This window comes from Kribbella sp. NPDC004875 (genome assembly GCF_042873375.1).
Classification (GTDB): Bacteria; Actinomycetota; Actinomycetes; order Propionibacteriales; family Kribbellaceae; genus Kribbella.
Window position 1 is genome coordinate 282296 of sequence record NZ_JBIALI010000007.1, and the last position, 85708, is coordinate 368003.

The window sequence follows — 85708 nt, forward strand, 5'->3', positions numbered from 1 at the left end:
TTGCCGTCGCCACCGCCCGCAGAGAAGAGAACCTGGCCGCCGCCGTCGACGCCCGCAAACTCGTCGGCCAAGCCATGGGCATTCTGATGGAGCGCTACAACCTCGACGGCGACCGCGCCTTCGACGTCCTCAAACGCTACTCACAAGACACCAACACCAAACTGCGCGACGTCGCACAGAGACTCATCGACACCCGACGCCTACCGCGCGGCTGAATACCCGCGCGTCCGAATGAATCGGCCCGCAGCAACTGGGCACCGGTCCCCCACGAAGCTCCGGCGACCCCGGACCCGGACGCTTCGAGGTCCGGCCGTTCAAACCCGCAGCGGCTCGGACCGCCCCCCAACCACAAGGCCCCGGCGGCGGGACGCGAAGGGCCGCACCTGCCGCAAGGATCGTGCAGCCGGGATCCGCAGCAGCCGACGGCCGGGCTCGGGGCAGCACGTGCAGGTCGCCGACCCTCCGCGAGGACGCTCGGCGTGCGCCGCACCGGCTCACCGGCGGTCATCGCGGCTGAACGATCATCGGCAGGGCGCCGGCCGTCAGCTCCGCCTTCGCGACCGGCTTGAGCTGATGCGGTGGGCAACCATCTGGGACGGGATGGCGCGGCAGCGAGCCGTTATATTTCGCGCGGCAGCGTGGGCTTTGTGGCATCGTCGGCCGGCGCCTGCGGTGATTCTCCGGCCCGGGGGCCGTCCCGCTTTACCGGGACCGATCCGCCGGCGTCTGCTCGTTGAGCGATGATCCGGACGCCGACGACGACGCCGAGGCTGACCAGAGCCAGGGCCGAGATCAGGATCGCGAACAGGACCGGCATGCTCATCTGATCCAACATGGACTCAACTCCTTCGGGTTGTTCGTGACCCTATGCGCGAACGACCCGATCGGGTCTTACACCGTCCTAACGAGACGGCGACGTAAGCCGGCGGAAAGACCTGGCGGTCTCCGCCATCGGCTACTGCCTCTTCGCTCCTCCAGTTGCCCACAGCAACCGTCTGCGCTCGCAGCCGGGCCACCGCGGACCCCGTGTACAACCCTGTCGCGGCGGTCTTCACCGTCGAGACGATCGCTCTGTCCGAGCCTCATGCCGGTGTCGAACAGGCGCAGTACGTCCACCATCCCGCACTCCGGACCCGCATGCGTCTGAGGCAAGGTGACGCTACGAGGTCGCGCCGTCCAAGGACCGCTGGTGGCGACGGTTGGCCTCGATCAACCCGTCGAGCGTCGCTCGCGTCGCGATCAGCTCGTCGATATGGGTCGAGAGCTTGTCGCGCTCTTCGCTGAGCCGCCGAAACGCCGCCTGATCATTGCTCACGGAGGGCGACTCGACGCACGGAAGCAGGTCCGAAACGGTGCGACTCGACAGGCCCGCGGCGTACATGCGCTGGATGAACGCGACGCGGGCCACGTCATCCTCGGAGTAGAGCCGCTGACCGCTAGGGCTGCGCCGACTGGCCAGCAGGTACTGCGTTTCGTAGTACCGCAGCGACCGCACACTCACGCCGGTGCGGGATGCGAGCTCGCCGATGCGCATCACTGTGCCTTCGGTCACGTTGCGCTCCTTTCCCTTGCCTCTGACGTCGATGTCAGATTTTAGCGTCGACGACATGACCACGAAAACTCTCTTCGATCCCGTCGCCCTCTCCGGCCTGCAGCTGCCCAACCGCGTGGTGATGGCTCCCATGACCCGCGTCCGCGCCGACGCCGGCGGGCTGGCGAACTCCCTGATGGCCACGTACTACGGCCAGCGGGCGAGCGCCGGCCTGATCATCTCGGAGGGGGTGCATCCGAGCGCCGTGGGCCAGTCCAACCCCGGCACGCCCGGTCTCCACACCGACGAGCAGACCGCGTCGTGGCATCAGGTCACGGAGCAGGTGCATGACGCAGGAGGCCGCATCTTCGCCCAGATCATGCATGCGGGCCGCATCTCCCACGAGCAGACGACGGGGCACCAGCCCGTGGCGCCGTCGGCCATCCGCTACGACGCTGCTGTCTTCACCCCCTCCGGCCCTCAACCGGCATCGATGCCGCGCGAGCTGCCGACGTCCGAGGTCCCTCAGCACGCCGAGTCGTACGCAGCCGCCGCCCGCCGCGCCCTTGACGCCGGGTTCGACGGCGTCGAACTGCACGGCGCGAACGGCTATCTGATCAACCAGTTCCTGTCGAGCAACGTCAACCAGCGAACAGATGCCTACGGCGGCTCTGTCACCGGCCGGATCAGGTTCGCCGTCGAAGCGGCCGCGGCGACCGTCGACGCCGTGGGAGCCACGAGGGTCGGCATCCGCCTCTCACCCGGGGCCGGTATCCAGGGCATCGAGGAGCACGACGTCGCGGAGCTGTACACCGCCCTCTTGGTCGAACTGGCCTCCCTCGACCTCGCGTACCTCCACCTGGAGACGGGCGCCGCCGACGAGGTGCTTGACGGCTTCCGCCGCACCTGGCCCGGCACATTGATCATGAACCCGTCGAACCCGAATTCGCCGCAGCGCACCGAACGCGCGGCCGCCGACGAGTGGCTCGGACGAGGCGCCGACCTCGTCAGCTTCGGGCGGGCGTTCATCGCGAATCCGGACCTGGTGTCGCGCCTCCGCCACGGCGCCCCCTTGGCGGCAGACGACCCGAAGACCCACTACGTCGGAGGCGAGAACGGCTACACCAGCTACCCGCCCCACCCGCGCGCCGCCTGAGACTCGGCGTCCTTCTCGAACTGCGAACGAGAAAGCTCGTCGGACACGGTCGCGCGCGGCCGCGGGACGGTGGGGGCCAACCCCGCACGACCACGACCACTGACGGCCCCTCGCCGGCGGGGTGGAGGTAAGAGACCCGGTCGGCGCGGGACTGACCTGAGACCGCCATCGACCTGCTTAAGGACATCACCACCATGACCAGCAGCTTCAACCCCCTGATCGGTCGCAGCATCGAGGAGATGCGCGCGGATCTCGCGACCCAGCGCGCCGCCGCAGCCCCGGTGGTCGAGACAGCACTGCCGGGCATGGGCCTGGTGCCCCGGTTCGAACACGTACGGACGGCGCTGCTCGACCACGAGCGCCTCAGTACGAAGGACAACTTCCTCCTCGCCGGGGACAGCGAACCCACCCCGCTGCTGATCACCCAGAGCGACGGAGCGCGTCACACCATGCTGCGTGACCTCCTGCGTCCCGCCTTCAACCGGGCGGCCATGAAGGACGCCGGACCGTGGATCCGCGAGCTGGTCGACGAACTCCTCGACCACCTGCCGCCCGGCGGCCCGGCCGACGTGGTGGGCGACATCGGTGTCCCCCTGACCGCTGCGGTCATCACCCGCTTGATCGGCGTCCCCGGCGCCGACGCCGGCCGTCTCGTGGAACTCACCCAGGCGCTCGCGGAGATGGTGCCGGCCAACCTGTTCGTCACACCCGAGTGGGCCGAGCTCGAGGCGTACTTCCGGGCGCGGTCCGAGGAGCGGCGCCTGCTGAGCGACAAGCCGCAGGACGTGCTGACCATGCTGGTCGACGCGTCCGTGGACGGTGTGCCGATGTCGGACCGCGAGGTGGCCTTCCACGCGTTCCAGCTGTTCGCGGCAGGCGTGGAGAGCACCTCGTTCACGCTGGGGTGGACGGTCCACCACCTCCTGGTCGAGCGCGAGCGGTGGGACGCGCTGCGCGCCGACCGCTCGCTGCTCGCTCTCGCCCGCGAGGAGGGCCTGCGGCACTGCACCGCGATCCGGTGGGTCGCCCGCACCGCGGAGGCGGAGGTGCGACTGGGGAGCGCCTGCGTGCGCCCCGCCGAGCGGCTGCTGGTCAGCCTCGAGTCCGCGAATCTGGACGAGGATGTGTTCGGCCCGGACGCCGACCGGTTCGACCTGCACCGGGAGTCGGCTCGCAAGCACGTCGCGTTCGGTTACGGCGTCCACCTGTGCCTGGGGGCCGAGCTCTCACGGCTCGAGATCGACGCCGCCCTCGACCGTCTCCTGGACCGGATGCCCGGCCTGCACCTGGTGGAACCGGCGGCCTGGGACGACCTGCGCAACCCCCTGTTCAGCGGGCCGCGCAGCGCCAGGGTGAGCTGGTGAGCCGGCGCTCAGGGACGCCGTCGCGCGGCTCCTCACGCGCTCATGGCGCTCGCCAGCGGCGGTGGGCGCGGCATCGTCTCCTCGTCGCCGACGAGGCCCAACCCTCCCGAACGAAGATCGGAGTCAGGACTTGACCATCCACCACACGGACCAGACCCACCACCGCACGGTCGAGGTCGACGGCTGTACGACGTTCTACCGCGAGGCCGGGCCGCCGCACGCACCGACCGTCGTGTTGCTGCACGGCTACCCGACGAGCTCCTTCATGTTCCGCGACCTCATCCCCGTGCTGGCGCGCCACTGCCACGTCATCGCGCCCGACCACGTCGGCTTCGGCCTGACCGACGCCCCCGGGGTGGACGAGTTCGACTACACCTTCGACGCGCTGGCGGACCACACCTCTGCACTGCTGACCCACCTCGGGATCGACTCGTACGCGATCTACGTGCAGGACTACGGTGCTCCGATCGGCTGGCGCCTGGCGCTGCAGGACCCGTCGCCAGTGTGGGCGATCGTCAGCCAGAACGGCAACGCCTACGAAGAGGGGTTCGTGCCGACGTTCTGGCAGAGCGTCTGGGACTACACCGACTCCCCCGGCCCCGACACCGAGCAGGCGCTGCGCCCTGCCCTCGGAGTGGAGGCCATCAGGTGGCAGTACACCCATGGCGTGAGGGACCCGAGCGTCGTCAGCCCGGACACGTGGATCCACGACGCTGCGCTCGTCGGCCGGCCCGGCAACGACCTGGTACAGCTGGCACTCTTCCGCGACTACATCACCAACGTGCGGCTCTACCCCGCCTTCCAGGATCACCTGCGCTCGTCCGGCGTCCCGGTCCTCGCGGTCTGGGGCCGCAACGACGAAATCTTCGCCCCGGCAGGCGCGGAGGCGTTCGCCAAGGACGCCCACGAGCCGGAGATCCACCTGCTCGACGGCGGACACTTCCTCCTCGAGACGGACCTCGGGCAGGTGGCCGACCTGATGATCGACTTCCTCGGGCGCAAGAGCCCCAGGTGACACCTCGCCGGTGACCCCGAGACGCCCGAGAGACCCTCTGTTTCGGAGGCGCGCGCATTACCGTTCGGGGCGTGTGACCACGGACGTTTTGGCCGACAGCGTCCGATGCACCGGACAGCGACCGGCGATGCGGAGGAGGCTCGCGCGCTGCTCGGCCTCGAGACCAACTGGGAGCTCGAGATCCAGCGCGAACACGTCGACCTTGCCTGAGGCGTCGTCCCGACAGTCCTCGGCGTGCACCCGGTCGTGCGTGGCGCGAGCGCGGATCTCACCTACGTCCCACCCTTTCCGCTGCGCATACAGCCGCATCGTCATGACCGTGCAGGCCGCCAGGGCGACAGCGAGGTGGTCATAGGGGGTGGGTCCCTCCTGCGTGCCTCCCGCGCTGAGGGGCTCGTCGAGGACCATCGCGAAACCACGTGACTCCACGACCGTACGCACGCCATCGGAGCTGACGGCGGTCGCGCCTCCCGTCTCGTACGCCGTCTGGAGGGCTGGGTCCGCCATCGGCAGGTAGCGACGGGCCCACGCTCCGATCACGGACGCCACGTAGACAGCGTCGTCCGCACGGCTGAGGAGGTGGTCGGCCTCGTCGAGAGTGACGAAGCTTTTGGGGTGTCGAGCCGCGTGGTACAGGGCCTCGGCGTTCTCGATGCCGACGACCTCGTCCCGCGGTGCGTGCATCAGCAGCACGGCGCCCTGGAAGGTCGCCAGGCTCGCCTGTGGAGGATGGGCGGCGAGGTCGTCCAGGAAGGCCCGCGAGATCTCGAAGCTGCGCCCGGCGATCCGGACGACTCCGGCGCCGTCGCGGCGCACGGCCGCGAGGTCGCCGTCCAGGACGTGCTGCACGTGAACCGGGTCGGCCGGCGCGCCGATGGTCGCGACGGCTCGCACCGAGGCGATCGCGGGCGCTGCGCTGAGGACGGCCGCACCGCCGAGAGAGTGACCTACGAGGAGGGCGGGAGGGGCTACAGCCGCGGCGAGGTGCTCGGCGGCCGTGCGGATGTCGGCCACGTCCGCGGCGAAGCCTGCGGACGCGAGCTCACCTTCGCTGGCACCGATCCCGGCGAAGTCGAAGGACAGGACCGCGAAGCCCTCGGACACGAGAGCCGCCGTGAGTTGGCGCTCGACACGCAGGTCCTTCGAGCACGTGAAGCAGTGGGCGAAGACCGCGCTGGCTCGCACGGGCCCGCGGGGAACCTCCAGCCGCGCGGCGAGCCGGGTTCCTCGGGACGAGGTGAGGGCGAACGTCGTCGGGTGCGGGTCCATCGGTCCGGCGATCCTCCTTGCGCACGATGAGTGTCACCCCGTCCGTGCCGGCACCTGCGCAGTCCTTACGGGCCGATCATCCAACTGGCGCACCACTCGCTCCGGGTAAGCCCTGTTCTCGTACTACGGCGAACCGCCGACCGGCATAGGCAACGCCTCGCCGAACCGCGGGCGTATCGCTTAGCGGGGCCTGAGTCCGGCGACGACGACGTCCAGCATTCGGTGCAGCTGGGGGCGCTGCTCGGGTGCGCCAGCCACGGAGAGCAAACCGGCGAGGATGCCGCCTACCTCGACCGGGTCGATGTCGCTGCGCAGTTCTCCTGCTGTGGCGCCGGCCTCGAGCACCATCGCCAGGATCTGCTGGACCTCGTCGCAGACCGGTCCGGTGCCGAAGCGGCCGGAAGCGCTCATGGCGACCAGGGCCTCGCAGATGCCGCGTCGTTCCCCGGCCCAGTCGGCGAATCGGAGCATCCACGCGTGGAGGGCCTGCGCGGGCGGCTTGGTAGCCAGCAGGATGCGCGCATCTTCGCGCAGCGGCCGGATCTGGTCCCGGTAGACCTCTTCGACCAGATCCTCTCGGGTGGGGAAGTGCCGGTACAGGGTGGCGTTTCCCACTCCCGCGCGTTTGGCGATCGCGTCCAGCGAGATCGCGCGTCCCGACGCGAAGGATTCGGCGGCTGTGGCAATCAGCTGCTCGCGGTTGCGCTGCGCGTCCGCGCGCAGGGTGCTGCGTGGAGGTGTCATGACCTTCGCGATCGTGAGGTGTCGGATGAGGCTCGGGGCGATTCGGGGATGTCCCCGGTTCAGTGTACGGTGAGACAAACGGGGAACTCCCCGATTACGTGTGGTCTCACCCTCCCGCTTCGGATCCGGCCAGGAGGGCGCGGAAGAAACCCGGGCGAGCCGACCACCGATCCGCACCTCTCGAACGCCACGAACCGCACCTCAGAGGAGAACATGATGGCAATCACTCTCGACACTTATCGGCTGCTGGGCCGTTCCGGACTCCGGGTCTCACCGCTGGCGCTGGGTACGGCGACCTTCGGCACCGAGTGGGGTTGGGGCGCCGAGCGCGACGAGGCGCGCAAGCTCTTCGACCGCTACACCGAGCTCGGCGGCAACTTCTTCGACACCGCCAGCACCTATACCAAGGGCAGCTCCGAGCGAATGCTCGGCGAATTCGCCCACACCGACCGGGACAAAATGGTGCTGGCGACGAAGTACTCGACGCTGCGCCGGCCCGGTGACCCGAATTCCGGCGGGACCCACCGCAAGAGCCTGCTGGCGTCGGTGGAAGCCAGTCTGCGGCGGCTGAACACCGACTACATCGATCTGCTCTACGTGAACGTATGGGACTTCAGGACGCCGGTGGAGGAGATCCTGCGGGGCCTGGACGACCTGGTGAGGCAGGGCAAGGTGCTGTACCTGGCGATCTCCAGCGCCCCGGCCTGGCAGGTGTCGCGCATGCAGGCGATCGCCGACCTGCGCGGCTGGTCTCCACTGGTCGCGCTGCAGACCGAATACAGCCTGATCCAGCGCACCACGGAGCGTGACCTGATTCCGATGGCACGCGAGATGGGACTCGGCGTGGTCCCCTACTCCCCGTTGGGCGGCGGGGTGCTCACCGGCAAGTACAGCCGGGAGGACCAGAACCCGGTGGGCTCGGTTGTCGGCGAAACCGCCGGCAACCGCAAGAGCCTCAACGCCGCCCTGGGATGGGTCACCGACCGCAACCTTGCCATTGCCGATGCAGTGAAGGCGGTGGCCTCGGAGCTGGACCGCACACCCGCTCAGGTCGCGCTGGCCTGGACCCTGAACGCGCCGGGCGTGACGGCACCCATCATCGGCGCCCGCACCATCGCGCAACTGGCGGACAACCTCGGTGCCCTGCAGGTCGACCTCACTCCTTCGCAGCTGGCCCGCCTCGACAAGGCCAGCGCCATCGACCTCGGCAACCCGCACGACGTGCTCGCCGGCGATCACATCCGCACGATCACCACAGGCGACATGAAGATCGAAACCCTCGGCCGATCCGCTTCATGAACGGCGGCATCCAGAGATACCGACATGTTTCTTGATGATGGAACGGAGCAACTTCGGTTCATGGGTGAGTACAGCGACAAGAATGTGGTGATCACGGGCGGCAGCAGCGGCATGGGGCTCGCGCTGGCGGAGCTGCTGGTGCAAGGCGGAGCCCACGTGGTGATCACCGGCCGTTGCCAGGCCAAGCTCGACGCCGCACGCGAGCGGCTCGGCGAGAATGCCGTCACCGTCCGAGCGGACGTGGCCTCACTGTCCGACCTGGACATGCTCGCCGACCGTGTAAAGAGCGAGCTCGGCTCGATCGAGGCTTTGTTCGTCAACGCCGGCATCTCACCCCTCACGCCCCTCGAGTCGACGACCGAGGACGTGTACGACGAGCTGTTCGCGATCAACGTCAAGGGCGCCTTCTTCACTGTGCAGAAGCTCGTTCCGCTGCTGAGCGCGAACGCCGGCATCGTCCTCACCACCTCGATCGCGAACGTCATCGGCATGGTGGACACCAGCGTCTATGCGGCCGGCAAGGCGGCCCTGCGCTCGATGGCCCGCTCCTTCTCCCGGGAGCTGCTTGCGCGGGGAATCCGTGTCAACGCGATCAGCCCGGGTCCCATCGACTCGGGGATCCTGGCAACGATGAACTTGTCCGAAGAGGCCGCTGACCAGTTCAGGGCGGAGCGGACCGCGAGCAACCCCATGAAGCGCTACGGCACCGTCGAAGAGTTCGCCAAGGCGGCCGCATTCCTCGCCTTCGATGCCACGTACACCACCGGCATCGAGCTGGCCGTGGATGGCGGCGAAACCCAGCTCTGAGCTCGTCTGCCGTCCCGCGACGGGCGTAAAGCCCGCTACCACGGCGGTTTCAGAGGGTGCTGCACTACGTGGTCGTGTCGATCAGGCCGCGAGCAGTTCATGCTGGCGCTCGGCTGGGTTTCCCAGCCGAGCGTTTGCGTGCGCCAACTAGTATTTTCCCCATGGGGCCGACCGAGCAGCAGCTCGAGCTGGAGGACGGTGCTGGTCGGACGGTGTCCGCCCTGGACTCTCTGGACGAAACCTCCAAGCAGTGGCTCGCCGACCTTGACGCGGCGTCAGACCGGCACGACGCCGCCGTCGCCGAGCTCCATGCCCTGCTGCGGCGCGTGGCTCGTGCCGAAGCGTCGCGTCGCGCCGGCACGCACGGGATCCGCGGAGTGGAGCTCTACGACCTCGCTGAGCAGGCTGCCAACGACGCGTGCGTCAGCGTCCTGCGGCGGTTGCCGGACTTCGAGGGACGCAGCCGCTTCACCACGTGGGCAAGCAAGTTCGCGATCCTGGGGGTCGCCCAGAAGATCGGGCGTCACCGTTGGAGCAGGGTCGGGGTGGTGCTGGACCCCGACGACTGGGACCGGCTTCCCGAGAGCCTTGCGACCGACCCTTCCGAGGTCACGGCGGCGCGCGAGCTGATCGACGCCATCCACGACGTGGTGCGCACGGAACTCACCGAGCGCCAGCGCCACATCTTCGAGGCGCTCTTCATCAGTCGTGTGGGCTTCGACGTCCTTGCCATCGAGCTCGGGACCAACCGCAACGCGCTGTACAAGGCGGAGTTCGACATCCGCGCCAAGCTGCGTCGCCACCTTGTGGCGCGCGGCCACCTCAGTGAAGAGGGGACACGGCGATGAACGCACCCCGAGAGCCGCAGGTCACCGCGCGGGACCGAATCGTCGCCATGTTGCGCACGGATCCCGCTGACGTGGGATGTGGCCACTTCTTCGAGCTTCTCGACCAGTACGTCGAGCTAGTGGTCGCGGGCGAGGACGCCGAGGAGTACCTGCCGGGCGTCAGGGCCCATCTGGAGGCCTGCGGGCCATGTGCCGAGGACTACCGCGGACTGCTGGCCGCCGTATCGGGTCAGGACAACTAGGTCCTGCTCTGAAAGCCCCGCCTTCCTCTCGGTCGAGCGACGGGATCTTTGTATCCGGCCCTAGGCATACCGAGCAACCACGGGACCTGTCAGATCGTGGTCCGCAGCGCGTTTTCCAGGTGGGTCCCTGCCGCTGTCCGCGCGTGCCGGCCGTAGTTCGACTCGCCTAGCACCATGGCGCGGCTGGCGGCGCCGTCCGCGAGGGTCACGAGTTGCTCGGCGAGGAGGGCGGGCTCGCGGCAGCCCAGCTCCGCTACCAGGTCGGTCACCAGCCGCACCATCAGCAGTTTCTGGTCGCGAGCGTAGGAGTGGACCGCGTTCTGGGGGTCGGGGAACTCCGCGGCGGCGTCGATGAACGGGCATCCGCGCACGGGATCCGTGCCGGTCGGGAGCGGGTCGAACAGTGCGGGTTGCTCAGGGGCGTGATCCGAAGAGGCCGTTGAAGCAGATCGCCGATGACTTCGGGATTGCGGAGTCGTGTCTGCGGAACTGGCTGCGTGGACCGATCGGGCGTAAAGCACCACAAGATCTTCCTTGCTCAGTGTTGCGGCACCGTTGCCCGTTGGCGCGGCGCCGGCAGGTACAGCGACGGGTACGGCAGTCTCCGCACGGCGGGTGCTGGCGACCGCCCGGCATGAATCCGGTCGGCAAGGAGCGGTTCAGCGGTTGGTGCCGCGGTTGCCGTGTCCCCTGGTCTCGAGCCGTTTCCACTCGTCGAGCACCCGGTTGGTGAGGTTGTGCAGATGGCGTTCGGCTGCCGCCTGCGCCGCGTCGCCGTCTTGCTCCCGCAACGCGTCGAGGATGCGGGCGTGCTCAAGAACTGCCGGCCGCTTGCTGCTGGTCCAAGCCGTGGAGTATGCAGCGAGCACCACCTGGGTCTGCACCCGTTCAAGGGTGTCGACGAGGCACTCGTTGCCCGACAGGTTCTGGATGTACTGGTGGAACTCGAGGTCGGCACGCCGAGCGGTGGCTTGGTCTTCCTGTCGCATGGCGTGGTCGAACCGGGCGTGGATCGCCTCGAGGTCCTCCAGTGCTCGCTCCTCGATGTGCGGCGCCGCGAGGCGTGCCGCGAGCCCCTCCAAGGGCGCGCGGACCGCCAGCGCGTCGAGTAGGTCAAGACGATCCGGCGCGGCGACCCCCGCACCACTAGCCGTTCGGCTCAGCAACCGTTCGGACAGGAGCCGCTCGATCGCCGAGCGCACCGGGCTACGGCTCATTCCGAACTCGCCGGCCAATGCGACGACGCTGACCGAGGTGCCGACGGCGAGTGAGCCGTCGAGGATCATCTCGCGAATGCGGTAGTAGGCCGCGTCGGTGAGGTTCTTGGTGGCGTCGATCTCTGCGCCGTCTGCTGATGACACCGGTCTCACATGCTCCTCGCTCGGGATGCCTCTGAGGCTAGCGGAGCTCTTCACGGGGGTCTCCGAGTCCGCGGACCAGCTCTGGCGAGAGGTCCTTGATCGTGGGTGCTCCGAGCAGTTGCATGGTGCGCACGGTCTCGGTGGCCAAGAGCTCGCTCGTGCGACGTACCCCGGCCTCACCGGCAGCCATCAGGCCGTACAGGTAGGCGCGACCGACGAGCACTGCGGTTGCGCCCAGACACAGTGCGACGACGACATCTGAGCCCGACATGAAGCTACCGTCGACCATGATCTCGGTCTGGTCGCCGAGCGCTTCCACGAAGCGGGGCAAGACGTCGAGCGGCGTCGGGGAGCGGTCGAGCTGGCGGCCTCCATGGTTGCTGATCACGACCGCATCGACGCCGACGTCCACGCAGTCCGTGGCGTCTTGCAGCGACGTGATTCCTTTGACGATCAGCTTGCCCGCCCACTGATCACGCAGCCAGGCGAGGTCATCGAGGCTGAGGGCCGGATCGAACAGAGTCGCAGCAAGCTCTGCGACCGTACCCTGCCACTGCGCCAGAGAGGCGAACGACAAGGGCGGGGTAGTGAGCAGGTCGAACCACCAGTGGGGATGGCGCGCTCCGTCCACGACCGTGCGCAGCCCGATCGCGGGCGGGATCGTCATACCGTTGCGGACATCGCGTAGTCGCGCGCCAGGAACGGCGGTGTCCACCGTCAGGATCAGGGCGTCATACCCGGCGGCCTCCGCCCGCTGGATCAGGTCGAGTGAACGCGCGCGGTCTCGCCAGATATACAGCTGGAACCAGCGCCTGCATCCCGGTATCTCAGCCGCAATGTCCTCCAGTGAGGTCGTTCCCATCGTCGACAGTGCGTAGGTGATGCCGGCGGAACCTGCAGCGCGTGCGACAGCGAGCTCGCCGGAGCTGTGCATCATGCGAGTGAACCCGGTCGGGGCGAAGACCACGGGAATCGGGGATCTCATTCCCAAGATCTCGGTGCTCGGGTCGGGCTGCGACACGTCGCGCAGCGTTCGCGGAGCGAACCGGGCCCCCTCCAACACCGAGCGCGCAGCTCTCAGTGAGAGCTCCGACTCAGCGCCGCCGTCGACGTAGTCGAAGACCGCCCGAGGGACGCGCCGCTGTGCGATCGCTCGCAGATCGTGCACCGAAGCAGCGGCGGCGGCTCGTCGCCGGTCTCCGTGAAGCTCGATCGGCTTGGGACGAAGCAGTGGCCCGAGCTCGCTCCATCGTGGCAGCCGACGATGGGCAGGAGAGATAGTGGTCACAGCCACCAGCATGCATGCAGCCATTACAGGGGTCAACTGACGCTGCATCCCCCCTTAATGCCATTCGGCGTGACTCTTGACAGACGCTGCATGCAACAGCACGATCGTGATGTCAGGCAGGATGCGCCTGATCTTCTGAAGGGAGAGCGCACATGGCTGCCTCGTATCGCGTACTGATCCCGCTGCCGGACACCGACTTCGACACCACGGAAGCTGCGATCTCATGGAGCCGGTTCATCGACGCAGGGTTCACCGTCACTTTCGCGACCGAAACCGGAAAAGTCGCCCGCTGTGACCAGCGGCTGCTCAAGAGCGGCTGGTTCAACCCGCTGCCGGCCGGCCCCGAAGCGCGCGCCGCCTACACCGCGATGGCGGCCTCGGCGGAGTTCCAGGCGCCGATCACCTACCGCGCCATCGACGTGGCGGACTTCGACGCCATCCACCTCGGAGGCGGCCACGCCCAGGGGATGCGGCAATACCTCGACAGCGCGGTGCTCCGGAGCAAGGTCGTCGACTTCGATCGCGCGGGGAAGCTCATCGGGGCGGTCTGCCACGGCACCCTGATCCCGGCGCGAGCCATCGACCCGTCGACCCAGCAAAGCATCATTGCCGGTCGCCGGTTCACGACCTTGACCCTCCCGCTGGAGAAGTGGGCCTTCAAGATCACCTGGTACCGCGTCGGTCGCCGGTACCGCACCTACTGGAAGTACACCGAGACCGAGGTTCGCGAAGGTGTCGGCCCCCGCGGCGAGGTCGTCCGGGGAGAGTCGTTCGAGACACCGCTGGTCGTCGAGGACGGCAACTTCATCAGCGCGCGCTACCCCCTCGATGTCCCTGAGTACGCCTCCGCGTTCGTAGGTCGCCTCCAGAACTCCGGGCGAGCCCCGGAGGACGTCTCTGGCAACGTCTCCGAGCAGGCAGCACCCCGCAGCCGCTAGCGCTCAGCGCTTCTCATCCAACCGGCGCCCCGGCCGACCTGGCTACCCGAACTTCACCCACGAGCGAACGCGCGCTGCCGCGCGCCTGAAAACAGGCCCCAATAGGAGAGTCATGCCCATCCCCGTTCCCGTCAGCGAGCGAAAGAACCGCCAAACCACCAACGCCCTGTTCTCGGACAACAAGCTCAAGCTCGGCCTCTTCGGCCCCAACTGTGACCACGGCTGCGCGATGACGCTGTCCGACGACGTCCCACTGCTGACCTATGTCCTGCGGAGCATCTCCGCTAGTCGCGACAGCGTGTCTTCGTTGCGCTTGTAGTGGACCCATTTGCCGATCCGTGTGGACCGCACGAGGCCCGCCCGTTCGAGGGTTGCCATATACGAAGAGATCGTCGATTGCGCCAACCCCGACTTGGCTTGCAGGTGGCTGACACAGACCCCGACGTCGTCCCGGTCGGCGATCGGTTCCCACTGCGCGAACTCGCCGTGGGGGTCTCGCAGCCAATCCATGATCTGCAGCCGCGCAGGGTTGGCCAGGGCCTTCAAGGCTTCGACCGCATCCAGCGGGGCATCGTTTCCTGTCTCGCTCTCTGGGCCCATCGCCTGTGCCTTCGCCACGGTGTCTCCTCTCTCTGAGCACCACCGTATCTCGATGTGACGAATTGAGCTCTTCCTCCGTGCCAACAAGTTGACAGATCGCGATATGACGATATGTTTAGCGAACCAAGTTCGCCGCGTCGCGGCCGCCCGGCTGCGGGCCGCCGCGAACGCCGGCATACACAAGAGGAGTGCGCAATGCCTGACACCAGTAAGCCGTTGATCGTCGTCGCGGGTGCCACCAGCAAGCAGGGAAGGAGCGTCGCCACGTCCTTGCTCGAGAGCGGCAGGTTCCGGGTGCGAGCCCTGACCCGGAACGCCGATTCGGCCCAGGCCCGGAGCCTGGCGGGACTGGGAGCGGAGATCGCCGAGGTTCCCCTCGCGCCGGGCCACCAGCGCGAGCTCGTGGACGCGTTCGGATCGGCCGAGGGAGCTTTCCTGATGACGCCGCCCCTCCTGCCGCCCGACTCCGAGGAGTACCTCATCGGGAGCCAACTTGCTGATGCCGCAGGCGAAGCCGGAGTAGGTCACGTCGTCTTCAGCACCCTGGAGAACGTCGAGGAGAGGACGTCGGGCACAAAATGGGCGCCGCACTTCACCGACAAGGCGCTCGTCGCCGAGCACATTCGGACTCTGCCGATCGCGCACACCTTCGTCTCGCTCTCGTTCTACTACACGAATGCGCTGGAGTACTACGTCCCGCACGTCGACGGTGACACGGTGGTCATGCCCTTCTACTTCCCCGAGGACTTCCGCGTCCCGTTCGTGGACCCGCTCACTGCGGCCGGCCCCGCCGTTCTGGAGGTGTTCTCCAACCCCGACACCTACCGCGGCGCGTGGCTACCGGTCGTCGGTGATGTGATCTCCCCGGCCGAGATGGTCGAGACGTTCTCCCGTGTTACCGGACTCAAGGCCGAGTACCGCAACGCCTACACGCGCGAAGGCCTTCTTGAGTACTTCCCTTTCCTGGGCGTGAACCCTTTGGCAGCCGACGAGACTATCGGCATGGTCGAGTACGCGGTGGAGTACGGATACTTCCGCGGCGACCGCGACCTCCAGTGGAGCCGACGCATCGATCCCAACACGCTGACCTGGGAACAGTTCGTCCGCAACACCGGCTGGCGCGGGGAGCGGGTCGCCTTCGGCAGCTAGACCCAATCATCGACGAGATTGGAAGCTTCGAGCCGTACTGCCCCACCGGAACCTTCACCGAGCAGGACGAGAGCCTCGCCGCGCCACGAGCACTGCTGGCGCCGCGGGCGTACTGGTGGGCCATCAGACAGATCCGGCGTGAGCACGGCTCGGTCGCCGGCGTGGCCCGCCAGCTGGGCACGACCTGGAACACGGTGTGGCTCGCGATCAAGCCACTCACTGAGCAGGTGGCTGGCGATGAGTTCCGGTTCGCTGGCGTCAACCGGCTCGGTGTCGGCGAGCACGTGTGGCATCACGTGCTCCTCGACAGTGAGCTGCCGATTGATGACGGCGGTCGTGGACCGAAACTTCTGACCGGGATGGTCGACCTCACCCCCGGTGCTGATCGGACGCCGCGGGCACGACGGCTCGGCCTCGTGCCCGGTCGGTCGGGGAAGACCTGCAGCGACTGGCTCGAACAGCGCGGGGAGGTGTTCGGGAACACGGCGGCGTGCCACGGTCGCGGACGGGTCAAGCTGCGGCGGGCGAACGAGATTCTCAAGGCAGTAGCGATTTCCTTCGGGGCCGAGCTCGACCGGCCCGGGAGACGGTGATTCGGTTCATCGCCGAACACAAGGTTCACTAGGTGACCGACCCCGCCATCGGCGGGGTCGGTCTTGTCTGGGGAGTCGAGCCCATGTGCGCCATGCTGTCCGAGCACGGCGTCAAGTTCAGCCCCTAGACCTACTACGAGTGGGTCGCCAAGAGCCCACCAGACGTCAGCTGCGTGACGAGGAGATCATCGCGGCGATCCTCCAGTTGCGGGAGCGCAACAAGCTCAACAAGCGGCTGGGGTCCAAGAAGACGCCCCTCGGTCGGATCAGCTGGTGACGCGCTCGACAACACGCTTGCCGAGACCAGCATCGGGACGTTCAAGAACGAGTTGATCGACTCAGGAAACCGGGTTCCCGGACACGCCGGGAGGTGTCACATCTCTCCTGAGCACATGCAGGCTGACTTTCAGGGCCCCACGGCGCGCGCACTCGCTCACTGCAGAGGCGACGAGCTGCTCACCGACTCCACACCTTTGGCGCGAGGGTCGACGGCCAGGCCCCCGTCTCGAGGACGTTGCGTCAAGCGTGCAGCGACACGGAGCCTCGAAGCTCGACGTAGCCGACCAACGCCTGACCCAGCACCGCCACGAGGACGTCACCCGTACGGCGCTCTTCGCCGAAGAACTCGTAGGTGGCCGGATCGGAGGGCCGCGGGGCCGGGGTCACCGCGTTTGTCCACGGTGCAAGGTCAATGCGAGCAAGCTCAAGGGCGTCAACGTCACTCGCCCCGCGTGCCCTGATCACCAACCGGTCGTCCCTCTCCAGCCGTTCCGGACTCTCAGTCACCTGCGAGGATCTCCGTAACGGCCAACGCCCGGCCCCACTCGACGCCTCAGCGTCTGCAGCTCTCGCGGACAGCAGAGCCGCTGGACCCAATTTGTCTGGCCGCATAATGCCGGACGAGAAGGCGTGCGGTCGACTCGCCGGCACTGGCGCCGAGCCGCTTGCAGCCGTTCCGCCGTGACGGTGTGTGGCTCTCCGGTTGACACGGGCCGCGTCGGGCGGACTGATGCGACCCTGGCGACGCGTTGCTAACTCTGCTTGGAACTCTGCTTGGGCGCTGCGCCGTTCAACGCAACCATGCGGCGAGCCGCGCCGAGTGCGGCGAGCGCCGCCGAAGCGAACAGAGCCCCCACCCACAGCGGCGCCACATAGGCGGAGCTGGCGGTCAGGGCGAGGCCGCATACCCAGGCTCCCAGCGCGTTCCCGACGTTGAGGGCGGCGATGTTCACGCCGGACCCGAGCGTGGGGGCATCGCCGGCGAAGCGCATGACGCGCAGCTGCAGTGCCGGGGCCGAGGCGAAACCGACGATGCCGAGCAGAAGCATCAGCACCACCACGGCGGCCTTGACCTCGGCTAGTAGGGCGAACGCCACGAAAAGGATGCTCATGGTGGCGAGAGCGACCGCGAGGGATCGGTCGACTCCTCGGTCGGCGGCCCGCCCGCCGAGAAGGTTGCCGATGAAACTCCCGACGCCGAAGAGGAGCAATAGCCACGGCAGGCTCGCAGAGGCGAAGCCGCTGACGTGGGTGAGCGTGAAGGCGATGTAGGTGAAGGCGCCGACGAGGCCGCCGAAGGCCCCGACGCTGACCAGGGCCGAGGCGAGGACCTGCCCACGCAGTACGACCCGCAGCTCGGCGCTCAGCCCGCCTGGCGACTGCTCGTCTCCGCGCCGGTTCACCAGCACGGCGATGCCGATCATCGCGGCAATGCCGACCACGCTGATCGCCCAGAAGGTCGACCGCCAGCCGGCGAGCTGGCCGAGGAACGTGCCGGCCGGAACGCCCAGAACGTTGGCGACCGTGAGGCCAGCGAACATCAGGGCAATCGCCTGCGCCGCACGACTCTTCTCAACCAGCTGCGAGGCCACCACCGCACCGATACTGAAGTAGGCCCCGTGGCACAACGCGGCTATCACCCGCGCCAGCAGCATGACCGCGAATGTGGGCGCGAGCGCGGAGAGCAGGTTGCCGAGAATGAACAAGCACATCAGGGCCAGGAGCAACGGCTTGCGGCTGAACCGGCGCACGGCCACGGTGAGCCCGAGTGCGCCGACCGCCACGCTGAGCGCGTAAACCGAGACCAGGAGGCCAGCAGTGTCCTCGCGCACGCCGAAGTCGTCGGCGATCTCCGGCAGCAGGCCGACGATCCCGAACTCCGTGAGTCCGATGCCGAACCCTCCCAGCGCCAGTGCGATCAATCCCCAAGTCATGTGGATCCCCTTCGGCTATACATCGCTAATTCGCGATATGTTGAGCATCGCAAAAAGGCGATCCGAAGGCAAGTCAAGTTGTAGTACCGCCGCGAGCACCGGTCCGGCGACGCCCCGTCGTTTCGCCCGCCGAGGACCTTGGTGGCCAGGGATTTCGTCGTACTGAGTGTTGGACGCCCGAGGCAACGTATCGGAGTTCACCGGGGGCGCCGACGACCCCTTGCGAGAAAGGACGTCCCGGCTCTTACAGACCTTTGACGTACCGCTGTTCAGGCCGGGTCCGGATCTAGCAGCGCGCGATGACGATGTCCGCGACGACCTTCCAGCCCAGGCTCCGGTAGAGCCGCAGGCCGTCGATCGACGCGATCAGGATGCCGCGTTTGGCGCCCTGGGCCGCGGCGGTCTCGACCAGCGACGCCATCACGGCGCTGTCGAGGCCGCGCGGCCGGTGCTGTTATCGGTCAGGCGACCTGCTGGAGATAGAAGCGGGCGGAAGCGACCAACCCGTCACGCTCGGTCCAGATCGCCGGGCCGCCGAGCTGCGCGGGTTCGCCGTTGACCTTGGTACCGGTCATCCACCACTCCGACCAAACTTCGGTGCCGTTCACTGCGGTCCGTAACACCTCGGCGTGGAGGTCGGGGATGCCTGCGAAAATCTGCGTCCAGTTGCGGAGCACATTGTCGTTACCGACGAAGTCCATGGCCGGCTGCAGGGGCGTCACCACCTCGTAATCGGTGGTGAAGCAATCTGCGACCCGCTGCGGATCGTGAGAGTTCATCGCGTCGCGCAGCGCGCGGACAGCAACAGGTAGGTCGATCGAATCGGCAGGAGTTTCCGGCATGGCACATTGCTCCTCATGTGGGTTTGATGTTCCCGGCAGGCACCCGCGCGGCTGCGATGGGTCAGCTGTGAATTGCGCCAACGTGATCGCGGACGGCAACGGGTCCACCGGCTAGCGCCCCGTTTCGGCCACTTCTTACCGGCTAGCACCCGTTTCGGCCGCTTCGTGACGAATTCGTCGCTAGCGGCGGTTCGCCAGCACTTCGCGCACAGGGCCGTACGGACGGGCGACCGCCGTACGGGCCTGTGCTGCTTGGTCGGCTGCCGCGAGCAGCCGCGCCCTCGTCAGCTGGAGGACTGGACGTACTTGATGAACCCCACCGCATCCGGGGCGGTCAACCGACCCACTGCTCCGGTCGAGTAGGTGCTCAGCAGCACGCGGCCGTCGGGATCGAGGATGAAGCCGGTGGCCTGCACATAGGACGGGTCCTCGTGGACGAACGCACCGGTGAGTTCCGCGAGCCGCGCGGGCGAGGCGCCGTACCCGATGGGGAACGCGATGCTGTGGGAGTCCACCATCGTGCTCGCGTCGTCCTTCGGGTCCGCGGAGATGGACACGACGGCCGCACCGATGGCGTCCAGGTCGGGCAGGGCCCTGGTGAAGCCCTTGAGTTGCGTCACGCAGAAGGGGCACCACGAGCCACGGTTGAAGAGCACGACACCGTACTGGCCCCGCAGGTCGTCCGGGAGGACGATCTCCCCGCCTCCTACGCGATCCACTACCAGGCTGGGGAATTGATCACCTTCGTTGAGCAACGACATGTGCGAGCTTTCCTTTCGTGAGTTGTCACGTGTTAGAGCCCGCCCGGGCCGGGTTCTTACGCCTCCGCGCCGCGCGATCCGGCCTCGGTGGCGTGGTCGTCGGCGTGCACGACCGTTCCCCCGAGCGCCACCTCTCCCTGCGCGCCGGCGACGCCGAGGGTGATCGCCCCGTCCCCGGTCACGGGCGTGCGGCGGCTGCCATCGCCGGAGTACCGCACGAGCGAGTTGCCCTTGGTGTTGATGTGCAGGTTGAACACGTCAGGGCGCGAGTAGTGCCCGACGGGATCCAGGTGCGACTTGACGCCGACGATGTCGTTGAGGTCGATGTCGGCATAGAGGATGCCCTCGGCGTCCGGAGCCAGGCGGGCAGCCCGCGTCAACTCGTCGCCGTCCGGTCCGTACACACCGGCCCACCCGCCACCCACGGGCAACTTCTCCTTCTCGCCCTCGTCCAGTTCCCACGCGACTTGGGCGGAGGGTCCGATGACCTGGGTCGAGCAGATGACGAACGACTGCGTGAGAGCCGCGTAGACCGACGTCATGTTGCGGTCCGCGTCGATCGTCTGGTTGTACGCCGGCTGGAAGATGTCGTTGCTCGGCCACGAGGCGACGTGGATCTGCTCGTGCAGGGCGGTCATGGTGAAGATGGTGAGGGCCTGGTAGTGCTCCCAGCAGTTCAGCCCACCGATGCGTCCCACGGCGGTGTCGGCGACGAAGAGGTCCGAACCGTCGCCCTCCCCGAACAGGGTCCGCTCGACGTGGGTGGGCTTGAGCTTGCGCCGGTTGGCCACGATCTCACCGGAGCCGTCGATGAACACCTGGCTGATGTACAGCGTGCCGCCCGCCAGCTCGCTGTAGCCCATGACAACAAAGATGCCGTTACGCCGGGCGGCGTCCATGATCTGCCGCATGCGGGCGTCGCCGAGCTCCATCGAGCTCGCGTAGTACGGCCTGGTGAACCGGCCGGCCTGCCAGGGACTGTTGATCCACAACCACCAGGGGTAGCCCGAGACGTAGACCTCGGGGAACCCGATCACCTTCGCCCCGTTTGCCGCCGCCTCGTCGATGATGCGGCACGCCTTCTCGACGGTGGCGTCGCCGTCGAACCAAACGGGCTCGGACTGGACCGCTGCCACGCGCGTCGTGATGTCGTAGTCGATGCTCATGGGGGAACTCTCTCCTGTGTCTTCTTCTCGGACGAGGGCGCAGCTTTTCAGGGATGCGGTGAGTCCGGCGCCGCGGAGACGAGGTGGCGGCACTCGTCGCGGCGGGCGAGGGGGAGCTCGCGCCACTCCCCAGTGCCCACCCGAACATGGACGGCGTCACCGTCACCGGCGACCCGGACGTCCTCGCGGGCACGCAGGGCGAGCGTCAGGACGTGAGCCGCGCCAATGGCGGTGACGTCCCTGGTGATCCCGAGCGGGAGCAAGGAGCGCGTCTCCGCCACGGCCTCCTGCTCGCCGGCGCGCATCACGACACGTACCGACGGCGAGACCGCCGACGCGGCGACCGCGACTGCGACGTTGTCCAGGTCGTCGGAGCCGACCGCCGCCACCGCGAGGCAGCGGTCGAGCCGCAACCTCTCGAGCAGCCGGCGCGACGTCCCGTCGTCGATGATCACGGGGATCTGGAGCTGCCGGGCGAGCGCGACCCCCGCGGCGTCGTGGTCACGCTCGACGGCGACGACGGCGACGGCCTGCTCGGTAAGCCGCTGGCACAGCCGCACCCCGACCTGTCCCAGACCGACGACCACGACATGGCCCGTACGCGGCACCGCGCCCGAGCCACCGAGCCGCACGAGCCGGGGCTCCACGAACCGGTCGACGAGGCCGGCGGTGAAGAGCGCGGTGAGCACGATGGTGGCCAGCATCGCGAAGGCGGACAGGAGGCCGTAGGCACCGCTCGGATGCTCCGGGCCAGGCCCCACGGTGGCCAGCACGCGCACGGCCTCGCCCAGGGCGGCGACCGGAGGGTGTCCGGCCACGAGGGCGAGCCAGGACCAGTCGAGCACGAGCACGACGGCGAGCCCGGCCAGGCCCTGGGCCAGGATGCGGCCGCTGGGCTGGAGGTGACGGTAGTTCACGGTCAGCCTGCGCGACAGAACCTGCGCGCGCGACGGGCGCGGGAGTGCGCGGCGGTCCTCCTCGAAGTCGTTGTGGTCGTCGCGGCGCAGGACGAGGACGTCACCTCGCTCCGCGAACGCGGCCACGACCTGGCCGTCGAGACAGGGGCCGACCAGGCTCGGTACCGCGGCGAGTGCCGGTGAGACCACGCGCGCCCGCGGCTGGAGCGCCCGGAGCTGGGTGGCGATGGTGTGGTCGAAGACGGTGACGACCAGCGGCAGGGCCGGTGCGAGGTGGCTCGTCGCGAGGGCGTACCGCAGGGCGGAGACGTCGTCGCGGACCAGCACCAGAGCGTGTGCGACGTCCGAGTCCACCGCGACGGCGAGCTGCGCGTCGCTGGGCGCGGTGAGGTGCACCACGTGCGCCTGTCCTCCTGCTGCGCCCAGTGTCGCGCACACCCGGCGGGCCAACGGGGTGTCCCCGATGACGAGGAACCTCCCGTCGAGCGGCCCGGACGTTGCGTCGAGCACTAGACCGTGCCGCCGTCATCTGCTGCGTCGCTCAGGGCCTTGCGCGCCCTGCCGAGGGCCGGCGCGGGGCCCGCCTCGCCGCGCGCCAGCCGGCCGCGCAGCACGAGCACCCACCAGACCGCGCCGACCAGCATCACGCCGGCGAAGGTGCGGCCGGTGGCCCGGAAGTCGGGGAGGAACATCAGCGCCGCGGTGACCGCGACGAACATCGTGAGGCCCACCACGTGCACGGGAGTGCGCCAGGCACCGAGGGTGAACGTGCCCGGCGTGTCCTCCGGGAACCGACCGCGGGCGGTGGCGTGCAGCATGCCGGCAGTGGTCAGGACGTAGGCCAGGAAGTAGCCGAGTGCGGCGATGCCCAGGATGTAGGCGAAGGCCCGCTCGCTCGCGAACGCCGACATCAGCAGCACGACGGAGACGATGCCGCAGGTCCAGACCGCGGCCACCGGGGTCCGGCGGTGCGGGGAGACGGTGCTGAGCAGCGACGCACCCGGGACCATGTTGTCGCGGGCCATGGCGAACAGCAGCCGAGTCGCGACCAGCAGGACCGCCAGCACGCAGGCGAAGATGTTCGTCAGGGCGATGGCGACGACCACGTCGGCGAACAGCGGGCTCACCTGTGCGGCCATGATGTCGGAGATCGGGGTGGCCGAGGCGCCGATGGCGTCCCGATCCGGGACGGCCAGCAGGAACACGACGTACATCAGGAACTCGACGGCGGCTGCCGCGCCGAGCGCGTAGAGCATGGTGCGCGGGATGACCTTGCGCGCGTCGCGCGTCTCCTCGGCGATGTCGGCCGCCGCCTCGACGCCGAGCAGGCCGAAGATGCACGCCAGGGCGGAGGTCAGCCAGGCCGTGACGTAGGGAGCGGCGATGCCCTCCCCGCGGTCGAACAGGTAGTCCAGGCCCTGGTGGTCGCTGGACGAGACCAGGACGACGACCCCGATGAAGATCGTGACCCCCACCGTTACGAAGATCTCGAGCGCCACGCCGGTGTTGTTGAGGGCGGTGGTGAGACGCACGCCGTAGGCGTTGACCAGGACGCACACCAGCACGATGGCGACCGCGATCCAGATCTGCGTGCTGGTCGTCGACTCGAGCCCGAGCAGTCCGCTGAGGTAGCCCGCCATGGTGTAGGCCACGCCGGTGAACCCGCTGATGAATCCGATCAGCGCGGAGTAGCCGGTGAACCAACCAAGGCTGGGGCCGACGAGCCGGCTGGTCCATTGGTACGCGTAGCCCGAGAGCGGGATCTTGGAGGCGAGGTCACCGGCGATCACCGCCCACACGAGGAAAACCAGTGTCGCGACCGGGAAGGTCCACACGAACGCCGGTCCGGCGAGCGACAGGCCCAGACCGAAGCCGGAGTAGACGGCGGTGGTCGCGCTGATGACGGCGAACCCGAGGCAGAACGACGCCAGTCGTCCCACGGACCGGTCCAGCTCCTGCGTGTACCCGAAGCTGCCGAGCGCGGAATCTTCGTCGTGCGTGCTCATGGGTCTCCTGGGGTGTGGTGGTGGCGGTGCGCGTGCTGGTCGGCTCAGCCGTCCACGCGCGCGATGCGCAGGGTGGCGGTCGCCCGGTGCGCCGACATGCCCTCGGACGCAGCGATCGTGTCAACGGCGTCGGCGAGCAGGTGCGTCGCCTCCTTCGCCACGCGCTGGTAGGTCAGCGGCTTGAGGTAGCGCGAGACCGACAGTCCGGCGGAGTGCTTGGCGCCACCTGCCGTTGGGAGCACGTGGTTGGTGCCTGCCATGCCCTTGTCCGAGTACGCGACGGTGCTCCAGGGACCCATGAAGAGCGAGCCGTAGTTGCGCAGGTTGTCGTGGTACCAGTCGTCGTCGGTGGTGATGACCTCGAGGTGCTCGGGCGCCAGGTCATCCATCAACGCAACGGCCGTCTCACGGTCCTCGGCCACTGTGATGCTGCCGTAGTCGCGCCACGCCGGGCCGCAGATGTCACGGGTCGACAGCCCCTCGATCTGGCGCTCGATCTCGACGAGCACCGCTTGGGCGAGCGCGGCGTCGGTGGTCACGAGGGCGGCGGGAGAGTCGGGGCCGTGCTCGGCCTGACCGAGTAGGTCTGCAGCCACGATTTCGGGCTCGGCGGACGCGTCGGCGATCACCGCTACCTCCGACGGGCCGGCGAGGAGGTCGATGGCCACCTTGCCGAACAGCTGGCGCTTGGCCTCGGCGACATAGGCGTTGCCGGCACCGACGATCATGTCGACGGGGTGCTCGTCCAGCAGCCCGAACGCCATCGCGGCCAGGGCCTGGACCCCGCCGAGCAGGAAGGCCCGGTCGACGCCGGACACGGCCGCGGCGTAGAGCACCGCCGCGTTGGCTCGGCCGTCGGGCTGGGGAGGCGTGCACGCAACGACCGAGGGCACCCCGGCGATCTTCGCCACGTTGACGGTCATGAAGGCGCTCGCCGTCAGGGGGAATCGTCCCGCCGGGAGGTACGCTCCGACGCGACCGACCGGCACGTAGCGGTGGCCGGTGACGATGCCTGGCGCGAGTTCGGTCTCGAAGTCCTGCAGTTTCTCGCGCTGGGCGCGGGCGAAGACCGCCGTACGGTCGGCACCGAGCTCGATGGCCTCGCGCAGGGCGGGATCAAGGCGATCGCCGCTCGCCCTGATCGTGTCGGCGTCGAGCTCTACCGAGCCGCCCTCGAAGCGATCGAGCTCAAGGGCGTACCGCAGCACGGCGTCCATGCCATCGCGCTCGATGGTGGACAGCATCTCTGACACGGTGGCGATCACGGCGGGGTCACGTTGGGCGGCGGGCTGGTGGCTGCGCTCGCCGGTCTTGACGAGGTCGAAACGGCCCTTGAGCGCAGCCAGGACGGCAGGTGAGTGACGCATATCAGGACCGTATGAGGACATGATTAGGGGGACAACCCCGTCTTCACTGAGACGAAGCACAGGGTTTTCTTGTGATTGGTCGCCGGTCTACTATCCGCTGGTGACCACCCTCAACCAGTTGCGGGCGTTTCTGCTGTCGGCTCGAACTGGCACGTTCACCGCGGCGGCCTCGGAGATGGGCACGACGCAGGCTTCGGTCTCTGAGCTCGTGCGCCGACTCGAGGCTGAGTACCGGCTCGACTTGTTCGTGAGAGGCAGCCGCAAACTGGTGCTCACCGCCGCCGGGCGCGAACTACTTCCGCATGCCTCTCACTCGGTCGAGGCAGCGGACATCGGCGCGGACGCCCTGCGATCCCTGCGATCCCTCGGAGGCGGAGTCGCTACGTTCGGCCTGCTGCGCAACGCCAACTACTACCTTCTGTCCGGCTTGGTGGAGCCGTTCCTCGAACGGCATCCCGAAGTGCGCGTCCGTCTGCTCGGGCTCAACTCCGTCGGCGTGGCCGCCGCGGTCGCAGCCGGCGAACTGGAGGCGGGCCTGGTGGTGTTGCCCATCGACGACTCGGGACTACGCGTCACTCCCCTGATGCGGGACGAAGTTCTCTTGGCGACCAGCGACCCGGAGCGTGCTGCTGCGCCGGCCACCATCGAGGACCTTGCCGCGACCCGTCTCGTCCTGTACGACGCCCACGTCGGATGGCGCGATCCGACGCGCCGCCAACTCAGCGAGAGAGCCCAACTCCGCGGCCTCAAGCTGGAGGCATGGGTGGAGGTCGAGCACGTCGAGTCCGCTCTGTCGCTCGTGAGTCGCGGCGTGGGAGACACGGTGATCTGCCAAGCCGTCGCCGACAGCCCAGCGTGCCCGGACAACATCCACGTCACGCCCTTCGCGGAGCCGCTCTACGACACCATCGCGCTCATTCAACGCGAGAACGGACCACTGTCTCCGGCCACAGCCGAGCTAATGCAGTCGGCGCGCGAGATGCTGATGCGCGGCAGGAGAGAATGACTACGGCAGCAACACAGCGGCGCTCTCCCTGGGGACGCCCTGCCAGCTTGCCGAGCAGGTCTGGCCTCAGACTTTGAGGAACTCGGCCGGGATCATCTGGTCCGCCTCCAGGGGCGCGCCGAGGATCGTCTGGCCGGTTGCCTCGGCCGCCTGGCCCATGACGTCGTACGAGACCTGCCAGCCGTCCGGCCTGGGCTGCCGCACGTCACGGCCCACTCGGCGGAAGAATGCCTCCAGCCCGCCCGGTGTGATCACCGCGAGCGTCTCCGCATCCGAGGTGATGCGGTGCGCCATCGGCACACCGCGCGGCACGACCACCAGCCCGCCCGCCGACAGCTCGTAGCGGTGCTCACCGACCCAGTAGATGCCGTTGCCGCTCAGCATCACGATGATCTCGTCCTCGTTGCTGTGTGTGTAGACCGGCGACGCCGAACCCGCCGACGCATCGGACCGGAACAACGACAGTTGGCCTCCCGTGTGCTGCTCGTTGAGAAGGATCCGCATCAGTCCCCCGCCGAGCCACTCCAGCGACTCGTGCTCACCGGCCTCGGCCACGTAGGCCGCAAGACCTTGGGCGGCTTCGACGTCGGTCGGCAGCTTGTCCTCCGGACCGAGCGGCGGGCCGAGAATGAGCTGACCGTTGTCCGCGGCCGCCTTGGCCATGGTCTGCGGCGTGACGCTCCACCCCTCCGGCTTCGGCGTCCGGAGGTCGTGGCCCGCGCCCCGGAAGAAGTTCTCCAGACCGGACGGCGTACTCAGCGCCAGCAGGTCCGCGTCGGAGGTGATGCGGTACGCGTGCGGGACGCCGCGCGGCAGGAACGCGACGCTGCCCTCACCCACCTCGAACCGCTGGTCGCCGACCCAGTAGATGGCACTGCCACGCAGCAACACGAAGATCTCGTCCTCGCGCGTGTGCAGGTGCGCCGGCGAGGCCGCCCCGGCCGGCGCGGACGACCGGAACATGGAGAATTGCCCGCCGGTCCGCTCACCGTCCAGCAGGACCTGCATGATGCCGCCACCGAGCCACTCCAGCTGCTGATGATCAGCAGCTGCCCCCGCATACGAGATTGCCATCGTTTGGTCCTTCCGATCCGTGCTGCTGCCAAGTTCCCGCGCCGGAACAACCTAGTGCGGCAGGCCCGGGCCCGACCGGTTTCTTTCAGTCCCGTAAGAGATGGACCAGCGGAGCTTCAGCTGGTCGGCCAGGGCTTCTTTCAAGAGCGTAAGAATTCTCCGGCCGGGATCGGCCGCCGCTACGGTGGTGGGCATGGAGGACAACGTCGAGGTGATGATCGTGGAGGACGACGCCACCGTCCGAGCCGTCGTCACCGACTACCTCCGCGGTCGCGGGTACCAGGTGACCGAGTTCGCCGACGGCCGCACGGCTCAGGAAACGCTGCGCACCGCCCGGCCGGACGTGCTGGTCCTGGATCGGATGCTGCCCGGTGTCAGCGGAGACGAGTTGTGCCGTCAGGTGCGGTTCGCGGCGCCGCAGACGTCGATCATCATGCTGACCGCGCTGGGAGCGGCCGACGAACGGATCGACGGACTCGAGCACGGCGCGGACGACTACATCGCCAAGCCCTTCGTGCTGCGCGAGCTGCAGCTGCGGATCGACGCGATGGTCCGGCGCAGCCGCCGTCCGCACTTGTTCTCCGCGCCGTTCACGATCGGCCCGTTCCGGGTGCACCCCGCGCAGCGGACGATCTGGCTGAACGGCACCGAGATGACGCTCACGGCCCGCGAGTACGAGCTGTTCCTATACCTGTTGCAGAACCCGGACCGCATCCTCAGCCGGGACGACATCCTGCGCGAGGTTTGGGGATGGAGCTTCGGCGAGACGTCCACCGTGACCGTGCACGTGCGTCGGCTGCGGGAGAAGATCGAACCGGAGCCCCGATTTCCCCGCTACCTGCTCACCGAGTGGGGCCGCGGCTACCGTTTCACGGTGGAGGGCGTCGCGTGAGGCTTCCCGCGATCGACCTGCTGCTCATCCTCGGCAGCGCCGTCGGCTGCACCACGGTGATCACCGTGATGGCGCTGCTGATCCTCCGGTTCTGCCCGCCCCGGTCCATCACATTCCAGTTCACGGTGGTGGTCGGCGCCGCCATCGCGTCCATCGTCTGCTCCACCGTCGCAGTCGCCGTACTGATGTATCTGTCCCTGCACGATCTTGCGGTGCTGCTGTGGGTCGTCGGGATTTCCGCGGCGCTGAGTCTCGCGGCGACCCTGCTCACCGCTCGCACGGCGAGTCGCGCGTTCGCCGACCTGCGGGTGACGGTCTCCCGCGTCGGCCAGGGCGATGTCGTCGACGCCCAGCCCCACAGCGGCAAGGAGTTCGCCGAACTGTCCACCCTGCTCGCCGACGTGTCCGAGAGACTCGCGGCGGCCCGCACCGAGATCGAGCAACTGGACGCCTCGCGCCGGCAGTTCTTCGCGTGGATCTCGCACGACCTGCGCACCCCGCTCACCGGAGTCAGCGCCCTGGCCGAGGCGCTCGAGGACGGCGCCGTGGAGGATCCCGCCGACTACATCCGCCGCATCCGCCAACAGGCCGCAACCATGAACCGGCTGGTCGACGACCTGTTCGAGCTCTCCCAGATCCAGAGCGGGCAGCTCCGGCTCCGGCCCGAGAACATCGAGCTGCTCGACATCGTTTCCGACGCCGTCGCCGACGTCCACCAGCTCGCGCTCGCGAAGGACATCCGGATCGTCCAGGCGAACGTCGAGGGCCACATGCTCCGGGCCGACCCGCACGAGCTCACCCGGGTCGTGGTCAATCTGCTCACCAACAGCATCCGCCACGCCCCGCACGGATCGGAGATCCTCATCTCCGCCGACCAGCACGACGACCGGCTGGTGCTGTCGCTGCTGGACCAGGGCGGCGGCGTCGACAGCGAGGACCTCACCCGGATGTTCGAGGTCGGCTGGCGCGGCACCGCGGCCCGTACCCCCGCGGTCCAGCCGGCCGGATCGCCCGGTGCCGGGCTCGGGCTGGCGATCGTCCGCGGCATCGTCCGGGCCCACGGCGGCGACGTCCACGCGGAGCACGCCCCCCAGGGCTTCCGGCTGAACATCGCCCTGCCCACGACGGCGACACCAGCCGGCTGACTCGCCGCCCACCCGCTCCGTTGTGCGTTTCCGTCTCCTGGAACCCCTTCCGTCCTGCACAGAGTTGTACAAACCTCTTCACTTGCAAGGCTTTCTCCATGAACGGCGATCGCCTCGCGGTGGCCGTGGTACGGCGTCGCCGGGTTGACCGCGGCGTACCTGCTGATCCGGAGGCTGGACTGTCAACTGGTGACGTCACGCCCAGCGGACTGGGCGTCCAACGTCATCGCGCTTTCCAGCGTGACCAGACGGGCGTTCTGCAGCGTCGCTACCTCCCAGCGGCCATTCTGCCACCCGACGGCGAGTAGTTGCATGAAGCAACGGTTCGAGAGTGCTTCGTCCTCGCCCGGCATCACGAGGCAGACGCGGTGGTGCACCACGCCCCAGCCGGGGTGGACGATCCGCGCGAACGGCACCTCGCTCCGGACCATTCGGGAGCCCTTCAGTACGGTGTCGAACATGGGCTGATTGAAGGCGATCACCGCCTCGCGCCCTCGGTGGATGGTTCCCTCGAAGTCCACCAGCTCGGCGTCGTCCGCGAGTTCGGCCGCGAACGCGGCAGCGTCGCCGTTGTTCCAGCCCGCGTTCATCCGCGCCGGGATGGCGGCCATCGCTTCGACCGTCTGTTCCATCTGTTTGCCCTTCTGTTGCTCCGCTTTCAGGCACCATCCTCGGCGGACCAGGCGGGAGAAGCATTGACCATCTGTGCACGGTTGTTGGGTCTGAGCGTCACCGCGTTGTACCCGTAGGTCGCCTTGAAAAGCCGACTGAAGTGCGCCGGATCGGCGAATCCCCAGCTCGCCGCGATGGCCGCGACCGGACGGTCAGTCCCGGCCAGCTCGGCGCGGCATCGCTCCAGGCGCCGCCGCAGCGAGCGCCGCGGGATCAGCATGGTCACGTGCGTTGTCGCGCTGCTGGAGAATCGGACCGGCCGCGCGGGGTCGATCAGGGCGAGGTCGGCGGGACCGAGTACAGCCGTGCTGCCGCCCTGCTCGACACGTACCCGTCCCCGCGTCACCAGCTCGATCTGCCAGAGCTCGCTGTCGGCGTCGCGGGCGGACCGCGCGTCCCGGAAGCACTCGCCTTCCGGAGTCACCAGCTCGGCCAACCGTAGAGGCCCCAGCTCGCGGGTCACGAGGTCAGCGCGGAAGTCCTCGCCCTCGTGCCGCCGGCCGCGCAGGGGCGGCAGGCCACTCGTCGCGAGAGCATCCAGAAAGGCGTCGGCGCCGCTCATGCCACGCCCAGGCACTGTTGTTTCGTCACGCCCGGCCCCCGTCGACGAGGCCGCCGAGGATCAACTCCAGCTTGGCGGACAGCTCGTCGCCGAGTGCGAACGGTGGTGGCTGGTCGGCGATCTGCGGCAGGGCTCACCGTGTGGGTAAGGCAGGCGGAGAACACCTCAGCGACCCCACGGGCCGGTACGGCCATACGGAACTCCCCTCGATCCGGGCTCGACTGAACGGCCAGGCGCAGTGGCTCGAAATGCAGAACAGCACGGTCAGATTGCTGATCTCCGTCAGCCGGCCGGGAACGACGGCGGGATCAGCTGACCCGGGCTGCGGCCTTCTGCACGCGCTCGGTGAACTCGGGGTCTTCGAGGATCTCCGGCCCGGCCACGAGATTGATCAGCCGGACGAGAACCTCACTGACCTCGACGTCCTGCGACGCGGCCCGGTACATGCTGCTCATGAAAGCGTTGATCTGCTCGACCTCGGGAGTTCGCGGCCCCGCGACCTCGGGGTACCGCAGATCGGCTCCCACTGCCGTCGCCCAGGCGAGATCGACCATCGGCGTGACCTGCGTATAGAAGTCCCGGCTGACTCCCGCGCCTTCGGACCAAGGTCTGCCTGCTCGAACCTCCAGACAGCTGTCGAGCAGTTCCGCCTCCAGCGCGGCCATCGCCATGCCCTGACCGTAGATGGGGTTGAAGCTGCACAACGCGTCGCCGAGCGCGACATAGCCGTCGGGCAGCGTGGTGAGCGTCTCGAAGTGGCGGCGCCGGCTGGCGGGGAAGCGGATCAGCGTCCCGTCGTCGAGCGGCTCGGCGCGCTCGATCACCTCGGCCACGTCCTGGGCGGGCACGCTCGCGGCGAACGCCCGGAACCCGTCGAGGTCCACCGGTGATTCCTCGCCGAGGTACCCGAACAAGGTGGCGATCCAGGTGCCGTCCTCCTGCGCGTTCAGTACGGCGCCGCGGCGGTTCTCGGCCGTAGGGGTGATGATCACGGCCTGATCGCCACCGAGCTCTCCAGGGGAGCGCCGGAAGTGTCGCGTCGTGTAGGCGATCCGGATGGTTGCCTCGTCCTCGTCGGGAACGCCGAGTCCGGCTGCCCGCAGCCAGGCGGTTCCGCGGCCGCCACGGCCGGTCGCGTCGACCACGAGCTCGGCTTCCAGGAGCGTGCTCGCGGTCGGGTTGTCGGCGGGTGCGGTGTACACGCCGCTGACCCGGCCGGTCGCGCTGTCGAGGGCCAGCCCGGTCACCTCGTGCCTGTCTCGGAAGGTGACGTTCGGTACGGCGCGCAGCCGTTCGCGGATCCGCCCTTCGAGGAGCGGCCGCCCGGCGAGAACGGCCTGCAGATCCATCGGCGCCCGCTCGGCGCGGTGACCTTCTAACACGTAGCGGATTCCGCCCAGCACGTCGGTGGACACGGCTCCGTCGGCCAGCAGTTCGGCCGTCAGGCCGGGCATCAGCTTCTCCATCGTCTGCCGTCCCAGCCCGGGCAGGATGTGCAGGTGCCGGCTCTGCGGCACACCGCGCCGGTGGGTCCGGTCGTTCGCCGGGAGCAGATCGCGCTCGACCAGCGTGACCCGGGAGAAGTGCCGGGCCAGGCAGTGCGCGGCCAGCAGGCCGGCCACACTGCCGCCGGCGACAACGGCGTGGCCGTACGGTCGATCGTGCGTCATGATTCGAGTCCTTCGTTCGGTGCGGTACAGGGAGGGGAGGTTCCGCCCTGGCCACGCCCGCGAACCACTGCAGGCGGCCGGCAGAACGACCTGGGTCGACGCTAGGAGCCGGACCGAGGCCGGGTCGTGGACCGCGGCGACGACCTCGATGGAACACCGGCGCCACCCGCGGGCTCACCACCAAGATCGTTCTCCTTGAACGAGACGACCGGCGGAACGGACCGGTAGCCACCTCGAGAGCGGCTCTGCCTGGCGTCATGCTCGAGAGGCCGCGGATCCCACGTCGTCTTGACGCCGAGGTGATCCCGTACGTGGCCATGGGCGTGGTCCTTCGGCCAGGTCGGCCTCGGGCGTCTCGCTCATGACGGCGAGCGCGCGCAGCGCCACCACGGCCAGCCAGGTCCACCCGATGAGGTTGCTGAGGCGCTGCCAGATGCCGAGAGTCCCGTCCGCCCCGAGGGCGACGACGAAGATCAGCGGTACGGAGACACCAACCGCGAGGCAGTACCAGCGCCATTGTGAAGTGGGTCGCCATCGCGCGGCCACGAAGCAGGTGATGACGAGGGCCGCCGAGCTGGCCGTCCCCGCCACGTTGTGGATCATCCCGTGCCAGCTCACCTGCTCGACGGGCACCGGGTCGGACACGAAGACGCCGGCCAGCGCCAGCCCGGCCCCGGTCACACCGACCAGGGCGCCCGCCCATCGACCCACGACCCGGGTGATCGCCGCGGAAGATGCCGCGATGAGCAGCCCGGACACGATGAAGTTCGTGCTCTGCAGCCAGCCGCCGCTACCGATCGCCGCCTCGCTGACCGCATTGCGCACGGGGTCGTAGCCCGGCTTGATCGCATCGTTGACCAGGAAGAGCACGATGAACAACACCGGTCCGACCACACCGCACCACAGCAACCCACGCAATGCAGACATGGCGCGAGCGTAGTTACCGGCCGCGCGGTCGCCGCAGATCTTAAGAAGCCGTAAGAGAATCCTCCAGCTCGTGCCTCGAACCTAGGTTGCGGTCATGACGATCAACTGACCCGCTTTCCTGCCGGCCGCATGCTGCCGGCGATGACCGCGATCCCGGTCGTGGCCATGTTCTCCGGCCCTCGTGTCCCCGCTCGTCAGCGTAAGCACAGCCGGTCCAGGTCCGGGTGTTCTTACGTTGTTGAAAGACTTCCCGGTCCGGAGTCCGGCCGTGCCTATGTTCGGGGAACGTCGGCGGCATGGGTGTTGCCTCCCCCATGCCACCGGCCTCAGATCGGACCAGACAGAAAGACGAAGCCGGCGTGTCGAGAGCCAGCGACGAGATGGAGGACGCATGACACGGATGGTGCAATTCGCCTGGCGCACGCTGGTACGGACCAGACCCGTGCCCGGACGCCGGCTGCTGGACCCGGTGGTCACCCGGATGCGGGTGCTGCCGCAGGACCTGGACGCGATGATGGTGGTCAACAATGGCAGCCACCTGCAGCTGATCGACGTCGCGGCCGCCCAGCAGATCGCGGAGATGGGCGGCACGCGCCTCGCGGCCAAGCGCTCCTGGGTCGGGTTCGTCGCGGCGTCCACGATGCGCTACCGCCGGCCCTTGAAGCTGTGGGACCGGATCGAGATCACCTCGCGCGTGATCGGCTGGGACGACCGCCTGTTCTACACCGAGCACGTGATCACTCGCGGCGGGGAGCTGTCCACCCGCGGCGTGGTGGGCCGCCGGTTCGTCAGCACCCGCACGGGCGACCGCATCGTCCCGGGCGACATCGCGTCGCTGCTGGCCCAGGAGCGGGGCTACGTGCCGCAGGAGCGCCCCGAGCTCCCCGCCGACGTCGCGGCTTGGATCTCGTCCTGGAACGGCGCACCGACTGATCCTGTGCCGACCGACCCCACCCCTACCGCGCGGACCGCGCAGTGAACCGACAGGAGCCCTTGGTGTCCACGAACCCCCTCGACGCCGCAGGCTTGCGGGCCGCGCTCGTCGGCAGCCTTGTCCTCCCCGGGGAGACGGGCTGGGACGAGGCGCGCCAGGCCTTTCAACTGGCGGTCGACCAGCGGCCCGACGCCGTCGTACTCGCCGCGTCCCCGAGCGACGTGGTCGCGACGGTGAACGCCGCACGGGCGGCCGGTCTGCGGGTCGCGGCCCAGTCGACCGGCCACAACGCCGGGCCTCTCGGGGCTCTGGACGGCACGGTGCTCCTGCGGACGTCCGGTCTGACCGGGATCACCGAGAATCCCGGGGCCGGCACCGTCCGCGTGGAGGCGGGCGTGCTCTGGGGCGACCTGACGGCCGCCGTCGCTCGTCACGGGTTGGCCGGTCTGGCGGGCACCTCACCGACCGTCGGTGTCGTCGGATACACCCTGGGTGGCGGGCTGTCGTGGCTGGGGCGCCAGCACGGGCTCGCCGCCAACCACGTGGTCTCGGCCGACGTCGTGACGGCCGACGGCGTAGCGCGGCACATCGACGCCACGAGCGACCCCGAGCTGTTCTGGGCGATCCGGGGCGGCGGCGGCAGCTTCGCAGTCGTGACCGCGCTGGAGATCGCCCTCGTACGGACACCCGACCTGCACGGCGGCGTCCTGTTCTTCCCGCTGGAGCGGGCCTCCGAGGTGCTTCACGCCTGGCGGGAATGGACCGCCACCGTGCCGGACGCGGTCACCTCGATCGGGCGGATCCTGCGGTTCCCGCCGGTGCCGGATATCCCGGAGGAGGTGCAGGGTCAGTCGTTCGTCGTGGTCGAGTTGGTCTCGCTCCTGGGGCAGCAGGAGACCGACGAGCTGCTCGCCCCGCTGCGCGCGCTCGGACCCGTGAGGGACTCTGTGCGCCCATCGAGCCCGGCGGAGCTCGCCGCGATCAACATGGACCCGTTGGCGCCGGTGCCCGCAGTCGGCGACGGGTTCCTCCTGACGGACCTCCCCACCGACGCCCTGGACGCCTTCCTGTCCGTCGCCGGGCCGGGCGAGGACTTTCCCATGCTGGGGACCGAGATCCGGCACCTCGGAGGGGCCTTCGCGCCGGACCCGGCGAAGGGCGGCGCCGTGACCGGCCTCGACGCCGGGTACCTGGTCTTCTCGGCCGCGCTCACTCCCGACGAGCTGAGCGCCAAGGTGGCGCACTTCGCCCTGGACCGGCTGCGAGACGCCCTGCGACCCTGGGGAGCGGCGACGTCGTACCTGAACCTCACCGAACGTCCTGGTGGCGCCCCGTTCGCGGACGAGGCCACGCTCGACCGCCTCCGCCGCGTCAAGGCCCTGTACGACCCCGCGGACCTTGTTCGCGGCAACCACCCGGTCGAGCCGGCCCGGTAGGGCCTCGCTGGTCCCGGCCACCTGAGGGATAGCGGCCACGGCGAGGGCCCGTACGGCGGGCTGACGGACCACGTGACGCCTCGGTCCCGGCCGGGTGGCTCGGTCACGTGGTCTTCGGCGCTGCCGAGCAATGCCCGTGCAGTCGGCACACGATCATGCACGGGACGACGCACATCGCGGCAGTCGGGGTCGATCGCCACAGCTACGCGATCGGAGGACTTCAACACGGCCGAACCCTCGGTCCTGACCCGAGTCTTCAACCGCTCCCGAAGCTTGTCCTCTGCGTCAGATCGCGTCGTTCTCCAAGCAGCTCGCGCAATGCGCAACGGCGTACCCGAAAGGGTCAGCGTGGTGCGGATGTCTTGGGATCTCGGTCGAAGTAGGCGACCGCGAAGAGGACCAGAGCGGTCACGACACTCACGCCCGCGTTGGTGAGGAGGTCGGACGTGGCTATCCCGATCTCGTGGCCCCAGTAGGCAAGCTGCGAGGTCGCGTCCCAGAGCAAATACATCAGCGCGTTGACAATGACCAGCTTGCGGCGATCGGCGGCGCGGGACAGTGTCATCGCGATGATGGTGACGGCGATGATCAGGACGTGGTAACCGGCGACGGAGTACCACTGGAAGCGGCGTGTCGGGGTGATCTCGCCGCCACGATAGGCGCGGTCGATGAGCTCGGGGTCGAAGGTGAGGACCACGACCTGCAGCAGGTTGAACGCGACGTAGAACCAGAGGACGACTCGCAACGAAGATTTCATCCCAGACCCCTCTCAGAGGCCGGCATCGGCGGATACCCCCGGACGGACCTCAATCGTGTGGCACCAAAGGCAAGCGTCAGGGGCCATCCCAGGCTCCTGCTCAGCCAGGTCTCAACAAGTTGCACGGCCCTAGAGATCTCCAGAGGCCAATTGTTCCCGCCTCGTCGCACGAAACCGCCGCCTGTACGTCGCGAGCTGGGGTTCGGGGAAAGTCACGGCGTACCGGCTGGCGGCGAAGGAGAGCTCGACGGCCCGGTCACGGTCAGCGTCGATCGCGCCCTGCCCCGGTCGCCCGCCGATCGGGCGACACCATCGTCTGATCCACCCGTCCGAGCACTCGCTGCGGCTCGGGCTCAGGGGTACGGCGGGCGACTCGCGACGGCGGTTCGCCGTACTCACGCTTGAAGGCGCGGACGAAGTGGCTGGCGTCGGCGAAGTGGTAGCGGGCGGCGAGCTCGGAGATGCTCGAGCCGGTGCCGATGCCCGTCGTGAGTTGCTGATGGGCCTGCGCCAGGCGGCGGCGCCTGATGTAGCTGGACGCGGACTCACCCGTGGTGGCGAAAGCTCGCTGGAGCGTGCGCAGGGACACGTGCAGCTCGTTCGCCAGGATGTTAGGGCTCAGGTCGGCATCGGTGAGCAAGGAGTCGGCGAGGGACCGGGCCGCGTCGGCGAGCGCCGCGGCCAGGCGTGGCTCCGATGGGTCGGGACCCTCACCTGAGACCACCGCCCTGGTCAGCTCCACCAGAGCGTTGCGGGCGGCCGTCACCGCCGCCGGGCTTAGGTCGTTCAAGGACTGCTGGACCGCGGTCACATGGGCCATCAGCAGCCGGAGGTCCGCGGACTCCGTGGTGCCGACGATCGCCCGGTCGGTGAACAGCGAACCGAGGTCGGCCGTGGGCAGGATGAGCACGGTCGAGCGGGTCCGTGGACCGATCCCGAAATCCCATGACGGATCGTTGCGTCGGGCAACGAACTGGTTGCGCGCCATTTCGGTCACGTCGCCGCGCTCGCCCGAACGGGTGAAGCGCCATGTTCCGCGCCGTCCGATGTGGACGACAACCCGGTCGTTGAGGTGCTCGAACCGGCCGCCGGTGCCGCCCACGATCGACTCGCTGTAGAGGTCCTCGACGACCGCGTCGTCGATCTTGCTGTGCCGGATGCGGATCCGGTAGTCGCCCGTGCCGACCGGGGACGACGGTGGGATCGGGATCACGCGGCCGACCTGCGCGTCCCAGCGGCGCTCGAGGCTCTCGATCATGTCGTCTTCCTGTGGTGACACAGTGACATCCACTGTGTAGACGCGCTGCTCGCCGGCGGACCGGGGCGCCGGCGCGGGCGTCGGTGCCCCTCGGGTGTTGTTCATGGCCTCCCCTTCAGCTGCGCCTGCCCGTCAATGAACGCGGTACCAGGTTGTCGATCTCCGGGTCGTCAGCAACGGCCACGAGGCACCGAACCGGTTCGGGCCCCCCGCGACGCCCCGGCACGAGATGCACGAGTGGCCTTGTCACAGGACCAGCTCTGCCAGGCGGTGGACATCGTCGATCTCGTCCGTCGCCGAGTTGAGGATGAGCTCATCGGCACCGATGTCGGCGAAGGCTTTCACTACGGTGCGCACCGCTTCTGGCGTGTCGCTCAGTGTGCCGACCACGAGGTCGGTGAACTCGGTGTCGGCGTAGTAATCCTTGAGGTTCCGGCGTCCGAGCCCGGGGTCGGTGAGGGCGAAGTACGCGATACCAACGAGCCACGGCTCACCCTGTCGGCCGGCGTCCCGCCACGCCGTACGCGCCTGGTCGAAGGAGGCCTCCGCCATCGGTGGCGGTACCGAACCGGCGATGTAGCCCTCTCCCCACCGTGCCATCCGCGCGAGAGCAGGCGCGGACATCCCGCCGAACAACAGCGGTATCGTCCGCGCCTCGCTCGTCACCGCCGGGTTGGTGCCACCGCCCACCGGAGCGCCGCCCCAGACCTCGCGATAGGTCGCCAGGTCCGCGTCCATCCGACGGCCACGGCTGCCCGGCCCGAGACCGTCGACGACGAAGTTGTCCGGCCGGATACCCGCACCGATCCCCAGGGTGAGCCGGCCGCCCGAGATCTCGTCGATGCCTGCGACCTCCTTGGCGAACAGGGTGGCGGGCCACACCGTGCTGACCGTGATCGCACTCATCAAACCGATCCGGCTGGTCGCACCCGCAGCCGCGGCCAGCGCGACCGTGTCCATGACTCCCGGGTAGGCGATACGGCCCGTGGTGCCGAGCGTCGAGAACCCCGCCTCCTCGGCCATCGCCGCCCACCGGGGAAGGCGCGCAGGCCGCACGTCGCGAGCCTGGTTGGGAAGTCCGATGCCAATCTTCATCAAGCACCTCATGTCGTATCAGGACGAAACGGCAGCGGGTGCACACGGTAGGCACGCGCCGACGTTCGGCCAGGTTAGGTACGACGAAGCTCCACCTGGGAGAAGCTTTCGGAACCGTAAGAAGTCTGCCGACAGCGACCCCAGTCGGCACACCAGGAAGACGTCAGCCAATCGCCAAGCACGCCGGTGGATGCCGAGCCGCCTATCTGGTTGCCTGCGGCCACTCTCCCCGCTGCCGCAGATCCGGAGTGAGCTCGCCGGGTTACCGCACCGCGGTCAGCTCGGTGTAACGCACGTCGGGCGGGAGCTCGATGACCAGGGCGGTTGTTACGGGTTCGAAAGAATCCCCCGGCGGCACTCTCCTCTGCCCAACACTGGGCACCAACCAGGCGGGGGCAACTCACGAGGCCTGCCCTGCCCAGGCATCACTCAAGAGGAGACTTCATGGCACGCACCCTTGACGACACCATCGCCGCGATCGATGCGCTGGATGCGGACGGCTTCATCGCGGGCCTCAGCACCGATGTCGTCCTCACCTTCGGCAACGCACCGGCAGCCACCGGCCACGACCAGGTTCGCGCGGCCTGCACGCAACTCTGGTCGACGATCAGTGGTGTCCGGCACCGCGTGCAGGACCTCTGGCACCCGGAGCCCGATGTGACCGTCGCGTACATCCAGGTCGACTACACGCGGCTCGACGGAAAAGTCGTGACGGTTCCCTGCGTGGACATCCTGCGCTGGAAGGGCGACGTGGTCGCCGACTGGCGGGTCGTCATCGACATCGCACCGGTCTTCGCCCCAGCCGACGGGATCGTCTAGGGTCCCTGGTCGCGTCATGGCCGTCTCGTACGCTGCGCCAACTCGCGTCCACCGGTGGGGGCGGCGCGTCGCCGGCTCCGTCCATGTCGTGCTGAACAGCGAGAGCACCGGTGAGCAGCTCGCGACGTTCCATCGGACCGCGCCGGCCGTAAGGGGGTAGCGCAACGCGCAATCACTGGATTTTAACTCCAGCGAATAGAGCCTCACTTCATCGAACTCGAGGAGCACCATGCAGTACGTCTTCGTGCCCGGCGCCTGGCATGGCAGCTGGGCCTGGCATCCCGTGGCGCAACGCGTCACCGCTGCCGGCCACGGCGCAGTCGCCCTGACCATGCCTGGGCTGACGGCTGGTGACGATCCCCGGGGTCTGCGCCTCGCGGACGCCGTCGATCACGTGGTCAGAGAGGTGGAACGTCGGGACCTGTCCGATGTGGTGCTGGTGGGTCACAGCTGGGGCGGCATCCCGATCGCCGGTGCAGCGCCTCGACTGGGCGAACGGCTGCGCGGCGTGGCCATGGTCAACGCCTTCGTACCGCGTCCCGGCGAGTCGATGGCGGACGCGATGGGCCCGGACGTCGGCGCGTTCGTCCGCGCCTCGATCGCGGCATCCGCCGACGGGACGATCGGCGTGGATCTCGCCGCGGTCCGCGAGTCCCTCATGCCGGGTGAGCCGGAGACCCTCCAGCGTCTCGTGCACGACCTGCTGCTACCGCAGCCCGGCGGGTACATGCTCGATGCGCTGGGCGAGGTGAATCTCACGAGCCTCAGTGTGCCTCTGAGCTACATCCTGGCCGAGCGGGACCAGGCCCTTGCCGCACCTGGGACGGAGCTCGCGGCGCGAATCGACGCCGAACCGCTGATGGTGCCGGGCACGCACGAAGCGATCCTCACGCACCCGGACGACGTCGCCAAGGCACTGCGCAACGCCACTGGCGGCTGACGCGCCTCGGCGACCCCTCTCCTCGCGCTCGGCCCCCACGGCACCATGCCGCGGCATCGTCCGACAGCCGCAGCACGCTGCCGTGGTCAACGCCCCGATGGAGGCAACTCCCCTCGGCAAGCGCTGTCGTGCCGCGACCCAAATCCTTGTCTGCGCAGCACTGGCGGGAAGCCGGGCAGGACAGAAGCACGAACCCTGACGGTCATCGGGATGGCGGCCCCGCGTGCGTCAACGTACGGCCGCGCGGATCCCGTCAACGGCGAAGTACGCTCCCAGGCCGCCCAGGAACGTCCCCGCCACCCGGTCGACCACGCCCACGCTGCGTGCGTAGACCCGCTGCGGCCCTGGCAGCGACAGGACCGTTGCCACGATCAGGTACCACGTCGTCTCCACCAGCGTGACGCCGACCGGCACCGCCACCAGCGTCACCACTGACGCATCGTGCGGCAACGCGCTCGCGAATATGCTCCCGTAGACCACGATCACCTTCGGGTTGCTCAGGTGCGTGAGCATTGCCGACAGGAACGCCCGCCGTGGCTCCACGCGCACCTCCCCCGCCTCGACTGGCGCCCCGGTCCGGTGCGCGAGCCACATCCGCACCCCGAGGTAGACCAGGTAGATCCCGCCGGCCACTTTGAGCACCGTGAACAGCCATCCGGCGTAGACCAGCGCCACGCTGAGGCCGGTCACTGCGATCACCGAGAAGACCAGGCCGGCCGCCCCGATCCCCGCCGCCGCCAGACGGCCCGCACTCGGGCCCGCCGACAACGCGGTCCGTGCCACCACGATGACGCTCGGCCCAGGACTGATCGCGCCCACCGCGATCACCCCCATGATCGTCAACAACGCGACAACATCCAACACAGCCTGCTCCTCCGGTCGCTGACAGCTAACAGCCCGGGACCCTAACCCGACAGCTCACGATCGGATCACGCTGTTTCAAACCCGTAAGATCTCCACCCGCCGATTGCTCACGAGCGCATGACCGATGCTCTTGCCGATGCCGGTCAGCGCATCGAGATGTTCCTTACGCCCCTGAAAGATTTCCCAGGCGGCCAAGACTTGGTCCTAAGGTCAATCGACCGACCCTGAAGACCGCCGTGACCGTGTGAACCGACGCGAGCTCGACAACCCCTGCGTACGCCACACCTGACACAAGGAACATCACATGACAACACACGGGGAAGCGCCGAAACCTGGTGGGATGCGGCCGCGGCACGAGCCCCAGTCGCGGCCGGACGGACCCTCCCTGGCCCTGGTCCGCGCCCAGGCGCTCCTGGCCTCCCTCGCGCCCGGCGGCGGAGTGACTCCCATCGCCCACGGGGTGGACATCGTCGACACCACCGTCCCCGTGCCAATGCTGAACGGGCTGGTGCTGACCGCAGCGGGACACGACCGCGCCGGCCTGGACCGTGCGCTGGCCGCCGCGGCGGAGCGTCTGCCGGCCTGGTCGATGCAGGTTGTCGGGCACGAACCCACCGGGACGGAGCGGTCCGCGGCGGCCGGCCATGGCCTGCGCGAGCTTCGGTTTCCGACGATGATCCGCCCGCTGGCGGACTTGCCCGATGCGGACGGCATCATGCCGTCCGCGACCTTCCGGACGGTCCGGACGCCGGAGGACCGCGCCGCGTTCGTGCGCGCGCTGGGCGAGTCGTTCGGAGCCGACGCTTCCCTCGGCGAGCCGTTCGTTACCGACGCGGTGCTCGCCCACCCCGGGATCACCGTCTACATCGCGATGGTCGACGGACAGGTCGCGGGTACCGGGATCACGATGCTCGACGACAAGGGCTGGCTCGGGGTCTACTCGGGCGGGACGGTCCCGGCCTTCCGCCGGCGCGGCTTGGGCCGCGCGCTGCTGCTGCACCGTCTGACCGAGGGCCGTCGTGCGGGCGCACACACCGCCTACCTCCAGTCCAGCGAGATGGGCCGCCCGCTCCACGAGAAGCTGGGCTTCCTGGATGGCGACGACGACGTCATCTACTTCACCCACTGACCGGAGGCCAGATGCTCGCCCACGACGTCAGGATCGTCGAGCTCGTACGGCCACCGACCAATCTGGATCGAACCGGTCGGCACGAGAGTCGACCGGCTCGGTCACCCGAGTCGTGGTGTCTTGATGGTCAGCGGTCCGTCATCGACCTCGGAGGCGAGGTGAGACGAGACCTGCGTTGCTGTCACCGGCTGCCGGCACTCAAGGCACGTCGCCATTGCTCGGTCACCTCTGTGCGTAGCCGTTCGACGTCGACGGCGTCCACATCGAGCAGCCGCTGCATGCCGATTCCGCGCAGCTGTGCGATCACGGCGACCGCGACGGACTCGGGGCGAACGGTGTCGCGGACCATGCCCTCGGCGATGCCTGCGGCAACGTCCGCGGCGATGTCGTCGCGGAAGGCGCTGTCTCGCTCCCGGAACGTCGGGGCCAGTTGGGTGTCGGTCACGGCTCCGGACCAGAGCAGCAGAAACGCGTGGCCGGAGGTCGAGGAATGGGCCAGCGCGCCGAGGTAGCCGTCGATCAGGGCGAGCAGGCGGTCGAGTCCGGGCGGCTTCTCCGCCGGCCCAGGGACGAATCCCTCCTGCAGTGCACGGGCAAGGGCGTCGATCAGACGAACAACGTTATGTCGCGAGAGTACTCATCGTCCGCACCCCGGCACGGACCGCCGATGGCAATTGATTTGTTGGTCGACCAACAAATATGGAGGTAGATATGGCCCTACGGCCCGTTTTCCAAGCCCTCGAGTTCCTCCGCGACGATCCGCTGCACACCATGCGGATCGTCCCCGATCCGCTACCCGAACCAGCGCGGGGCAGCGTGCTGCTCAAGATCGAGCGCTTCGTCCTGAGCTCGAACAACATCACGTACGCCCGCTACGGCGACCAGCTCGGGTACTGGGCTCCGTTCCCGGCCCGGGAGCACGGATGGGGACGAGTGCCTGCCTGGGGCACCGCCCGCGTCATCGGCGGCGACTCCGACCTGGCGGCGCCCGGCGAGCTGTTCTACGGCTACCTCCCGATGGCCACGCACGTGTTGGTCGAGGCGGAGCCGCTGCCCAGCGGGTTGCGCGCCACATCGCCGGAACGGTCGGAGATGTATCCGCTCTACCGCGACATGATCCGGATGAACGACCCGGTCGACGACGTGGTGCTCGCGACTACCGGGGGAGTGGCAAAGACTGCGGCTCACCTCAGTGATGAAGTACTGGCGTCAACTCCTGCGCAGGTCGTGTTCTCCAGCGCCACGAGCCGTACCGCCCTCACCACAGCCGTTATGCTGCGGGAGGCGGGCCTGCGGGTTGTTGGGCTGACCGCGGCTGACCGTGCCAAGGCCGCTGCTCGCGCCGAGGTCTTCGACGAGGTCCTGTCCTACGACGAGATCGGAGATCTCGTGGGCATTCCGGGCACCGTGTATGTCGACGTGGCCGGGCACGCCGAGATCACCGCTGCGGTGGCCCGGACCCTCGGATCAGCGCTCGCTCGCAGCCTCCAAGTCGGCGCTACGCATCCGTCGAGCGAGCCTTCCGCGCAGCTCTCCCCGCCGGGGCCACCCGTCGAGCAGTTCAACGTCGGACTTCGCCGGATCGACGTGGCCGCACGGATCGGTGAGGAGAAGATGGCGGCTTTCGAGCAGGCAGTCGAGGAGCCGATCGCGGTCTGGGCCGCCGAGCATCTCGCAGTGGAGAAGGTCACCGGACTCGAACAGGTCCCTCACGTCTGGCACCGCGTGCTGCGAGGTGAAGTCGATCCGTTGACGACCGCGGTGATCGTTCTGTCCTGAGAACGGTTCGCCCAGGACAAACCCTCGGCCACTGCACTGTGGAAGCCCGTCACCTGAACAACCGCTGGTGGTCGCCGCGGCGGCGCTGGTCGCGTGGTGGGTCGGGGCGGGTGGTGTCCGGTTGGCCGGCGGAGTGGGGTCGGGGATCCTCAGTGCAGCAGCATCGATGTTGGCCGGGATGTGGTACCGGGGTCGGCTCGACGCGAAGCAGCTGCAAGCCTGGATCGGCACTACGAGATCGCCAGATGCAGGTGATCCAGCCTCGAGGTCAGTGCGTGCCGATGCGGCTGGCGAAGTCCCGTACGCCGGGCAGGCTGTTGCTGCGGTCGCCGGACAGCAGATCCCGGGTCAGCTGCTGTGCCCAGGGACGGAACCGGACTTCTTGTGGGGTGTCTCGTTCGGCGGTGACGAGGGCCTGGAAGGCGGCTTGCCTGTTGCCGCGGCCATGGAGTGCGAGGGCGGTGTCTTCCCAGTAGCGGGCACGGCGTTCGGGGGGCGGTAATGCTAGTGGGGTCGACCAGGCGGGCCGAAAGCGGTCAACCATCAACGCTGGTTCGTCAACGCACTACCCGGCCAGGAACTGGAGTACAAATTCACCCTGCAGGGCCAGCCTCACCTATGGGGTCTGACCACCGCCATTCTGGATGCCGTTCGCAACGGTGGCCTGCGGGACTGGATCTGCGAGCACGGCAACAACGGCGGCTTCGAGCAATGGGACTTCGACAACCACCTGTTCGAAATCACCATGCCCCGGTCCGAGCGCGGCTACATCGCCTTCATCCCTGCCGTCAACGGCACCTGGATCATCCGGCGAAAGCGATTCTCCGCCGATGCCGAGATGCGCCACGAGGATCTGATCGAAGGCCTGATGCTCGGGCCGAACCCAGACCTACCCGCCGTGATCGCCGACCGCTGGGGGCTGCGCCCGGCCTGGGGAAAGGTCTACCGCAGGGTCCGGTACAACGTCTTGCTGGAGTCACTGGCCTCCGGACATGTCTTCTCGATCATGCTCGACAGGTGCACCGAGCGCGCCGGGCTGGTTGACCCCTTGCACCAAGTCGAGGTCGAGTACGTCCGCACACGCACGCTCCGCCCGGTCGACCTCGGCCTACTGCGCAACGAATACGAACAACTGGTCGCCTTCACGCGCGAGTTCCTGGCCAGCCACGGTGTGGCCAGCCTGGAAGATCACTGGTCGAAGCTATCCTGGCTACGTCCCGCCGCCGGAATGCAGCCGACATGACCAGCTCCCAGAAGGGGACCCGCAGTGGGTGTGCCACCCCGCAAATTGGCCCTCTACGGGCTGGCCGGCTCCGGAAAGTCCACCGTCGCCGCAAACCTCAAAGCCGCGCTGGAAGAGCGCGGGCACACCGTGCAGGTCATCAAGCTCGCCGAGCCGCTCTACCGGATCCAGGGCCACATCTACGCCACCGCGGGCAAGCCGATCGGCCCATGGGAGCACGACAACGACGTGCTGCGCACCGTCGCGACCTGGCTGCGGCGCATCAACCCCGACTACCTGGCCGACGATTTCCTCACCCGAGTCGCGCAAGCCACAACCTCGGTCGTGATCAACGACGACCTCCGCGACGCGGCGGTCGACTACCCCAGGCTGGCGGCCGCCGGGTTCGTCTTCGTGCACGTCACCTGCACCGACGAGGTGCGTGCTCAGCGGCTGCACGCCCGCGGAGACCACACCATCGTCCCTGACTCCAACGCTACCTGGGGCTACGACACGATCTGCGCGGACTACAGCGTCGACACCACAACGCTCGCGCCGCGCGACCTGCACGACCAGGTCGACACCCTTCTCACCAAGTGGCTGGCCCAACCGCTCGACTAGCGGTCCGCGCATCCAGCCCCTGAGCTGGACAGCGAGGACCACACCGTGAACACCACGAATCCAGTCGGCAAGCAGCTCCCTCTCCTCATCGAGCTCAGCTCTCCGGCCGGCCGCGATCGGGCCGTGACCGGAGCGAAGTTCGCCAACCTCGCCTCCGTGGCCGACCGACTCGACGGCCACGCCGCCGTACCGCACGCCGTCAGCATCCCCACCAGTGCCTTCACCGACGCCCTCGGGCCCTCCCGCGCCGCGGCACTGGCCGAGCTGTTTCACGAGGTGGCCGCCACCGCCGGCAACGAACTGATCAACCTCGACACCCGGCTCGCCGCGATCCTCGAATCGCTCACGCTGCCATCGGCACTGTGGAGAGCGCTGGCCAACTGGTGCGCCGACGCCAGCAACAACGGTCCCTGGGCTGTCAGGTCCTCCAGCCTCGTCGAAGACGGCACTGCCCGCAGCCACGCCGGCCTCTACGAGTCGTACTTGCACCTGATGACACTCGCCGAAGCCGCTGAAGCGGTCACCGCCTGCTGGGCCTCGTTCTACAGCCCACGGGCCATCCTGGCCCGGCTCCGAGCCGGCGACACCGACCCGTCCCCGCGAATCGCGGTCATCGTCCAGCAAATGGTGGATGCCGACCTGGCAGGCGTCGCGTTCACCCAGGAAGACCGAACCCTGGTCTGCGCGACCGTCGGCACCGGTGAACACCTCGTCTCCGGGCTAACCGCCGCTCACCGCTACGACATCACCGGCCAGTCCGCCCCACCGCCGCCGTACGACCAAATCGCCTATCTGGCAGGTGAACTGCGAAATCACCTCGGTCATGAGGTCGACATCGAATGGGCCTGGCACCCGGGTGGGCTGCGGCTACTCCAGGTCCGGCCGGTCACCGCCGCCCTGACTGTGGCCACACCAGCCGGGCCGGTCTTCGCCGCGACGTCGCTCTACTACAGCGAGCAGCTCCCCGCCGGCATCGCGCTCGGCGACTGCGCCGAGGTCTACCTCAGCGTCACGACCAAGCGCAGCCCTGCCTTCGGTCTCGCATCCCGGCATGGCGTCACCGTCGACGACGGCTGGCTGATCACCCTCAACGGAACCGGCCTCAACGACCCGGGCTTACGACCGCAGTGGTGGGACGAGCTGACCGGGGAGGTCATCGTTGACCTCGGCCCGTCCGCACGCCAGAACATCCTGTCCGCCACTGACCTGGAGCGGTTCCTGAGCACAGTGCTGAACCTGCAGTGCGACCCACACACGCGACACACGATCCTGCTGCGACCATTCGTCCGCGGGACCTCCGGCGCCGTCACCCGCGCGAACGCCGACGGGTCAACCACGATGGAGCACTCCGCCGAGGGCTTGCTGGCCATCAACCGCGGCCTCACCAGCCCCAGCTCGCTCCGCCTGCCTGCCGTGGACGATGCGCAGTCCTGGGCCGCGCTCGATCCACCGGCACCCTGGCACCTCGACCAGCTGCAGCAGGTTGCTGCGTTCACCCACATCCTCACCGAGCTGTACCCAGGCACCTATCTCGAATGGGTCCACGAAGAGCAGGAGCCGCACTTCATCGACTACTCGACCACGGACACCAATCGGGCCAGCAGCTGGCCCGGGAGCACCCTCAGCACTGGGACAGCGCGAGGCCCGCTGCTGATGCTGCCCGATGACGAGGCTCTAACGCGCCTGTCGATCGCACCCATCGTGTCGATCAACGGCGATGCCGACGTACCCGAAAGCCACTACATCACCTGCCTGCTCGAACGCATCACCCAACTCTCAACACCTCCGATCGTCTACGCAGACCGCCCCTACGTGATCTTGTCCCGACTCATCGGGCACGTCGCCGGGTTCGTCTTCGCCGGCGGATCCGACCTGTGCCACCTTGCGATCCTCCTCCGCGAAGACCACGTACCGGCGATCGTGGCCGACCTCCCCGCGGAAGCAGTCGATGGGCATCTCGCAGTCGTCGACAACGGCCGACTCCACCTCAAAGCTCACGCGCGGACCTGACGACAGCTGGTCGGCGTCCTACGTCGCCGGCAGCCGAGTGGGTAGACGACGCCAGTCGCAGCGACTGCGTCATCAAGTGTGCTGTCTTCCGGAGGGTCGCCGCGCAGAGTCCAATCGAGATGGAGCACGTAGTGGTCGCCCCATCTGGTCAGGTTACGGGTGACGACGTCGACCAGTTCTTGCAGTTCCGATTCGGCGTGCGGGGTGCTCTGCGAGGAGCCGTTCAGCCACCATTCCGCACTCCAGGTCACGTACTCATCGGGCTCGTAATTGAGCTCGTCAGGGTCGCTAACGGAGTCGGATGGGTCCTCGACGTACCGGTTCAGCTCGACCTCGATCGTCCGCTCGACCGTGGGGGGATACGCCATCGTCAAGATCCGTAATGCCTGGTCAAAGCTAGAGCCGGTGAGGGGACTCGAACCCCTAACCACCGCTTTACAAGAGCGGTGCGCTGCCAGTTGCGCCACACCGGCGGGTGTGGGGTACATAGTAGAGGATTGTGTGGGGGGTGCTGCGCGGGTCGGCGGGGTTCAGGGGGCTTTGGGGGGCTCGGGCGGTTTCGGTGCTCGGGGACTCGGTGGGGCTGGTGGCGCTGCTGCTGTATGTGCAGGCGTCGGCCGGGGCCGCGCTGGCGGTGGCGTTGTTGCTGTTGGCGGGGGATTTCGTGCCCGGGTTGTTCGGGGCGCTGGCGGGGGCGATCGGAGATCGGTTCGATCTGAAGCGGGTGATGGTCGCTTGTGATCTTGTGCAGGGGGCACTGACGGTCGCGATGGCCGTCACGTTGCCGCCGCTCGCGGTGCTGTTGGTTCTCGTCGCTGTGCGGGGTGTCGCGGCGCAGGTCTTTCTGGCCAGTTCGCGCAGTGCGATGCCCGCGTTGGTGCGCGACGACCAACTCGAGGCGGCGAACTCGGCGCTCGGCGCGGGTACGAACGGGCTCGAGGCAATCGGTCCGCTGATCGCGGCCGGATTGTTCCTGGTGACCGACGTACGCGGGATCCTGGCGATCGACGCGGTGACGTTCTTCGTGTCGGCGGCCTTGCTCAATCGATTGCCCCGGCTGGAGTCCGGTGAGCGGTCGGGACACAGCTTGTTCAAGGACGCCCGGGACGGGCTCGGGTATATCTGGCGGGCGCGCGCGGTGCGGGTGATCGGGATCGGGTTCTTCGCCGTGGTGGCATTCAACGGGGTCGACGACGTCGCGATGGTGTTCCTCGCGAAGGACGAGCTGCACGGCAGCGATTCGGCCTCTGCGACGTTGTACGCCGGAGTTGGCATCGGTCTCGTCATCGGGTTCGCGATCCTGGCGCGCTACGCGGGTTCATTCACGATGCCGGCATTGATGCTTCTCGGGTTCGCCGTCAGCAGCATGGGCAATCTGCTCACCGGGCTCGCGTGGGCGATCTGGGCAGCGCTCGCACTGCAGATCATCCGCGGGCTCGGCATCGCGGGCATCGACGTCGGAGTCAACACGCACCTGCAACGCGTCGTACCGGCGCATCTGCGGGCGCGGGTGTTCGGCAATCTGTACGGCGCGATCGGGCTGGCGGCCGGGATCTCGTACGTGCTCGGTGGACTGCTCCTTCAGCACACCAACGCGCGCACCACGTTCGTCGCCGCGGGTGCCGGCGGGCTGGTGGCTACGGTTGCGACTGCGATCGGAGTTCGGCGATCGGGCGACGGAGAGCGCGAGCCCCAGGTACGGCGATGAGCGCGATCGCGGCCATCACGAGGAACGCGGCCGTCGGGTGGCCGACGAGCAGGCCGACGATGACCGCCACCACGAGTCCGCCGAGGTTGCCGGCCATCCAGATCAGGCCGGCCGCGGTGCCTTCGGCTTCTCCGGTACGGCGTTCCACGAGCTCCAGCACGATCGGGAGGGCCGGGAGCAGGAGCAGACCGATCAGGGTGATCGCGACGAAACCGGTGAACACGCCGGGGACGACCGCGAGGAGTACGCAGGCCGCGGCGGTCGCGGTCAGGCTGGTGACGAGCAGCGCGGATTCGGCGCGGTGACGGGCGACGAAGATCGGGATCGTGGCGCTGCCGAGGACGCCGGCGACGACGTTGACGAGCAGGATGGTGCTGGCGGTGCCGCCGCTGACGCCGGCGGGTTCGAGGAGCGCCTGGGCGAAGGTGCTCATGGCAACGAAAACGCCGAAGGGGAAGACCGCGAGCACGCACAGGCGGCGGATCAACGGGTCACCCCAGACCGCCGCGAGGGCGCGCAGGCCGGGGCGCTGCGGCGGTGCACCGGCCGCGTGGCCCGGGACGCCGTCGAGGTGCGCGGCTGGAGACGCTGAGGACGCAGGAGCGGTCGCGGCGTCGGCGTGCGAGGTGGTGGCGGGTGGGGCGGTTGCTGCTGTCGGCGCGGCGTGGGCGTCCGCGGGGTCGAAGGTGCCGGGGTGGCGCAGGGCTGCGGCCAGGACCAGGGTGGCGAGGACGCAGAAGACGGCCGTGAGCATGAGCATCGTGGGCAGGGAGGACGCCGTGGTGAAGATCGCGGACAGCAGGAACGCGATCACCATGCCCGCGAAAATGCTTGCGGTTCCGACCGCGATTCCGGTGGGGCGGTCTTTTTCCGCGAGGTAGCGGCCGGTGATGCCGGTGACCGCGTTCAGCACCAGCGGCTGCGCGATCGACGCCAGGATCTGGCCCGCGAGCAGCCAGCCGAAATCGTCGCCGATCAACCGGACGACGGCACCGACAGCGGTCAGTACGGCGCCCGCGATCAGCCCGGGGCGGAACCACCGGTCGAGCGCGATTCCGCACGGGATCGCGAGTACGACGTACAGCAGCGGAAACACTTGCGCAAGCCAGCCGATCGCGCTTTCCGAGACGCCGTACCGGTCGGCGGCCACCGTGGTGACGCCGGCGAAGTTCAGCCAGACCAGCTGGGTCGCCGCTCCCACCAGGGAGTAGCCGACGATCGCCGACCAGTGGCTCCGGATCCGCATGCGCGAACTGTACGCCGGTGCGCCTGCCCGCGGGGGTGCGAAGAAAACGGCGTACAAAAGAAGCATGGTCGATTGGGAGGGGCCGCTCGGCGAAGCGTACGAGCGGGCGACGAAGTACCTGGCGGGGCTGCCGGAACGCCGGGTCGGGCCTCGGGCGACGGCGGACGAACTGCGGAAGGCGTTGGGCGAGGAGTTGCCGGCCGGGCCGAGCGACCCGCGCGAGGTGGTCGCGCGGCTCGCGGACGGGGTGGAGGACGGGCTGCTTCCGAGCGGGAGCGGCCGGTTCTTCGGCTTCGTGTTCGGTGGGGCGACGCCGGCGTCACTCGCGGCGGACTGGCTGACGACGACGTGGGATCAGAACGCCGGTCTGTACGCCGCCTCACCCGCGGCGGCCGTGGTCGAGGACATCACTGCGCGCTGGCTGGTCGAACTGTTCGGTCTACCCGAGACGACATCGGTCGGGTTCGTCACCGGGGCGCAGATGGCGAACTTCACCGGCCTCGCGGCCGCCCGGCATGAGGTACTGCGGCGCGCCGGCTGGGACGTGGAACGGCAGGGGCTGATCGGAGCGCCACGGATCCGGGTGCTGGCGGGGGCGGAGCGGCACGACACGGTGGACCGCGCGCTCAGGTTCCTCGGTCTCGGCACGGACTGCATCGAACCGATCCCGGTCGACGACCAGGGCCGGATGCGGCCCGATGCACTTGCGGAAGCATTTGCGCACGACACTCCACAGATCGTCTGCGCTCAGGCGGGGAACGTGAACACCGGAGCGTTCGACGCGGTGGGCGAGATCAGTGCGCAAGCGCATGCGCACAACGCCTGGGTGCACGTGGACGCAGCGTTCGGGATGTGGGCCGCCGTCAGCGCGTCCCTCGCGCATCTCCTCCAAGGCGTCAAGCAGGCCGATTCATGGGCGACTGACGCGCACAAGTGGCTGAACGTGCCGTACGACTCCGGCCTGGTGTTCTGTGCGCATCCCGAGCCGCACCGCGCCGCGATGTCGATCCGCGCCGCGTACCTGATCCAGGACGAGAACGGGCAGCGCGATTCGCTCGACTACAACCCGGAGTTCTCGCGACGCGCCCGTGGCATCCCGGTGTACGCCGCCATTCGCGCTCTCGGCCGATCCGGGATCGCCGAGATCGTCGACCGGTGTCACGCGATGGCGATCCGCTTCGCCGACGTCCTGCGCGCCGCGGGCGTCGAGGTGCTGAACGACGTCGTACTCAATCAGGTCCTGGTCCGGTTCGGGGAGGACGATGCGGTGACGCGGCGGGTGGTCACCGCGGTCCAGGACGAGGGCACGTGCTGGATGTCCGGCACCACCTGGCAGGGAAAGGCCGCGATGCGGATCTCGGTCACCAACTGGACCACCGGGCCGGACGACATCGACCGGTCGGCGGCGGCCGTGCTGAAGTGCTGGAAACTTTCCTGAACTTTCTGAGCTTTCCTGGGACCGCGTGTCGATTTCCGCTCCGGTCGCTCGACGCAGGTGTGTACGACGACCACCCAGGAGGAAATCACCATGTCGTTCCAGGCCTACTTGGACAAGATCGAAGACAAGACCGGCAAGACCCCGCGGGCCCTGGTCGACGAGGCGAAGAGCCGGGGGTACGACGCGCAGGACGTGAAGGCCGGCGTGATCTGTGACTGGCTGAAGGCCGACTACGACCTCGGCCGCGGGCACGCGATGGCGCTCGTGCACGTGATCAAGAACGGCCCGCGGATCAGCGACAAGCACGTCGGCACCAAGGGCACACACGCGGACCCGACCAACATGCTCTGGCTGGACGGGAAGGCAACCAACCCGCTGACCGCCTAGCGCTACCGTAGGCGGGTGGATGCGAAGAAGTCGCCGCGGGACAAGTGGATCACGGTCTACGGGCGGAAGCCGGTGCTGGAGGCGTTGCACGATCCGAAGCTGTCGGTGGCGAAGGTGGTGCTCGCGGACAACGCGACCGGACACTCGATGCAGGAAATTCTGCGCGCGGCGGAACGGTTCGGAACGCCGGTCGAGCGGGCGACGGCCAGCAGGGTGAAGTGGCTGGCCGGAAACGGCAAGCACGACCAGGGTGTGGTCGCGGACGTGAACGCGCCGCGGATGACGCCGCTGGAGGAGTTCGTCCGGAACCGCGGAAAGCGGCCGACCAACGTTTTCCTGCTTGATGGCGTGACCAATCCCGGAAACGTCGGAATGATTCTGCGGACCGCGACCGGCGCCGGGATCGACGGCGTCATCCTGCCCAGGGCCGGTACGCCGCACGTCGGGCCGCTCGTCATCAAGGCGTCGGCCGGGGTCGCGTTCCAGGCACCGATCGTGAACACGTCCACCGCGAAGGCCGCGGTGGACCTGCTGCGGACCGCCGGGTACCACGTCTACGGGCTGTCGGCCCGTTCCCAGGACTCGCTGTTCAAGGCCGAGCTCGCACCGCGCGCGGTGTACGTGCTCGGCGGTGAGACCAACGGCATCACCGTGACCACGGACTCGGACCTGCAGATCCCGTTGCACGCGACCGTCGAGTCGCTGAACGTCGCCGTCGCCGCCGCGGTCGTCGCCTTCGAGGTCACAAACCGCTGATGATCACGAACCGCTGACAGCCGTCTCGAACCGGCGAGAGCCCGGAAAGGCGGAGTACATCACAGCTAGCCGGTGATCTTGGCGGCCAGCGCCTCGGCCGCGTCGCGGGTGTAACCGCCGCTGATCTGGATCTTGCCGCCCGGGATCGCGGACTGCACCGTGGGTGCCGCGACCACCTGGTCGTGGACGACGATCGCCAACTGGTTCGCCGGTGGCTGCTGTTGGGCGAGGCTCGCGGTGAGCTGCGCGAACAGCTTGGTGCCCTCGGGGTCGAGGTTCAGGGCGACGTACCACTGGCCGGTCGTCGATCCCTGCTGCACGTCGGCCTTGACCTCCGACACGTTGCTGCCGTTCAGCTCAACCTTGCCGAGCGTGTACGCGGTGCCCTTGTCGTCGCAGGACACCCCAGCCGGCGCCGGCGTGGGACAGTTGCCGGGCTTCGCCGTCAGCACCCGGCGGAACTCGACCGCAGCGGGGTCCGACGGTTTCGTGCGCACGGCCGGAGTCTTGTCCGCCGCCTTGTCGTCGCCCTGGGTCGCGAGCAGCACGACACCGGTCACCACCAGGATCACCAGCAGCAACACCAGCCCACCGACCAACAGCCACAGCCCCTTCGACCGCGTCGGCGGCCCCGGCGGCTGAGAAGGAAACGGCGGCGGATAAACCGGCTGATCCGGCAACTGCCCCGGCGGCAGATTCGGCGGCGGGCCTGCAGGCTGATTCGGCGGTGGACCCGGCGGCTGCGTCATGGGTCACCATGCTAAGTAACGAGGAAGTCACTCCTTGAGCATCCGCGCGGCAAGTTCCGCATTCCGCTGCGCGAACTCCCGCCACAACTCCGGCGTCTCCGCCGCCCGCTCGCGCCCCGTCGCCGCGCCCGCGGCCCGCTGCGTCCACCGGCACATCCGCCCGCCCCGCACCTCGAACCGGACGAGCACCCCCGACGCCCACCCGTAAACATCGGCGTCCCGTGGCTCGAGCCAAGAGACCTTCTGCTCCGCGACGATCCAGTCCAGCGCCTCGATCTCCCCCTGCACCTTCGCGGCGAACTCGTACCGCAGTTCGCCCGCCGCCCGGTCCCGCCGCCGCACCAGCTCGTCGCGCACCGTGCCGACCGCGGCCGGATCCCGTTCGAGTACGGCGATCGCGGCCCGCGCCAACGCGTCGCGGTCCTTCGGCCCGATCCCGAACAACCGGCCGAACTCCTCGGCCGACCCGTCACCTTCGACCGTGTACTGCAGCGGCAGCACCCGATGCAGACCGGAAATCGCCTGCCGGATCCGCAGTCCACCGAGATACGGCCCGAAGTGCGGTGCGTTCCCGGCGACGATGTGCTCGAACCGCAAGCCCGGCCGGGTGCCGCTGTCGAGCCGGATGTACCCGACCACCTCCGCCCCGCCCTCGACGCGGTTCCAGCGCGGCTTGAAGTGCTCGAGCAGATTGCGTTCGAGCCACGCCGCCTCGTGCTCCGAGTCGCACCAGACCCCTTCCACGCGGGCGATCCGCCGTACCATCCGCGCGAGGTGCGGACGGTCGCCGAGGTTCACCCAATACGACTGCACGCGGCGGCGGAGGTTGCGCGCGCGACCGACGTACAGCACCTTCCCGGTGGCGTCGCGGAAACGGTAGACGCCGGGGCCAGTGGGAAGCTCCCGGACACTGCGGATCATCAGCCCAGTGTGCCCGGTCCGATCGGCGCTGTGATCGATCGACGGAGTGTTTGAAACGAATGGTCGTCCGGCCTTGCGCAGGGGTGTGGTGAGACGCCATTCTGGCGGGCGATCCGAGTGCTCGCAGGGGGCTGTGAGGGCGGGCGCCGGGGTTGTGGAGCTGGGGGGCTCGTGAGGATTTCCGCCACGTGGCTGCGCCGTGCGCTGCCCGGATTGTCCGTCCTGCTGTTGCTGCCGCTCGCCGTGATCGCGCCGGCGCGGGCTGCTGTCACGCCGACCGGATTCAGCGAGCAGGTGGTGTTCAGCGGCCTGACCAACCCGACGAACGTCGCGTTCTCGCCGGACGGCCGCGTGTTCGTCGCCGAGAAGAGCGGGTTGATCAAGGTCTTCCAGTCGCTCGACGACACGACACCGAGCGTGTACGCCGACCTACGCACCGAGGTCTACAACTACTGGGACCGTGGTCTCTTGGGGATCGCACTGCATCCCAACTTCCCAACGGATCCACGCATGTACGTGCTGTACACGCACGACGGCCTGATCGGCGGGACGACACCGAAGTGGGGTACGCCGGACACGAACGACGACCCGTGCCCGAACCCGCCCGGCCCGACCAGCGACGGGTGTCAGGCGAGCGCACGGCTGTCGGTGATCAACGGGGCCGGTGCCGAGCAGGTGCTGGTCGAGGACTGGTGCCAGGTGTACCCGAGCCATTCGATCGGCTCGATCGAGTTCGGCCCTGACGGCATGCTGTACGCCGGCGGTGGCGACGGCGCGAGCTTCAACTACGTCGACTACGGCCAGGACAGCTACCTGGCCTCGGACGTCACACCCGACAACCCTTGCGGTGACGGGCCCGCAGCGGTCAGCGCGACGCTCACCTCGCCGACGGCCGAAGGTGGCGCACTGCGCGCGCAGGACCTGCGCACGTCCGGCGATCCCACCACTTTGGACGGTTCGATCATCCGCATCGACCCCGACACCGGCCAGGCCGCGCCGGGCAATCCGCTGATCACCAGCGCCGACCTGAACTCCCGCCGGATCGTCGCGGAGGGCCTGCGCAACCCGATGCGGTTCACCTTCCGCCCAGGCACCAAAGAGCTCTGGATCGGCGACGTCGGCTACTCGACCTGGGAGGAGATCGACCGGATCGCCGACCCGACGGCCGGCGTCACCAACCTCGGCTGGCCTTGCTACGAAGGGGCGGGCCGCCAGCCCGGATACGACAGCGCGAATGTGTCGATCTGCGAGAACCTGTACGCCGCCGGCTCCTCCGCGGTCGCAGCGCCGTACTACTCCTACAAACACACCGAGCAGGTCGGCGGAACGTGCTCGACCGGCAGTTCGTCCATTTCCGGTCTGTCCTTCTATTCGGGCGGAAACTACCCGTCGGAGTACGACGGTGCGCTGTTCTTCACCGACTACAGCCGCAGGTGTGTGTGGGCGATGATGCCGGGCAGCAACGGGCTGCCGGACCAGAGCAAGATCCAGCTCTTCGCGTCCGGGTACGGCGCCACTCGCCTGCGGACCGGTCCGGGTGGCGATCTCTTCACCGTCGACTACGACAACGGCCGCATCCTGCGCTACGTGTACAACGGCACGAACAACCCGCCGACCGCCGTCATCCACGCCGCCCCGTCGAGCGGGCCGACGCCGTTGACCGTGACATTCGACGGAACCGCGTCCAACGACGCGGACGGCGACCCGCTGACGTACGCCTGGGATTTGGACGGGGACGGCGCGTACGACGACTCGACCGCGCCGACCGTTCAGTACACCTACACGACGACCGCGACCGTGACCGCGCGCCTGCGGGTGTCCGACGGGAAAACGTCGAGTACGACGTCCACGCAGATCGACGTGGCGAACACGGCGCCGACCGCGTTGATCACCTCCCCCGGTCCGGCGACGACCTGGAAGGTCGGGGACACGATCGCCTTCTCGGGTTCGGCGACGGACCCCGAGCAGGGGACGCTGCCGGGCTCGGCGCTGACCTGGTCGCTGATCATGCATCACTGTCCGAGTGACTGCCACACCCACACCATCACGTCGCTCACCGGTGCGAGCAGTTCGTTCCCGGCCCCGGATCACGAGTATCCGTCGTACCTCGAGCTGCGGCTGACGGCGACCGATGCGCAAGGACTGACCGACACGAAGAGCGTGCGGCTGGATCCGAAGACGGTCGGCCTGAAGTTCGGCACCGTCCCGGCGGGGCTGCCCGTGACGTTCCTGAACACGACCGGGAGGACACCGCTCAGTGGTACGACGATCGTCGGGTCCAGCGTGTCGGTGTCGGCGGACCCGGCACAGGCGATCTCGAACCAGGCGTACCGGTTCGCGACCTGGTCGGACGGCGGGGCGCGGAACCACAACCTGACGGCACCCGCGACGGCCGCGTCGTACACGGCGACGTACGGGGTGAAGCGGAACATCGCGCGGGGCCGGCCGACGGTTGCCTCGAGCGTCTATCTGCCGGGGCGTGAGGCGGCGAAGGCCGTCGACGGGTCGATGAGTACGGCGTGGTCCAGTGCGCGATCCGATCCGCAGTGGATCCGGATCGATCTCGGCTCGGTGCAGGTCGTCAACCGCGTGTTGCTGAACTGGCTGTCGACGGCTTACGCGAAGTCGTACCAGGTCCAGGTCTCCGGGAGCGGGCGGACGTGGAAGACCGTCGCGTCGACCGTCAGCGGTGACGGCGGGACGGACGACGTACGGTTCACGCCCAACTATGCGCGGTTCGTGCGGATCAACGCGACGAAGCGGGCCGTTGCCGGGAGCTACTACTCGCTGTGGGAGTTCGGCGTCTACCAGGACAGCGGGCCGGCGACCGGGATTGCTGGTCAGTGCATCGATGTCTACCAGGCGGCCACCGCGGACGGCACTCCGACCACGCTCTACACGTGCAAGGGGGCGGTCAACCAGCAGTGGACTCCATCCACCGACGACGGCACGATCCGCGCGATGGGTAAGTGCCTGTCTGCCCGTGCCATCACCTCGGCCACGCCCGCGGTTCTGTGGACGTGCGACGGTACTGCGGGCCAACGCTGGGTGCCCCAATCCAGTGGCACGTTGGTCAACGCCGCTTCGAGCCTGTGTCTGGCCGCCACCAACGGCGCAACCGCCAACGGCACGAGACTCGTCCTCAACGCCTGCAGCACGGTCAGCAGTCAGAAGTGGGTGCTCCCGTAAATTCGATCGTTGACGTGGCCGCTCCGGCCTATCGTCTTCCCCATGAGCAAGGGTTGGGTGGACGAAGGGTACGGCGCGGTCGCGGACACCTTCGCGGAGAACTTCTCGTCGTTCCCGGAACTGGGCGCGGCGGTCACTGTCTACTCGGGTGGACGGAAGGTGGTGGAGCTCTGGGACGGCGAAGCGGTGCCGGGGCGGGCCTGGACGCGGGAGACCGTCGTTCCGGTGTTCTCCTGCGCCAAGGGGCTGGTGAGCGTCGTCGTACACCTGCTGGCGCAGCAAGGCCGGCTTTCGCTCGACGCACCGATCGGTGACTACTGGCCGGAATTTGTTGCTGCAGGCAAAGACGGGATCACGTCCCGGATGATCCTCGGGCACCGGGCCGGGATCCCCGTGCTGGACAAGACGTTGTCGTTCGACGAGATCGCGGCGTGGACGCCGGTGGTCGCGGCGATCGAGGAACAGCAGCCGCTGTGGGAGCCGGGGACGACGTACGAGTATCACGGGCACGTGTTCGGTTTCGTCCTCGGTGAAGTGGTACGGCGGATCACGGGACAGCTGCCTGGGGAGTACTTCCGCTCGGTGATCGGCGATCCGCTCGGGTTGCGGGCCTGGATCGGCCTGCCGGCGTCGGAGTTGCCCACGCTGGCCCGGTTGGCGGAGGCGGACGAACGGCCGCCTGCGCTGGATCCCGAACACCTGCTGATGCGCATCGTGACGATGAACGGCGCGCTGGTGTTCCCGGGACTCGACGTACCGCACGGCTGGAACGATCGCGACCTGCTGGCGATGGAGCTCCCCGGCGCGGGTGCGGTCGCATCAGCCACCGGCCTCGCGGGCGTGTACGCCGCCGCAGTCACCGGCATCGACGGCTCGGAACGCCTGCTCACCCCTGGCACCATCTCCGACGCGGTCACCGAGGTGTCGTCCGGCGCCGGGTTCCTCGGGTTCGACGCCGGCGCTCGCTGGGGTTCAGGGTTCCTGCTCGACAGTACTTTCCGCCCGACGCTCGGCCCGCGCAGCTTCGCCAACGACGGCGCCGGCGGCCAGTTCGCCTTCGGCGACGACGAGTACGGCGTCGCGTTCGCCTACACCACGAACCGCATGATCGGCCACGGCGACCCACGAGCCACCCGCCTCGTCACCGCCCTCCGCACCTCCCTGACCTGACCATCTCACCGAAGCGGGTGCCAACTGAACGTGCCGGTGGACGTGCGTTGGACATGGCCCAGGCCTGGGAACGGGAGGTGGTAGGCGTGGATCATCAACTGCTCGTCGGCCGCTCGTTCCAGCATCGCGCGGCGGGTGGCGACGGAGACGGGACGATCCAGGTCCCATGGCGTGGACCAGGTCGGATTGGTGAGCTGGAGCGGGTCGTAGAAGGTGTCGCCGACGCACAGCAGCCGCTCTCCCCCAGACTCCAGGAGAATCGCGGAATGCCCCGGCGTGTGACCGGGTGCGGCGACCGCGCGGATTCCGGGCAGGAGTTCCGTGTCGTGCTCGAAGGGCCGCATCCGCTCGCCGAAGAGGCGGATCGTTTCGCGCGCGGCCGCAAGGTGCGGCTGCGCTGACGGCAGCTCTACAGGCCCCTTCCAGAACGCGACCTCCGAGGCATGCGCGTACGCCGTTGCCGCCGGGAACCGCACCTCGCCGGACCAGATCGCGCCGCGGGAATGATCCTGGTGGAGGTGGGTGAAGACGACGGCGGCCAGGGTCGCGCGGGACAGGCCGACGTCGTCCATCCCGTGCTCCAACTGACCGACGAGCGGCTCGATGTACTCGCCGTACCCGAGGAAGCTCGCGCCCAGACCGGTGTCCACGACCGCCATCCCGTCCGGCGTGCTGACGAACAGGCAGTTGTAGCCGCAGGTCAACGTAGAGCGGTCTTCGCGCACGGCCGCGGCACGCAACGCGTCGGCTGGTACCCCGGAGTCCGGTGTGAAGAACTGCTCCAGTGGCGGCTCGAACGGCGGCGCGGGCTGACCGTCGCTGACCACTACGCACGCCAACTGTCCGACCGAGAACTCGTACAGCATCGGGTCACTATCGCACCTTTCCGGACCGGCGGGCAGGAGCGCGGCGGATTCGGCACGCCAGACGAAACAGCCCCGCGTTGTGTGATGTGGGGTTGTTCACGTCACAGGGTTTGCCCGGCGGTCGTCAGGTGTTTGTTCGATGAGGGCAAACGCAAAGGATCGTCATGAGCGCAGTAGTCGAGGGATTCGGTGGGGCGATCGTCGCGCCGGGTGACGAGGGGTACGACGTCGCGGCGCGCACCGTGCTGGTCGGGGGCAGCCCCGCGTACGTTTTGCGGCCGGCGAGTGTCGAGGACGTGCAGCACGCCGTCCGGTACGCCGCGGCGAGCGGACTGCCGCTCGCGGTGCGCGGGGGTGGACACAGTTTCCCGGGATTCGGGACGAACGACGGCGGTGTGGTGATCGACCTCGGCGACCTGGCCGGGATCGAGGTCGTCGACAAGGACAAGCACCTCGTGCGGATCGGCGGCGGCGCCACCTGGGGACAGGTCGCGCCCGCGCTGGCGCCGCACGGGCTGGCGATCTCCTCGGGTGACACCCGGAGCGTCGGCGTCGGCGGGCTGACGCTGTCCGGCGGGATGGGCTGGAAGGTCCGCAAGTACGGCCTGGCGATGGACAGTCTGGTCGCCGCGGAGCTCGTGACCGCGGCGGGTGACGTCGTACGGGCGTCGGCCGACGAGAACGCCGAGCTGTTCTGGGCGCTCCGCGGTGGCGGCGGGAACTTCGGGATCGTGACCGCGTTCGAGTTCGCGGCGCACCCGACGACCGACATCTACTTCGGCAAGGTGGTGTTCCCGGCGAGCGAGATCGCCGAGGTACTGCAGGGCTGGGCCGACTACCAGCGCAGCGCGCCCGCCGAGCTCAGCTCGATCGCCTCGTTCGCGAACCCGTTCCTCGGCGGTCCCGAGGCCCCGCTGGAGATCCAGCTCGCGTACGACGGTGACGACGCGGAGCTCGCCGCGCGGGCGATCGACCCGATCCGCGCGCTCGGTACGGTGCTCGCCGACGACATCGCGCTGACGCCGTACGCGGAGGTGCTCGTGGACGGCGCGGTGCCGCCGCCCGGGATCCAGCTGGTGACCCGGAGTGCCTTTGTCGACAAGGATTCCGTGCCGGAGGTACTGCGGATCCTCGCCGAGACCGGCACCTCGGAGGGCTCCCCGATCATCGCCGTCCGGACCGTCGGTGGCGCGGTGGCGCAGATCGCCGACGACGCGACGGCGTACGCTCACCGGCAGGCCGAGCTGATGTTCAGCACGACGACGATCGGTCCGCCGCCGGTGGTCGAGGCGACGCGTCCGGCGCGGCAGCAGCTGTGGGACCGGCTCGCGCCGAACACCACCGGCGCGTACGCGAACTTCCTGTCCACCGCCGACGACGCCGATGTCGCGGCGGTCTACCCGGCGACGACGTACGAGCGGCTCGCGGCGGTGAAGGGCGAGTACGACCCGGCCAACCTGTTCGCCGGCAACCACAACGTGCGGCCGGCATGAGCAAGGTCTGGTTCGTCACCGGGTCGTCCCGCGGTCTGGGGCGCAGTTTCGTCGAGGCCGCCCTGTCCCGTGGGGATCGGGTGGCCGCGACGGCCCGGAGCAGTCTCACCGAACTGAGCAGCAGGTACGGCGCCGCCGTCCTCCCGCTCACGCTGGATGTCACCGACCGGACCGCCGTGTTCGAAGCGATGGGACAGGCCAACGCGTACTTCGGCCGGCTCGACGTGATCGTCAACAACGCGGGCTACGGGCTGTCCGGCGCGGTGGAGGAGTTCGGCGAGGCGCAGCTGCGCGATCAGTTCGACACGAACTTCTTCGGTCCGCTCTGGGTCGTGCAGGCAGCGCTGCCGTACCTGCGTACGCAGGGCGACGGCCACATCATCCAGATCTCCTCGGTCGCCGGCCTCACCGGGCTCGCGCTGGGCGGCGCGTACTGCGCGTCCAAGTGGGCCCTCGAAGGACTGAGTGAAGTGCTCGCCCAAGAGGTCGCTGGTTTCGGAGTCAAGGTGACGGTGGTCGCGCCCGGCGGTTACGCGACCGACGGCGTGACCGGTGGCGTGCAGGCCGACCCGAATCCGCTGTACGACGACCTGCGCGCGGGACTGACGGCGTACCTGGCAGCGGCTGACTTCGGCGACCCGGATGCGGCCGGGCGGGCGATCCTGAAGCTGGCCGACGCGCCCAACCCGCCGCTGCGGGTCTTCTTCGGAACGCAAGGGTTCCCGATGGTGCAGCAGGTGTACGCCGAGCGCCTGAAGACCTGGGCGGACTGGCAGGGTCTGGCGGCGGAAGCTATGTGATTCCGGTTATCCAGCCTCGCGATGCAGCCCGACCGCGACGACGACGATCACCACGGCCGCCAACTCCGCGGCCTGCGGGATCTGCCGCAGGACGACGGCCCCGATCACCGTCGCCACGGCGGGCAGCAACGCCAGCATCAGCGCGAACGTCGACCTCCGCACACGCGCCATCGCGAGCTGATCTGCCACGTACGGAATCACCGACGAACACACCCCGACCCCTACGGCCGCGGTCAGCAACCGCGGGTCCGCGATCGCCGGTGCGGCGTCCCGGACACCGACCGGGAGGGCGAGGATCGTGGCGACACCCATCGCCAGGGCGAGCCCGTCGATCCGGCGCAGTCCTTCCGCGCGAGACACTCGGTGCCCGAGGACGACGTACGCCGCGAACAGGATCGCGTTCAATGCCGTGAACACGAGGCCGATCCAGTCGTGTGAGAGCCGGACATCGGTCAGTAGGTAGACCCCGATGACGGCCAGCGCCAACGCCGACAGATTGCGCAGGCTTCGGACCGCGATAGCGGCCAGCACGATCACGGGGGCGAACTCGGCGGCGGCGACCGTGCCCAGCGGTACCCGGTCGATCGCCAGGTAGAAGCAGCAGTTCATCGCCGCGAGTACGGCGCCCATCGCCAGCAGGACGCGTCGCGTTCCGTCGTCCAGCGATCGCCAGGCGCGCAAGGGCCGGCGCCAGATCCAGAAGATCGCGCCGGCGGCGGCGATCCGCAGCCAGGCCACACCGAGCGGGTCGATCCGCGCGAACAGCAGTACCGCGAGCGCGGGTCCGAGGTAGTGGAAGGTCGCGCTGACGACGAAGTACACCTGCGGCGGAGCGGTCCTGCGCATCACCTCACGGTAGGAATCGTGCCGCGATCGCACCATGGCGTTCCGGCAAGCACAGCAGGCTTCTGCTTGTCACAACGACAAGTGACCCTGAGGCTTGGAGATACTGCGGGTATGCGTCGATCGGGGATGTTTGCCGCGCTGGCCGGGTGTCTGTTGCTGACCGTTTCGCCGTTGACCGCGCAGGCGAAGGTGGAGGCGACCACGGTGAAGACACTCACGTTCAACATGCATCACGGTGTGGGTGTGGTGGACGGGAAGCTCGATCTCGAGCGGGTCGCGAAGACCATCGAGGCCTCGGGCGCCGAAGTCATCGGTCTCCAAGAGGTCGACAAGTTCTTCGATGCCCGCAGCAACTTCGTGGACCAACCCGCCTGGCTGGCGGCTCGGTTGAAGATGAACTACGTGTTCGCCGCGAATCTCGACTGGGACCCGGCCGAGCCGGGCAAGCCGCGTCGCCAGTACGGCACGATGGTGCTCTCGAAGTACCCGATCGTCGACTCGCGCAACACACTGCTGCCGCTGCACGCGGGGAGCGAGCAGCGCGGTCTGCTGGAGACCTTGATCGACGTCGGCGGTACGCCGTTGCGCTTCGCCGACACGCATCTGACCACGATCAACGACGGTGAGCGCGTCGAACAGGTGAACGCGATCATCGGCCTGCTGAAGGATGCGCCCGAGGCGACGCTGCTCGTCGGCGATCTGAACGCCGTACCGACGAGCACCGAGGTCAAGACGCTGACGACGCACTGGACCGACACGTGGCCGCAGAAGGGGTTCGGGCTCGGGCTCACCAGTCCGGTGCCGCTGCCGACCAAGCGGATCGACTTCCAGCTGCACAGTGCACAGCTGACGCCGACCGCGGCATCGGTTCCGGTGAGCCTCGCGTCCGACCACCTGCCGGTCGCGGCGACCTATTCGTTCAGCTGACGTTCGTACACCTCCGGTGACCAGCCGGCCGCGGTCTTCGTGACCAGCTTGGCACCGAGGCGCTCGTAGAACCGGTAGCCCGCGGTGTTCTCGATCCGCAGGCCCCAGCTGATCGGGAGCCGGTCGGGCAACGCGATCCGGGCCAGCGCGAGCATCAGTTTCCGGCCGATTCCGCCGTCCCGGAACTGCTCACGGACGTAGAGATCGTCGAGCGCGAGCTGGTCGCCACCGACCCAGAGGTACGGGCGGCGGACCGCGGAAACGTAGCCCGCGGCGATTCTGTCAACGTGTGCGATCAGCACGAACACGGTTTCCTGCTCGAGGAAACCCCGCCAGTCCTCGACAGTCGACGTCACGTAGTTCCGTTGGTCCTGATAGTCGGCCAGCTCCCCCAGCAACGTCAGGACCGTTTCCGCATCCGCGACCAGCGCGCGGCGAATCTCAATGGACATGAACCCCTCCGGTCGAAGGCTTGAACGCCGGTACGACGACCAGCGCGAGCGCGGCCGCCACCGCGGCGGTGATCGCGGCGAACGTGAAGCCCCGGCTGAACCCGGTCGTCACGGTCCCGGCCAGGCTGGCCGCCGCCACACTCGACACCACCGCGACACCGAGCGACGCGCCGAACTCGTGGAACGTGCTCAACAGCCCGGACGCCAGCCCGGCCTCGTGGTGGTCGACCTGCGCGAACGTCGTGGTCGACGCCGCCACGAACGCGGCACCGAGCCCGATCGTCCCGACGCTCATCCCGATCACGACCACCGCAGCACCTTCCCAGATCGCGGGGACGGCGACACCGAGCCCGGTGATCAGGAACCCTGCGAACGCGACAGGTCGCGCGCCGACGCCGCCGACGAGCCGACCAGCGAAGTGCGCGCCGACGATCGCGGCGAGGGCGACGGGGAGGAACAACAGTCCGGTGCGGAGGGCGCCGTACTGCTGGAAGTGCTGCAGGTAGAAGGAGCCTAGGAAGAACATCGAGATCATCAGCGCGGTCGCGACCAGGAGCATGAAGATGCCTGCGGCAACCGGTCGGCGGGTGAGGATCTTGAGGTCCATCAGTGGCGAGCGGACGGTGCGCTGGATCCACGCGAACACGCCGTACAGAACGACAGCGCCGGCCAACGTGCCAAGGGTCGCGGCCGAGAGCCATCCGCGGTCGCCGGCGTTGATCAGTGCGTAGATCGCCGTACCGGTGCCGGCCGTGACCAGCAGCGCGCCCGGGACATCAAGGCGACCGGACTGCTCACTCGGGGTATCGGCCGGGAGCATCCTGAGCAGCAGCGTGAAGACCGCCGCGCCGATCGGCAGGTTGATGTAGAACACCCACTGCCAACCGGGGCCCGCTGTGAGCAGGCCGCCGAGAAGTACGCCGACCGCGGAGCCGCCACCGCCCATCGCGGACCAGATGCCCAGCGCCTTGTTGCGCTCCTCGCCGTCGAACGTCTTCGTGACGACGGACAGCGCTGCCGGCGACAGCATCGCGGCGCCGATCCCCTGTGCCACCCGTCCGGCGAGCAGCATCTCGGGGCCGGTGGCGAGACCGGTCGCCAGTGAGGCGAGGGTGAACACGAACAGGCCGGTCAGCACGACGCGGCGGGATCCGAACAGGTCGGCGGCACGACCGCCGAGGAGCATCAGGCCGCCGAACATCAACGTGTACGCACTGACCACCCAGGTCAGCGTCTCGCGCTGGAGCTGGAGGTCGGTCTCGATGTTCGGCAGCGCGATCGCCACCACGGTGACGTCCAGGATCAGCATGAACTGCGCGACGGCGAGCAGCCCCAGCAGTCGCCACCGCCGGGGGTCTGGTTGGGTCATGGCCTCATCCTTAACTTGAACACAGCTGTACGGGTTATGGTCGGTACGGTAACTCGTACACTGGTGTTCGACAAGAGGATTTCGTACACTGGTGTTCAATTTCCAGGGAGGTGGGTGGATGGCGACCGCGACCACCAGGCGGGCAGACGCGCAGCGCAACATCGCGGCGATCCTGACCGCGGCGGCCGACTGCCTGACCCGCGACCCGAACGCGAGTACGTCGGAGATCGCGAAGGCGGCCGGCGTCGGCCGGGTCACGCTGTACGGCCACTTCCCGTCACGCGCCGAGCTGGTCGACGCGGTGTTCGTGCAGGCGATCGCGGTCGGCGAGGAAACGCTCGGAAAGGTCGATCTCACCGGCGATCCGCGGGCCGCGCTGACCCGGCTGATCGAGTCGAGCTGGCATCTCGTGGACCAGTACCGCGCACTGTTACTCGCGGCTCAGGAGACGCTGCCGCCCGGGCGCGTGCGTGAGTTGCACGCCGATCCGATGGCGCGCGTGGAACGCCTGCTGGAACGCGGGCGCAAAGAAAACGTGTTCCGTTCCGACCTGCCGACGTCGTGGCTGGTCAGCGTCATGCACAACGTGATGCACGGCGCCGCAAGCGAGATCCACGCCGGCCGCATCACGTCGGCCGACGCCGCCCCCTACATCACCGCAACCCTCCTAGCCGCGTTCACCCCACCCACCTGACCCCACGCCCCGCCGATCCGTCGAGTCGTGAGAACTGGCTGCCAATCCGGAACCACACCCCACGACTCGGCAACCCGCCACCAACCAAACGCCACGACTCGACGGGCCCGGGGGCCGGCCAGGCGGCGCGGGCTCGGCGCGGCTGGGGAGAGGTGTCGTGCGTGCGCGAGGAACGCCCGTACGGCGCGAACCCCGCCCGCCACGCGAGCGCCCGCTCCCCACAACCCGCCCACGCTCCGCCGAGTCGTGAGAACCGGCTGGCGATCCACGACCACACCCCACGACTCGGCGGACCCACCACGAACCAAACGCCACGACTCGACGGGCCCGGGGGCCGGCCGGGCCGCGCGGGCTCGGCGCGGCTGGGGAGACGTGTCGTGCGTGCGCGAGGAACGCCCGTACGGCGCGAACCCCGCCCGCCACGCGAGCGCCCGCTCCCCACAACCCGCCCACGCTCCGCCCAGTCGTGAGAAACGGTTGCCAACCTACGACCACACCCCACGACTCGGCGGACCCACCACGAACCAAACGCCACGACTCGACGGGGCTGGGGGCCGGCCAGGCGGCGCGGGCTCGGCGGCATGGGGAGACGGGGGTGCGGACGCGACGGACGCCCGGAGTGATTAGCGGTCCTCGACCGTTCCGAGGTGTGGAGACAGGTCGGTGTCCGCCTCGAGCTCGACGGTGCCGCGGCGCATGACCCAGCGCTGCCAGCCGTCGTCCAGGCCGTGCTCGTATGCGTACAGCACGCCGTACGACCCGGGCGCGACGCGCGCGATCGAGCGGAACAGGTCGATCACCGTGTCATCGCGGCGGTTGTGCGAACCGGCCAGCCAGACGTGCACCATGCCGTTCGCGAGACGGCAGTCGACTGTCTCGTTCGCCACCCCGCCGGCGTCCGCGAGCAACCGGCGTACCTGCTCCTCCGCGTTGTGCTGCTGGGTGTCGTCGTCATCCGGGCTGGGCGACGCGACGACGGTCGCCCAGCCGTGCCACTCGTACAACTACTCCAGCCAGACGGTTTCGAAGGTCGGGTTGGCGTGGATGTGCACAGCCTCGTAGCCACCGGGACCCGTACGGAACTTGTGCGGTGTGTCGGCCGGGACCACCAGGATCTGCCCGGCCGTGCCCACGATTTCCTCCGTGTCGACGGTGAACGTCGCCGAACCACGCCGGATGATGAACGTCTCGGCGTACGGATGCTTGTGCAACCGCGGCCCGACGCCCTCCTGCGTGGTCGACTCGAGAATCAGCGAAACGCCGGCCCCACCCGGCAGCTCGGTGTAGTTCTCGGTCCACTCCTCCCCGTCGTCCCTCCCGTCGGCGCGATTGATCACCGCGGCCCCGGAACTCGCGATCTCCGTCATGCCACCCTCCTCGCTCTGAGCTGTCACCGTAACTTCGCACCAGGCGCTTTCAAACCCCTTTCGCCCTGCCGCACCGGTGCCGCCGGCGGGCTCGCATAAGGTGAGGCGCATGCCGCTGTACGCGTTCGAAGGTAAGCGCCCGACCGTCCACCCCGACGCCTGGATCGCCCCGACCGCCACGCTCGTCGGCGACGTCGTCGTCGAGGCCGGCGTCTCGATCTGGTACGGCGCCGTGATCCGGGCCGACCTCGGCACGATCACGATCCGGGCCGGCGCCAACATCCAGGACAACACCGTCATCCATGTCGGCCACAACGGCTGCGAGATCGGCCCGAACGCGACCGTCGGCCACCAATGCCTCGTGCACGACTGCACGATCGGCGAACAAGCCCTCGTCGGCAACGGCGCGATCGTCCTCGACGGCGCCGTCGTAGGCCCCCGCACCCTGATCGCCGCCGGCTCCACCGTCACACCGGGCGCCGTCATCCCCGGGGAGTCGGTCGCGATGGGCAGCCCCGCGAAGAAGATCGTCCCCCTCGAAGGCACCCCCAAGCTCTTCGTCGACCACAACGCCGCCGTCTACCACGCCCTCGCCAAACGCCACGCCACCACCGTGGAACTGGTGGAGGACTAGACACCGCGATCTGACCTGTTTGAGGGGCCGGCCCCTCAAACGGCGGGTGGGCCCCCGGCATTTCGGGGACACACCCCACACCTTCAGGGGCCGGCCCCTCAAACGGCGGGTGGGCTCAGAGGCGCCAGGTGTAGCGGCGTTCGGGGCGGCCTGTGGTGCCGTAGCGGAGGGTTACTTCGGCTTGGCCTCGGGTGGCCAGGAACTCGAGGTAGCGGCGGGCGCTGACGCGGGAGATGCCGACGACTTCGGCGCATTCGGCGGCTGACAGGTTCTCGGGGGCGTTGCGGAGGGCCGCGGTGACCAGGTCGGCGGTTTCTTGGCTCAGGCCCTTCGGGAGGCGGTTGACGAGCGGCCGCGCGGGCGCCAGCACCCGATCGACGTCGGCCTGGGACGTGACCTGGTCCGGCACGCTGGCCCGCCGCCGCGCGTACTCCTGCAGACGCGACCGCAGATCGTCGAACCCGAACGGCTTCAGCAGGTAATTCACCACCCCCTGCCGAACAGCCCCACGTACTGCGTCCGCCTCCCGCGCGGCCGTGATGACGAGGATGTCGACGTCCGGCTGCGCGGCTCGCAGGCGTGCGATCAGGTCGAGCCCGAAGACGTCCGGGAGGTAGAGATCGAGCAGCACCAGATCGGGCCGGAGTTCGGTCAGTGCCGTCACGGCCTGGTCGCCCGAGTTCGCCGTACCGACGACCTCGAAGCCGTCCACGCGGTCGACGAAACCCCGGTGGATGCGAGCCACCATGAAGTCGTCGTCAACGACCAGCACGGTGATCATCGGGCTCCTTCGGGGGTTGGCTGGGCGGACATCCGGGCGATGAAGGCGGCGCCACCGTCGGTGAGGTTGGTGACCGCGACCTCGCCGCCGCGACGCCGGCAGATCAGCCGGGTCATCGCGAGCCCGATCCCGCGTTCGCCCTCGGCCGCGGCCTTGGTGGTGAACCCGTGCGCGAACACCTCCTGCGCCAATTCCGGCGCCACCCCGGGACCGGAGTCGCGGACGACGATCTCCACACTCGTCGCGTCCTGTCGCAGCTCGACCTCGACCCACGCGGGCGACAGCGGCGTACCGGACTGGGCGGCGGCGTCGATCGCGTTGTCGACGAGGTTGCCGAGTACGGTCGCGATGTCGGCGGACAGCTCCGGATCGAGGCGCAACAACGTGGTTCGTTCGGACACCCGGAGCTCGACGCGGCGTTCGGCCGCGAGCGACGACTTCGCCATCAGCAGGGCGGCGACCGTGGTGTCGTGGACCCGCCGGGTCACGGTCAGGTCGAGCGACTCACGATAGCGGTTCAGCGCGCCGACGTAGGTGACGACCTCGTCGTACTCCCCGATCTGGATCAGCCCGGAGATCGTGTGCAACTGGTTCGCGAACTCGTGGGTCTGCGCCCGCAACAGCTCCGCGGACGAACGGAACGATCCGAGCTCCCGCTCCAGTTGCGCGAGCTCGGTCCGGTCACGCAGCGTGGTGACGGACCCGAGTGACCGCCCGTCCTTCAGCACACTCATCCGGTTCATCACGAGTACGCGCCCCCGCCGTACGACGACCGCGTCGCGCGCCTCGTCCTCGCCCGCGAGTACCTCGCGGAGCCGGCCTTCGATCCCGAGCTCACGCAGCGACTTCCCGACCGCGTTCGACGGCAGATCGAGCAGCCGGCGGCCGACGTCGTTCACCAGCGTCACCCGCAGATGCGGGTCCAAGGCAACGACTCCCTCGGCGAGCCCGTACAGCATGGCTTCGCGGTGCTCGGCCAGTCCGGCGATCTCCCGCGGCTCGAGCCCGAGCGTCTGCCGCTTGATCCGCCGCGCCAGCAGCCACGACCCGAGCAGCCCGAGCACACAGGCGATCCCGAGATAGATCGCCAGGTACGACGATGCGCCGCGCAGCCGCTGCACCGCCGACGGCGCCCGCTCACCGACCATCACGGTCCCGATGTGGTCGCCGAGGGTCCCGTCCGATATGCCGCTGCCGTCGCGGCCCTCGCTCAGCACCGGTACCTGCGCGACGAGTTCCTTTCCGCCGTCACCCGTCAGCTCACCGGACCAGCCGCGACCGTCCGCGACCTCGGGAACACCCAGTGTGAGTTGGGTGCCGATCAGGGTCGGATTCGTTGCCGCGATCACCTTTCCGCCGGCGTTGGCCACCGTGATGGAACTGACTCCCGACTGGGCGAGGCTCGTCTGCAGCGCGGGCGCGAGCATCTCCGCGGGCGCCGGATTCCGGATACCGAACCGGAGCGCGGGACTGGACGACAACTGCTCGGCCAGCAGCGTCACGCGCCGTCCTTCCACCCGGTTGAACGTGGCAGCGGACTGGGCCAATGACACGGCGGCCACGGCGACCAGGACGATCACGACGATCGCCAGCTGGAGCACCAGTAACTGCCCCGCCAGGGTGGGCCGTCCCCGCAGTCTGATCGCCATCGTCACCTCCTGTCCGTCCGCCTGTCCGTCCGCACCGCATGATCACCGCTCGAGCGCCCGAGTGCCACACTTCACCCAGGTTCGGCCCGTGACCACAATGAACTCAACCACCGCTGCGGCCACAACGCAGACGCCGGCACCGCTGGAGGTCCACGATCGTCGCCACCTGATCCCCTCGAGAAAAGGACTCCGCCAATGAGGTCCAGGCCAGTGCTGACCGCAGCCACGGCGCTGCTCGCCCTACTCAGTTTCACCGCGTGTGGCGCGACTGCGGACAAGAAGGACGCCGGCGACAGCGCGGACGGGAAGCCGGCCACCGGGCTGCGGCTGATGGTGCCGAACACCGCGGGTGGAGGGTACGACACCACCGCCCGGACCGCCGCGAAGGTGATGGAGGACGCCAAGATCGCCACCGGCATCCAGGTGTTCAACCTGCCCGGTGCCGGCGGCACGGTCGGCCTGCAGCGGACCGTGAACGAGAAGGGCAACGGCAAGCTCGCGATGCAGATGGGCCTCGGCGTGGTCGGCGCGACGTACACCTCGAAGTCGAAGGCGACGCTCACCCAGACCACCCCGCTGGCGAAGCTGATCGAGGAGGCCGGCGCGATCGTCGTCCCGAAGAACTCGCCGTACAAGACGATCCAGGACCTGGTCACCGCGTGGAAGGCGAACCCGAAGGGGATGGCGGTCGGCGGCGGCTCGTCGCCGGGCGGGCCGGACCACCTGCTGCCGATGCAGCTCGCGCAGGCCGTCGGCATCAACCCGAAGGACGTCAACTTCGTCTCGTACGACGGCGGCGGTGAACTGCTGCCCGCACTGCTGGGAAGCAAGATCGCCTTCGGGGCCAGTGGGTTCGGTGAGTTCCTCGACCAGGTCGAGAGCGGCCAGGTCCGGGTCCTCGCGGTGACCAGCGAGAAGCCGATCGAGGCGCTGAAGGACGTGCCGACGCTGAAGGACTCCGGCATCGATCTGGTGTTCACCAACTGGCGCGGGATCGTCGCCCCGCCGGGGATCAGCGACGCGGACAAGAAGGTCTGGATCGACGCGCTCACCAAGATGCACGACTCGGCGCAGTGGAAGGCCGAGATGCAGAAGCACGGCTGGACCGACGCGTTCGTCACCGGTGACGAGTTCGGCAAGTTCCTGACCGACCAGGACAAGGCGGTCGCGGACATCCTGACGAAACTGGGGCTCGCCGCGTGAGTACCGCCGAGACTCAGACCGAGGCTCGGCGGGACAAGGCGCAGTACGGAGTGTGTGGGTTCCTGGCGGTGGTCGGCGTCCTGGTGATCGTCGACGCCGCCCGGCTCCAGCACATTGCCAACAGCAACGATCCGATCGGCCCGAAGCCGGTCCCGATCGTGCTCGGCGTACTGCTCCTGGTGGTCGCCGTGCTGTACGCCGTCGACGTCGCGCGCGGCGGGACCGGTGCGGCCGAGGAAGGCGAGGACGTCGATGTCACCTCCGCCGTCGACTGGCGCACCGTCCTGCTGCTGATCGGCGCGTTCGTGGTGAACCTGGTGCTGATCGAGCCGCTCGGCTGGGTGATCAGCGGGACCCTGCTGTTCTGGGGTTCGGCCTTCGCTCTCGGCAGCCGGCACCACTTCCGCAATCTGGTCGTCGCGGTCGCGCTGGCACTGATCACGTTCTACGGGTTCGCGATCGGACTCGGGGTCGGCCTGCCCGCCGGCGTACTGCAAGGGATTCTCTGATGGACAACCTGATGAACCTGCTGAACGGGTTCGGTGACGTACTGACGCCGGTCAACCTGCTGCTCGCCCTGCTCGGCGTCACGGTCGGTACGGCGGTCGGCGTCCTGCCCGGGATCGGCCCGGCGATGACCGTCGCGCTGCTGCTCCCGATCACCTACGGGCTGGAGCCGGTGCAGGCGTTCATCATGTTCGCCGGCATCTTCTACGGCGGCATGTACGGCGGCTCCACCACATCGATCCTGTTGAACACCCCCGGCGAGTCGTCATCGGTGGTGACGGCGATCGAGGGCAACAAGATGGCGCGGGCCGGACGCGCCGCGCAGGCGCTGGCGACGGCCGCGATCGGGTCGTTCGTGGCCGGCACCATCGGGACCGTGCTGCTGGTGCTGGTGGCTCCGCAGGTGGTGAAGTTCGCCATCAGCCTGGGCGCGCCGGACTACCTGGCGATCATGCTGCTGGCGTTCGCCGGAGCGACCTCGGTGCTCGGGTCGTCGCGGATCCGCGGGTTCGCGGCGCTGCTGCTCGGACTGGTGATCGGGCTCGTCGGGATCGACAGGGTGACCGGTCAGCAGCGGCTGACGCTCGGGATCCCGCAGCTCGCCGACGGGATCGACGTCGTGGTGGTTGCCGTCGGCATCTTCGCGGTCGGTGAGGCGCTCTGGGTCGCGGCCCACCTCCGGCGGAACCCGGGCACGGTGATTCCGGTCGGGCGGCCGTGGATGGGCAAGTCGGACTGGCGCCGTTCGTGGAAGCCGTGGTTGCGCGGGACGGCCTACGGTTTCCCGATCGGCGCGCTGCCGGCCGGTGGCGCGGAAATCCCGACGTTCCTCTCGTACGCGACCGAGAAGAAGCTCTCCAAGCACCCGGAGGAGTTCGGCCACGGCGCGATCGAGGGCGTCGCCGGACCGGAGGCCGCGAACAACGCGTCGGCTGCCGGAACGCTGGTGCCGATGCTCGCGCTCGGCCTGCCGACCAACGCGACCGCGGCGGTGATGCTCGCCGCGTTCACGTCGTACGGCATCCAGCCCGGACCGTTGCTGTTCCAGCGCGAGCCGAAGCTGGTGTGGGCGCTGATCGCCAGCCTGTTCATCGGAAACCTGTTCCTGCTGCTGCTCAACCTGCCGCTGGCGCCGGCGTGGGCGAAGCTCCTGCAGATCCCCCGCCCGTACCTGTACGCCGGCATCATCTTCTTCGCCTCGATGGGCGCGTACGCCGTGAACGCGCAACCGCTCGACCTTCTGCTGCTGTTGCTGCTCGGTCTGCTCGGCTTCGCGATGCGCCGTTTCGGATTGCCGGTGCTGCCGCTGATCATCGGCGTGATCCTCGGCCCGATCGCGGAACGGCAGGCGCGGATGGCCCTGCAGCTGTCCAACGGCGATGTTTCCGGTCTGATCGGCGGCCCGGTCGCGTACCTGATCTACGCGGTGATCCTGCTGATGATCGCCTGGCCGCTGATCGCGAAACTGCGGCGGAAAATCATGACGAAAGATGTCGTAGTTTCCGCCTGACACTGGTGGCATGAACGATCAGCACAGGGCCTGGCTGGGTGTGATCTCCGCGGATCACACCCGGCGGGCCGTCGACGGCGGTTTCATCCAGCTCAACCACGGCAAGCGGTACGGCGTCGCGCGGCTGCGGAAAGGCGACGGTTTCGCGATCTACTCGCCGACCGAGCGGTACGGCGAGAAGCGCCCGCTGCGCGCCTTCACCGCCCTCGGGATCGTCGCCGACGAGACGCCGTACCGGGCCGAACCGATGGACATGGGCAGCCACGGCGTGGTGCAACCGTGGCGCCGGCGGATCGAGTTCTTCCCGGTCCGCCGGATGCCCGTCGGCGACCTCGACCTCGAACTGACCCGCGGTTCGAAATGGGGCTATCAGCTCCGCCGAGGCCTGGTCCAGCTCACCCCCGGCGACTTCGACGCACTACGCGAGCAGATGGTGGCTAAGGCCGTGTAGTCAGCGGCAGGAACACCTGGTCGACGATCTCGACGAGTACGTCGGCAGTCACCGGGGTCGCCCCGTTCAGCGCGTACTCGTTGCGCAGCAGGTCGACCGCGACCGTGGCCACGCGGGGCGTCAGTGCCGCCTCGCCGACCTCGCCACGGCTCGCGGCGCGGGCCAGCACGGTCAGCCAGTGCGCGACGCCCGCGCGGGCGACCTGGTCACGCAGTTCCCGCAGCCGCTCGGGATCGGAGCGGATGTCGGCGAGCAACTGCCGAAGGATCGTTCCCATCGGCGACGACATCCGGTCATTGGCGCGGGTGAGCAGCGCGAGCGCGTCCCTGCGCAGCGATCCGGTGTCGGGCGTCTGGTCCGGGCTGCTCGGGAGCATCCGGCGGTACGCCGCGATGCACAGCGCGGCCCGACTCGGCCAGCGGCGGTAGATCACGTTCTTCGCGGTCCCGGCCCGGGTCGCGACACCGTCCATGGTGAGGTCGCGGTACCCGACCGCCAGCAGCTCGTCGACCGCCGCCCGCAGGATCGCCTCCTCGAGCGCGGCGCCCCGCCGACGCGTCCCCTGGGTCACGGCTCCTCCTCTGAGAGATACCCAGAGTATCCCATGACAATCGGCCTAACTTCTCTTCAAGAACCCTTCTTAAGCTACCAGCAGTATCTTAAGAGAAGGGTTCGGACCATGCGTAAACTCCTGATCGGCCTGCTGTGGGACCTCGGGCTGCCGGCCGCTGTCTACTACAGTGCGCACGGCCTCGGGTACGACGTACAGACGTCGCTCGTCGCAGCCGCCGTCGCCGCGCTGCTCCGGCTCGGCTTCGTCGCGGTCGTCCATCGCCGCCTCGATGCCGTCGCCGCGATCGTCGGCGGCACCTTCGGCGTACTGCTGCTGATCTCGCTGCTCACCGACGATCCCCGCATCCTGCTGGCCAAGGAATCGGTGCTGTCCGGGGCGGCCGGCCTGCTCCTCGTGGGCTCCTGCCTCGCCCGCCACCCACTCGTGTACACGCTCGCCCGCAAGGCCACCAAGGCCCCCGACTGGGACGACCGGTGGCGCACCGATCCGTCGTTCCGCCGGCACTTCAGCTCGCTGTCCTGGCTGTTCGGCGCCGTCCTGCTCCTGGACGCGATCGTCCGCCTGATCCTGATCTACACACTCCCCCTCGACACCATGGCCAATCTCAACCCGGTCCTGCACCTCACGGCCCTCGCCCTCCTCGCCGCCGGCGCCCTGTGGTTCCGCAAGCGCCGAGGAGCAGCCACGCCGACTCGAGTTCCGGCTGCGGGTGACCGGGGCCGGCTATAGGTTCGGGGCATGGTTGCCGTTGGTGACGACGTCTCGGTGGCGGAGGCTCGGCGGATCGCGCTCGCCGCGCAGGGGTTCGCGCAGGCGCGTGGGCGTGCGGACCTGCGGCGGATGCGGAAGGCGATCCGTCAGGCGGGTGTGCTGCAACTGGATTCGGTCAACGTGTTGTGCCGGTCGCACTACCTGCCCGTGTTCGCGCGGGTGGGCAACTATCCGCGGGCGACGCTCGACAAGCTGGCCTGGGGTGCCGACCGCGAGCTGTTCGAGTACTTCTGGGCCCACAAGGCGGCGCTGCTCCCGCTGACCGCCTATCCCTTGATGCGCTGGCGGATGCGGGCGGCGGAGCGGCAGGTGTGGGACGACGAGCTGAGTCCGGACGTGACCGCGCCGTGGTCGGTCGTCGCGGGCATGCGACGGCTCACCGCCGAGCGACCGGGGTACGTCGGCCAGGTGCTCGAGATGATCACCGAGAAGGGCCCGTTGACCGCGGGCGAGGCGAGCCCGGACGGCGTACGGCGCAAGCGCACCGATCCCGACCCGGACCCGAGCACCGGCACGATGTGGAACTGGCAGGACGCGAAGATCGCGATCGAGTACCTGTTCTGCGCCGGCCGCGTGACGATCGCGGGACGCCGGCACTTCGAGCGGGTCTACGACCTCACCGAGCGCGTGCTGCCGGCCGACGTACTGAATGCTCCGGAGCCGAGCGCCGACGAGGCACGGCGCGAGCTGGTCCGGATCGCCGCCCGCGGCCTGGGCGTCGCGACCCTCAAGGAGCTCTGCGGCGGCAGCGGCCAAGCGCACTTTCCGTTGCCCGCAGCCACAGGTCGCGAGGTGATCGGCGAACTGGTCGAGGCAGGCGAGCTGATCCCGATCCGCGTCGAAGGCGTGAAGCAGCAGGCCTACCGCTGGCACGAAGCCAAGGACACTCCGATCGACGCGCAGGCCCTGCTCTCACCGTTCGACCCACTCATCTGGAACCGCGACCGCACCCACCACCTCTTCGGCTTCTTCTACCGGATCAGCATCTACACGCCCGCACCACAACGCGTCCACGGGTATTACGTGCTGCCGTTCCTGCTCGGCGACCAACTTGTGGCCCGTGTCGATCTCAAGGCCGACCGCCGGACCTCGACGCTCGTCGTCCCCACACTCACCGCCGAGCCGGGTACGCCGGACTTCGTCGAACCGCTCGCGGCCGAGCTACATCTGATGGCCGACTGGCTGAACCTCGACCACATCGCGATCCCCGCGGGCGGCCGGCTCGCCGCTCAGCTGACCGATCGGATCCGCGTCACGAGTACGCCGGCCAGGACCGTGACCGCGGACGCCAAGAGGTAGAGCACCGGATAGCCACCGAGGTGCTTGACGATCGGCGCGGCGATGACCGGCGCCAGCACCTGCGGCAGCGAGTTGGCGATGTTGATGACGCCGAGGTCCTTCGCCCGGTCGCGCGCGTTCGGCAGCACCTCCGTGAGCAGCGCGAAGTCCACCGAGAGGTAGACGCCGAACCCGGACCCGAGCACGATCGCTCCGAGGATCGCGCCGGGCCAGGTCGGCCAGGCCGCGAGGATCACGCCGGCCGCCGCCATCACCCAACCGGACGCGGTGACGAACACCTTGCGGCGCGCGGACCGGTCGGACCACCGGCCGAACGAGATCGCGGTGACAAGCACGCAGACGCTGTAGATCGCGGTCAGGATCAGTACGCCGGTGTCGGCGTCGGCGACTCCGACCTGATCCTGCAGGTAGTAGAAGAGGTACAGGGTGCCGAGCGCGTTCCCGACGTTGAACAGGAACCTGGTCAGCCACGCCCAGCCGAAGTCGGGGTACCTGCGAGGGCTGATCCAGAAACCTTTGAGGAACTCGGTCAGGACGAACGGCGGACGCTCCACCAACCGGGTGTCGCGGCTGCGGAGCAGGTACGGGACGACGGAGAGCAGCAGGAACGCCGCGCAGGCGACGTACCCGAGGGTGTAGTTGCCGAAGCTCGCGGCGAGGGCGGTCCCGACCAGGGCACCGAGGACCTGCGAGATCGCCACCCAGCCGCCGACGACTCCACGTTGGGCGACGGGGACCCGGTCGGGGACGACCGCGGTCGCCGCGGCGAGCAGCGCGTTGCCGAAGAGCTGGACCAGGCACCAGCCGAGGATCATCAGCCCGACGAGGCGCGCGCCGGACAGGATGAACAACCCGGCTGCGCCACCGACGGCGCCGGCGACGATCCAGGGAACGCGACGGCCGAAGCGGGACATGGTGCGGTCGGAGATCGCGCCGAACGCCGGATTCGCGACCACCGACACCGCGGCACCGACCCCCGTCACCAGCCCGAACACGAACTCCTTGTTGCCTGGCGCAACCGCCTCGGACTGCTGCGCGAGCAGCACCTGGATCGGTCCGAGCCAGGCGGCGAACACCCCGATGTTCGCGAGCACGACGGCCGCCGTCCAGCCGGGACGGACCCGCTCGGTCGGCTCCGCCAACGCGGACGGCACCACCCCCGGCTCGGGAATCATCGCCGGCTCTGGGCGATCACATCACGCAACCAGTGGTACGACGCCTTCGGTGTCCGCGCCTGCGTCTCGAAGTCCACGTGCACGAGGCCGAATCGCTGTGAGTACCCGGCGGCCCACTCGAAGTTGTCCAGCAGCGACCATTGGAAGTACCCACGAACGTCGATCCCGTCGGCGATCGCGGCCCGCAGCGAGCGCAGATAGCCGTCCAGGTAGGCGATCCGCCGCTGGTCGTCGACCACGCCGTCGACCGGCCCGTCGTTGATCGCGCAGCCGTTCTCGGTGATGTAGATCGGTGGCAGCCGGTCGCCGTACCGGTCCCGGAAGATCCGCAGGATCTCGCCGAACGCGTCCGGCACCACGGGCCAGCCGAAGTCCGTGGCCGGGTAGCCGGTCAGCGGGCGCGGCTCGAACGGCAGGCCCGGCGGGAGCTGTACACCGTCCGTCGCCGCGGTGTCGGCCTGACCGGTCGCGGCGCCGACGGAGACCGGCGCGTAGTGGTTGATGCCGAAGAAGTCGAGCGGCGTCGAGATGACCGCCAGGTCGTCGGCGACCGGGCCGGGCATCCCGTCCCCGATGCCGTTCGGGTACTCGCCGAGCAGGATCGGGTCGGCGAACATCCAGTTGATCAGGTTGTCGTACAGCGCGGCCGCTTCCCTGTCCGCCGCGCTGTCGTTAGCCGGCCAGGTCGGCGCGTGGTTCGACGCGATGCCGATCTGCTGGGCGCCGGCGGCACGCAACGCCTGCACCGCCCGGCCGTGGGCGAGCAGCTGGTGGTGGGCGACCGGCAGCGCGTCGAACAACAGCTCCTTGCCGGGGGCGTGGGCGCCGAGCGAGTAGCCCATCAACGTCAGCACCATCGGCTCGTTGATCGTGATCCACAGCGGCACCCGGTCCGCGAAGCGGGCACCGAGGAGGGCGGCGTACTCCGCGAAGTGGCCGGTGATGTCGCGAGACAGCCAGCCGCCGGCGTCCTCGAGGGGCTGGGGTGTGTCCCAGTGGTACAGCGTCGGCGCCGGCTGGATCCCGGCACCGAGCAGCGTGTCGATCAGCCGGTCGTAGAAGTCCAGGCCGGCGGCGTTCCCGGGTCCGGTCCCGGACGGCTGGATCCGCGGCCACGAGAAGGAGAACCGGTAGGTGTCCACGCCGAGCTCCCGCATCAGCGCGACGTCCTCGGCGTACCGGTGGTAGTGGTCACACGCGACCGCGCCGGTGTCGCCGCCCAGCACCTTGCCCGGCTCGGCGCAGAACGTGTCCCAGGTGGAGGGACCGCGGCCGTCCTCGGCCACGGCACCCTCGATCTGGTACGCCGACGTCGAGACCCCCCAGCTGAATCCGGGCGGAAAATCCAGCTCAGCTGTCATTCGCATCGTCCTCGTCGGGTTTCGGGATGTCCTGGACGCGCGGCGGCTCGTTCTTGCGGACGATGACCGCCGTACCGTAGGCCGCCACCTCGCTCATCGTCTGGGCGATCTCGTTGCAGTCGAACCGCATCGCGAGGATCGCGTTGGCGCCCATCTGCTGCGCCATCTGGCACATCCGCATCACCGCGACGTGCCGCGACTCGGCCAGCATCTGGGTGTACTCCGGCACCTCGCCACCACCCAGAGACCGGAAGCCCGCGGTGAAGTTCGACCCGAAGTCGCGGCTCCGCACGGTCAGCCCGAACACCTCACCGAACACCACGTCCGCGGTGTACCCGGGCAGGTCGTTCATCGTCGACACCAGCACCGGGTACGGCGAACCCTGCGGCGCGACGTGCGGCGCGTTCTGCCGGGCCGGCTGGTAGTTGCCGGGTGCCTGACCGTACCCGGGCTGCTGCCCGTAGCCCTGCTGGGGCGGCGGGCCCTGCTGGTATCCCTGCTGCGGCGGCGGCCCCTGGTAGCCAGGAGGCGGGCCCTGCGGGAAGCCCTGCTGCGGCGGGTACGGCTGGTTCGGAGGAAAGTTCTGGTTCATGCCCTCATCCTGACAGGCCGATGGGTATCACCATCTGAAGACTTGCAGCTCGTAGAGTGAATACCCGTACGACGTGGCGCGCTGCGTCCCCGTCACTCGGATGTACCGCGCCGGCACCGCCCCGAACCGCAGTACGTCCTCCCCGCCGTCACCGGCCGTCGTCGCGTACACCTGCTGCCAGGTCGACCCGTCCCGCGACACCTCCAGGCGGTACCCCTTCGCGTAGGCCGACTCCCAGTGCAGCACCACCCGCCGAACCGTCTGCTCGTTGCCGAGGTCAACCTTCAGCCACTGCGCGTCCGACCAGTCGCTGGCCCATCGGGTGTCCGGTTTCCCGTCGACCGCCTGCGCCGGCGGCGAGTTGTACCAGCCCTTCTCGTAGCTGCTCGCGGTCGCGGTCTTCCCGGCCGCGAGGTTCGTGACGTCGTCGCCCCGCCGTGCCGGAAACTCGACGACCTGCTGGTACGTCGGCCGGTTCACCCACGCGATCCGGTCCTGGGTGATGCCGCCCATCGGGTTGTGTGCGATCTGGTCGGCGCAGAACTGGTCGCCCGCCGCGCAGTCCGCGGTCGCCGGGTACGTCGTGGCCGCGGGCACCTTGGTTGCGGCCAGCAAGGTGTCGGTGAGAACCGATCGACAGGCGGACAGCGATCCCGCACCGCAGTACGTGACGGGCTGGTCGGCCTTCACTGGGTCGCCGAGTACCTTGCGCAGGTCGCGCTGGACGAAGCCCCACCAGCCGCTCTGGAACGACGACCCCTGTGCGCTCGGCCGCTCGTCGATCTTCAGGTTCGCCACCAAGGCGGCGTACAGGTCGGGGCCCAGGTCCTTGAACTCTGCCGGGACGAGCAACGGCCACCAGGCGTCGAGGATCCGGATCGCGTCGGCATTGTCGTACGTCTTCGACGACGCGTTCGGCGTCTTGCGGTGGGCGCCGGCCTGCTGCCACGCCGACAGCTTGGCGACCGCGTCCGCGACGGCCGGGTCGGTGATCGGCGCGCTCTTCAGGACGCGCAGCAGGTACGGCAGGACCTGGTCACCGCGAAGGTCGACCGTGGCCGCGTCCTCCATCGCCTCTACGAGCTTGCCGCGGGTGAATTTCTGACCGCTGTTGATGACCGCCTTGATCCGGTCGTCGAGCGGCTGGCTGCGGTAGACCGCGTTGTAGCCCCACTGACCGTCCGAGGCGGAGTACCCCGGTGCCTGTTTGTTGTTCCAGCTGGTCAGGTAGTCCTGGTTGACGACCTGCGGGTGCTGGACTGCGGGCGTGTAGGTCGCGCGGTTGGTATCCGGGTTCCACCCCTGCCACTCGTAGGAGCTCCAGGTCGGGAGGTTCGGGTCGGCGCCGGCGGCGCGGACCGGGTTGTCACCGGAGTTGAAGTAGGCGATCGAGTTCTTGTCGGTGTAGAACCAGTTGAAGGTGTAGCCGATGTTCGCGGCAGCCTTCTGGAAGTCGGCGGCCGAGTGGATCCGGTCCGGGTCGTTGAACTGCATGAACCCGAGCGCCGAGCCCGCCTCGTTGCCGTAGGTCGACCGGTTCTTGGCGAACAGCACCGGTTTTCCGCCGACCGTCCCGCGATGCGTGACGATTCCGTACTTGGTGCGCAGGGCAACCAGCGTGTACGAGCCGGCCGGCTCCGAGGAGCCGAGGCTGGAGTACCACGCGTTGTGCCGCTCGAGTCGTTCGATCGGCACGCACTGGCCGCGGAAAACGTAGTACTGCGACGTCTTCGTCGGCGTTCCGCCGTTCGGCTCGCAGAGTGGGACGGCGAACGTGTCGGTGATGTCCTGGCCCGCGGACGTGGCGCTCCACGAGTAGTCGGGGCCGCGGCCGATCAGCGTGTAGAAGTTGAGTCCGGCGAACGCGATGCCGCGGGAGCTGACGCCGGGGCCCTGGAGTTCCTGGCGGAGCAGGAGCTGCGGGGCGAAGTACCCGGTCTGCGGTCCGTAGACGGCGATCGGGTGTCCGCTCTGGGTGTGCGCGCCGGAAACCAGCAGCGCGTTGGACATGCCCTTCTTTCCGAAACCTGCCGGGAACAATCCGCCGTTGAAGATTCCGCGCAGGCTTTCCGCGCCCTTCGGTGCCGGTTTCGCAGCCGCGGCCTTGTTCGCGGTCTGGTCGATCACCTCGGGTTCGGGGGTAACCGAGCCGCGGTCCGGCAGCGCGCGCCCGGCCGGGTTCGGGCCGGTGGTCCCGTACGGAAAACTCGTTCCGTCGTGCACCGTCGTACTGGCTTCCGGATCGTTCTGCGAACGGAACGACTCCCATACCTTCGTGCCCTGGGCAACGCCGTACTTCGCCTGCGCCTCGAGCAACGCCAGCGCGGACGTGACCTCGGCGCCGCCACCGGTACCGAAGATGCCCGCGACGACCGCTGCCGTGGCCACCACGTCGGTCACCTTCCAGTGCGGCGTCGGCCACTGCAGACCGAGCGCGACGTACTCACCGGGGTACGCGATGCCGACCGTGTCGATGTAGTGATTGACGCCGTCGACCCAGGCCTGGATGTCCTGCTGCATCTTCACGCCGTCGGCGCCGTACAACTCGTCGGCGTCGTCGAACTGCCGCTGCAGATCGGCCTCCGTGTACGGCGCGGTGCGCCAGAACTCCTGCTCGAACTCGCGGTTCGCCGCCGCGCCGCCCGCGAACGGCGTCAGCTGCCCGCGCCCGAGGTGGCGGAACACGTCCATCACGAACAGCCGGTCCTGAGCTCCGGCGTACCCGGCACCGAACATCGTGCCGAGCCGCGTGGTGCCGGTGATGTGCGGGATGCCGCGCGACTTGTCCCGGACGATGGTGACATCGCCGCGCGGGTGGATCGTGCTCGCGACGTCGTCCGGTTTCACGCCGAAGGACGAGTCGTCGTAGTACGGCGCGAGGCCGGCATCGGTGATGCCCTGCGAGTTCCAGACCAGATCCTGGTACGGCTTCACCGTGTCGCTGAAGTGCGCGGGACGGACCCCCAACGCCTTGAAAGCAAGGAGATCCGTGAAGGTCGCGGTGCCGTTCTGGCCGGGCGGCAGGATGTCACGACATTGCTCGAGGCAATAATCATCGGGGCTCGCGGCAACAGCACGCGGCGCGGCCTGGGTCGGCGCGGGCAACGCCGCGAGCACGGCGACGGCAGCGGCCGCGACGATGGACGTACGAAGGCGGGTGCGGAGTGCGGGGCGGGGCACGGTCCCTCCTCAGGTCGGTAAAAGTGAGGATGACTCACCAGTAGCTTCGGGTCAAGAACTCACCGTCAGACTCTCGCCAATTGCCGTCTGTGACCACTACGCTCAGCAACACCATGAGCATCCATGATCGTTACCGATTGAGTGTGGTGATCAATGCCAAGGGGACGTACACCCCACTAGGGGTGTCGAGAAGCTCCGACGGGGTGGCGGCGGCTGTCGCACAGGCGTTACCGGAATTCTTCGTGATGGACGAGCTCGGCGACCGGGCAAGTGAGGCCATCGCGCAGGTCACCGGCGCCCAGGCCGGTGCCGTCGTGCACTGCACCGCGGCCGGGATCACGCTCGCGGTCGCGGCCACCATGACGGGCGGCGACCCACGCCGTACGGCGGCGTTGCCGGACACCACCGACATGCACAACCGCGTCGTGCTGCCGGCCTGCCAGGTCGTCGACTACGGGCACTCGAACCTGCAAGGCATCCGGCTCGCCGGTGCTCAGGTGGATCTGGCCGGCGACGCGGACGGCTGCACGATCGCCGACCTGGAGGCCGAGCTCGACGGGCCCGACGTCGCCTGCCTGATGCTCGTGTCGTCGCGGTTGACGCGTGGCGAACCGATCAACCTGGTCGCCGCGATCCGGGCCGCGCACCGTCGCGGCGTACCGGCGATCGTCGACGCGGCAGCACAGTTCCCGCGGATCGCTGACCTGCTGGCGACCGGCGCGGACCTGGTGCTCGTCAGCGGACAGAAGTACCTCGGGTCGCCGACCGCCGGACTGGTGGCCGGGAGCTGGCCGTTGGTGCAAGCCGTGCGAGCCCAGGAGAAGGGCATCGGCCGGGTGATGAAGCCGACGAAGGAAGCGATCGTCGGCGTGCTCGCGGCGCTCGAGGAATGGCAGGCGTTCGACCGGGTGAAGTGGGAGGCGGACGAACTCGCCAAGGTAGACGCGTTCGTCGCCGCCGCGTCGCGGATCCCCGGCATCACGGTCGAGGCGGTCCCGGATCCGACCGGGCTGCAGGTCTCGCGCGTGCTGCTCAAGGTCCCGGACGCCAAGCGGGCCGCGACCGAACTCGAAGCGGGAACGCCCCCGATCTACGTGATGACCGACCGGACGGCCGAGGGCGAGCTGACGCTGGAACTGGTCCCGCTCAACGCCGACGAGATCGCGACCGTGCTCGCGCGGTTGTGGGCCGTCTTGACCTGAGACCTTGAACAGAAAGCGGTGGGGGGGGGGGGGGGGGTTGGCCCCCCCCCCCCCCCCCACTATTTGTATTGCCCCCCCAAAAGGGGGGGGGGCCCGGCGGGGGGGCGGCCCGGGGCGCCCGGTGCCCCGCCGGGGGGGGCCGTGGCGCCCCCC

At 68.7% G+C, this 85708-nt stretch carries 85 protein-coding genes, 1 tRNA gene and 1 pseudogene (1 of these 87 only partly in view); 41 read left to right on the top strand and 46 right to left on the bottom strand.

Translation table 11 applies throughout. The features are described from left to right. A protein-coding gene (locus ACFYRH_RS35695) for an ANTAR domain-containing protein (protein ID WP_387784416.1) crosses the window boundary here: on the top strand, window positions 1-215 show its end. 535 nt of this gene lie to the left of the window's left edge; only the last 215 of its 750 coding nucleotides appear in the window; the start codon falls outside the window, past its left edge; the stop codon is at window positions 213-215. A 404-nt stretch (window positions 216-619) separates the two neighbouring features. Here ACFYRH_RS35695 and ACFYRH_RS35700 read toward each other — a convergent pair whose 3' ends face one another. Together ACFYRH_RS35700 and ACFYRH_RS35705 are read right to left on the bottom strand one after the other, a co-directional pair. Continuing rightward, the gene (locus tag ACFYRH_RS35700) at window positions 620-835 is read right to left on the bottom strand and encodes a hypothetical protein (protein ID WP_387784417.1); all 216 of its coding nucleotides are present in this window, start codon (window positions 833-835) and stop codon (window positions 620-622) included. Between the two features lie 324 nt (window positions 836-1159). After that, a complete protein-coding gene (locus ACFYRH_RS35705) occupies window positions 1160-1552 on the bottom strand; it encodes a MerR family transcriptional regulator (RefSeq protein WP_387784419.1) in 393 nt (130 codons plus the stop codon). 55 nt (window positions 1553-1607) lie between these two features. Here ACFYRH_RS35705 and ACFYRH_RS35710 point away from each other — a divergent pair, with 55 nt between their 5' ends. From ACFYRH_RS35710 to ACFYRH_RS35720, 3 genes are all read left to right on the top strand, one after another. Next, window positions 1608-2687, top strand: coding sequence for an alkene reductase (locus tag ACFYRH_RS35710; protein WP_387784420.1), 1080 nt, complete (start codon window positions 1608-1610; stop codon window positions 2685-2687). 194 nt (window positions 2688-2881) lie between these two features. Beyond that, window positions 2882-4051, top strand: coding sequence for a cytochrome P450 (locus ACFYRH_RS35715; protein ID WP_387784422.1), 1170 nt, complete (start codon window positions 2882-2884; stop codon window positions 4049-4051). A gap of 130 nt (window positions 4052-4181) precedes the next feature. Continuing rightward, complete coding sequence (locus ACFYRH_RS35720) at window positions 4182-5066, top strand: alpha/beta fold hydrolase (RefSeq protein ID WP_387784423.1); 885 nt, start codon at window positions 4182-4184, stop codon at window positions 5064-5066. 57 nt (window positions 5067-5123) lie between these two features. Here ACFYRH_RS35720 and ACFYRH_RS35725 read toward each other — a convergent pair whose 3' ends face one another. Both ACFYRH_RS35725 and ACFYRH_RS35730 read right to left on the bottom strand, forming a co-directional pair. Continuing rightward, window positions 5124-6335: an alpha/beta fold hydrolase gene (locus ACFYRH_RS35725; RefSeq protein ID WP_387784425.1), complete on the bottom strand. Its 1212-nt coding sequence runs from the start codon at window positions 6333-6335 to the stop codon at window positions 5124-5126. 180 nt (window positions 6336-6515) lie between these two features. Beyond that, on the bottom strand, window positions 6516-7079 hold the full coding sequence (locus tag ACFYRH_RS35730; protein WP_387784426.1) for a TetR/AcrR family transcriptional regulator: 564 nt from the start codon (window positions 7077-7079) through the stop codon (window positions 6516-6518). A gap of 216 nt (window positions 7080-7295) precedes the next feature. Between ACFYRH_RS35730 and ACFYRH_RS35735 the strand changes: the two genes are divergently transcribed. The 4 genes from ACFYRH_RS35735 (at window position 7296) to ACFYRH_RS35750 (ending at window position 10275) form a co-directional block, all read left to right on the top strand. Further along, window positions 7296-8378, top strand: a complete 1083-nt coding sequence (locus ACFYRH_RS35735; protein ID WP_387784428.1) for an aldo/keto reductase — start codon at window positions 7296-7298, stop codon at window positions 8376-8378. 60 nt (window positions 8379-8438) lie between these two features. Continuing rightward, window positions 8439-9185 carry an SDR family oxidoreductase gene (locus tag ACFYRH_RS35740; protein WP_387784429.1) on the top strand — a complete coding sequence of 249 codons (747 nt, stop codon included), beginning with the start codon at window positions 8439-8441 and terminating at the stop codon, window positions 9183-9185. A gap of 161 nt (window positions 9186-9346) precedes the next feature. Further along, window positions 9347-10033: a sigma-70 family RNA polymerase sigma factor gene (locus tag ACFYRH_RS35745; RefSeq protein ID WP_387784430.1), complete on the top strand. Its 687-nt coding sequence runs from the start codon at window positions 9347-9349 to the stop codon at window positions 10031-10033. Then, complete coding sequence (locus tag ACFYRH_RS35750) at window positions 10030-10275, top strand: hypothetical protein (protein WP_387784432.1); 246 nt, start codon at window positions 10030-10032, stop codon at window positions 10273-10275. The genes ACFYRH_RS35745 and ACFYRH_RS35750 overlap by 4 nt, the downstream gene beginning before the upstream one ends. An 89-nt stretch (window positions 10276-10364) precedes the next feature. Here the strand turns inward: ACFYRH_RS35750 and ACFYRH_RS35755 are convergent, their stop codons facing one another. The 3 genes from ACFYRH_RS35755 to ACFYRH_RS35765 form a co-directional block, all read right to left on the bottom strand. Beyond that, window positions 10365-10646 (bottom strand): hypothetical protein, encoded by a 282-nt coding sequence (locus tag ACFYRH_RS35755; RefSeq protein ID WP_387784433.1) that lies wholly within the window; start codon window positions 10644-10646, stop codon window positions 10365-10367. A gap of 288 nt (window positions 10647-10934) precedes the next feature. After that, window positions 10935-11636 (bottom strand): GntR family transcriptional regulator, encoded by a 702-nt coding sequence (locus ACFYRH_RS35760; RefSeq protein WP_387784435.1) that lies wholly within the window; start codon window positions 11634-11636, stop codon window positions 10935-10937. A 37-nt stretch (window positions 11637-11673) separates the two neighbouring features. Then, the gene (locus ACFYRH_RS35765) at window positions 11674-12948 is read right to left on the bottom strand and encodes an alpha-hydroxy acid oxidase (RefSeq protein ID WP_387784564.1); all 1275 of its coding nucleotides are present in this window, start codon (window positions 12946-12948) and stop codon (window positions 11674-11676) included. A gap of 128 nt (window positions 12949-13076) precedes the next feature. Between ACFYRH_RS35765 and ACFYRH_RS35770 the strand changes: the two genes are divergently transcribed. Further along, window positions 13077-13862 (top strand): type 1 glutamine amidotransferase domain-containing protein, encoded by a 786-nt coding sequence (locus ACFYRH_RS35770; protein ID WP_387784437.1) that lies wholly within the window; start codon window positions 13077-13079, stop codon window positions 13860-13862. Between the two features lie 261 nt (window positions 13863-14123). On the opposite strand, the gene ACFYRH_RS35775 is transcribed toward ACFYRH_RS35770, so the two are convergent. After that, on the bottom strand, window positions 14124-14480 hold the full coding sequence (locus tag ACFYRH_RS35775) for a metalloregulator ArsR/SmtB family transcription factor (RefSeq protein ID WP_363749096.1): 357 nt from the start codon (window positions 14478-14480) through the stop codon (window positions 14124-14126). A gap of 177 nt (window positions 14481-14657) precedes the next feature. Between ACFYRH_RS35775 and ACFYRH_RS35780 the strand changes: the two genes are divergently transcribed. Then, window positions 14658-15611, top strand: a complete 954-nt coding sequence (locus ACFYRH_RS35780) for an NmrA/HSCARG family protein (RefSeq protein ID WP_387784438.1) — start codon at window positions 14658-14660, stop codon at window positions 15609-15611. Between the two features lie 500 nt (window positions 15612-16111). Continuing rightward, window positions 16112-16454, top strand: a pseudogene (locus ACFYRH_RS35785) (IS3 family transposase); the annotation flags it as partial. Window positions 16455-16723: 269 nt separating this feature from the next. Here the strand turns inward: ACFYRH_RS35785 and ACFYRH_RS35790 are convergent. The 9 genes from ACFYRH_RS35790 to hisD all read right to left on the bottom strand — a co-directional run bounded on the left by ACFYRH_RS35790 (window position 16724) and on the right by hisD (window position 25476). Then, the gene (locus ACFYRH_RS35790) at window positions 16724-16870 is read right to left on the bottom strand and encodes a hypothetical protein (protein ID WP_387784440.1); all 147 of its coding nucleotides are present in this window, start codon (window positions 16868-16870) and stop codon (window positions 16724-16726) included. A gap of 365 nt (window positions 16871-17235) precedes the next feature. Next, window positions 17236-18417, bottom strand: coding sequence for an MFS transporter (locus ACFYRH_RS35795; protein ID WP_387784442.1), 1182 nt, complete (start codon window positions 18415-18417; stop codon window positions 17236-17238). 286 nt (window positions 18418-18703) lie between these two features. Continuing rightward, window positions 18704-18841 (bottom strand): hypothetical protein, encoded by a 138-nt coding sequence (locus ACFYRH_RS35800; protein WP_387784444.1) that lies wholly within the window; start codon window positions 18839-18841, stop codon window positions 18704-18706. A gap of 37 nt (window positions 18842-18878) precedes the next feature. Continuing rightward, window positions 18879-19259, bottom strand: coding sequence for a nuclear transport factor 2 family protein (locus ACFYRH_RS35805; protein ID WP_387784446.1), 381 nt, complete (start codon window positions 19257-19259; stop codon window positions 18879-18881). 284 nt (window positions 19260-19543) lie between these two features. Then, window positions 19544-20020 (bottom strand): redoxin domain-containing protein, encoded by a 477-nt coding sequence (locus ACFYRH_RS35810; RefSeq protein WP_387784447.1) that lies wholly within the window; start codon window positions 20018-20020, stop codon window positions 19544-19546. A 56-nt stretch (window positions 20021-20076) separates the two neighbouring features. Next, window positions 20077-21186: a carbon-nitrogen hydrolase family protein gene (locus tag ACFYRH_RS35815; RefSeq protein WP_387784449.1), complete on the bottom strand. Its 1110-nt coding sequence runs from the start codon at window positions 21184-21186 to the stop codon at window positions 20077-20079. Window positions 21187-21233: 47 nt separating this feature from the next. Beyond that, window positions 21234-22613, bottom strand: coding sequence for an NAD-binding protein (locus tag ACFYRH_RS35820; RefSeq protein ID WP_387784450.1), 1380 nt, complete (start codon window positions 22611-22613; stop codon window positions 21234-21236). Then, a complete protein-coding gene (locus ACFYRH_RS35825; protein WP_387784451.1) occupies window positions 22613-24109 on the bottom strand; it encodes an amino acid permease in 1497 nt (498 codons plus the stop codon). Before ACFYRH_RS35825 ends, ACFYRH_RS35820 begins: the two co-directional genes overlap by 1 nt. Window positions 24110-24153: 44 nt before the next feature. Next, entirely contained in the window at window positions 24154-25476 is a 1323-nt protein-coding gene (hisD, locus tag ACFYRH_RS35830; RefSeq protein WP_387784453.1) for a histidinol dehydrogenase, read from the bottom strand. Between the two features lie 100 nt (window positions 25477-25576). Here hisD and ACFYRH_RS35835 point away from each other — a divergent pair, with 100 nt between their 5' ends. Then, entirely contained in the window at window positions 25577-26482 is a 906-nt protein-coding gene (locus tag ACFYRH_RS35835; RefSeq protein ID WP_387784455.1) for a LysR family transcriptional regulator, read from the top strand. 66 nt (window positions 26483-26548) lie between these two features. Here ACFYRH_RS35835 and ACFYRH_RS35840 read toward each other — a convergent pair whose 3' ends face one another. After that, the gene (locus ACFYRH_RS35840) at window positions 26549-27556 is read right to left on the bottom strand and encodes a cupin domain-containing protein (protein ID WP_387784457.1); all 1008 of its coding nucleotides are present in this window, start codon (window positions 27554-27556) and stop codon (window positions 26549-26551) included. A gap of 193 nt (window positions 27557-27749) precedes the next feature. Between ACFYRH_RS35840 and ACFYRH_RS35845 the strand changes: the two genes are divergently transcribed. Then, window positions 27750-28448 carry a response regulator transcription factor gene (locus ACFYRH_RS35845; protein WP_387784459.1) on the top strand — a complete coding sequence of 233 codons (699 nt, stop codon included), beginning with the start codon at window positions 27750-27752 and terminating at the stop codon, window positions 28446-28448. Beyond that, window positions 28445-29593, top strand: a complete 1149-nt coding sequence (locus ACFYRH_RS35850) for a sensor histidine kinase (RefSeq protein ID WP_387784461.1) — start codon at window positions 28445-28447, stop codon at window positions 29591-29593. Before ACFYRH_RS35845 ends, ACFYRH_RS35850 begins: the two co-directional genes overlap by 4 nt. A 182-nt stretch (window positions 29594-29775) precedes the next feature. Here the strand turns inward: ACFYRH_RS35850 and ACFYRH_RS35855 are convergent, their stop codons facing one another. From ACFYRH_RS35855 to ACFYRH_RS35870, 4 genes are all read right to left on the bottom strand, one after another. Beyond that, a complete protein-coding gene (locus tag ACFYRH_RS35855; protein WP_387784463.1) occupies window positions 29776-30225 on the bottom strand; it encodes an SgcJ/EcaC family oxidoreductase in 450 nt (149 codons plus the stop codon). 26 nt (window positions 30226-30251) lie between these two features. Then, window positions 30252-30827, bottom strand: a complete 576-nt coding sequence (locus tag ACFYRH_RS35860; RefSeq protein WP_387784464.1) for a helix-turn-helix domain-containing protein — start codon at window positions 30825-30827, stop codon at window positions 30252-30254. Window positions 30828-31135: 308 nt separating this feature from the next. After that, window positions 31136-32497, bottom strand: coding sequence for an NAD(P)/FAD-dependent oxidoreductase (locus ACFYRH_RS35865; RefSeq protein WP_387784465.1), 1362 nt, complete (start codon window positions 32495-32497; stop codon window positions 31136-31138). A 255-nt stretch (window positions 32498-32752) separates the two neighbouring features. Continuing rightward, window positions 32753-33424 (bottom strand): DUF998 domain-containing protein, encoded by a 672-nt coding sequence (locus ACFYRH_RS35870; RefSeq protein ID WP_387784467.1) that lies wholly within the window; start codon window positions 33422-33424, stop codon window positions 32753-32755. A gap of 391 nt (window positions 33425-33815) precedes the next feature. Here ACFYRH_RS35870 and ACFYRH_RS35875 point away from each other — a divergent pair, with 391 nt between their 5' ends. Together ACFYRH_RS35875 and ACFYRH_RS35880 are read left to right on the top strand one after the other, a co-directional pair. After that, window positions 33816-34403: an acyl-CoA thioesterase gene (locus ACFYRH_RS35875; protein ID WP_387784469.1), complete on the top strand. Its 588-nt coding sequence runs from the start codon at window positions 33816-33818 to the stop codon at window positions 34401-34403. A 17-nt stretch (window positions 34404-34420) separates the two neighbouring features. Next, a complete protein-coding gene (locus tag ACFYRH_RS35880; RefSeq protein WP_387784470.1) occupies window positions 34421-35794 on the top strand; it encodes an FAD-binding oxidoreductase in 1374 nt (457 codons plus the stop codon). A gap of 343 nt (window positions 35795-36137) precedes the next feature. On the opposite strand, the gene ACFYRH_RS35885 is transcribed toward ACFYRH_RS35880, so the two are convergent. The 3 genes from ACFYRH_RS35885 to ACFYRH_RS35895 all read right to left on the bottom strand — a co-directional run bounded on the left by ACFYRH_RS35885 (window position 36138) and on the right by ACFYRH_RS35895 (window position 38904). Continuing rightward, window positions 36138-36551 (bottom strand): hypothetical protein, encoded by a 414-nt coding sequence (locus tag ACFYRH_RS35885; protein ID WP_387784471.1) that lies wholly within the window; start codon window positions 36549-36551, stop codon window positions 36138-36140. Between the two features lie 262 nt (window positions 36552-36813). After that, window positions 36814-37914 (bottom strand): helix-turn-helix transcriptional regulator, encoded by a 1101-nt coding sequence (locus tag ACFYRH_RS35890; protein ID WP_387784473.1) that lies wholly within the window; start codon window positions 37912-37914, stop codon window positions 36814-36816. A gap of 141 nt (window positions 37915-38055) precedes the next feature. Then, entirely contained in the window at window positions 38056-38904 is an 849-nt protein-coding gene (locus ACFYRH_RS35895) for an LLM class flavin-dependent oxidoreductase (protein WP_387784474.1), read from the bottom strand. A 444-nt stretch (window positions 38905-39348) separates the two neighbouring features. On the opposite strand from ACFYRH_RS35895, the gene ACFYRH_RS35900 reads away from it, so the two are divergent. Both ACFYRH_RS35900 and ACFYRH_RS35905 read left to right on the top strand, forming a co-directional pair. Beyond that, the gene (locus tag ACFYRH_RS35900) at window positions 39349-39723 is read left to right on the top strand and encodes a nuclear transport factor 2 family protein (RefSeq protein WP_387784476.1); all 375 of its coding nucleotides are present in this window, start codon (window positions 39349-39351) and stop codon (window positions 39721-39723) included. 229 nt (window positions 39724-39952) lie between these two features. Further along, on the top strand, window positions 39953-40663 hold the full coding sequence (locus ACFYRH_RS35905) for an alpha/beta fold hydrolase (RefSeq protein ID WP_387784478.1): 711 nt from the start codon (window positions 39953-39955) through the stop codon (window positions 40661-40663). A 228-nt stretch (window positions 40664-40891) separates the two neighbouring features. Here the strand turns inward: ACFYRH_RS35905 and ACFYRH_RS35910 are convergent, their stop codons facing one another. Continuing rightward, entirely contained in the window at window positions 40892-41527 is a 636-nt protein-coding gene (locus ACFYRH_RS35910; RefSeq protein ID WP_387784479.1) for a LysE family translocator, read from the bottom strand. Between the two features lie 304 nt (window positions 41528-41831). Between ACFYRH_RS35910 and ACFYRH_RS35915 the strand changes: the two genes are divergently transcribed. Further along, window positions 41832-42656, top strand: a complete 825-nt coding sequence (locus ACFYRH_RS35915; RefSeq protein WP_387784481.1) for a GNAT family N-acetyltransferase — start codon at window positions 41832-41834, stop codon at window positions 42654-42656. A gap of 181 nt (window positions 42657-42837) precedes the next feature. Here ACFYRH_RS35915 and ACFYRH_RS35920 read toward each other — a convergent pair whose 3' ends face one another. Beyond that, window positions 42838-43266: a TetR family transcriptional regulator C-terminal domain-containing protein gene (locus ACFYRH_RS35920; RefSeq protein WP_387784566.1), complete on the bottom strand. Its 429-nt coding sequence runs from the start codon at window positions 43264-43266 to the stop codon at window positions 42838-42840. Window positions 43267-43367: 101 nt separating this feature from the next. Between ACFYRH_RS35920 and ACFYRH_RS35925 the strand changes: the two genes are divergently transcribed. Next, on the top strand, window positions 43368-44435 hold the full coding sequence (locus ACFYRH_RS35925) for a DUF2855 family protein (protein ID WP_387784482.1): 1068 nt from the start codon (window positions 43368-43370) through the stop codon (window positions 44433-44435). Between the two features lie 268 nt (window positions 44436-44703). Here ACFYRH_RS35925 and ACFYRH_RS35930 read toward each other — a convergent pair whose 3' ends face one another. Next, entirely contained in the window at window positions 44704-44979 is a 276-nt protein-coding gene (locus tag ACFYRH_RS35930; RefSeq protein ID WP_387784484.1) for a hypothetical protein, read from the bottom strand. Between the two features lie 201 nt (window positions 44980-45180). Here ACFYRH_RS35930 and ACFYRH_RS35935 point away from each other — a divergent pair, with 201 nt between their 5' ends. From ACFYRH_RS35935 to ACFYRH_RS35945, 3 genes are read left to right on the top strand one after another with little or no spacing between them, the layout of a single operon-like run. Then, entirely contained in the window at window positions 45181-45678 is a 498-nt protein-coding gene (locus ACFYRH_RS35935; RefSeq protein ID WP_387784486.1) for a hypothetical protein, read from the top strand. A 24-nt stretch (window positions 45679-45702) separates the two neighbouring features. Next, window positions 45703-46278 carry an AAA family ATPase gene (locus tag ACFYRH_RS35940; protein ID WP_387784487.1) on the top strand — a complete coding sequence of 192 codons (576 nt, stop codon included), beginning with the start codon at window positions 45703-45705 and terminating at the stop codon, window positions 46276-46278. Window positions 46279-46323: 45 nt separating this feature from the next. Next, the gene (locus tag ACFYRH_RS35945) at window positions 46324-48288 is read left to right on the top strand and encodes a PEP/pyruvate-binding domain-containing protein (protein ID WP_387784489.1); all 1965 of its coding nucleotides are present in this window, start codon (window positions 46324-46326) and stop codon (window positions 48286-48288) included. Here ACFYRH_RS35945 and ACFYRH_RS35950 read toward each other — a convergent pair. Together ACFYRH_RS35950 and ACFYRH_RS35955 are read right to left on the bottom strand one after the other, a co-directional pair. Beyond that, a complete protein-coding gene (locus ACFYRH_RS35950; protein ID WP_387784491.1) occupies window positions 48273-48656 on the bottom strand; it encodes a hypothetical protein in 384 nt (127 codons plus the stop codon). The two genes, ACFYRH_RS35945 and ACFYRH_RS35950, sit on opposite strands and share 16 nt — an antisense overlap. A gap of 32 nt (window positions 48657-48688) precedes the next feature. After that, window positions 48689-48761, bottom strand: a tRNA-Thr gene (locus tag ACFYRH_RS35955). A gap of 35 nt (window positions 48762-48796) precedes the next feature. Here ACFYRH_RS35955 and ACFYRH_RS35960 point away from each other — a divergent pair. Continuing rightward, a complete protein-coding gene (locus ACFYRH_RS35960; protein ID WP_387784493.1) occupies window positions 48797-49996 on the top strand; it encodes an MFS transporter in 1200 nt (399 codons plus the stop codon). On the opposite strand, the gene ACFYRH_RS35965 is transcribed toward ACFYRH_RS35960, so the two are convergent. Continuing rightward, complete coding sequence (locus ACFYRH_RS35965; RefSeq protein ID WP_387784495.1) at window positions 49926-51242, bottom strand: MFS transporter; 1317 nt, start codon at window positions 51240-51242, stop codon at window positions 49926-49928. The genes ACFYRH_RS35960 and ACFYRH_RS35965 overlap by 71 nt on opposite strands. 64 nt (window positions 51243-51306) lie before the next feature. Between ACFYRH_RS35965 and ACFYRH_RS35970 the strand changes: the two genes are divergently transcribed. From ACFYRH_RS35970 to ACFYRH_RS35980, 3 genes are all read left to right on the top strand, one after another. Then, window positions 51307-52680, top strand: coding sequence for a pyridoxal phosphate-dependent decarboxylase family protein (locus ACFYRH_RS35970; RefSeq protein ID WP_387784497.1), 1374 nt, complete (start codon window positions 51307-51309; stop codon window positions 52678-52680). Window positions 52681-52770: 90 nt separating this feature from the next. Further along, complete coding sequence (locus tag ACFYRH_RS35975) at window positions 52771-53067, top strand: DUF4287 domain-containing protein (protein ID WP_387784499.1); 297 nt, start codon at window positions 52771-52773, stop codon at window positions 53065-53067. Between the two features lie 15 nt (window positions 53068-53082). Beyond that, window positions 53083-53823 (top strand): TrmH family RNA methyltransferase, encoded by a 741-nt coding sequence (locus ACFYRH_RS35980; protein WP_387784501.1) that lies wholly within the window; start codon window positions 53083-53085, stop codon window positions 53821-53823. A gap of 65 nt (window positions 53824-53888) precedes the next feature. On the opposite strand, the gene ACFYRH_RS35985 is transcribed toward ACFYRH_RS35980, so the two are convergent. Next, window positions 53889-54572 (bottom strand): hypothetical protein, encoded by a 684-nt coding sequence (locus tag ACFYRH_RS35985; RefSeq protein WP_387784503.1) that lies wholly within the window; start codon window positions 54570-54572, stop codon window positions 53889-53891. A gap of 27 nt (window positions 54573-54599) precedes the next feature. Continuing rightward, window positions 54600-55493 carry a GIY-YIG nuclease family protein gene (locus ACFYRH_RS35990; RefSeq protein ID WP_387784504.1) on the bottom strand — a complete coding sequence of 298 codons (894 nt, stop codon included), beginning with the start codon at window positions 55491-55493 and terminating at the stop codon, window positions 54600-54602. A 171-nt stretch (window positions 55494-55664) separates the two neighbouring features. Here ACFYRH_RS35990 and ACFYRH_RS35995 point away from each other — a divergent pair, with 171 nt between their 5' ends. Both ACFYRH_RS35995 and ACFYRH_RS36000 read left to right on the top strand, forming a co-directional pair. After that, window positions 55665-58682: a PQQ-dependent sugar dehydrogenase gene (locus ACFYRH_RS35995; RefSeq protein WP_387784506.1), complete on the top strand. Its 3018-nt coding sequence runs from the start codon at window positions 55665-55667 to the stop codon at window positions 58680-58682. Window positions 58683-58724: 42 nt separating this feature from the next. Continuing rightward, on the top strand, window positions 58725-59852 hold the full coding sequence (locus ACFYRH_RS36000; RefSeq protein WP_387784508.1) for a serine hydrolase domain-containing protein: 1128 nt from the start codon (window positions 58725-58727) through the stop codon (window positions 59850-59852). A 5-nt stretch (window positions 59853-59857) separates the two neighbouring features. Here the strand turns inward: ACFYRH_RS36000 and ACFYRH_RS36005 are convergent, their stop codons facing one another. After that, entirely contained in the window at window positions 59858-60718 is an 861-nt protein-coding gene (locus ACFYRH_RS36005) for an MBL fold metallo-hydrolase (protein ID WP_387784510.1), read from the bottom strand. Window positions 60719-60882: 164 nt separating this feature from the next. On the opposite strand from ACFYRH_RS36005, the gene ACFYRH_RS36010 reads away from it, so the two are divergent. Both ACFYRH_RS36010 and ACFYRH_RS36015 read left to right on the top strand, forming a co-directional pair. After that, window positions 60883-62211 (top strand): FAD-binding oxidoreductase, encoded by a 1329-nt coding sequence (locus ACFYRH_RS36010; RefSeq protein WP_387784512.1) that lies wholly within the window; start codon window positions 60883-60885, stop codon window positions 62209-62211. Continuing rightward, on the top strand, window positions 62208-63011 hold the full coding sequence (locus tag ACFYRH_RS36015) for an SDR family NAD(P)-dependent oxidoreductase (protein ID WP_387784514.1): 804 nt from the start codon (window positions 62208-62210) through the stop codon (window positions 63009-63011). The genes ACFYRH_RS36010 and ACFYRH_RS36015 overlap by 4 nt, the downstream gene beginning before the upstream one ends. A gap of 6 nt (window positions 63012-63017) precedes the next feature. On the opposite strand, the gene ACFYRH_RS36020 is transcribed toward ACFYRH_RS36015, so the two are convergent. Further along, window positions 63018-63857, bottom strand: a complete 840-nt coding sequence (locus ACFYRH_RS36020; RefSeq protein ID WP_387784516.1) for a DMT family transporter — start codon at window positions 63855-63857, stop codon at window positions 63018-63020. Window positions 63858-63968: 111 nt separating this feature from the next. Here ACFYRH_RS36020 and ACFYRH_RS36025 point away from each other — a divergent pair, with 111 nt between their 5' ends. Beyond that, window positions 63969-64784, top strand: coding sequence for an endonuclease/exonuclease/phosphatase family protein (locus ACFYRH_RS36025; RefSeq protein WP_387784517.1), 816 nt, complete (start codon window positions 63969-63971; stop codon window positions 64782-64784). Here the strand turns inward: ACFYRH_RS36025 and ACFYRH_RS36030 are convergent. Both ACFYRH_RS36030 and ACFYRH_RS36035 read right to left on the bottom strand, forming a co-directional pair. Next, window positions 64769-65236 carry a GNAT family N-acetyltransferase gene (locus tag ACFYRH_RS36030; protein ID WP_387784519.1) on the bottom strand — a complete coding sequence of 156 codons (468 nt, stop codon included), beginning with the start codon at window positions 65234-65236 and terminating at the stop codon, window positions 64769-64771. The genes ACFYRH_RS36025 and ACFYRH_RS36030 overlap by 16 nt on opposite strands. Next, window positions 65226-66605 (bottom strand): MFS transporter, encoded by a 1380-nt coding sequence (locus tag ACFYRH_RS36035; protein ID WP_387784521.1) that lies wholly within the window; start codon window positions 66603-66605, stop codon window positions 65226-65228. The genes ACFYRH_RS36030 and ACFYRH_RS36035 overlap by 11 nt, the downstream gene beginning before the upstream one ends. Window positions 66606-66723: 118 nt before the next feature. Between ACFYRH_RS36035 and ACFYRH_RS36040 the strand changes: the two genes are divergently transcribed. Next, window positions 66724-67299: a TetR/AcrR family transcriptional regulator gene (locus ACFYRH_RS36040; RefSeq protein ID WP_387784523.1), complete on the top strand. Its 576-nt coding sequence runs from the start codon at window positions 66724-66726 to the stop codon at window positions 67297-67299. Between the two features lie 623 nt (window positions 67300-67922). Here ACFYRH_RS36040 and ACFYRH_RS36045 read toward each other — a convergent pair. Beyond that, entirely contained in the window at window positions 67923-68303 is a 381-nt protein-coding gene (locus ACFYRH_RS36045; RefSeq protein WP_387784524.1) for an Imm7 family immunity protein, read from the bottom strand. Then, window positions 68304-68666, bottom strand: coding sequence for a cupin domain-containing protein (locus tag ACFYRH_RS36050; protein ID WP_387784526.1), 363 nt, complete (start codon window positions 68664-68666; stop codon window positions 68304-68306). It abuts the gene before it with no gap. Window positions 68667-68775: 109 nt separating this feature from the next. Here ACFYRH_RS36050 and ACFYRH_RS36055 point away from each other — a divergent pair, with 109 nt between their 5' ends. Next, window positions 68776-69300: a gamma carbonic anhydrase family protein gene (locus ACFYRH_RS36055; protein WP_387784528.1), complete on the top strand. Its 525-nt coding sequence runs from the start codon at window positions 68776-68778 to the stop codon at window positions 69298-69300. A gap of 115 nt (window positions 69301-69415) precedes the next feature. Here the strand turns inward: ACFYRH_RS36055 and ACFYRH_RS36060 are convergent, their stop codons facing one another. Both ACFYRH_RS36060 and ACFYRH_RS36065 read right to left on the bottom strand, forming a co-directional pair. Then, complete coding sequence (locus ACFYRH_RS36060; RefSeq protein WP_387784529.1) at window positions 69416-70081, bottom strand: response regulator; 666 nt, start codon at window positions 70079-70081, stop codon at window positions 69416-69418. Continuing rightward, complete coding sequence (locus ACFYRH_RS36065; RefSeq protein WP_387784530.1) at window positions 70078-71730, bottom strand: ATP-binding protein; 1653 nt, start codon at window positions 71728-71730, stop codon at window positions 70078-70080. The genes ACFYRH_RS36060 and ACFYRH_RS36065 overlap by 4 nt, the downstream gene beginning before the upstream one ends. A gap of 195 nt (window positions 71731-71925) precedes the next feature. Between ACFYRH_RS36065 and ACFYRH_RS36070 the strand changes: the two genes are divergently transcribed. The 4 genes from ACFYRH_RS36070 to ACFYRH_RS36085 are packed head-to-tail and all read left to right on the top strand — an operon-like array spanning window position 71926 to window position 75401. Next, entirely contained in the window at window positions 71926-72933 is a 1008-nt protein-coding gene (locus tag ACFYRH_RS36070) for a Bug family tripartite tricarboxylate transporter substrate binding protein (RefSeq protein WP_387784532.1), read from the top strand. Further along, window positions 72930-73442, top strand: coding sequence for a tripartite tricarboxylate transporter TctB family protein (locus ACFYRH_RS36075; RefSeq protein ID WP_387784534.1), 513 nt, complete (start codon window positions 72930-72932; stop codon window positions 73440-73442). Before ACFYRH_RS36070 ends, ACFYRH_RS36075 begins: the two co-directional genes overlap by 4 nt. Continuing rightward, window positions 73442-74950 (top strand): tripartite tricarboxylate transporter permease, encoded by a 1509-nt coding sequence (locus ACFYRH_RS36080; RefSeq protein ID WP_387784536.1) that lies wholly within the window; start codon window positions 73442-73444, stop codon window positions 74948-74950. Before ACFYRH_RS36075 ends, ACFYRH_RS36080 begins: the two co-directional genes overlap by 1 nt. Window positions 74951-74960: 10 nt before the next feature. Beyond that, window positions 74961-75401, top strand: a complete 441-nt coding sequence (locus ACFYRH_RS36085; RefSeq protein WP_387784537.1) for an EVE domain-containing protein — start codon at window positions 74961-74963, stop codon at window positions 75399-75401. Here the strand turns inward: ACFYRH_RS36085 and ACFYRH_RS36090 are convergent. Further along, window positions 75388-75972 carry a TetR/AcrR family transcriptional regulator gene (locus tag ACFYRH_RS36090; RefSeq protein ID WP_387784539.1) on the bottom strand — a complete coding sequence of 195 codons (585 nt, stop codon included), beginning with the start codon at window positions 75970-75972 and terminating at the stop codon, window positions 75388-75390. The two genes, ACFYRH_RS36085 and ACFYRH_RS36090, sit on opposite strands and share 14 nt — an antisense overlap. A gap of 108 nt (window positions 75973-76080) precedes the next feature. On the opposite strand from ACFYRH_RS36090, the gene ACFYRH_RS36095 reads away from it, so the two are divergent. Continuing rightward, window positions 76081-76704, top strand: a complete 624-nt coding sequence (locus ACFYRH_RS36095) for a VC0807 family protein (protein WP_387784541.1) — start codon at window positions 76081-76083, stop codon at window positions 76702-76704. A 9-nt stretch (window positions 76705-76713) separates the two neighbouring features. Continuing rightward, complete coding sequence (locus ACFYRH_RS36100) at window positions 76714-78045, top strand: winged helix-turn-helix domain-containing protein (protein ID WP_387784543.1); 1332 nt, start codon at window positions 76714-76716, stop codon at window positions 78043-78045. Here ACFYRH_RS36100 and ACFYRH_RS36105 read toward each other — a convergent pair. The 4 genes from ACFYRH_RS36105 to ACFYRH_RS36120 are packed head-to-tail and all read right to left on the bottom strand — an operon-like array spanning window position 77976 to window position 84353. Continuing rightward, the gene (locus ACFYRH_RS36105) at window positions 77976-79220 is read right to left on the bottom strand and encodes an MFS transporter (RefSeq protein ID WP_387784545.1); all 1245 of its coding nucleotides are present in this window, start codon (window positions 79218-79220) and stop codon (window positions 77976-77978) included. The genes ACFYRH_RS36100 and ACFYRH_RS36105 overlap by 70 nt on opposite strands. Beyond that, the gene (locus ACFYRH_RS36110; protein ID WP_387784547.1) at window positions 79217-80581 is read right to left on the bottom strand and encodes a GH1 family beta-glucosidase; all 1365 of its coding nucleotides are present in this window, start codon (window positions 80579-80581) and stop codon (window positions 79217-79219) included. The genes ACFYRH_RS36105 and ACFYRH_RS36110 overlap by 4 nt, the downstream gene beginning before the upstream one ends. Beyond that, window positions 80571-81173: a YbjQ family protein gene (locus tag ACFYRH_RS36115; protein ID WP_387784548.1), complete on the bottom strand. Its 603-nt coding sequence runs from the start codon at window positions 81171-81173 to the stop codon at window positions 80571-80573. The genes ACFYRH_RS36110 and ACFYRH_RS36115 overlap by 11 nt, the downstream gene beginning before the upstream one ends. A 27-nt stretch (window positions 81174-81200) precedes the next feature. Then, window positions 81201-84353: a penicillin acylase family protein gene (locus tag ACFYRH_RS36120; RefSeq protein ID WP_387784550.1), complete on the bottom strand. Its 3153-nt coding sequence runs from the start codon at window positions 84351-84353 to the stop codon at window positions 81201-81203. A gap of 113 nt (window positions 84354-84466) precedes the next feature. Here ACFYRH_RS36120 and ACFYRH_RS36125 point away from each other — a divergent pair, with 113 nt between their 5' ends. Then, window positions 84467-85555 (top strand): aminotransferase class V-fold PLP-dependent enzyme, encoded by a 1089-nt coding sequence (locus tag ACFYRH_RS36125; RefSeq protein ID WP_387784552.1) that lies wholly within the window; start codon window positions 84467-84469, stop codon window positions 85553-85555. The last annotated feature ends 153 nt before the right edge of the window (window positions 85556-85708 follow it).

Excerpts from the sequence above, each read along its gene's own strand:
- ACFYRH_RS35700 (WP_387784417.1), bottom strand. The coding sequence starts at position 835 with ATGTTGGATCAGATGAGCATGCCGGTCCTGTTCGCGATCCTGATCTCG.
- ACFYRH_RS35710 (WP_387784420.1), top strand. The coding sequence starts at position 1,608 with ATGACCACGAAAACTCTCTTCGATCCCGTCGCCCTCTCCGGCCTGCAG.
- ACFYRH_RS35715 (WP_387784422.1), top strand. The coding sequence starts at position 2,882 with ATGACCAGCAGCTTCAACCCCCTGATCGGTCGCAGCATCGAGGAGATG.
- ACFYRH_RS35725 (WP_387784425.1), bottom strand. The coding sequence starts at position 6,335 with ATGGACCCGCACCCGACGACGTTCGCCCTCACCTCGTCCCGAGGAACC.
- ACFYRH_RS35730 (WP_387784426.1), bottom strand. The coding sequence starts at position 7,079 with ATGACACCTCCACGCAGCACCCTGCGCGCGGACGCGCAGCGCAACCGC.
- ACFYRH_RS35735 (WP_387784428.1), top strand. The coding sequence starts at position 7,296 with ATGGCAATCACTCTCGACACTTATCGGCTGCTGGGCCGTTCCGGACTC.
- ACFYRH_RS35740 (WP_387784429.1), top strand. The coding sequence starts at position 8,439 with ATGGGTGAGTACAGCGACAAGAATGTGGTGATCACGGGCGGCAGCAGC.
- ACFYRH_RS35745 (WP_387784430.1), top strand. The coding sequence starts at position 9,347 with ATGGGGCCGACCGAGCAGCAGCTCGAGCTGGAGGACGGTGCTGGTCGG.
- ACFYRH_RS35750 (WP_387784432.1), top strand. The coding sequence starts at position 10,030 with ATGAACGCACCCCGAGAGCCGCAGGTCACCGCGCGGGACCGAATCGTC.
- ACFYRH_RS35765 (WP_387784564.1), bottom strand. The coding sequence starts at position 12,948 with ATGGCTGCATGCATGCTGGTGGCTGTGACCACTATCTCTCCTGCCCAT.
- ACFYRH_RS35770 (WP_387784437.1), top strand. The coding sequence starts at position 13,077 with ATGGCTGCCTCGTATCGCGTACTGATCCCGCTGCCGGACACCGACTTC.
- ACFYRH_RS35780 (WP_387784438.1), top strand. The coding sequence starts at position 14,658 with ATGCCTGACACCAGTAAGCCGTTGATCGTCGTCGCGGGTGCCACCAGC.
- ACFYRH_RS35795 (WP_387784442.1), bottom strand. The coding sequence starts at position 18,417 with ATGACTTGGGGATTGATCGCACTGGCGCTGGGAGGGTTCGGCATCGGA.
- ACFYRH_RS35805 (WP_387784446.1), bottom strand. The coding sequence starts at position 19,259 with ATGCCGGAAACTCCTGCCGATTCGATCGACCTACCTGTTGCTGTCCGC.
- ACFYRH_RS35810 (WP_387784447.1), bottom strand. The coding sequence starts at position 20,020 with ATGTCGTTGCTCAACGAAGGTGATCAATTCCCCAGCCTGGTAGTGGAT.
- ACFYRH_RS35815 (WP_387784449.1), bottom strand. The coding sequence starts at position 21,186 with ATGAGCATCGACTACGACATCACGACGCGCGTGGCAGCGGTCCAGTCC.
- ACFYRH_RS35825 (WP_387784451.1), bottom strand. The coding sequence starts at position 24,109 with ATGAGCACGCACGACGAAGATTCCGCGCTCGGCAGCTTCGGGTACACG.
- hisD (WP_387784453.1), bottom strand. The coding sequence starts at position 25,476 with ATGCGTCACTCACCTGCCGTCCTGGCTGCGCTCAAGGGCCGTTTCGAC.
- ACFYRH_RS35840 (WP_387784457.1), bottom strand. The coding sequence starts at position 27,556 with ATGGCAATCTCGTATGCGGGGGCAGCTGCTGATCATCAGCAGCTGGAG.
- ACFYRH_RS35845 (WP_387784459.1), top strand. The coding sequence starts at position 27,750 with ATGGAGGACAACGTCGAGGTGATGATCGTGGAGGACGACGCCACCGTC.
- ACFYRH_RS35855 (WP_387784463.1), bottom strand. The coding sequence starts at position 30,225 with ATGGAACAGACGGTCGAAGCGATGGCCGCCATCCCGGCGCGGATGAAC.
- ACFYRH_RS35860 (WP_387784464.1), bottom strand. The coding sequence starts at position 30,827 with ATGAGCGGCGCCGACGCCTTTCTGGATGCTCTCGCGACGAGTGGCCTG.
- ACFYRH_RS35865 (WP_387784465.1), bottom strand. The coding sequence starts at position 32,497 with ATGACGCACGATCGACCGTACGGCCACGCCGTTGTCGCCGGCGGCAGT.
- ACFYRH_RS35870 (WP_387784467.1), bottom strand. The coding sequence starts at position 33,424 with ATGTCTGCATTGCGTGGGTTGCTGTGGTGCGGTGTGGTCGGACCGGTG.
- ACFYRH_RS35875 (WP_387784469.1), top strand. The coding sequence starts at position 33,816 with ATGACACGGATGGTGCAATTCGCCTGGCGCACGCTGGTACGGACCAGA.
- ACFYRH_RS35885 (WP_387784471.1), bottom strand. The coding sequence starts at position 36,551 with ATGAAATCTTCGTTGCGAGTCGTCCTCTGGTTCTACGTCGCGTTCAAC.
- ACFYRH_RS35890 (WP_387784473.1), bottom strand. The coding sequence starts at position 37,914 with ATGAACAACACCCGAGGGGCACCGACGCCCGCGCCGGCGCCCCGGTCC.
- ACFYRH_RS35895 (WP_387784474.1), bottom strand. The coding sequence starts at position 38,904 with ATGAAGATTGGCATCGGACTTCCCAACCAGGCTCGCGACGTGCGGCCT.
- ACFYRH_RS35900 (WP_387784476.1), top strand. The coding sequence starts at position 39,349 with ATGGCACGCACCCTTGACGACACCATCGCCGCGATCGATGCGCTGGAT.
- ACFYRH_RS35905 (WP_387784478.1), top strand. The coding sequence starts at position 39,953 with ATGCAGTACGTCTTCGTGCCCGGCGCCTGGCATGGCAGCTGGGCCTGG.
- ACFYRH_RS35915 (WP_387784481.1), top strand. The coding sequence starts at position 41,832 with ATGACAACACACGGGGAAGCGCCGAAACCTGGTGGGATGCGGCCGCGG.
- ACFYRH_RS35925 (WP_387784482.1), top strand. The coding sequence starts at position 43,368 with ATGGCCCTACGGCCCGTTTTCCAAGCCCTCGAGTTCCTCCGCGACGAT.
- ACFYRH_RS35930 (WP_387784484.1), bottom strand. The coding sequence starts at position 44,979 with ATGGTTGACCGCTTTCGGCCCGCCTGGTCGACCCCACTAGCATTACCG.
- ACFYRH_RS35935 (WP_387784486.1), top strand. The coding sequence starts at position 45,181 with ATGCCCCGGTCCGAGCGCGGCTACATCGCCTTCATCCCTGCCGTCAAC.
- ACFYRH_RS35950 (WP_387784491.1), bottom strand. The coding sequence starts at position 48,656 with ATGGCGTATCCCCCCACGGTCGAGCGGACGATCGAGGTCGAGCTGAAC.
- ACFYRH_RS35965 (WP_387784495.1), bottom strand. The coding sequence starts at position 51,242 with ATGCGGATCCGGAGCCACTGGTCGGCGATCGTCGGCTACTCCCTGGTG.
- ACFYRH_RS35970 (WP_387784497.1), top strand. The coding sequence starts at position 51,307 with ATGGTCGATTGGGAGGGGCCGCTCGGCGAAGCGTACGAGCGGGCGACG.
- ACFYRH_RS35975 (WP_387784499.1), top strand. The coding sequence starts at position 52,771 with ATGTCGTTCCAGGCCTACTTGGACAAGATCGAAGACAAGACCGGCAAG.
- ACFYRH_RS35985 (WP_387784503.1), bottom strand. The coding sequence starts at position 54,572 with ATGACGCAGCCGCCGGGTCCACCGCCGAATCAGCCTGCAGGCCCGCCG.
- ACFYRH_RS35990 (WP_387784504.1), bottom strand. The coding sequence starts at position 55,493 with ATGATCCGCAGTGTCCGGGAGCTTCCCACTGGCCCCGGCGTCTACCGT.
- ACFYRH_RS36000 (WP_387784508.1), top strand. The coding sequence starts at position 58,725 with ATGAGCAAGGGTTGGGTGGACGAAGGGTACGGCGCGGTCGCGGACACC.
- ACFYRH_RS36005 (WP_387784510.1), bottom strand. The coding sequence starts at position 60,718 with ATGCTGTACGAGTTCTCGGTCGGACAGTTGGCGTGCGTAGTGGTCAGC.
- ACFYRH_RS36010 (WP_387784512.1), top strand. The coding sequence starts at position 60,883 with ATGAGCGCAGTAGTCGAGGGATTCGGTGGGGCGATCGTCGCGCCGGGT.
- ACFYRH_RS36015 (WP_387784514.1), top strand. The coding sequence starts at position 62,208 with ATGAGCAAGGTCTGGTTCGTCACCGGGTCGTCCCGCGGTCTGGGGCGC.
- ACFYRH_RS36020 (WP_387784516.1), bottom strand. The coding sequence starts at position 63,857 with ATGCGCAGGACCGCTCCGCCGCAGGTGTACTTCGTCGTCAGCGCGACC.
- ACFYRH_RS36025 (WP_387784517.1), top strand. The coding sequence starts at position 63,969 with ATGCGTCGATCGGGGATGTTTGCCGCGCTGGCCGGGTGTCTGTTGCTG.
- ACFYRH_RS36030 (WP_387784519.1), bottom strand. The coding sequence starts at position 65,236 with ATGTCCATTGAGATTCGCCGCGCGCTGGTCGCGGATGCGGAAACGGTC.
- ACFYRH_RS36035 (WP_387784521.1), bottom strand. The coding sequence starts at position 66,605 with ATGACCCAACCAGACCCCCGGCGGTGGCGACTGCTGGGGCTGCTCGCC.
- ACFYRH_RS36040 (WP_387784523.1), top strand. The coding sequence starts at position 66,724 with ATGGCGACCGCGACCACCAGGCGGGCAGACGCGCAGCGCAACATCGCG.
- ACFYRH_RS36050 (WP_387784526.1), bottom strand. The coding sequence starts at position 68,666 with ATGACGGAGATCGCGAGTTCCGGGGCCGCGGTGATCAATCGCGCCGAC.
- ACFYRH_RS36055 (WP_387784528.1), top strand. The coding sequence starts at position 68,776 with ATGCCGCTGTACGCGTTCGAAGGTAAGCGCCCGACCGTCCACCCCGAC.
- ACFYRH_RS36060 (WP_387784529.1), bottom strand. The coding sequence starts at position 70,081 with ATGATCACCGTGCTGGTCGTTGACGACGACTTCATGGTGGCTCGCATC.
- ACFYRH_RS36065 (WP_387784530.1), bottom strand. The coding sequence starts at position 71,730 with ATGGCGATCAGACTGCGGGGACGGCCCACCCTGGCGGGGCAGTTACTG.
- ACFYRH_RS36070 (WP_387784532.1), top strand. The coding sequence starts at position 71,926 with ATGAGGTCCAGGCCAGTGCTGACCGCAGCCACGGCGCTGCTCGCCCTA.
- ACFYRH_RS36080 (WP_387784536.1), top strand. The coding sequence starts at position 73,442 with ATGGACAACCTGATGAACCTGCTGAACGGGTTCGGTGACGTACTGACG.
- ACFYRH_RS36085 (WP_387784537.1), top strand. The coding sequence starts at position 74,961 with ATGAACGATCAGCACAGGGCCTGGCTGGGTGTGATCTCCGCGGATCAC.
- ACFYRH_RS36095 (WP_387784541.1), top strand. The coding sequence starts at position 76,081 with ATGCGTAAACTCCTGATCGGCCTGCTGTGGGACCTCGGGCTGCCGGCC.
- ACFYRH_RS36100 (WP_387784543.1), top strand. The coding sequence starts at position 76,714 with ATGGTTGCCGTTGGTGACGACGTCTCGGTGGCGGAGGCTCGGCGGATC.
- ACFYRH_RS36105 (WP_387784545.1), bottom strand. The coding sequence starts at position 79,220 with ATGATTCCCGAGCCGGGGGTGGTGCCGTCCGCGTTGGCGGAGCCGACC.
- ACFYRH_RS36110 (WP_387784547.1), bottom strand. The coding sequence starts at position 80,581 with ATGACAGCTGAGCTGGATTTTCCGCCCGGATTCAGCTGGGGGGTCTCG.
- ACFYRH_RS36115 (WP_387784548.1), bottom strand. The coding sequence starts at position 81,173 with ATGAACCAGAACTTTCCTCCGAACCAGCCGTACCCGCCGCAGCAGGGC.
- ACFYRH_RS36125 (WP_387784552.1), top strand. The coding sequence starts at position 84,467 with ATGAGCATCCATGATCGTTACCGATTGAGTGTGGTGATCAATGCCAAG.